This is a genomic window from Pseudomonas sp. C5pp (assembly GCF_000814065.1).
GTDB lineage: Bacteria > Pseudomonadota > Gammaproteobacteria > Pseudomonadales > Pseudomonadaceae > Aquipseudomonas > Aquipseudomonas asiatica.
The window spans coordinates 54,512-169,477 of the sequence record NZ_JWLN01000005.1 but is presented as its reverse complement, the minus strand read 5'-3'; the positions used below and the strand labels follow the sequence as shown (position 1 = coordinate 169,477).

Below are 114,966 nucleotides of genomic sequence, written 5' to 3'. Positions count from 1 at the left end.
CCAGTTACAAACATCTTTTCGTTCGGTGGCGAGCAGCGTAACCGTGGGGTGGAATGGACCTTCTTCGGTGCCCCTCTGCCCGACGTGCGCCTGATGGGTGGTGTGGCCCATGTCGACCCCAAGCTGACCAAAACCGCAGGCGGTGCCAACGATGGCAAGACCGCCACTGCCTACCCCAAGCTGCAGGGCAAGCTGGGGGTGGAATGGGACATCCCCGGCCTGGATGGGCTGACCCTGACCGGCAACGTGACCTCGCAGTCAAAGCAATACATCAATGCCGAGAACAGCCTGTCGATTCCGGGTTACACGATCTTCGACGTTGGCGCCCGCTACATGACCCAGGTCGCCAGCAAGCCGGTGACCTTGCGTGCGAACATCGCCAACCTGGGGGACAAGGATTACTGGGGTGTGCCATTGACCCAGACGCTGGGGTTGGGGGCGCCGCGAACCTATCAGCTGTCAGCGACAGTTGACTTCTAACCGCAACGTTCCCGGGCAGAGGTCGGTCCGGCAAGCACGGCTCCCACTAACTGAGGGCTGGTGATACTCCTCTGGGAACCGGATTGCCGGCGATAAGGCCGTACTGGCTACAGCGCTTTGGATGGCTGTCTGCCAAGGGTCCGCCAGCGACGTTCACACTTCGACCGTCACTGGCGGTTCTCAGGCCTCTGTCTGCTCCGCAATCTTCAATGCATCGAAGGCGGCGCCGCTCTATTTAATGACAGCAAAGGGTCGATAGCTGACGGTTACGACTGGCAGCTATCGACCCTTAGTGGACGCTCCGGTACTCAGCTGAGGTTAGTGTTTATTCGAGAAGGCCCCGCGATGTGCAACCTGTTTTCCATATGAAAGCCAGCGGCGATTCACATGTGCTGGTTGAATGACGCGAGCAAGTCCACGAACCTTGATCCCTCGCAGAGGGAGGGCACGGTTCCGGCGTTTAAATTTTGGGGAAGTCGCTACAGGACTAGTTGGCGCTGGGGTCGCCTGCCTCCTGGTAAGGCAGCAGGCTGATCTGCCGGCTTCGAGTAATCAACCTTTGTGATCAGGTGCTGAGCAAACAGGTTCCTGGCCAACTGCTCTCTGGGATCGATGCCGAACTCGGAAATCAGCTCAGCGACAAAAGCACTGGCCCAGCCGGCGCAACCAGGCCTTACGCCAGCACAACATTAGGCTCACGCCGAGGCCGCAGGGCACCTGGGCCAGTACCCAGAACAACGTCCCCGTTGCTAACCCCAAACCGGCACAACCCACCAGCCATGCCAAACTCGATACCAGCGCTGCTGAAAGGCGCAGACCGCATATACCGGGGAACGCTCGCGGCTGCATCACCCGCTGCCAATGGCCGACCTGGCTCAGAGCCAGCAACGCCAAGCCCAGGGTCTGCAGGCCCAACACCATTCCGCTCGTAAGCCACTCAGGCATCCTTGACCTCCGCCAATCGGTTCCCAATCGCAGCGCGCTGTCGCAAACGCCAGCCCAGGCTGCCGGCAAGCAAGGCGCTGACTAGCAGTGCCAGATCGACACCCGCTACCGCCCACAAACCTTGGCTGAGCGCCCGCCACGGATGATCGCCCGTGCTCCAGGCGTTCGACAGCACGGCCAGCAACGCCAGGGTGCTGATCGCCAAGCACTGCGCTGCCCAGGGCGCGCGGGCCTGCGCGCAACGGCCAATCATCCACAGCGCGTGCAGCCCGGCCAGCAGCCAGGCGGCAAAGAAAACCCGCACTTCCCAGTCAGCACGCCCGCTCAAGGTCAACGGCAAGCAGCGGTTCGCCACCAGCATGGCCAACGTGGCAAGGGGCATGCCAGTGATCAGCGCACTACATAGCAAGGTAATCGCCATTGCGCCCCTGTCCGCGGCAGGCTGCTGCAGGCGGCGCTTGGCTAGCCAGTACAGCAGGCCGCTGGCCAGCATCACGCAACCACTGAGGCCTGCGAAAAAGTACAGGACGCGCAAGCCGGGCTGATGGAAATGCGCCACGTGCAGCCCGGCCAGCACATCCAGAACCGCAGCAGCGGGAAGCAGCCGCGAGGCATGCAGCAGTCGCCCGCTGGCGCCATCGAAGTATAAGGTCTGGCCGTCCAGGCTCAGGCGGTCGGCCAGGCTGCGACTGATTTCAACGTAGGCATTGGCGTCTCCCGGATGCCACACCCTGACGAACGCTGGTGCACCGCCGCCCCAGTGTTGGCGGGCCTCGGCCAGCATACCGTCGATGGAAGCCAATGGCCCCGGCATGCCCGCCGCTGGCCGGTTGAAGGCGGCGTTGGCCTGCACCGCGAACTGCTCGGGCTGGCCTGGATACAGCGCATCAATGGCAGCTGGCAGGTACAGCGGGAACAGGATCAGCAGGCCGCTCAGCAGAATCAGCACGTGAAACGGCAAGGCGAAGACACCGGTCAGATTGTGCAGGTCGAGCAGGCGCCGCGGTGCCTTGTCGGCACGCAGGGTAAACAGATCCTGGAACAACCGTGCGTGGATGCACACCCCTGCGATCAGGGCGATCAGCCCGACCGCCGCGGCCAGGCCCAGCAGCCGGGTACCCAGGTTCCAGGCATTGATGTTCAGGGTGTAATGAAGGCGATAGAAAAATTCGCCGCCACGGCTACCTGCAGCAAGCATCACACCGTCGTTGCCAGGCAGCAGGAATCGGCTAAAGCCTTCGCGCTCGACACTCCAAGCCTGAAAACGCAGCAGTGGTCGGCGTGCATCGGGTAACTGCACATACCACTGCAGCAGCGCCTTGCCCTCGCTCAGTCCGGCCACCCTTGGCAACACCTGCTGGTCCAGCGACAGCGGCGCGGCGGCTGGTGCCACACGCAGCGCCGGCAGCATCCAACTGTCCAGCTCACGGTCGTACACCGCAAGGCTGCCCATGAAAAACGCGATCAGCAACAACGTGGAAATACCCAGGCCCAGCACCCGGTGCGCCCACAGCATGGCCTGGCGGACACTGTCGAACATCATCCCGCCCCCACCAACGCATGCAGCAGGGCCAGTAGCGCCAGCGAAACGCAGGCCAGCCAAAGAGCGTTGCGCACGGCCCGACGAGCGCACAGCAACCAGAGCGCCAGTGGCGGGTAGAGCATGAAGGCGCCAATCGAACTGCTAAGCACAGCCTCACTTGGCGCTTGCCCAAGCCATTTTAGGGCCAACGCGGCCATGGCGCTGAATGGCCAGATGAACAGGTAGCTCAGCAGCAGAGCCAGCAGCAGCCACAACGTTCGCTGTCGGTCCCGGGCACTTTTCTTGTACAACGCCGGTCGTTTCACCCTGTTTTCCTCGTTCCTTCACGGCGGTTCGACACGTTCGCCCCGCAGGTGCCCTGTGAATCAGCGGGAAACCTGTGGGGCGGGCTTGGATGGCGAATTAAGCCGGGTGGCTGCGGGTCAGAACTTGGCGCGCAAGGTCAAGGATACCGCGCGGGGGTCACCGAAGATGTTCCCGTCCTGGAAGGTGTTGATGCGCTGGTAGTACTTCTTATTGGTCAGGTTGGTGCCGAGCAGGTCGGCCGACAGGTGCTCGTTGATCTGGTAGCCGACACCCGCGTCGTACAGCGCGTAGCCACTCTGCTGTAGTTTGGTGCCGTCCATGTCGATGCCAGGCACGTACAACTTGTTGTAGGTTTCGCTGACAACGCTCACGCCGCCCTGCACGCTCCACTTTTCAAGCTCGCCAGACAATTTGTACAGGGTCCAGACCCGCAGCATGTTTTTCGGCAGGTATGTCTGCAGCTGCTCGTTGGGGCTGTCGTAGCGTTTGTAGGTGTGGGTGAAGTTGGCGGTGAGGAACCAGTCAGGCGTCATCTGCCCGCTCACTTCCATCTCGTAGCCACGGGTGCGCGCCTTGCCACCGGCTACCACGGCCCGCGAGTTCGGGTCGTTCATGTCGGGGATGGCGCGGTTCTCTTCCTCGATCTGGAAGGCTGCCAGCGAGGCGTTCACCGCGCCGTCGAGGAACTCCCCCTTGATGCCGAGTTCATGCTGCTTGCCTTCGATCGGATCGATGATGCTGTTGTTGATGTCCAGGTTGCTGACTGGCTGCGGGTTGAACACCTCAGCGTAGTTGGCGTACAGCGAGTAGGTATCGTTCAGCTCGTAGATCAATCCGTAGAACGGAGTGAACTTCTGCGACTCGCTCTGGCTGGCCTTTTCCGACGGCGAGCCGGCTTCAGGCTGGTGCTGACTGCGGTGCATGTTGAGCCAGGTAACACGGCCACCCAGTACCAAGGTCACAGGGTCGGCCAGGCTGATGCGCATGTTGCCGTAGACCGCCTTGGCGCGGGTGTTGGCAACGTTGGTCGGCAGGCGGTCGTCATCGGGGAACGCCGGGTAGCCGAAGTTCGACTGTGGGGCGTAGAGGTCCACATCACCGAGGAAGCTGGAGAAGTAGCCGCCGTTGGAGGAAAACTCCGAACGCGAATAATTGGTCCCCACCAACAATTTGTGTTCACGGCCGAACAGGCTGAACGGACCGTCGGCGTACAGGTCGACTTCGTCCTGTTTCTCACGGTAGTCGAACATGATCGAGTTCATCGACACCAGGTTGTCAGCCGGGTCGATGCCGCCGCCATTACGGGCGTAGGCCTGGGTCAGGTCGTAGTTGTTGTCGGCATGGCGCACCGCCAGTTTGGTCTTCCAGCCGCCACCGAGCTGATGCTCAAGCTCGGTGAACACCGAAGTGCTCCAGAAGTAGTCGCGGTTCCAGTTGGCGCCGTAGAAGTTCTTGCGCGAGACGTCTGGCAGCGACATCGCCGCTTCGCCGGCAGCATTGGTGTAGCGGAACGCCGGCAGTGAGCGCTGAGCGCCGCGGATGTCTGTGTTCTGGTTGCTGGCACCGATGGTCCAGACGGTCTCCGGGGTCAGGTCGATGTCGACGATGCCGTAGGCCTGGTTCGACTCACGCTTGCCGCTGCCATCGTAGGGGAAGGCCTGGTTGTGCTGGCTGAGCACCAGGCGGCCACGGATGTTGCCGGCCTCGGTCAGCGGGCCGGTGACGTCGACCATGCCACGGTAGTTGTCCCAGGAGCCGACGCTCACTTCGGCCGATACCGCCGCGTCGGCCAGCGGGCGCTTGCGTATCAGGTTGATGCTGCCGCCCGCACCGCCGGCGCCGGTCAGGCTGCCGGACGGCCCCTTGAGCACCTCGACACGGTCGTACATGGTCAGGTCCGGCGACAGGAAGATCCGGTTGTCCATGGTAGTCGGTGTACCGTCCAACTGAAGCGAGGTGATCTCGAAACCACGCGAGAAGAAGCTCAGGCGGCTGGCATCGATCCGTTGCACGGTCACGCCGCCGACCTCACCCAGTGCATCCTCGAGGGTATAGAGGTTCTGCTTCTGGATGCGTTCCTGGCCGATGACATTGATGGTCTGCGGCACCTCTCGCAAGTGCAGCGGCACCTTGGTGCCTACCGAGAAAGTTGGCGCGCTGGTCTGCATGCCGACGATCGACATCGCTGGCAGCTCCAACTGCGCCCCGTCCTGCGCGACGGGCAACAGGTTCCAGCTCCCACTCGGAGTGACCTCCAGGCGCAGCCCGCTCCCCAGCAGCGCCTGTTCCATCGCCTGTTGCGTGGTCATCTGGCCCCGTACCGGCTGTGCAGTCTTGCCCTCAATAACCGCGGGCGATATCGAGAGCACGTTGCCGCTTTCGCGGGCGATGCGGGTCAGGGTGCTGCCCAATGGCGCGGCGGGCAGGTCGAATACATGACTGACCTGTTCGTTTTGGGCGACGGCTTGCCAGGACAGGCCTGCCAGCGCGATGGCGGCAGCCAGGGCATGGGGGCGGAGCGAAGGATGGGGCATGAGGTGTCGGCTCGTCTGAGTGATCGTTCATAGCCAGGACACCCGAGATCCGGAACCCCCTCATCGCCCTGCAAAAAAGTCGCTATTTCACATCGATCCGGGTCAGCCAGAAGCCCAGGGTGTCGACCCGGATCGGCAGCGTCTCACTCAGCGAAGCCAGGGTGCGCTCGATGTCGTCCACCAGGAAGGTACCGAACACCCGGACCTGCGCAGCTTGCGGGCTGATGCGCAGCAGGCCGCCGTAATACGGACGCAGGGCCTCCACCAACTCGCCCAAAGGTTCGTCTTGGGCTTCGATCCGCCCTTGTACCCAGTCATCGCGAGTACGCATCGACGGTGCTACGGCCACGCTGCCATGCTGGTCGAAGGCGAACGCCTGGCCCGCGTCCACCCGCCGGACGCTGCCGTCGGCGCTGCTGAGCAGCACACTGTGCTGCTGGACCGAAACCAGACAGCGCCCAGAATCCTGACGCACCATGAAGCGGGTTCCCAACGCGCGCACCTCACCATGGTCGGTGGCGACAATCAGTGGCCGTGCGCGATCAGGCTCCACCTGCACCTGCAGTTCACCCGCGCGCAGCACTACCCGGCGCTGCTGGGCGTCGAAACGGATATCGGCTGCACTGCGGGCATTGAGGCTTACACGGCTCCCATCGGCGAGCAGCAGAGTCTTGCGCTCTCCGGTAGCGGTGTGGGCATCGGCCAGCAGGTCGGCCACCGGGGCCAGGCGGTTGAGTAAACTGACGCCGCCGGCCCCCAGCAACAACAATGCCAGGCCCTTACCCAGCAGATTTCGCCGTGACGGGTTGGGTAGCGCGCGCAAGGCGCGGCTGGCCACCTGTGCCTGGCCTGGCAGCCCATGCAGATCTGTCAGCGCAGTCTCGAGCACATTGTTCACCCGCTGCCACGCCGCCCGATGCTCGGCGCAGTGCTGGTGCCATTGCTCGAACGCCTGATGCGCGGGATCGCTGGCGGGTAGGTGTTCCAGTCGCAGCATCCAGTCGATGGCATCGTGCAGCGCCTGCTTATGGGACTGGCAGGTCATACGCCGGCGACGCTCAGGCAATGCAAGAAGGCGCGGCGCAGATCGCGCTCTACGGTGGCGATGGAAATGCCCAATTGCCGGGCAATCTGCGGCTGCGGTAAGCCATCCAGGCGACTGAGAATAAAGACATGGCGAACCCGACGCGGCAGACCGTGCAGCACCTGGTCGATCTGAACCAGCGCCTCGTGCACCAGCGCGAGTTCTTCTTCTGAGGGCGCACAGGCCTCCGTTAAGTTGGCCAACTCTTCCAGGTACGCCCTTTCCAGCGCTCGACGACGAAGCAGGTTGCTCAGCAGGCGCCGTGCGACAGTGGCGAGGAATGCACGTGGCTCCTCGATGGCGACCGACTGCGGCGCTTTCATTACCCGCAGGAAGGTGTCCTGGGCCAGGTCTGCGGCATCGTGTGGGCATTGCAGACGACGATAGAGCCAGGACCTCAGCCAGCGATGGTTGGTACCGTAGAGCTCGAAGAACGCATTTTTGACGGGCTGGGAATCTGCCACGATGACACCGCAGTAATGATATTTCTTCTCATTATTATCTGCGGCATACGCTTTCACAACTGGATAGCGGAGATTTCGTCACGACAAACCCATCGAGGCCACCTCCCTAAGGTGTGACGTGGCCCCGTGTTACAACTTTAATTTTCCGAGTACTGACTGAATCAAGGACCAACTCTGCCTCGACTCGGCCGAGGTTCCGATAGCGGGCATCTGTGAATGGCCGCAATGGGTCGATAGCAGCCGTTCGTGAATGCATTCCCAAACGGACCCAGCCCTGCCCCGTTATCGGCCACACAACCGTGGAGGTACACTAAAGTCCAGCGAGGGCCTGTTCGAAAGCTGTGAGAAATAGCCGTTCTCGATCGCGCATTCTGATGAGGGTATCGAAGGGTATTTCTGGGGGTACATTACCGCCAACCAACAAGGCTTGACTCTACCGTAAGGGGCAGACTTTACCCTTGGCACTTCATTACCTGGAGTTTGTCATGAAGAGCAAACGCATGCTCGTAATCCTCGGCCACCCTTCGAACGACAGCTTTTGCGGCGCTGTGTCCGAACGTTACGTCGAGGCCGCCACGCAAGCAGGCCATGAGGTGCGCTTGCTGCGCCTGGACACCCTGGATTTCGATCCGGTCCTGCACGATGGCTATAACCAGGTCCAGTTGCTTGAGCCCGATTTGATCGCCGCACAGAACGACATTACCTGGGCCGAACACCTGACATTTGTGTACCCGATCTGGTGGGGCGGCATTCCGGCGTTGCTCAAGGGGTTCTTCGACCGCGTGTTTCTGCCCGGTTTTGCCTTCAAGTACCGCAAGGGCTCGCCCTTCCCGGACAAGCTGCTCAAGGGCCGCACGGCTCACCTATTGGTGACCATGGACACTCCGCCGTGGTACTACCGGTGGGTGTATCGCATGCCGGGCCTGCACCAAATGCGCAAGACCACCCTGGAGTTCTGCGGCATAAAGCCCCTGAAAACCCTGACCTTCGGTCCGGTATTGGGCTCCAAGCCGGAACAGCGTGAAGCCTGGCTCAAACAAGTCCAGGCAGTCGCCAGCCGCTGATCGGCCCCGGTCGTGCCGTGCCCCTGCACTGCCCAGCCGAGCCTCCCTGCTGCGACACCTTGTCCAACTTGGCTTCCAACCCCCTGACGCTTGTGCAAAGATGTCGCGCGCCTGTGCGAGCGCGCGACATCTTTTCGCTTCTGATGCGTCAAAAAGGGATTTTCATGTACATCGGCAAAGCCGCCCAGCTGTCGGGCACCACCGTCAAAAGCATTCGACATTACGAAGAAATCGGCCTGTTGCCCCCCCCGCAACGCGAAGGCAAGTACCGCATCTACAGCCAGCAAAGCGTAGAGCTGCTGACCTTCATCAAATGTGCTCAGCAACTCGGTTTCAAGCTCAAGGAAATGCAGGCCATTCTGCAGGATCATCGCGGCCAGGAGCTGCCCTGGGATCTGGCCATGCAGGCCATCGATAACAAAAAGCAGGAATTGATGGGGCAGATCCAGGCGTTGCAGAAAGTGCATGACGGCTTGGTCGAGTTTGAGCTGAGCCTCAAAGATGCTCAGATGCAATGCCAGTTCGAACACCTGGAAAAAGCCCGCTGAATCCGCACCGCCGCCCCTGAACGGCCATGGCGCCCCGTGCCGTTTTCAACACGCAGGCGCCCCAGCGATTTAGCCTGGCACAGCCTCACCCCGCGGCTGCTCGCCCTCTTGCACTGCTGGTTGCGGCACAATCGAGGCAAAGAACCACGGCGAAATCAGCGTGACCAACAAAATGGTCATGAAGCCACTGGATGACAGCGCCAGTATCACCAGTACACCCAGGTCAATGACGGGTTTGTAGGCGGAGAACAGCAGCGCGACAAAGCCCATCGAGAAGATCACGACATTGACCACCGTCGAACGCCCGACGCCCTGCATGGCCGCCAGGATGGCCTCGTCGATCTCGGCGCCCTTCTGCACCAGCATCTTGATCCGTGACAGCAGGTGAACGGCGTAATCCACGACTCCCACCACCAGGAACGTCACCAGTGTGGTACCGATGTTCAACTCGATATCCAACAGGTACATGCTGCCGTACACCGTCACCGACGTGGTCAGCAACGTCAGCATGCCGAGGATGCCCAGGCGTACTGACTTGAGCCAGAACATCATCATCAAGGTCACGGCCAGCAACGCCAGCGAGAAGCTCAGCACCTGACCCTGGGTGATTTCCTGCAACACCCCGGTCCATATGTACGGCGTACCGGCATGGGTGACTTGCAGGTTGGCCGGTTTGTTGATCGCCAGCCAGGCGTCCAGTTTATCGAGCATCGCCTGGTAATCGCCCGCCACAGAGGAGGTCATGGTGAACAGCGTCACCGCCTTCGAGTAATCGGCATTGAGCACGTTCTGCAAATCGGTGCCGCCACCGTTCTCGAACATCATGATGTGTTGTTCGATGAGCGAGTTGCCATCGACATCGAAGGTCTCCGGTTTCCCGTCATCATCGACCACCGTCACCTGCTCCACCGCCTGCGGCACCCGCAGGAAAGCAGGGTTCATGTCGTTGAGCACAAGGTTCATGCGCTTGATGTAGGTCGCCACCGAATAGGTGTAACTCACGTTCGGCTGGGCCCTGATGAACTGGTCCAGACGTTCCAGGAACTGCACGGTTTCAGTGGTCAGCGCGCCACGCGGAGTCTTGGTGTCGAAAGCGATCCAGCCCGGCGAGGTACCCGCGACCCCGGCCCTGTTGATGAACTCGTCGGACATCCGCACCGGGCTGTCCTTCTTGAAGTAGGCAATGCCCGAGTCTTCGATATCCACCTTGAACGTGAACACCGTCATCATCGCCAACAACGGCAGGGTCACCAGCAATACCGGCTTGCGCCAGCGAATCAGCCAGGCACAGAACACCACCAGATAGTGGGAGATCAGCGACTCTTTGAGTTGCACTTTGCGCGGGACGGCATCTTTGCCCCAGATCGAAATCCACGCCGGGATCAGTAGCAACGAAATGATCAGCGCCGCCGTCAGGCCGATGGACATGAACACGCCAAAGTTGCGGATGCTGACAATGTTGTTGGTGGTGGAAATCAAGAACGTCGCAATAGTCGTGACCGTTGTCAGAACTACGGGCGTGACCATCAGGCGCTGGGTTTCTCGGTTGGCTTCGCGGAAAGACTTGCCCGAATTGAGCTGTTCGTAATACTCGGCCATGACGTGGATCGCGTCGGCACAACAGATGGTGAACAGAAACACCGGCAACACACTGGTGAGCAAGTCCATCGGTACACGCAGCAGCGCCATCAGGCCAAGGGTCCAGATGGTGCAGAACAGGATATTGAACAGCGGCAGCACCACGCCAAGTGGTTTGCGAAAGAAGAAAACCAGCAGAGAAGTCACCAACAGGAACACGATCGGGAACAGCATCGCCAGGTCGTGATCGATGATCTCCTGCTGGGCCGCAATGAAGATCGGCATGCCGGCGATGAATACCTCATCGGTGAACTCCGGGTGAGCGGCCTGGTACTTCGCGATGATCTCGCGGACCTGGTGATAGGCACGCAACTGGGCCTGAGCGTCGTCCTGTTTGGTGCCCAGTTCGGCGACGACCATGGCGACTTTCTTGTCCGCCGAGACGACGCCACCAACCATCTGCTCGTTGCCCATGATCTGCGCTTCGACCTTGCTCGGGTCCATATCCAGGGCGTGCAGGGTCTTGTGGATCCACAACTCGCCATCGGCACTCAAGCTGATGTTTTCCAGGTCAGCCATCGAGGCCATTTCCTGGATCGGGTTGAGCCGCTCGGCAAGAAAGCTCAGGAACTGCAGGTCGTGGCTGTCCCAGTGCCGGGCAATCCCATGGTCGCGCAGCGCTTTGGCGGCAGCGTAATCGTTCTGCGAAAAACCTTCGGCGAGGATCTGCACCAGCAAGGCCTGGGCATCGGGATCGCCACTGTGGAGGCCAACGATGCGCTGCAGTTCGACACGGTCCTCATCGTTCGCCAGCATCAGCCGGCGTATGGCCTGGGACAACTCGAACTGCGCGTTCAGCGACGTGGTGTTGAAGACACTCTCGGGGTTGCTCAGCGCCACCATGACCGAGTCATATGTGCCGGTGAACTCGCGCTGCAAATCAATGATCGTCTTGCGCGCCGGGTGAGTGTCCTTGAGCAGATACGGATTGGTGTCCGACATCAGCGCGCCGAGGGTGTAGGTGAAGTAGGCGGTGATCGCCACCAGCACGAACACAATTGCCCGCGCATAGCGCTCGACGAAGTTCAGGTATCTTTCCATGAATGAGGGTTCCAGATGAATCGAGAGCGGCGCTTAGCGGGCAGACACGGCGTATTCCGGCAAGTCGCCGGCTTTCAGCCCACGCTTGATCGCGGTCTGCGTGAACAGGCGATCGTCCAGTGCGACGTTGTACTGCAACTGGTTGAAGCGCAGCTGAGAACGCGTACCGGCGATGAAGTCTTCGGTTTCGCTGAAGGTAATGCTGTCGATCTGGTCGATGGTTTCAGTCTTCAGAGTGCGCATCTGCTTGAACATCACACCTTTTACATCGAAGAAGTCCTGGCGCAGCACCAGTGAGTTTTTCTTGTCAACCCAGACCTTGAGCTTGTTGTAGCCGGTCTTGGCCAGCACGGCAGGCGTCGCCGGCTCACGCTCGATCACGTAGCAATCGCGGCCCTGCAACTGCTCTTCGCCAACCAGCGTTTGGCGATAGTCTTCGGCGCGAATCTTGTCGAGGTCGGCATAGGAGTAGTCGCTACCCATGAACGCCCCGCGTTTGTCGGTGGTGGAAATCCTTCGGGTCTGTCGGCTGACCGGCAAATACATCCATTGGCTGTCTTCGAGGCCCAGGGCCTCGCGCGGGTTTTCGATGTGGAAGGCGACGTCACGCACATCACTCGGCGCGGAGAAATACATGGTGAATTTGTCGCTGTCCGGGTAATCCTTTTGCAGATAGCTGAACTCGCGGATGCGGCTATTACCTTGCTTGTCGATCAGGATCAGAGACACCTGGGACATGAAGCTCTTGCCGTCATCGCGGTCCCGGGCCTGGCGAATGATGTCGTCGGCCGTGCGTGGTTCAGCTGCCATGGCGGCAGCGGCGCTCAGCAACAGTGCGCTTACAGTCAGGGTTTTGAAGATGGGCAACATCGCGATTTCCTTTTCTTTGTTTGAGTGGTTCGCACACCGCACTGGTGTGGTCAGAACAGATAACCGGCGGACAAGCGCACCTGATCGCGGTTGGCGTAGGCACCGAACTGGCGGTCTGGCTTGCCGAAGAACACATCGACTTCGAGCCCCAACTTGAGCCAGTCCACCGGTTTGTAGGTGAAGATCCCCTGAACGAAGCTGTCGTCCTGCGCTGGCGGCGACATGCCGAAAACCAGGCGGGTCTTGAGGCGATCCTGGAACTGCGATCCTTCGGCAGACACGGTGAACAGGTCGTCGCGTTTGTCCTGAACCATGCCGGGCTGCCAGTCGAGCAGCCGCTGATGTTGCCACTGCGTCGAGATCAGCCAGTCCCGCAACAGGTAATCGACGCCCAGCAGCGACTTGGTCATCGCCGTCTGGTCGCTGCCGTAAGCGCGGTAAGGATTGGTGACGCGCCAATTGTCGAAGTAGGCGACTTCACTGCGTACCACGATGCTGTGGCCGGCATCGATGGCCACACTGGCGCCGCCCATGGAATAGCGCGGGAATTGCCGTTCGAGGCGAATCAGGCCCTCTTCGGTCTGGCCTTCGACGGCGTAAACCGGGTCCTGCTGGCGGGCGTTGAGGGCAACGAAGCTGACATCCACCGTGCCGATCCTGCCGTTGGCACTGGCGCCATAACCGAAGCCACTGTGACCGTCATAACCGGGCCGCGAATCGACCACAAACATCTGCGGATCGGGTGTGGCAAAGATCGGTGCATCGAACTCGCTGCCGACGGCCGGCGCCTGGTTTTTCACGAAATCAGTGATCACCAGCGCTTCGAGCTCCCACTCGCCGACCGGCTGCACCAGGCGAATCATCGGCACCGCGATGCGGCTGTCTTCCAACAGACCGATCACCCCCTCGCGATAGTCCAGCGGGTTGATCTGATCGAGCACCCGTAATTCATCTGCACGCCCCCACACCACCTGCTGCCAGCCCACCGTCAGCTCGCCGTCACCGACGTAGAGCCCCCAGTAAAGGTGCCGCCAATCGGCGGTCGCCCGGTAATCGTCCCGGGCTTGCGCACTGTAGGGGTTGTTGCCGTCATAACGGAAGTCGTAACGGGCTCGGCCCTTGGCCTTGTAGTAGCCGCTGTCCCAGGCATCCTCCAGGCTGAACTTGAGGTACACGGCCTTTTGCGTGACCTGGTCGTCACCGTGCAGACGCACGGCCGTGGCTACGCCGATCTCCGCTTCATGATGCTCCGGCAACCACTCGGAGATCGCTACCGGCGAGCCGAGGCTGACCAGCGCGGCCAAAAGGCCGCGGTTCAATCCCAGTCGAGCCATGGCTACATTCCCAACCCGGCACCGCCGTCGATCATCAGGCTTTGCGCTGTAACACCACTCGCCTGCGGGCTCGCCAGATAGCGGACCATGGCCGCCACTTCGTCGCCCTGAATGAAGCGCCGCAGGGGCAACTTCTTCTTGGCATTGCGCAGGATTTGCTCGTGGGTGATCCCGGCGATCCGCGCCTGAGCCGCCAATTCGCCTTGCAGCATCGGTGTGTCGATCCAGGCGGGCAGGATGGCATTGACGGTGATTCGCCGTGGCGCCAGGTCCAGCGCCAAGGCCTTGGTCATGCCGATGATGCCGTGCTTGGAGGCGCAGTAAGCGGTGTTGCGAACCTTACCCGCTCGGCCGAGGATCGACGACATGTTGACGATCCGCCCACCATCCGCCATCAGTGGCAGGCACAACGAGGTGACGTAAAAAGTGCCGTTGAGGTTGATCGAAATCACCTTGTGCCAGTTGTCCAGGTCTTCGGGCTCGTTCTCGTCGCAGACTCCGGCGCTGTTGACCAGCACATCGACAAAGCCGACCCGGTTGGCCAGGCCCTTGAACAGAAGTTGCAGGCTGGCCAGATCGGCGATGTCCGCTTGATGGGTTTCGATGCGAGCGGCAAATTCGCCCTCGGTGACCCACCGCTGCAAGGTTGCCAGATCCCGATCAAGCAAGATCAAAAGGTGCTCGGCCTGGGCTGCAAAACTTTCCGCGACGGCGCGTCCAATACCATTGGCCGCGCCGGTAATCACAATCGTACGTGCCTGGCTCATAGCATTTTCAATCCGCCGTTGACGGGCAAGACTTCGCCCGTGACGTACAGGCCGCGCTCGGCCAGATACAGCACCGCGTCGGCAATTTCTTCAGGCCGGGCGAACCGTTTGATCAACAGCCGCGACTGGATTTCCTGCTCATGGGCGCCGACCAGGGCTTCGCTCATGTCGGTGCTGACGATGCCGGGCGCCACCGCGTTGACCCGGATGTTGCGCGGCGCCAACTCCACCGCCAGGGCGCGCGTCAATGCTTCTACTCCGCCTTTGGCCGCGGCGTAGTTGCTCTGGCCCTTTCCGGGCTTTTGCGCGGCCACCGAACTGAGGTTGACGATGCACCCGCTGCGTTGGCGCATCATGCAGGGCAGCACCTGCTGACAGCACAACAACGTGCCGATCAGGTTGGTCTGGATGACCTCGGTGATGTCGCTCAACGATTGCGCGGCGAGCAAACCGTCACGGGTGATACCGGCGTTGTTGACCAACAAGTCGATACGCTCGAAACGCTGCTCGACCCGTTCAAAAAACGCCTGAATGCTCTGCGCATCCTTTACATCACACTGCACAGCCAGGCACTCCCGGCCGAGCCCTTCGACCTGCGCCTGCAAGGCAGCGGCTGACGCCTCGTCACGGACATAACTGAAGGCAACCTGATAACCCGCGCCGGCCAGGGCCAGCACGACGGACTTGCCAATGCCGCGACTGCCGCCGGTCACGACGGCTATTTTCTGAGTCATGACCGCTCCTTAAAGCGAGTTTTGAGTTTTGAATTGCGCGAGGGTGAAGCCGTGGGTCGCGGCCAGTGCGCGGACCTGCTGAACTTGCTCCCGGCTGATATCGCCGTAGGAGCCGTGCTGGCTCATGCCAGACAAGCCCATCAACACCGACTCGGCCATGCACGCATACAGCTGACCTTTTTTCAGGTAGGCCCGCACGTTGGGCGCCAGGCCGTCGTCGAACGGCGTCTGGACGATGCCGCCGTGCATGTAGAGCACGTCTTCGCGTTGGCTCGGCATGTCTTGATGAACGTTCAGCGGCACGGCGATATCGCAAATCAAGCTGCGCTCGGCGAAATGTTCGGCGCCGAGGAACGGCTGAGGCGCATTGGCAGCGCACAGGACAATCCGTGCACCCTTGAGGGCTTCGAGATCGTTGGTGACCGTGATGAAGGCGTTCGCGCCAAGGCGCTCATCCACCAGACGGGCGATGTGCAAGCCGAGGTCGGCTTTTTGTCCATGTGAATGCAACAAGCCACGAAAACCATCAAGGGCCAGCAGTCGCTGCGCCAACCGGTCATGTTCGGCCGTGCCTTTGAGGATCGAACGGGCCGCGTCGGCGTAAATCTGTTGCGCAGTTTTCTCCAGGCGCCGAACCGAGCCGTCACGACCGCTGCCAATCAGAATCAGGTGATCGACAGTGGCGGACAGCAACGAGGCATAGGTCGACGCAACGTTACCGGCGGCGCCGACAACGGCAGCGGTTTGCTCGCGCAGTGCCAGACCTTGCTGTACACAGCCTTGCTCGATGGCTTCGAGCCCCATGCCGATGGTCAGGGCATTGCCGGATGTCAGCGCCATGTCGGCAATCTTCAGCGCCTGGCAATTGTTGGTGACGATCGAGGTGTACATCCCGAGGCCGGCGATGCTGCAGCCATCGGCGCGGGCATCGGTGACACGCCTGCCGACTTCTTCGCGAATACTGTCCAGGTCACCGCTGAGGATGTACTCGGCCATGGCATCCGAATCCATGCACAGCGGGTACAACGTGAACTCCACCGCCATTCCCAGGCGCGACCGAATGATCACCGGGCCGACTGGCGCAGCGCGGCGTTCAGGCTTGGTGCGGTTGATGAACGTGCGTTTCTGTTCCGGGCTCAGGGCTGCCAGCGAGGGATCGACGTCACCGAGGATATCGGCATCGATCAGGTGGTTGATGAACGCTACCCGGGCGACGACTTCGACCTTGGCATCGTTTTTTTCAACGGGCTCGGCCACCCGAAAATCGTCCTGACGGGCTGGCACGGCGGGAATCGAGTCCGCGCAGATACCCGCCGCCAACGGCAACGCATCGCCACGGCGCAGCATGTCGCAGACCCGTTGCAAGGCACCGATCAGCCCGTCGATTTCGCCCAGGGTGATACAGGCTGGCGGCTCCAGGCGAATCACGTTGGAGTTGCTGCCCGACGGTGCTACCCGCAACGCTTCAAATTGCAACAGGTAGCCGGCGATCAAGTAACCCAAGGCATCGTTGTACTGGGCCGACGCCTGTACCAGCGAACTGCTGACACTCAGGTCGTGCAGTTCCAAACCTACCAGCAAGCCGCGCCCGCGCACATCGGCGATCACATCCGGATAGGCCATCTTCAGTTCATTGAGCGAGGCTTTGAGGTAGGCGCCCTTGGTGCGTATGTCTTTGAGCATCGCGTCGTCATTGGCGAACAACCGGCGCAATGCCGACAGCGCGATATGGCAGGACGGATCGTCCTCGGCGAAGGTCGAGCTGTGGATGTAGCTGAACTCGCCTTCGTAGTGGCTGCTGCGGATCACCGTCGCGGCGATTTTCATCAAGCCGCCGCCGAGGGCCTTGGACAGGCAGTAATAGTCGCCTTGCAGGTTGAACTGGCTGCTGGCAAGAAACGTCCCGGCGCGACCAAAACCTGACTGCACTTCATCGATCACCAGCGGGCATTGTTGCTCGTTACACAGCTTGCGCAGCCCCAGGTAGAACTCGGCCGCGAACTCGTTGATACCGCCTTCGCCCTGAATCGGCTCCACCAACACGGCGGTAATCGCGCTGAACGGCAGTTTCAGCACGCTCAGGTGTTCGCCGTCCCATTGCAGGCTCAGCCAATGGTGCGTGTGCCGGGCGGGCAATTCCTGCAACTGATGGGGCTGCTGGGGGTCGATGAACTCGACGTTCAGACCAAAACGGGCAAACGGCGCGCGGTACTGACGGCCATAGGTCAGTTGCACGGTATTGACCAATTTGCCGTGGAAGCTGCCGCGCAGGGCGATAAATACCGGTTCGATGTGCAACTGCGCCAGGTTGTGTTGGCGAACGGCTTCAACCACCTGACGCAAGGTCACGCTGTTCAGATTGGCTGGCAGGACACCTGCAGGCAGGTCGAGCTCGGCCACATCCAGCTCGCGGTAAGCGCGTTCGCTGGCGATCAGGCTGGCCAGGGTGAAATCGATGTCGTCGAACTGCTTTTGCAGGCTCTTCTGGCGACGGAACTCCGCGTGCTTGACGGCGATTTCCACCGCCTCCGCGCCACTGTTGGAGAAAGTCGAAATGTAACGTTCGGTGTTCTTCAGTTCGCGATTGAAGGCGTCGCTGAGCTCTCGCCCCAATTGCCCGGCCGCACCGCGGATCGACATTTGTGCGTTGAACGGCACGTCACTGCGCAGCAGCGCACAGAGCTGATCGACAAACTGTGGGTCGTTGTGGCCGAACAGTGCCGCACCGTAACCGCCGAGAAAGTCGGTGACCGTGACCATGTCGCCCTTGGGGTTGCGGTAGAACAACTGGCTACCGAGGGCGCGCTGAAACTCACACTCCAGGCCCAGTGCCTGGAGCAGGCCGACGAATTTTGGCCGAACGAAATCGCGATAATCCATGACTGTCATATCCCTGAAAGTAAAAAATGGGCGGTAGTCAGCGTCAGTCTTGAGTGACCTTTGCGCTGTAGAGCACTTGGTAGGCGGCGCTGAATCCGTTGTCGTCGCGGTTCAGCACCAGGCAATGCTCAAGGCTCGCGGCGTGGGGCGCGCCCTGAATGAACGGCAGGTTTGCCACTGGCTGCTGCAAACCGGCAATCGGCGGCACGCTTTGGGCCTGCAATGCGCAACGCGCAAGCATCAGATCCACCAGGCTCGGCGCTGCGCTGAGAATGCCGTTTATCGCCAACCCGCTGGTGATGTGCGAGGCGCGCGCAAGGGCCACCGTCTGGCACAACACGCGGTCTTTGTGCGCATCGCCGGTGCCGCTGCATACCAACAGATCGGTTGGGCTGTCGGGCAGGCTCAAGCGACCGAGGGTGGCATGGGCCGTCATGTCGGCGAGGCACGCCTGAGGGCCGGCCGGCAGGTCTTCGCGCCGGCGCAGCACCAATGCTGCCGCGCCCTCCCCGGCAATGCCGCCGGTGCCCCGAAGGTCAAACGGCAGCAGAGTGTTCGAGCCGTTGGCGCTGATGACCCCCGCCTGGACCAACCCGGACAGCGCCAGGGCATCCAGTTCGCTGCCCGCGCCGACAACGATCGCCGCGTCGATTCGGCCATCCTGCAAAGCGGCCGTAGCCTCACGCAAGGCTGCCAGGTTGCCGGCGACACCTTGCATATAGGCGTTGCACTCACCCACCAGTTTCAGCGCCAGGCTGGTGACACCCAGCAAGCAGTTGCTCAAGCCTTTGAGCACCAGAAAAGGGTCCTGGGCACGGTCTTGCAGGATCCGTTTGGCGAACGCCGCCATGTCGGCGACGCCGTCCTGCCGACAGCCGAGCAACAACTCGGCATAGGATTCCAGAGACGGATGGGTGTAGCCGCCCTGACAGCAATACAAACCGAAACGGACATCTGGCTGCTCATCGGCAAGGCCTGCCTCTTCCAACGCCTGACGTACCGCACTGACACCCCAGATCACTGCCGGCGTGCAGTAACGCTGAAGGTTTTGCGCAAGGTCTTGTCGGCTGCGTTGGTGGTCCTGATCCTGAATTTGCCCGAACGCCACCACGCGTTCGCTGCTGAACCTTCGGGCGTTCAGCGCCGTAATTGCACTGCGCCCCTCGTTCGCAGCCGCCCAGAAAGATTCGACACCCCAGCCGCTGGGCAACACGCAACCCGCACCGGCAATCGCGACCGCCTGTTTCATCGCGGCGCCTCCCGGTACTTGCCCAGCGCCAGTGAAGTGTTGAGCCCGCCAAAACCGAAGGAGTTGCTCAGGGCAACGTCGACCTTGCGCTTGACCGCTTGATGGGCGCAGTAGTCGAGGTCGCATTGTTCGTCGGCATCATGCAGGTTCAGGGTCGGCGTGACCCGATCATCCCGGCAGGCCAGGGCCGTGAGCATGAATTCCGGTGCTCCGGCGGCCGCAATCAGGTGGCCGAACTGGGATTTGTTGGCCGTCACCAGCAACCGCCGATAATGTTCGCGCTCGGCGAACAGGGTCTTGATCGCCAGGGTTTCGGCGGCATCGTTGAGGGGTGTCGACGTACCGTGGGCATTGATCAGATCGACCTGTTGCGGCTCCAGCCCGGCATCTGTCAGGGCCGCCTGCATCGCCAGCACCGCTCCCCGGCCCTGCGGGTCGGGTGCGGTGATTTTGTAGGCATCCAGGCTGCTGCCGAAACCCAGCACTTCGGCGTACGGCGTTGCCCCTCGGGCGAGCGCCCGTTCGAGGGTTTCGAGCACGACAAAGCCACCGCCTTCACCCGCAATCAAGCCACTGCGATGGCGGTCGAACGGCCGACACAGTTCGGTGCCCCAACGCTGCTCGCTGCTGGCGGCGCCGAGCAGATACAGCGCGGTCATGGTGTCCAGGCTCAGCACCGAATCGGCGCCCCCGGCAATGGCCAGCTCGACCTCGCCGCGACGGATCATCTGGAATGCATTGCCGATGGCCTGGGATGCTCCCGCGCAAGCGCTGCTGATATTGATCACCGGGCCTTCACTGCCGATGCCATCGGCAATCACCCGCGCAAGACGGTCGTTGCTCTGACACAGTGAACTGTCAGGATCGACCTGCGCCTGTCGCGCCATCAACTGAGCCCAGGACGGTGCCTGCGCCGGGTCATCCGCCAGGCTGAGCAGCATGTCCTGCAAACGATGAGCAGGTGCGCCGGACGCTGACAATACCGCCGCGCCACGCAACTGTTCGGGGCTCAGGCCACTGTCGGAAATGGCTTGGGTGGCCGCGACCCAACCAAAACGGGTGCGTTTTTCCAGCGACAACCCCCAGGCCGGATGGTCTTTCAAGTGTGCCGGCATCAAGCCCATATCCACGGGCGCTGCGTAACGCACAGGGAACGCACCCGCCTCGACGCCTTCCGGTTGCCATGGCCGAATGCAATGCTCGCCGGCCAACATTCTTTGCCACATGGACTGCCACTCGAAACCGAAGCCGGTGACGGCGCCCATGCCCGTGATCACGATCCGTCTGGGGCTCATGGGTAACTCTCCATTGTCTCTGTGTCCGACGACGTTCTGGCCAGCAGCACCGCGCCCCAATGCCCACCTCGGCTATGTTCGAGCAACAGCGTGTAACGGCTGCAATCCAGTGCCCAGGTCACAGCGATTTCGCTGAGCAAGGCGCTGGCGCCCAAGTCACCTACCAACGCCCTGGAGTGTTCGAGGGTGTGCCCCGATAGGGTGAACAACGCGGCAATTTGCGGGTCCTGTGCATCGGCGACGACTTGCCCGACATCGCTGAGGCATAGTTTTTCGTTGCTCAAAGCACGCTCGATGACGTCGCGACCAACCGCCAGCCCACGCTCGGGTTGCGCGCTGTAACCACGGGCAAACCCGGCAATGCGCAACGCAGATTGAGCACCGCGGCCCGGCTTGGTCGTCAGCAACAGTGCCGCAGCACCTTCGCCGAAAACCCACGGGCCGGGGTTCACAGGTGGGTGTGTAGCGTCACGCAGGTACAATGCCGGGGTGATGTTCGGGCTGCTACTGACCACGACGGCAGCATCGGCACGGCCTTCGCTCAGATGGGCGGCGGCCTCCATCAAAGCATCCAGTCCTGCATTGCCCTGGGAGCAAAAACCGCCCATGGGGCCCTTGCAATGCAAGGCCTCAGCCGCGTGGGCCATGACGCTACTGTTGAGCATCATCAGCGCATGCAGCGGCGGTGTGTGGGCAAAGAATTGCGCCAACAGATCCGCCGGTCGTGCGCCAATGGCCTGCACGGCATCCCAGCACGAGCTGGGGCCATCCACTTCCGGAATGGCAGCGGTCAATGCGATCCGCTCATCGGGCAGTTCCAGCTCACGCAAGGCCTCGGCGAGGCGGCCGGCGCAATACAGCAGGCGCGCGCCCTGAGGCTCGAGGCTGCGGGACAATTTGCGGTCGTACACACCAGCCGGCAAGGCGGGCGCTGTGACACAACGGGCCAGGCGTGCCGGGTCGAAATCCAGCGGTTGCGCGGCCTGAGGTTGACTGTCACGAGGCGCACATTCAGTACCGGCGGCGTTGAGTACCGACGCTGCAGTGATATAAACAGCAGTTGAATTGGATCTGGTCATGTCATGCCCTGCCCAGCACCAACGAACTGTTCACGCCACCAAACCCGAAGGAGTTTGAGAGCACGACATTGATCGGTTGCTGCAACGGTTCGCAAAGGAATTTCAACTCCGGAAATTCGGATTTTTCCGGCTGAAAATTGAGGGTCGGCAAGGCCACGCCCGACTGAATGCTCATCAACGACAGCACCGCCTCAATGGCACCACTGCCGGCCAACGAATGCCCTACGGCAGATTTGTTGGCGGTGAACGTCATCTGCTCCAGGGTTTCGCCGAACACCTGCGCCAGGCCCAGGGCCTCGCAACGGTCATTGGCCTGTGTCGACGTACCGTGAACATTCACATGGTCCACAGCCGCACTGGGCAGTTCGGCATCGGCCAGGGCCGCGGTCATGCAGGCGGCGTACTTGCTGCCATCGCGGCTGCTGGAGGTGATTTTCTCTGCCTCGCACAGATTCGCGTAACCCAGCACCCGGCCCAGCGAACGGGCCTGACGACGCTCGGCATGCTCGCGGGATTCCAGCACCAACAGCGCCGCCCCTTCACTCAGCACAAAACCGCAGCGGTCTGGCATGAACGGCCGGCTCTGTTCTTGTGGGGAAAAGTCCACTCGCTGGCAGAGTGCGCCCAGCCCATCAAAGCTGTAGTAGGACAATTCATGGGCCATCAACTCCACCGCGCCACACAACGCCAGGTCGATCTCGCCACGGGCGATCGCTCGATAGGCGCTGCCGATGGCCATGGTGCCGGCGGCACAGGCATCGGAATGTGTGGAGATATGGTCACATACACCCAGCCATTCGGCGAGATGGCGGGTTTGCTGATCAACCCGCCGGGCGAACGCCCCACCGCTGAGGGTGTGGTTATCCAGGTACTGGTCAAGATCGACCCGCCCCTGATCGTCCATGTAACGGCTGGCGTCCCGCAAATCACCGCTCATGCAGTATTTATTGGCCCCGACGAAAATACCGCTGGCGACTCGGGCAAATGCAGGGTCGGCCAACCCGGCATGGGCCAACGCCTGACGGGCCACGTAATGCGCCAGCCATTCCTGGCGGGAGGTGGTCTGCAGATCGCCCGGAAAGGCCGCAGCGATCACCTGCCATTGTTGCTCATCGATAAACCCGGCCACCGGGTTCGCAAAGCCCAGTTCGACAAACGCCGGGTGCTGGCGAATGCAGGAACGGTTCTCGCTGATCGTCGTGAACAGCGAGGCTGCATCCAGTGCCGTGGGAGCCACCAGGCCATAGCCGGTGACCAGAACCTCTCGGGCCTGCATCAAGGCAACCCCTACGCCGAAGCCTTCAATTGGGTGGCCGCATACTGCTCAACCAACAGACGCGAGATCGAGTCACCGTCCAGAGGGGTCAGACGAGCACTGCAACCGCCACACACCACTTGTTTGCGTTCATTGAGTTGGGCATGCACCGCGCCACATTCAGGGCAGGTCTCGGGTAGGTAGTTGAAAACGTTATGGCATTGCTGCGCCCAGTTGCGCACGGTGGTGGCCGAGAAGACATCGCCCGGCTGCATGCCCGCGTGCAACTGGCCCGGCGCATAAGCGCTGAGGCTCTGCTCCAGCAAGGCCACGCCGTCCTGCGTGATTCGGCCTTTTTCGACAAACCGGGTGGCGTCGCCGAACACCGCTACCGCGTGATCCAGCACGCTGGTTTTCGGCAAGGTGCAACCGTACTGACGGCCCAACTGGAAGCTCAGGTCGACGATGTCCAGCGAGTCGGCGCCGAGGTCGTCAACGATACTGCTGTGCTCTGCCACGTCGGCCTGGTCCAACACCAGCAACTGCGCAAGTATCTCCTGTGTACTGCTGATAACGCTGTCCAATTCCAAGGGATTGTTCATTGATTGTTTCCCTACAAAAGCCGCATTGAATGAATAAATTCATCGGGCCAAAAAATGCTGTTTTCAGGCCAGATATATCGAGGGCCGGGAGTCTAAAGTCTCCCCCTAAGGGGAGAGTCAACGTGCCATCATCGCTTTTTGTGAGAATTCCCGACGCGCCCGGAAACCGTTGATTTATGCAGCTCAATGGTGCTTGGAGAGGGATCGTAAAATGACAAAATCGATTGTTTGAAACAGCACGACAGTTCCAGAAGTGGGATATAACCGTGCCCGCAAGCACCAGAGGCATCATGCTGTTCACGGTTCAGAAAGCGCTGCCACTTCTGGCCCAAGGCGCTTCGGTAATTTTGACCGGTTCCACTGCGGCCAGCTCGGGCACACCCGCATTCAGCGTGTACGCGGCCTCCAAGGCTGCAGTGCGTGCCTTCGCCCGTAACTGGATCCTCGACCTGAAAGATCGCAACATCCGGGTCAACACCATAAGCCCCGGCGCGACTCGCACCCTGGGTCTGGTAGACCTCGCCGGCCCGGACGCAGCTCAGCAGCAAGGCCTGCTGGACTACCTGGCATCCCAGATTCCCTTGGGGCGCGTCGGCGAGCCTGAAGAGATTGCCAAAGCCGCTCTGTTCCTGGCGTCCAGCGACGCCAGCTTGGTCAATGGGGCCGAACTGTTCGTCGACGGTGGCCAAGCGCAAGTCTAACGAGTAAAGGCCGCGACAAATGCGGCCGTCCCCCACTATCCGAGAAAGCCTCTCGGTGTCGTCTCGGCCGCCCTCTGGAGACTGCCTCTCACTCCGTAACATTCAGAAATATTTTTGCTCGAATTTTAGTTGTACGACATCCTACCTACTATGATCGACTACGCACCGCTCTCACAAAAAAAACAATGGAGTCACCATGTCGAGCATACCTTCTGTCGAGGGGAAAACTGCCGTAACCCATCAAAATCGCCTGTCAAAGCTGATCAGATTGCTTGGCCCCGGCGTCATCGCGGTTCTGTCATGGTTGGGGGCAGGAGATCTGATAACCTCATCTGTCGCCGGGGCGAACTACGGTTACGCCATGATGTGGGTGCTGGCCGTTTCGCTACTGCTCCGGTACCTGATCGTAAACATCATCGCCCGTTTCCAGCTGTGCAATAACCAAGGGATGACCATTCTGCAGGGCTATGCGCAGCTGCACCCGGTGTTCGCCTGGTTCATGTTGGCCTATGCCCTGTTGATGGGGCACCTGATGAACGCCTACATGATCAAGGGTGCGGGGGAAGCGCTGGCGATGTTGCTGCGGATCGACTACCCACTGCTGTGCTCCATGGCCGTGGTGCTGGCCGTTTGGATGCTGGTGGGGCGCAACATCTACGCAATGATCGAAGGGGTCATGAAAGTACTGTTGGCGGTGATGACCCTGGCCTTCCTGGCGCTTGCGGTGATGTCCGGCCCCGACGTGGCGGGTATCGTCAAAGGCACCATCGGCTTCAGCATTCCAGCCGATGAAGGCGTTCACGGCGCACTGCTGGTAGCGGTATCGGTGATCGGTGCCGTGGCAGGTTCGGTAGCCAACTTCGTGCACCCTTATGTCATGCGTGAAAAAGGCTGGGTCGGCCCGCAACATAAACGCATACAGCGCAACGACCTGCTGTTTGCGGTATTCGTCGGTATCGTCATCAACCTGGCGATCTGGATCGTCGGCGCGGAAATCCTGCGGCCCAACGGCATCGAGGTGAAAACGCTCGGCGACCTGGGCAAGGCGTTGGAACTGTTCTTCGGCCCGATCGGCTGGTACATCTTCTTCGTAGGCGTATTCGCCACTTTGTTCGCCAGCATTTCTGGCAAGACCACTGCGTTCCCCATGCTGATCACCGACGCTTTCCAACATGTGAAGCCCGAACGGCGCGAACGCTATGGAAAGGAATTCCACAACGACCCGATGCACAAGTGGTTCATGTTGTTCATCCTGGTGACGCCACTGCTCTGGTCGATCCCGGGCATGCCCGACTTCGTGACCCTTACCATCGGTGTCAGCGCGCTGAACATCATCGGCCTGCCGGTGATCTCGCTGGGCCTGCTGATCATGTCCAACCAGAAATCGCTGCTGGGCAAGGCGTACCGCAACAACTGGTTCGAAAACATTGCGCTGGCATTCGCCACTGGCCTGGCGTTATGGGTAGCCTTCCAGCTGGCAGTGGACCTTATCGCCTGAAGGTAATTGGCGGCCCTGGCTCAATGTTGGCCAGGGCTTCTTTGTGCGCCTCTGGCCCTACGCGCCAATACCACTTTGATGCAAACCAGCAGCGGCGCAGGCACGACAAACAACAACACCACAGCATATAACAGAGTGTGGAAGGCAATTGCCGCTCCTTGTCACGCCACTGCCCGCCTCAACAGACTGGCAGCCGCACGGCCAATTTGGGATAAGTGAATTACTGCTACGCTTTTCAGAAGCTGTCCGGGAATATTCGACGCCGCATTAGTGATTCATCACAGACGAGTTCCGTTGTCGGTCGGGCCCACCCTTTGCTCATCCAAGGTGCCGACATGGCTGAGTTCAAGAAGCGTTCAACCAAACGGTTGTCCAGGGTAATAGACGACATCCGTGAAGATAAGAATTTTCACTCGCTCAAGGAGAGACTGGAGGCCGGCAAACGTCTACGAGATGTCGTGCCGCGGGCGGCTCATGCAACGTGGAAATGCAAGCCCAGGCAGCGTGATCCTGTTGGATTGCTCGAACTGTCCAACCGTGACCGACATCCGGCACTGGTGCCTGTGCGTTACGGGCGAATGCTGCGCAGTCCATTCACCTTCTTGCGCGGCTCGGCCGGCCTGATGGCACGCGACCTCGCCACACTGCCTTGCACCGGCGTACGCGTCCAGGCGTGCGGCGATTGCCACCTGCTCAACTTTGGCTTGTTCGCCACCCCTGAACGCAACCTGATCTTCGATATCAACGACTTCGACGAGACGCTCCCTGCACCTTGGGAATGGGACATCAAACGGTTGGCGGTCAGTTTTGCCGTCGCCGCCCAGGACAATCGGCTGAACGATAAGGAGGCAGGACAGCTGGCCATGGCCTGCGTGCAGGCCTACCGCAAACGCATGCGTGAATTGTCGGAGATGAGTCCGCTTGACGTCTGGTACGACCGCTTGGACGCTCAAGCGATCATCGACATGGCACCCAGCATGAAATACCGCAAAGCGCGGCAAGAGTTGATAGCCAGGGCCAGAACGCGCATTGGGGACTACCTGTATCCCCAGATCAGTGATGAAGTGGGCGGTAGGCGGCGCTTGGTCGACCAGCCGCCAATCCTGTTCCATATCCATGAAGCCGGTTTTGCCAAGCGCGTGAAGCTGGCTCTTGAGGATTACCGCAGTTCATTGCTACCCGAGCGCAGATTTCTCTACGACCGTTATCGCCTCGAGGACTTTGCAGTAAAAGCCGTAGGCATCGGCAGCGTGGGCACGTTCTGCTTCGTTGGCTTGTTCTTTTCGGCCGAAAACCATCCGCTGCTGCTGCAATTCAAGGAAGCCTGCCCATCAGTGCTGGCGCCCTATGCCGGCAAGAGCGAATTTGCCAATCAAGGTCAGCGCGTGGTTACCGGCCAGCGCCTTTCGCAGTCCGCCAGCGACATTTTTCTGGGCTGGACCGAAAGCAGCAAGGGCCGGCAGTTTTTCGTCAGACAACTGCGCGATATGAAGATGTCATTGCCGGTGGAAGGTGCGTCTTTCGAGCAGATGAACATGTATGCGCAGGTGTGCGGCATGACATTGGCGCGGGCGCATGCCAAGTCAGGGGACGCAGCACTGATCAGCGGATATCTCGGCAAGTCGGACGCCTTCGATCAGGCCCTTGGCAAGTTTGCCCTGGCTTATGCCGAGCAGAATGCCAGGGACTACGCGGCGCTGGTCAACGCCGAGAAAAAAGGCAGGATAAAAGCGTTTCGCGAGGAAGACGATTGAGCACTGCCATGGCTTATGCCCGGGAGTGACCCAACTGCATTTATCTGGATTCAAGAAGATGAATGAAAATCGTGTTTCCACTGCGCATTCAAGCTCCTTCCGTTTCAACAGAACCGCTCTCGTCGCGGCCACACTGATGTTGACCGCCTGTTCCACGCTCGGCCCCTCTACTATCGAGCGCGATAGAAGCGATTACGCGACCGTCATAGCCACGACCTGGAAGGAACAGACCCTGTTGAACATCGTCAAGTTGCGCTACGCCGATGCCCCTGTGTATCTGGAGGTGTCTTCGGTGATCAGTTCCACGGCCATCCAAAGCCAGGTAAACCTTTCCGCAAGTTGGTTCAGCGGTTCACCAGCCGAGGGTAACAGCCAGACATTGGGCGCTTCGGGCCTTTATACGGATCGCCCTACCATCAGCTACACACCGCTATCCGGTGAACGCTTTTCCCGCTATCTGCTCACGCCGCTTTCGCCAGCGGCGATATTCTCGCTGATTCAGGCGGGCTATCCGGTCGATCGCGTGCTGCACCTGACCACGCGTGCCGCAAACGGCTTGTACAACAGGTCTACCTCCCCGTCTCGGCTACGTTCAGCAGACCCTGAGTTCTATGCGGTGCTGGATGCACTTCGGCGGATTCAGCGTTCGGAAAAGCTGGGTATGCGGATCAGTCAACGTGCCGGGGCTGACAGTGAGTTGCTGCTGATTGCCGACACCAGGTCGGAGATCGTCGAAAATGATCGCCGGTTGGTGCGCCAGTCGCTGCACCTTCGACCCGATGCGGAGGTACTGCACCTCACTTTCGGCTCGGTGCAGCGGAACGATTCCGAAGTGGCCTTGCTGACGCGCTCGATGTCGGAGATTTTCTCGGAAATTGCCGCCACCATCGACGCCCCCCCCATCCATGTGCAAGAAGGGCGGGCAAACCCCGCGCCCGCCCTTCCTGTGGTTTCCAGCGAGTGGGACGCGCCACTGGTGCGTATCTTCTCAAGCGAGCACAAGCCAGACAATGCCTATGCGGCCGTGCGCTATCGCGATCACTGGTTCTGGATAGACGATCGCGACCTGAGGTCCAAGTCCGAGTTTCTGTTCATCCTTGTGCTCTTGTCCCTTGCCGAAACCGGCGTCGCGCCGGAAACACCAGTCATCACCATCCCCGCCAACTAGTCCGGCAGCGGATACAGGCTTTGCAGCAAGCGGTCCTGTGCGGACTGTGGACCTAGGTAGCGAACGAACAGCGCCTCACCTTGCGGCCCCGAAAGGGCCTGGCTCAAGGCGGTATCCACCAACAAGCGAAAATCTGCATCTCCCCTTGGCATCGACAACGCCACCCGGCTCATGACGAACAGGTGATCCGGAACCCACAGCTGGTCGCGTTCGGCTTGCCGGGCCTGGTGGGCCAGCAGGACAACCCTGTCTCCGAGGAACGCGTCGACCTTGCGGTCGGCCACCCGCTGCACCCCCTCCTCGTACGTCGACACTTCCTCGAGAGTGGATTGCAAGCCAAGCTGGCGGATCCGCTCATGGGCCCAGCGGCTGCTCAAGGTGCCACGCAATACGGCGAAACTGTGCTTGCTCAGCCCTGCATTGATCGTCGCGCGCCAGCGCGGGCCGGTATTGTCCGTGCTACCGCTGAGGGGGCTGAGCAAGCTGGCAGGTGCATCGCGCCTGACCAAAGCCGCGAGGCCGGAGGTAAACACCGGAATGGAAAAATCCAACGTGCCTCGTCTGGTTTTGGTTTCCACCATCGGTGTACACAGCAGGTCGACCTGCCCGTTGCCCACGGCCCGAACAGCCTCTGGCTCTGCCAGTGAGTGCCAGCGCACCTGCAAGCCAGCGAGCCCTGGCAATTCCCGAATACGTGCGACGACTGCTTGGCAAAGGTCGATGGAATACCCCTCCGGAGCCTGATCGCTGCCTGATGAGAAGGGTGCGAACCCCTCCATGAATCCGAGGTTCAGCACCTGCTCCTGGCGTAACCGGCCCAACGTGTCGGCAGCGGCGACGGTGCTGTCCGCTGACGCGCACGACAGCAAACTGAAAAGACACCAACCGGTCACTTTCGATCCGCGCTTCATGGCGCACCTCCGATCATGTCCAGCGCCTTGACGAAACGTTTGGCAATGAAGCCGAACAGCAGGTAACCCAGCGCCATGATCAGTGCCGCACCGAATACGGCTTCCAGGCCCGAGGCGTACAGTGCGTAGAAGCAATAGCAAACCGCGACCACCATGATTGCGCTGTTACGGCGAAAAATGGCTGCCTGTACCTGGGCCTTGTACATGATCACCAACAGCCCGGTCAGCGAGGTGATGTAGGGGATGATATTGGTCACGGCAGCCAGGTTCACCAGTTTGCTGAACTGGGCGCTGGCATTGGGCGAGAGCGTCGACAGGGCAATGAGGCTCTGCAGCACCGCGCAGGTCAGCATGCCCGCCAGTGGCACGCCACGGGCCGTGGTGCGTGTAAACAGCGTTGGGAAAAGGCCCTGCCCGGCGGTGACCCTGGCGGTTTCAGCCAAGGTGAACTGCCAGCCAAGCAACGAACCGACGCAAGCAATCACCGCCAATGCCATGATCACGTTGCCGACGGAGTCATTGAACATCTGTGCATAGACCATGGCGAAGGGCGCGCTGGCGTTGGCAAGCTCCGGATTCGGCACGATGCCCTGGATGACACTGGTCGAGAGGATATAGATCACGGCCGCGCCCAAGGTGCCGAGCAAGCATGCCAGAGGCACATTGCGCTTCGGATTTTCCACCGCGTCGGAGTTCTGCGCAGCTGATTCCATACCCAGAAACGCCCACAAGGTCAGTGGAATGCTGTTGGTTATGGCCTGAGCCACCGGCATTTGACCTGGGTTCCAGGCGTCCTGGAAGGTTGCGAGGCTGAACCAGTACCAGCCGATCAAGCTCAAGCCGGCAACCGGGACGATGACACCCCATACGCTGACCGCGCCAATACGACCGGTAACCTCGGCGCCACCCAGGTTGGACAAGGTGGTAAACCAGATCAACGTCACCGCTCCTGCCAGTAGCGGCCCGCCGCCACTGCCAAGCCAGGGAATGAAAGGCGTGAGGTAGCCCACGGCGGAAATGGCGATGGCCACGTTGCCAATCATCAGTGACAGAAAGTAAAGGTAGGAGCACAGAAAGAAAGCAGACTTGCCATGGGCTTGTTCACTGTAGGCAGACATGCCACCCGATTGCGTGCAGTAGATGCCGCATTGCGCGAAACAGTAGGCGATAGCCATCGAGCCTATGGCCGTGATCACCCAGGACAACAGCGAGACAGCGCCGATCTGCGCCATGCTCGCCGGCAGCATGATGATGCCGGACCCCATCATGTTTACCGTGACCAGTGTCGTCAGTCCGACCAGGCCCATTTTCTTTGCTTTTTCACGCATGGCGGCAACCTCCGCGAAAGCCTGTCGAAGAACCGATCGTCACTTTCCAACGCTGCGTCCCAACCGACGGGCCCCAGGTGCAGCGCTTATGCCGTGCAATACCACGCTGAGCACGACGCAAGCGATAGTCGTGGCGATGATCGTGCTGCCCTCTTGCAACCGTGCATCGAGTACCAGCACAGCGAAAACGATAGACGCTAGACCACGCGGCCCGAACCAGCCAATGAACAGACGGCTATCGGCAGTCAGTTCGCTCCCGGCAAGGCTGACCCAGACAGGCACCATACGCACCAGCGACAGGCTCAGCAGCGCGTAGAACCATACCGAGGGCGACAGGATTTGCGAGGCCTTGGGCGCAACGTAGGCACCGAACACCACCCAGGTCAGCAGCGAAAGCGCTTCACCGCAGGATTCGCCGGTCTTGAGCAGCAGTTGCGTTTCCCGATTGAACAGGTACCCCGTAAGCAATCCTGCGCAGAATGCCGCGATGAAACCGCTTCCGCCCATTGCCTGGGCACTGGCGAAACTCAGCAACGCCAGGGCGGGCATTACCAGTTGTTGCCATGATTCCACCTGCAGGCAGCGGCGTTGGGAAAGACGCAACAACCCTCCCACCATCAGCGCCAGCACAGCCCCCGTCAGTGCGCCGATACCCAACTCCTCAAACAAGAAGTATCCCCCCAGGGCGAAGGGCATCGTCGAGCGGCTCTCCATCAACAATGCCAGCAACAAGAGCAGCACCGGCACGCAAATGCCATCGTTCAACCCGCTTTCGACATTCAGGCTTTCACGCACGCTGGCTGGCACGAGGGGGTTGGTCACCACTGCCTTGCCAAGGGCGGCATCGGTGGGGGCCAGGATGGTCGACAACAGGGCCATTTCCAGCCAGGGCATGCGTGGAAACATCAGCCACGCAGCTAGCCAACCGGCGACCAGGGTCAGCGGCAAGCCGATCGCCAGCAGGCGCAGCGGCAGGCTCCGGTTGCGGCGTAACTGAGCCAGGTCAGCATGGGCAGCATCGCTGAACAACACGATCGCCAGGGTAAGCTCGGCCAGTAGCCGAAGATCATGGCGGTCCAGGGAAAGGTTCAGTAACCCGAGCCCGGCCGGGCCGGCCACCAGGCCCGCCAGCAGGAACAACAGGGGCCCGTTGACGGGTCTGGATTCGAGCGCGCCGGCCAGGTTGGCGTAAAGCACCAGCAAGGCAGCCAGGACAGCCAGATTCTGATACATGACAACCCACCGTGATCGACACGACTGTATAAAAACGCTACCACTGCGTCCGTGGCGCGGCGATCCCAAAGGCGGCAGAAGTTATCTTAGGTCAACAGTTGAAGTAATTGACCTGCAAGACCGCTGCGCATCGAGCGGTGCCAGCCCCAATGCCCTCGACATCGACCGCAAGCATCGTCATGGAACTGACCTGTGCTTGGCTTTTATCAAGTCCAATTGGCGGTGGCAGCGTAATTTGCCAATGACCATTGGCCGGCTACGGACAAGAATCATGAACCGCCCCGCTCCCTCATGCGTTCGCCTGTATGACGAACAAGATCTCGATAGCGTGCTGCGTACAATGGCGTATCAGGCCCTGGCGCTGATGCCTGCACAGCCCCTGGTACTGGTGGGAATTCAACGCCGAGGTGAGCCTTTGGCGCGGCGCCTGCAACTGCACTTGCAGCAACTGACCGGAAGTGCCGCGCCACTGCCGCTCTACCCGATAAAGGTCAAGCGCTACGCCGACGACCTCAGCCTCCTGCATGCCCATACGCAGCTCACCGAGAACCCTGAGCTGGCCAACCTAAATCTGGCCGAAACCACCTTGCTGGTGGTCGATGACGTGCTGTACGAAGGGCACTCCCTGCTGCGCACCTGCGCTTACCTGGCTGAGCTTGGGGCGCGACGGGTACTCAGCGCGGTGCTCGTTGACCGTCACGCCTGCCGCCAACCCGTGCATGCACACATCGTGGGCATACACCTGCAAGTCGCCGAGCAGGACATCGTCGAATGTCATGTGCCGCCTTTCGAAGCGGATTTCAGCGTGGAAGTGATTCGCCACGGCCGAGCCGGCGATACCGCCTGAATCAATCGGCTGACGGGGGCCTGACTGCCAGAACGCTGCACGGGGCGTCATTGACGAGCCGTTCGGTAGTATCGCCGATCAGCTTGGCCCAACGTCTGGGCTGCACCACGCCGACCACCACCACATCGACCTTCAGCGTGGGGACGAGAGACTGAATGACGCGCAGCGGCGCACCTTCGATAAAGTAGCGCTGCGCATAGGGAATGCCATGGATATCGGCCAGTTCATCGAATGGTAGCTGGAGTGACTCGCGCACTTGCTCCGCCCATGGCGCTGCCAGGTCGGGATTGGCCAGCATGGCCAACGGCAGATCGTAGACCGACAGCAGATGGACCTGGCCGTTGCATGGGCTCGCCAGTTGCCGGCCTGCCTCCACCAGCGCATGGTTCAGCGCTTGCTGCGCTAGGTCTGCCTTGGCCACATCCACGGCCACCAGTATGTTCGCGGGCATGGCGCTGGCCTCGGCAGGCACGAGCAGCAATGGCACCTTACTGGTATGCAGCAACACATGGTCAACCGAAGATTTGTCGTTCAGGCCAGGTACCCGACTGGCGGGTAGCCCCTTGATCACCAAGTCAGGCGCAAAGCGTGCAATACACGCCGGTACGAGGTCACGCGCCATGGAGCTTTCCAGCGCTTCGAAGGTGGTGTGCAACCCTGCGGGCGCCTGCTCGTCGAGCAATGCCTTGAGCCCGGCACTGAAGTGCGCGAACGCGGCTGAAGGTTGTGAAGCTTGCTGCCCTGGCTCGGGCAGGCCAGGCTCAGTGGTGGTGTGGATGCCCAGTACGTGCAACAAGGCACCTGACGCTCGAGCCAATGCCATGGCCCGATGCATCGCGGCATGGGCCTGGACCTTGGTCATGACCAGAAGAATCCGGCGGTACGGGCTCATCAGTCACCTCCTGGCGCGAATATGGGGTGCCGCACCGCTGTCATTATCGAAGCTGCCGCTCAGCCAATCTTGATAAATATCAAGGCCATCAAGCCCCAGTGCGTCACCCTTGGCCTGTACCGGTGGGCCTTCATCGAGGCTGCCATCGCCGTGGAGGCCATCATGAACGCTTACTCGCGACTGCTACTGATCTGCCATCCAGACCTGCACCCCTCGCCTGCCCTGACGCGTGCTCAGGCGCTGGCCAGTACGACAGGCGCCACCTTGCACCTGGTGGTGCTCAGTCAACTGCCCTCACGCCTGGCCACCCTGGACCAGGTGCTGCGCAGTAATGCCCGCAAGCAGGACGCCGAGCACCGCAAGGCTTGGCTCGCCGACCAGGTGAAAGCGCTGGGCGAACTGGGCATTACCGCCTACGCCGAGACACTGGACGATGAAGACCCGCTCAAGGACTTAATCCGGCTGGCCCAACTGCACCGGGTGGAGATGGTGATCAAGGACATCAGGCACGAAACCGCCTTGAGCCGTGCCCTGTTGACCCCCTTGGACTGGCAACTGCTGCGCCGTTGCCCGATCCCTATGCACCTGGTGGCCCAGGCTGAAACCAAGCTGCCAGCGCGCATCCTTGTCGCCGTGGATCTTGTCGAGCACGACCCGGTGATCGACAGGCTCAACGACCACATCCTGCAACGGGCACAGGCACTGGCACAGCGATGCAAGGCGCAACTGCACCTGCTGCAGGCCTATGAACCCAGCACCAGCTTCGTTGCCTATGCCGCCGCACCCGTGGCCTGGACTGACAAGCTGGTAGAGGAAATATCTGGTCGCGCGCGCGAGCGCATGGCGACGTTCGGCGGCCGCTACGGCATCAAGCCAGATCATCTGCACCTGGTGCGAGGCGCTGCCCGTAACGTGGTCAGCGACTACGCGAACAAGCATGGCTTCGATGTGGTAGTGATGGGTACGCTCTACCACGAGGGGGTGAGCAAGGTCGTTGGCAGTACTACAGAGCAAACCCTGTACAAGGTTCACTCCAGCATTCTGGCGATCCACGGTTGAACGATCACCTGCCTGGTTTCACCTTCTCCCTGGAGTGAAACCAGGCGAACTGACCTCAGTCGCGATGCCAGTCGATACTCAAGTACACATCGCTGTCGCTGTAACGGTAGCTGCAAGTTCCATCGTAGGCGGCCTCCAGCTCATGACCGATGCGGTTGGCCAGGTGGGTACCAGTGGTGGTTGCTACCAGTTGATCCTGCTGGTACTCGATGGCTATCAAGCGCTCAAGAACATGCCTTTGCCTTTCCTGTTGCTCCACGTTATGCATGAGTTTGCGAATCTCCTCTTCGTGCGCTGCCAGAAAACGGCCCGACACCCGCACTTGTCCGGCAGCGGCACGGTCCTCGATACGTCGGCATGCGGGGCAGACAATCGAATCCACCGGCCCAGGCCCCATCGCCCCATAGGCGTGCCACTCCCCTCCGTGGTAGACAACGCCACATTGCGGACAACGCGCGCTGCCGCCAGAACGAAGCGGCGTGGCATAGGGGTCGAACGGGTGTGGCTTGAACAGTTTGTCCTTGTGGCTTTTCTGGTATTTGTCCATTGGCGTACTCTCCGTGCAGGGTATAGGTGCGCAGGCCTTGGCATGCTCTGACCTGCCCAGTGTCCGCCTGCTGGCTATGCTCGACTTGATAAACGTCAAACCCCACAGTCCAACTCAGCTTATGTTGCTATGTACGACCAATGGAGCGCAGGGCATGAATGACACACCGCCGTTACTGTTCGCCCTGCGAGGCAGCCAGGCCTATGGGAATGCCGTGGCGCAACGCCTGGGATGGACACTGTCAGCACATGAAGAGCGTGACTACGAGGACGGAGAACACAAATGCTGGCCTGGCGAATCGGTCGACGGTCGATCGGTCATCGTCTTTCACTCGCTCTATGGCGACGCGCACCACAGCGCACACGACAAGCTGTGCCGGTTGCTGTTCTTCTGTGGTGCGCTCAAGGACGCCGGTGCCAGCCAGGTGACAGCAGTCACGCCTTACCTGTGTTATGGCCGCAAGGACCGCAAGGTGGAGTTTCAGGATGCGACCATCACCCGCCATGTGGCTTGCCTGATGGAAAGCATCGGTGTCGACCGCGTGGTGGCGCTGGACGTACACAACCCCAGCGCCTTCGACAACGCCTACCGAATCCCGAGCTGGAACCTGCAATGCACCGAGCTGTTCGCCCAACACCTGGCCCCGCTGCTCGGTGAGCAGACAGTCACGGTCGTGTCGCCGGATATTGGCGGCATCAAACGCGCCGAGCAGTTTCGCCAGGTTCTGGCGGACCTGCTCGGGCGCCCGGTATCTGTGGCCATGATGGAAAAGCACCGCCAGCAGGCGGGCCTGAGCGGCGAACACCTGGTGGGTGACGTGGCAGGTAGCACTGTCATCGTGTTCGACGACCTGATCAGCACGGGGCAGACGCTGCTGCGCGCAGCCCAGGCCTGCCGGCAGGCCGGAGCCAGCCGCATGCTGGCCGCTGCCACCCATGGCCTGTTCACCACTGGTGGCGAGCTATTCGACAGCGGGGTATTCGAACGGGTACTGGTGGCCGACAGCATCGCGCCCTTTCGCCTGCCCGTGCGATGCCTGCAGCGGCTGGATATCGTCGATACCAGCGCCCTGGTCGCCGAGTTGCTTGCCAACCGCCGGGGCTGGGGCGCATGAACCCCAGACATCGCCCTACACCGCCAGGATATTGGAGGGTATCTGGTACAACACATGCTCCGTGGTGCTGCCGAACAGTCGGTCCAGCCCACGGGCAAGCGGCCTGCCCATGACGATCACGTCCACCGGGTGGGTCTCGACATATTCACTCAGCACCGCGACCGGGCGGCCCAGCAGGAAGTGCCTGCGTTCGGCCGGCGCACCGTAGCGGTCGGCCAGCGCCTTGAAATCGTCCTCCAGGGCATGGCGCAAGGACTCGCCGACGTCGCCAATGGCCCAGGCGCCATATCCCATGTCGCCCATGTAGGCCATGGTCAGGTCACAGGCGAACAGCAGGTCCAGTTGCGCGCCGGTCTGCAAGGCCAGCGCATTGGCCTGCTGGACGATGCTGTTATTGCGCGCCTGGCCCTCGGGCGATTGATCGGCCACGTCCACCGCCGCGACGATCTGGCGAGGCAAGGCCGGTCTGGCGGCGCCCAACAGGTAGACCGGGATCGGGCAATGGCGCAGCAACTGCCAGTCCAACGGGGTAAAGAAGGCCCGCTTGAGCACCGGCTCGTGCTCGACCTGCTTGAGCAGTACATCCGGCTGCATCTCCAGGGCATGTTCGAGAATATCCGCCTGCAGATCGCTGCTCCAGGCGACTTCCGTCGTCACTTGCACACCCGAGGCTCGTAGCACCTTGGCCTGGGCCTCGAGCTGGTCTTGCTGGGATTGCAGGTAAGCCTGCCGCTCGCTCCGAGGGTCACCTGTCTCCAGGAACCTGAGCTTGTCCAGCGACTCCAGCAAACCCACTATGTGCAGGCTTGCCGAACTTGACCTGGCCAGGGCGGCAGCCTGCTCCAAGGCACAGGACTGGCACAATGCCGGACGCAGGATCAGCAACAGGCGTTGATAGTGGCTCATGGTAGCCTCCAATGATCGGTTCGCCTGATCACTCAGGGATTGGGGGTTGCATCAAAGGTGCTGGTTTTTCCGGGATATCGGTCATGGTTGCCTCGGTCAGCAGCAGGATGCTGGCGACGGAAACAGCATTCTCGAGGGCGATGCGCACCACTTTGGTGGGGTCGATGATGCCGGCCTCGTACAGGTCGACATAGGTGTTGGCCGCCGCGTCGAACCCGATACTGCCCGTTTCGGCAAGCATGCGTGCCACCACCACACCCGCGTCCACCGCGGAATTATCGGCAATCATCCGCGCCGGGGCCTCCAGCGCACGGCGCAGTATCTGCAGGCCCGTACGCATATCGCCTTCGCTGTTCGCCTCTTCAGCGAGCAACACCGACACAGTCTTCAGCAAAGCCAGGCCGGCGCCAGGCACGATGCCTTCGGCGATGGCTGCACGGGTGGCGGCCAGGGCATCGTCCAATGCGTCCTTGCGCGCTTTCATCTCCGCCTCGGAGGGTGCCCCGACACGTATCACTGCCACACCGCCGGCAAGCCTGGCCAGGCGTTCGTGCAGTTTTTCCCGATCATAATCGCTGGTGCTGGCCTCGATCTGGGCGCGGATATGCGCAACGCGGGTAGCCACCGCTTGCTGCGTGCCACTGCCTCCAATCAACGCGGTGCTGTCCTTCAACACCACCGCACGGTGCACTTGGCCAAGCTGGGACAGCTGCAACTGATCGAGCGTGACGCCAAGCTCTGCCGACACCAGGGTAGCCCCCGTGAGCACCGCGATGTCCTGAAGTATTTCCTTGCGCCGGTCGCCATACCCAGGAGCCTTCACCGCCACCGCGCGCAGTACGCCGCGGATCTGGTTGACTACCAGCGTGGTCAGGGCCTCGCCGTCGATGTCCTCGGCAATAACCACCAGCGGCTGACCGCTTTTCGCCACCTGTTCCAGCAGGGGTAGCAGATCGTTTAGTGCGCCGATCTTGTGATCGCATAGCAAGACACAGGCATCGGTCAGTTCGACCTGCATCTTCTCGGTGTCGGTGACGAAGTAAGGCGACACATAGCCTCGGTCGAAGCGCATGCCATCCATGATCTCGACCTTGGTTTCGGTGGTCTTGGATTCCTCGATGCTGACCACACCTTCCACGCCAACCTTTTCCAGGGCATCGGCGACCAACTGGCCAATCAACGGATCGTTGTGCGCTGACAACGTCGCCACTTGTGCTTTTTCCTTGGCAGTGCAGACCTGTCGTGACTGCGCCAGCAACGATTTGATGACCAGCGCCAAGCCCTTGTCCAGGCCTCGCTTGAGATCGATGGCACTGGCTCCGGCCACCACGTTGCGCACGCCGTCGGCCAGGATCGCGTGAGCGAGCACAGTTGCGGTACTGGTGCCATCACCCACCGCTTCACCAGTGCGCTCGGCCGCCTGGCGCAGCATCTGTGCGCCGAGGTTTTCCTCCGGGTCCTGCAGAAAGACGCGTTTGGCGATGGTCACGCCATCGTTGCAGACAGTCGGTTTACCCCAACTGCTTTGCATCAGTACCGATTTCGATTTGGGCCCTAGCGTAACGCGCACGGCATCGGCGAGCTGGGTGGCACCACTGAGGATTTTCTCCCGCGCTGCGGAGCGAAACAGGATTTTGCTGTGGGGCATGGTATTGCCTCCCGTTCAGGCCAGGGCAGAGAACAACTGCTGCCAGCATCCCGCTGCACCGTGTTGGGTGCTTGATTTTTATCAATCCTACAGGGCGCTGAACGCCGCGCTCAGCGTTGATCCAGGTACCGGTACAGGGCTTCTTCCTGGTCGAAATGCAACTTGGCCAAGGTGTCCAGGCGTATCAGCTGGTGCTGGATGTCATCAGGGCTCGGGCTCGCTGCCGCCCGGTTGAAATCCTGGCTCATGCAGGAGAGAAGATGGATGAGGCGGAAGATTTCCCGGTGGGTATGGCTCATCGCCGAGAGCGGATCTTCGCCCTGCATGAAGCGGCTCAGCAGCGGATACAAACGACGCTCGTCATCGCGCTCGTGGCGTTCCAGAAGGTCATGCAGGCCGGTGACCAGTTTGCCCAGGTCGTCCCGCGCCTGCTCGATGGGGCGTTTGGCGAAATCGCAGGCCATCTGGCTCAGCTCCGTCAGCAACCCGTCGAGTTGCCGATGCTCATCCTGCAATCGATCCAGGTCCTCGACGGCAAGCCCGTTGCGTCGCCCGGCCGTCAAGGGGCCCAGCGCACGCAAGGCGTTGACGATGATCAACAGGTCGATACCTTCCTGCAACACCGCCCCCAGCAGCGCGGGCAGGTAGCCGGCGGCGGCAACCAGCATGGCCAGCAACGACAGGCTCATGCCCACCCATACCCCCTGACGGGCGATGTACACGGCGTACCGGGCGATATCCAAGGCATCGACCAATCGATCGAGACGATCGACCAGCAACACCACACCGGCCGCCTGGGCAGAGGCCGTGACGCCAGAAGCGCCCATGGCAACCCCGACATCGGCCGCCGCCAATGCTGGCGCATCGTTGATGCCATCGCCGACCATCAGCGAGGGCGCCATGCGGCAGCCGTCCTGCACCAGGCGAATCTTGTCGACTGGCGAGAGCCCCGAGCGAAGCTCATCGATACCCGCCGCCAGCGCAACCATTTCCGCCGTTTCCGGGCGGTCACCGGTGAGCATGACGACCTTTTCGATCCCGCGCGCCCGCAGGCGGCGCAGTGTCTGGGGGGTTTCCCGGCGCAAGTCATCGGCCAGCCGCAGTACCGCTTTCAACTCACCGTCAACCGCCACGAAACTGCCGCTGTTGGCCAGGTAGTCCAGTTGCTGCAAACGTGCCTGTGCCCACTGGCCATCGTCCTTCTCGTTCTGCACATAGGCCAGGGCGCCCAAGCGTACAGCCTTGCCTTGAACGATCCCGGCAAGCCCCTGGCCGGGGCTTTCCTGCACCTGCTCGGGCGCGGTCAGCGTCAGGTTGCGCAGGCGGGCAGCATGAACGATGGCCTGGGCAATCGGATGGGTCGATGACTGGGCCAACGAAGCGGCCAACTGCAGCATCTGCAACGGCGCGCCTTGCCCCTTCAGTTCGATCGACTGCAACTGGGCATGACCACTGGTCAAGGTACCGGTCTTGTCGAGGAACACCTGGCGGATGCCGGCCAGGGCTTCAAGCACCTCGCCGTCACGCACGAGTATGTTGCGCCGTGCAGCCCTCGAAATACCTGAGATGATGGCAATTGGCACCGCCAGTATCAGCGGGCAAGGCGTGGCGACCACCAGCACGGCAAGCACTCGCTGCACATCGCCACTGGCCCACCACGCCAGCGCAGCGATGAGCAATGTCAGCGGGATCAGCGCCAGCGCATAGCGGTCGGCCAGGCGCATGAAAGGTGCCCGTGACTGACGTGCCGCTTCGGCCAGCTTCACGATGCCAGCGTAAGTGCTTTGCGCCGCGGTATGCGTGGCCAGCAACAGCAGCGGCGCACCGGAGTTGGTCACCCCACTGGCCACCGGCTCACCGGCATGGCGGGTAACCGGTAACGATTCGCCAGTCAGCGCAGCTTCGTCCAGGGTCGCCTGCTCGGATTGCAACCACCCATCCACCGGCACGATCTCACCCAGGCGCACCAGTACACTCTGCCCAGCGCGGACTTCGTCCACCGGTACCTCACGCAAACCATCCTGCTCTTGAATCCAGGCCCGCTGAGGGGCCCGGTCGATCAGTGCCCGCAACTCGCGCTCGGCGTGACGCAAGCTGAGAGTTTCCAATGTACGGCCCGAGGCAAGCATCAGCGCAACCACGGCGCCTACCAGCATCTGCTCAAGGGCCAGGGCCGCGCCAATCGACATCAGCGCGATCAGGTCAATGCCCGCCTCACGCCTGGCCAGGCGCCGGGCCATTTCCACCGCCAGCACCGCTGCCATGATCGCGCTGCCGGCGGCCCAGATCAGCCCAGCCCAGGTCGGCTGTTGCGCCGCATAGGCCAGCCCTCCGAGCAGCAAGGCCAGGACGCAGACCAGCAACAGGCTTGGGTCCAGCCATCGACGTGACACGGCGGTCACTTGCGCTTGGCCTGCTGCAGCAACTGTTGGACCTGTTCCTGGGCCTGGGTCGCTCTGCGCAGTGCCTCGTTGGCGGTCTGCTCGACCAGGTCGATGCGGTAGCACACCTGGTCGGCCCGCAAACGGGCGGTAGCCGCGTTGTTCTCGGCCGACTCCAGGCGCGCGTCGTATTCTTCAGCGTGCCAAGGGGTACAGCCCGAAGCCGATGCCAGCAGCAGACTGGACAATCCGGCAAGCAGATAGCGTTGCATGTTGGTGCCCTCGCGCATGCCCAAGACACCCTCAGTATCGGCATCGCCACTCAGCGCAGCCTGACATTTATCAATCTCGCCCAGCGTGCGATAGCGCGCCGGTTTTGACCTTTGTCAATCACGTAATACCGCTGGGGGGTAAAAACATGGGCTGAGAACATCTCAGCCCACCTTTCCAATGGATAGCGGAGACCATCATGAACGACCTTGATTTGCGCGACCTGGTGCTCGAAGAGTTGGCGTTTCAACCTGACATCAATGCCGCCAGCATCGGTGTGACCGTGCAGGACGGTGTGGTCACACTGTCAGGCCATGTCAGCAGTTATGCCCAGAAGATCAGTGCCGAGCGCACCGTAAAAGCCATGAAAGGCGTGCGTGGGCTGGCCGAGGAAATCGAAGTCCGGCTGAACAAACTCGAAGGCACCGCCGACGATACCATTGCCAGCCGTGCCCTGAAGATCATCGCCTGGAGCTCGGATGCCAATGTCGAGGGCATCAAGGTCACCGTTCACAAAGGCACGGTGACCTTGGAAGGCGAACTGGACTGGCAATACCAGAAGGAAGTGATCGAACAGGCGGTGTGGCGTCTGTCGGGCGTGATCAGCGTGCAGAACCGCATCACTTTGAAGGCGCGGGCCGATGCCAGCGATATTCGCCATCACATCGAACAGGCACTCAAGCGCAGCGCCGAGATTCAGGCCGAAGGCATTCGCGTCACCGTCAACGGTGGTGTGGTCAGGCTGGAAGGCAAGGTGCATTTGCTTCGCGAACGGGAGTTGGTCGAGCGCGCCGCCTGGGCGGTGCCGGGCGTGAGCAAGGTCGAAGACTACTTGTTGATCGCCTGACCCGGCTGCCCACCACGAGATATGGTCATGAACAAAGATCAGCCCTGGAAGCTGTACTTGCTGGCGATCGGGCTTTCCGTGCTGGCCGCCATTCAGTTCGGCCTATTCGACCGTGCGGCCGTGCAGACCATCTCCTATAGCCAGTTCCTGCAATTGCTGGAGCAGCAAAAGGTCAGCGACCTTCGGGTCGAACACGACCGTATCCTGGGCAAGCTGCAGGAACCCATCGCCGGCCGCTCGATGTTCTCCACGGTGCGGATCGACCCGCAACTGAGCGAGCAACTGGGCCGCACGGGCGTGACCTTCACCGGAGTAGCCGAGGACAGCAACCTGGCTGCCATGGTGGGTTGGCTCATGCCGCTGATAATGATGCTGGCGCTGTGGTTCTTCCTGTTTCGTGGGGTAACCGATAAACAAGGCCTGGGCGGTCTGATGGGTGTGGGGAAGTCGCGCGCCCGGGTCTACGTCGAGCGTGACATCAAGGTCACCTTCGCCGATGTGGCGGGCATAGACGACGTCAAGGGCGAACTCACCGAAGTGGTGTCCTTCCTCAAGAACCAGGCGTTCTATGCCCGTCTGGGGGCGCATGTGCCCAAGGGCACATTGCTGGTCGGCCCCCCGGGCACCGGCAAGACCCTGGTGGCCAAGGCGATCGCCGGCGAAGCGGCGGTACCCTTTTTCTCGATCTCCGGGTCCGAGTTCGTCGAGATGTTCGTCGGCGTGGGCGCGGCGCGGGTGCGCGACCTGTTCGACCAGGCCCGACGCGCCGCGCCCTGCATCATTTTCATCGACGAACTGGACGCCCTGGGCAAGATGCGTGGCCTCGGCAGCCTGGGCGGCAATGACGAGAAGGAACAGACGCTCAATCAACTGCTGGCCGAACTGGATGGCTTCGACCCGCGCGAAGGCGTCGTGCTGCTGGCGGCGACCAACCGCCCTGAGATACTGGACCCCGCGCTGCTGCGAGCCGGACGGTTCGACCGGCAGATCCTGATCGACCGGCCTGACCGCAAGGGTCGCCTGGCGATCCTCAAGGTGCACCTGCACAAGATCGTCTACAAGAACGACCTGGACTGCGAACGCATCGCCGACATCACCCCCGGCCTGACCGGCGCCGACCTGGCCAACCTGGTGAACGAGGCCGCCATCGTCGCCACCCGACGTGCCAGCCAATGGGTCGAGCTGCAGGACTTCACCGCTGCCGTCGAGCGCCTGGTGGCAGGCGTGGAGCGCAAGGGCAACGTACTGCGCGACGATGAACGCCAGGTCGTGGCGTACCATGAGATGGGCCACGCTCTGGCCGCAAGCAGCCTGCCGGCGATGGACCCGGTGCACAAGGTGTCGATCATCCCCAGGGCCGCTGGCTCGCTGGGGTTCACCCTGCAACGGCCGACCGATGACCGCTACCTGATCAGCGCGCAGATGCTCCGCGACCGGATCGTCGTGCTGATGGCCGGGCGAGCCGCCGAAAGCCTGGTATTCGGCCAGGTGTCCACCGGGGCTGCCGACGACCTGGGACGCGCTACCGACATCGCCCGCCAGCTGATCACCCGATTCGGCATGAGCACGGAACTGGGCCAGGCAGTGCTGGAGCGCCAACAGGCCAGTTACCTGGGCGAATCGTTGTTGCGCCAGGAGCGCAAGGACTACTCAGAGCAGACCGCGCGCGAAATCGACTTGGGTATTCGAGGCCTGCTGGAAGACGCTTACGCCCGTGCCCGGACCTTGCTCGAGCAACGACGCGCCGACCTGGACACTGGGGCACGCCTGTTGTTGGCCAGGGAAACCATCACCCCGGAAGAATTCCCGGCGCTGCTGCCGGTGGCCAAGGACCCTGCCACCTATAATCTGGTCGATGCGGCCAAATGACACTCCAATCCAGTCCGAGTACCGACCATGCTCACCGTCACATTGATCAACATGCTGGTGGTGATCCTGGTGGTGATCATCCACTACGAATGCCTGCTGCGCCTGAACGACTGGCTACCGCGGCTGAAACTGTGGAGCCGATTCCGGATCGTCGCAGGCGTATTCGGCGCGCTGCTGGCTCATGCGCTGGAGGTCTGGTGTTTCGCCCTGGTGTATTACCTGATGATTCACGCCGAAGGCTGGGGCACGCTCAGTGGCAACTTCGACGGCAGCTTCCTGGATTGCGTGTACTTTTCCTTCACCACCTACACCACGATAGGCTTTGGCGACATCGCGCCTAACGGCCATCTGAAGTACCTCACCGGCCTGCAAGCGTTGACAGGCCTGGTGCTGATCACCTGGACCGCGTCGTTCCTGTTCCTCGAAATGCAGAAATACTGGAAAGCCAAATAGCGCCTGTTCAGGCGTCTGGGTGTGGCGTCCAGTGCCATTGCGCAACCTCAGGCATGTCTTCGCCATGCTCGATGAGGTACAGCTTGTGCCTTTCCATGGTCGACCAGTAGCGGGTTCGCGCCTGCTCCACCTGCGCTCGCAGGCGAGGCACGCGTTCGAACACATCGAGAACCAGCTGGTAGCGGTCGAGGTTGTAGATGACTGCCATGTCGAACGGCGTGGTGGTGGCCCCTTCTTCACGGAAACCATGCACATGGAAGCGCTGCGGATTGGCACGCTTGTAGATCAGGCGGTGAATCAGGGCAGGATAACCATGGAAGGCGAAGATCACCGGCTGCTCTTCGGTAAACAGCGCGTTGAAGTCACTGTCGGGCAACCCGTGCGGATGCTGTTGCGGTGATTGCAGTGCCATCAGGTCAACCACGTTCACCACCCTCACCCGCAGATCGCCAACGTAATCACGGAGCAGGGTCACGGCCGCCAGCACTTCCAGCGTCGGCACATCGCCTGCGCAGGCGAGGACCACCTCCGGCAGGTCATCATCATGGCTGGCCCATGCCCAACGCCCGATGCCGGCCTGGCAATGCAGATTCGCCGCCTGCCCATCCAGCCACTGCCATTCCAGCTGTTTTCCGACAACGATCACATTGATGTAGTCACGGCTGCGCAAGCAATGGTCAGCCACGGACAACAGGCAGTTGGCGTCCGGTGGCAGGTAGATGCGCGCAAGGTCGGCCTTCTTGTTCGCCATAAGGTCGAGGAAACCTGGGTCTTGGTGCGAGAAGCCGTTGTGGTCCTGGCGCCAGACATGCGAAGTCAGGAGGATGTTCAGCGAGGCGATCGGCTTGCGCCAAGGCACTTCGGCGGCGGTCTTGAGCCATTTGGCATGCTGGTTGATCATCGAATCGACGATATGAATGAATGCTTCATAGCAGGAAAACAGGCCGTGCCGACCGGTCAACAGGTAACCTTCCAGCCAACCTTCGCATATATGTTCGCTGAGTATCTCCATTACCCTGCCGTCTGGCCCGAGGTGGTTATCTTCGACGCCGTGGGGATCCAACCAGACCTTGCTGGTCGCCTCGAACACGGCGTCCAGCCGGTTGGACGCCGTCTCGTCAGGCCCGAACAGGCGGAAATCGCGGGACACCAGGCTATTCTTCATGACATCGCGCAAGTAACTGCCAAGAACCCGGGTCGCCTCTGCACGCACCTGTCCAGGTGCGTCCATCTTCACGCTGTAATCGCTGAAGCGCGGAAGGTCGAGCGCCCGCAACAGCAGCCCGCCATTGGCATGAGGGTTTGCGCTCATGCGCCGCCGTCCGGTCGGGACCAGTGCGGCCAGTTCCGGCAACAACGCGCCCTGGGCATCGAACAGCTCATGAGGGCGGTAGCTTTCCAGCCATTGCTGCAATTGCTGCAAGTGCAGCGGCTTGCGAAGATCACCCAGGGGCAGTTGGTGGGAGCGCCAGGTCCCTTCTACCCGCTGCCCATCGACGAATTTCGGCCCCGTCCAACCTTTGGGGGTGCGCAATACCAGCATTGGCCACAACGGCCGGTCGATGGCTACGCCCGATTCGGTGTGCCGGGCAAGGCGCTGGATCTGGCAGATTTTCTCGTAGATCACATCAAGCGTCCTGGCCAACGCCCGATGAACCTCCATCGGTTCGTCGCCCTCGACAAAATAGGGGTCATAGCCATAGCCATACATCAGGCTGGTCAGCTCGTCCTCGCTGATCCGCGCCAGCACCGTCGGGTTGGCGATCTTGTAGCCGTTCAGATGCAGGATCGGCAGTACCGCACCGTCGCGCGCGGCATTGAGGAACTTGTTGCAATGCCAACTTGCGGCCAGCGCGCCGGTTTCCGCTTCGCCGTCGCCTATGACGCAGGCCACGATCAACTGCGGGTTATCCAGGGCAGCGCCATAGGCATGGACCAGGGCATAGCCAAGCTCGCCACCCTCGTGCAGAGAACCCGGGACATGCGGGCCGACATGGCTGCCAATGCCATACGGCCATGAAAACTGACGAAACAACCGTGCCATCCCCTGCGCATTGCGTTCTATCGCAGGGTTCAGCTCGGTATAGGTACCATCCAGATACGCCTGGGCAACCATGGCCGGGCCGCCATGGCCAGGGCCGGTGACGAAGAGCATGTTGAGATCGTAATGGCGGATCAGCCGGTTCAGATGGGTGTAGATCAGGTTCAGCCCCGGCGATGTGCCCCAGTGCCCCAGCAACCGAGGCTTGATGTCGGCCAACTTCAGCGGGGTGGCCAGCAAGGGGTTGCCTTGGAGATAGATCTGGCCAACGGTAAGGTAGTTCGCGGCCCGCCAGTAGGCATCCAGCCATTCGAGTTCCTCGGTACCTGGATAATCGTTCATGATCGCCCTCTCTGTCGATGGCGCGCACGCGTATGTGTACGCGTTCAGATATCCCCGGCGCGGATATCTTCTTCCCGTCGGCTCTGCTGACGGATCAGCAAGGTCAGCTCGTGCAGGTGGTCGGCCAACAGCCCCACCAGGTCGTCTGCAGTGACAATGCCAACCAACAGGCCAAAGTCATCGACCACCGGGATCCGCCTGATGTTGGCCCGTCGCATGTTCAGAATCACATCGAACAGGTCTTCATTCTGGTTTGCGGTAATCAATGGGCGTGGCAGGACATCGATGGCCTGGAGGTCTTCCTGGTCAGGAGGGTTGCAGGCGATGATCCTCAGCGCAAGGTCACGGTCGGTGATCAGGCCGATAGGCCGGTAACGGTCTCGATCGACAGGCTCGGCCAGCACCAGGTCACCGACGTGGTACCGACTCATCATCCGCGCTGCGGCGAAGATCGAAATGCTGGGGAGCGCAGTGACCACATCCCGGTTGCAGTATTTGCCGATGGACATGATGTTTCACCTTTTTGGAATGCGAAGACGGAGCGTCCCTGCTCCTGAAATCGGTCAGGTCAATCACTTGCTGCTTTTGATAGGAATCACTTTCTCAGGGTGAATCGCTTCTGCACGCTTGGGCAGATGCACCAGCAGCACGCCCTTGGCGAACTGTGCATTAATCTTTTCCGCATCTACTTCACGGGGTAGCTGGAAAACCCGCTCGAAGCTGCCGTAGTGCCGCTCTGACAAGTGGTACTCCTTGCGTTTTTCGTCAACCTCTTCCTGCTTCTCGCCGCGGATCACAACGTTGCCATTGACCAGCTTGATCTCGATGTCCTTGTCATCCACACCAGGCAGTTCGGCGCTGATGCGAAACTCATCGGCCAGTTCGCTGATATCCATCGCCGGCATGCCATGGGTGAACAGTTCACGGCGCCAGAATGGCTCGACATCGAACGGGGTATGGCTGAACGGCATGCGCAATGGCCGGCGACCGAAATCGTCGAACAGGCTGTCGATCTGACGCCGCAACTGCTGGAATGGGCGCCACAGGTCCGATGGCTCGGTACTTGGCGGCGTAGCCTTGGCAGGTTGGGTGGTTGCGGAAGTGACAGGTACTTTCTTCGCTGTTTCGGACATGGCGACCTCCTCTAATGAGTAATGCCTCCCTGGGAGACGCCTCGATATTGCGCTGGCAGGCGAGCCCGCGTTTGACCTTTATCAATCAGGATGCGGCCACCATCCTCTGTCGGTTTGATCCTGATCAAAGTGTTGCCATCGCAGGGGCTTAGCTTATATGGAACGTGGCCCGCCCAAACCTGTTCGAGGCGCATATGGACCAGGATGACAGTGAGTGTGTCCGTTTGCTGGAAACATTGCCGGGGCCCGGCATACAGTACCTTCGCCTGATGCTGTGCAACCCGCAACGCAGCGAGGCGATGCCAGGCCAGTATTGCCAACTGGCGAATCAAACCCAGCGCTGGACCTGCAACTTCATCAGCATGCCTGGCGCAGCAGGTCGGTTCATGGTCGCCACCCGCAGCGTCCTGGCATTGAAGATCGGAGATCTGCTCGAGTACTCAGGCCCTCTGGGCAGCGCATGGCCGGTGCCCTTGCAGAGTGTGCGACTGCTGGCTATCACTCACGGTGAGGGGGTTTTGGCGCTACTTTGCACACTGGATGAGGTTCGCTGTTGGCTACCTTGGGTAGAGGTGAGGCTGTTGCACGAAAGCTTTGAGCAGGAGCACCTGCCCGCTGAATGTAAGCCATGGATCTCAGCGTTTACCTCGGTGCCGCGCAACAGCAGAAGCGTTTGGAGTCAACTGACTGAACAGCTGGAGAATTTCAAGCCGGACACTGTCTACTGCTGCGCGCCATCCTTGGTGGCAAGGCATGCCGCGCGCATCTGTTGGCAAAAAGGGGTCCCGATACAGCGTATCTGGTTGCGGGCAGACCATGTGTCGCGTCCATCCTGGAATTGTCAATTTCCTCTGAATGGGCCTGTGCAACGTTATGACAGGATTCTCGAGGCCCTCAATTCGGCTCCTCCATCCGACTGAGCTTGAGCAGGCCTTGTTGATCGATGAGTCGGACTTCCCGGCCAACGCATTGCAGGAGCCCAGCCTGATTGAACCGGCTGAACAGCCGAGAGACAGTTTCCAGGGTAAGGTCCAGGTAGTTTGCGATATCTCCTCGCGACATGGGCAGATTAAGGACGTCTGCACGCAAACCTCTTTCTTGATAACGCGCCGCCATGCCCAACAGGAAAAGCGAAAGGCGCTGCTCGGCTCGCCCGTGGCAGCAGCGCAGGTGTTCGTCCTTGCCTTGAATACCCAGGCTGAGCATGTGCAACAATTGATAGCGCAATCCGGGTATCTGCCCCGACAGATCAACCAACTGGTCCAGCCGGATCGAGCAGACCAGCGAAACGTCCAGCGCCAACGCATAGCTCCGATAATGACTTGCCCCGATAGCGTCCAGCCCCAAGATTTCGCCCGGCAGAACGAAGCCGGTGACCCGCTCGTTGCCCTCGGAATCAATCAGAAAATTCTTGATGACCCCTGAGCGCAGGGCAAACACATGCCCCATGGGCTCATCGGCCTTGAACAGATACTCGCCCTTCTTCAAAGGGCGGTTACGGCGAATGATACGCTCCAGCTTTTCCACTTCATCGACGCTTAGGCTGGCGGGCAGGCACAGTCGGCTCAAAGAGCACGCAAGGCACTTTACCTGGGGCTTTATACCCATATCTTCAGGGCCTGACATGACGATGTCTCCGCTTTTTCTTGCGGGCACTATAAACCCTAGCCGCTTCGCCCGAGGTTTCTGAGGCAACTGACCAAGGGTCATGGTGGTGCCCCACTAAAGCTTGATCAAGATCAAGTCAGGCCAGTGCGCTGCCCTCATGCTCGACTTAGATAGCCTTCAACCCGTGTTCCTGTCTGAAGGCCCCTGGGCCTTATAAATCTGCATTGTCTGGTAACGTGAAGAGGATGTGTCATGAATACCTTACTGAACGAACTTCACGCCTATCATCATGACATGGCCAATAAGATAAGCCAGATCAGGAAGTTGCTGAAAAAGCTAAAGCATGAACCCGATGCCACTGATGACTGTAAGCTTTTGTTCGAAATGTTGGAGGCCTTGCACAGCAATGCAGAGCGGCACCACCATGAGAATGAAGAAAGCATACGGCGAGCCTTGCTGGCCACGGAGGCGCCGATCCACCCGCGGATCCTGGATATCGAGCGAGATCACCAGGCATTTGCGCGCATTGCTGGGCAATTGAAGACATTAGCGGCTACGACAAAAGACACGAAAGTAATCGCTGACACTGTCGAAGACTATATCGAAAAATATTACGACCACATGGAATCGGAGGAAAACATATTCTTTCCAGCTGCAGACAAATGGCTTTCAAACAGTCAATGGCTGGAAATAAAACATCAATGGCATTAACTGGAGTGCAAATTCAAGCGCCCAACCGCCCCATCTCAATCACACGAGGATACTGCCATGGCTTCTGCTGATACTTCCCGTCAACATACCGCGCCCTCGTTTCCCAAGCCTGCGGGCGAACATTGGATCGAAGCCCTCGACAATGGCACCCATGTACTGATCAGGCCGCTGCAAGCCAAGGACCGGGAGCGCGAGAGGGCCTTCATCGAACGGCTGTCACCGCAGTCGCGGCATTTTCGCTTCCTGTGCCAGATCAAAGAGCCCGGTGAGGCGATGCTCGACCAGTTGATGGCGGTCGACCAGGACCGACAAGCGGCTTATGTCGCCCTCGCCCATGTGGACGGCGAGCTGCAGGAGGTGGGCATATCGCGTTATGCCGCCATTGCCGGCAAGGATGAATGCGAATGCGCCGTGACAGTACTCGACAGCTGGCAGCACCATGGCCTGGGCCGCCTGCTGCTCAAGCACCTGACCGATCATGCCCGGGCAAAGGGCCTGCGGCAGATGTACTCGATCGACTCAGCCGCCAACCTGGCGATGCGCGACCTGGCCAAGGCGGCAGGATTCACCACCAGCACCGATCCGGATGATCCGGCCCAGGTCATCCATCGCCTCAACCTGACCTGAAGCGCCGCTGCGCCAGCGCCTGGGGCAGCCACCGTGCTGCCCCGCCCGCTGCAAGCCCCACGACCTCCGGCCCTATCCGCACGAGGAGGGTATCCATGAACGGTAATTCGCGGAAACTGATGGAAAAGCTCTACGGCAAGCAATACCAGGTCGACAGCGCTGAGATCGCCCCCCTGCTGCATCAATTCGCCGAACCCTTGCCTGACCTGGACTCCCCCGCTTTCGCTGCGCTGTTCGACCGCTACGCCGACGCCCGTGTGGTGATGCTGGGCGAGGCAAGCCATGGCACCAGCGAGTTCTATCGCGCCCGCGCGGCAATTACCCGCCGGTTGATCGAACAGCACGGCTTCAACATCGTGGCCGTCGAAGCCGACTGGCCGGATGCCGGGCACGTCGACCAGTACGTGCGGGGCTTGGCCCATTCGGCATGGAAGCGCCATATTTTCAGCCGTTTCCCAACCTGGATGTGGCGCAACAGCGAGGTCAAGGCATTCGCCCACTGGCTGCATGGACACAATCGCCTGCTGGCCGTCGAGCGCCGCGTGGAGTTCAGAGGCCTGGACGTCTACAGCCTACGCAACTCCATTCATGAAGTGCTGGCCTTTCTGGACCGGGCAGATCCGCACCTGGCCCGCGAAGCGCGCCACCGTTATGGTTGCCTGACGCCCTGGCAGGATGACCCGGCCCTGTACGGCCACTTCGTCGAGCGCGGTGGCGTCATGCCGTGCGAGCAGCCTGTGGTAGAACAACTGAATGTGATGCTGGCCGAACAGCTGTCGGGCCTGATCCGCAATGACGAAGCGTTCTTCAATGCCACCCAGAACGCACGGGTGATCATCGCTGCGGAGCAATATTACCGCGCGATCTATCGAGGCTCGACCGCCTCCTGGAATCTGCGCGACCGGCATATGTTCGATACCCTGCGCGCACTGCTGGAACATCGCGGGCCACACGCCAAAGCCGTGGTCTGGGCACACAATTCCCACATCGGCAACGCAGATGCCACGGAAATGGGTTGGAAAGGCCAGTTCAACATCGGCCAACTGTGCCGTAAAGCCTTTGGCCAGGAGGCTGTGCTGATCGGCATGACCACTGACCGCGGTCAAGTGGCCGCCGCCAGTGACTGGGATGGCGACATGCTGATCAGGGACGTCCGCCCTTCGCGGTCGGACAGCTGGGAGCACCAGTTCCGCCTGGCAGGCGTACCGGCTTCTTTGACCGACTGGCGAGACCCACAGCGCAAGGAGTTGCGTCGCATCTTGTCCATGCCACTGCTCGAGCGCGCGATCGGCGTCATCTACCGACCGGAAAGCGAACGGCTGAGCCATTACTTCGAAGCAGTGCTGGCCGAGCAATTCGATGCCATGCTCTGGATCGAACAGACCCAGCCGGTCAACGCCCTGCCACTACCGAAACAACAGCACCTCGAACCGGAAGACGAAACCTATCCGTTCGGTGTCTGAATATCCGGCCTGCAAGCCTCAAGAGAAGAGGCTTGGGGGCCGCGCCTAGCGAGCATGGTCATCTTCAGCCTCCCCGGCACGCGCCCTGGAGGACTCCGCGAGCCCGGCCTTGTCCATCAGCGCGATGACTTCTTCGTCCGACGTCTGGGGAAAGTCCTGGTACCAGTAGCCGACCGAAACCATCCGCTCAGGCACCAGCGGGCAGACCACCTCGTCCACTTCGCCCCACATGGCCTCCAGCGTTTCTGGTGGCGCGACTGGCACCGCGACCACGATACGCAAAGGGGACAACGCTCGTGTCGCCTGAATGGCCGCCATCATCGAGGCCCCGGTTGCCAGGCCATCATCAACCAGGATTACGGTCTGGTCCTTGAGCTGAAGCGGTGGTCGGGTACCTCGATAGGCGCGCTCACGACGTATCAGTTCCTGGGTTTCCCTGGCAACCACGCTTTCCAGCAAGGTGCGATCGACCGGGTAAGCCCGCAGTGCATCGTCGTTGAGAATCTTCACCCCGCCCCCGGCGATCGCACCCATGGCATATTCAGGGTGCGATGGTACTCCAAGCTTGCGCACTACCAGCAGGTCCAGGCGAACCTTGAGGGCGGTAGCGACCTCGTAAGCCACCGGCACACCGCCTCGTGGCAAGGCGAGCACGATCACATCAGCCCGTCCGGTATATCGGCTCAACGACGCCACCAGGCAGCGACCGGCTTCAGCACGGTCGGGGTACAGGGTGCGACGAGCAAGATCATGCGACATGGAAACCTCCCGCGCCGCGACGGGCGCCTGTCGTTTCAGCTACTGGCAAGCACTACCGCCATTCTAGGCAGCGTCGCCCGGGCCTCTTCAGGCAGCAGGTCGAACTGCTCGAGGCAGCGCTGTTCATCGTCTGCCGTCAACGCCTTGTATGTGCTCACTTCCCGCATCGGCGTTTCGAACAAGGCCAGGCGTATCACCCCATTACGGTCCAGAAACGTTTGCGCCAGGCAGGTACACACCGGCTTGCCGACCAATGCCGTGAGCTTTTCATCCTCAGGGGTGTTCACCCGGGCCTGCAGGCTGTCTGTGCAATTCTCCACGATTCGGTCCACCGAGCGCCCCGCCAGCCAAACCGTGCCGCCAGCGAGCAACGCCAGGAACAGCAACATGCCCAAGAGCACGTTCGACTCCTGGGTGACCGAGCGCAGGAAGGCAAGCCGAGCCTGCCAGCCCGTGGCCTGGCCGTTGAATATGGTCTTGCCTACCGTGCGTTTCACGCCCCGCTGCACCACCCACCCCAACGCCACGCACAGGGCGAGCAAGGCCAGCAGCATAAGTGGATGTTGCATCGGCAGGCGCCAGTTCGGGTTCAACGACCGGTAGGCAGCGACCACGACGAGCAGTGCGAAGATTGCCACGATAAACCCCAGGCTACCCCGTGGCCGATGCATCCAGGCCCGGAGTTTCGCCCTTGCTTGTGTATCCATGACAGCCTCCCGGCCCAGGCTAGCGCACTGGGTCAATAGCAACCGTTTCGTGGTACTCGGGTACGTACACCTGCCAACCGAGCTCGATGCTGATCCGCCGCCGCAACGTGTCGGCGGCGTGCGGCTCACCATGGATGACATAGGTCTGGCGTGGCGGGCGGGCGAAACCGCGCAACCACTCCATGATCTCGTCGGCATCGGCGTGCGCAGAGAGATTATCCATCGCATGCACCTGGGCCCGGATAGGCACGTCTTCACCGTGCAGGCGGACACTGCGCGCACCGGCGACGATGTCGGCACCGCGCGTACCACCGGCCTGGAAACCAGAGAACAGAATGCTGTTGCGCGGGTTGGGGGCCAGTGCCTTGAGATGGTGCAAGACTCGTCCACCGGTCGCCATGCCACTGGCGGCGATAATGACCGCGGGCTCACGCAGCTGATCCAGATGCCGGGATTCATCGACGGTACGGATGATATGCGTGCCCCTGCACATTTCGGCGCATTCCGCCAACGTCAGGCGATGCTCGCTCCGGAACTGCTGGTAAAGGGTGGTTGCGTCTGTGGCCATCGGGCTGTTGAGGTAGACCGGAATGTCGGGTATCAGGCCATCGCGCTTGAGCTTGTACAGGTAGTACATCAGCAACTGGGCCCGGCCAACCGCGAATGAGGGCACCAAGGTGATGCCGTGGCGCAGGAGAGTCTGGTTGATGACCTGGGCCAGAAACTGCTCGGTCGATTCGCTTGGATGCTGGCGATCGCCATAGGTGGACTCCACCAGCAGCACGTCTGCCGTCCTGATCAGTTCCGGCGCGCGCATGATCGGGTCTTGTGGCCGGCCCAGGTCGCCAGAGAAGACCAAGGTCTGGCCGTCGACCTTGATCTGTACCGTCGCCGCGCCGAGTATGTGCCCAGCCGTGCGCAACAGCAGCTCCATCCCCGGCGCAATCATGGTCGGGTGATGCAACTCCACAGGGCGCAACAATGCCAAGGCACGCTTTGCATCCTGTTCGGTGTAAAGCGGGCGTGCCGGCGAATGCTTCGAGTAGCCGTGCCGGTTGGCATGCTCTGCCTGCTCTTCTTGCAGCCGGGCACTGTCGAGCAACAGGATTTCGGCCAAGGCACAGGTGGCCGGTGTTGCGTAGATCGGCCCGGTATAGCCTTCCTTGGCGAGCACCGGAAGATAACCGCTGTGGTCGAGGTGGGCGTGGGTCAGCACCACGGCATCGAGCGCGCGCAGCGCCGCCGATAACGGTTCCCAGTTGCGCAGGCGCAGTTGCTTGTAGCCTTGGAACAGCCCGCAGTCGATCAGCACGCGGCTGCTGTCGCGGGTCAACAGGAACTTGCTGCCCGTCACGGTCCCGGTACCACCGAGGAATGTCAGTTGCATGGCTAGGGCTCCAAGGTTTCGGCCGCTTGAGGGTGAACCGCAAGGACGCTGCACGGCGGGCGGCTGACGATGCGTTCAGTGGTGTCGCCGAGCAGTTTGTCCAGGCCCTTTGGCTGCACGACGCCCATGACCACCGCGTCGATATCCAGCACAGCGACTTGCTCGCGAATCACCTGAACCGGGCCACCTTCCAGGAAGTGGCGGCAATCGGCCGGGACCCCCTCGGCGTCCGCCAAGGTGTCGAACGGCTCCTTCAAGGCATTGCGCATCTCATCGATCCACGCCTGGGTAACGTTCATGTCCGAGGCGAACACGCCCGCCAGGTTGTAGGCCGAGAGCAGGTGCAGCTGTGCATCGCATTGCAGTGCCAGCGCCTGCGCGGCACGAATCAGCCTGCGGTTGAAGGACGCCTGGTCCTCGGGGGTTTCGCTGAAGGAGGTGTCCACGGCGACCAGCACGCGCCGGGGCAGCGACACCGCCGCCTCCGGTACGAAGTGCGTGATGCCCTTCAAGCCCCGCATCAACGCGCAATCCAGGGGCGTGCTGAACAGGCGCACCATGGTTGGCGTCACTTCGCTGTCCTTGATGACCATATCGGGGTGCAGTTCGCTGATGTAGTCGATGGCCTGGCTGCGGATGTCATCTGCCTGCAAGGTGTCGACCGTCAAAGCGATGCCGCTGCCACGGTGACGCTCGACCAACCCCGCCAGCCGCAAACCGTAGTGGTCGAACTGACGCTGGATATCGGCCTCGTTCAATCGCTCTTCGCGCAGCAGGTGCTCCTGCGTCGGTTCGAACAAGCCCAGTACATGCACACTGGCACCACTGACATGCGCCAGCGCCAGGGCCCGGCGCAGCGCGGCCGAATGCGGATCGAGCTCGGTTAGCAGCACCAGCAGTTGTCGATATTGACCCATGGCGAACCTCCGGGCTTGCGCGGCTGGCGTGATGATGTAGGCGATTGTCCGAAAGCAGGCCTGTTCGCGCTTGATGCAGATCAGAAAACCACCATCCGAGCCGGAACTTGACGATTGTCAGAACCGGCGCCGCCCAGCGCGGTACAACAGCTCTGGCAAGCATCGACCAGGTGACCGGGAGGCGACATGAACAGGCAGCAGACTGAAAAGCCAGACGCGTGCGAGCATTGGATCGAAAAGCTTTCTGATGGCTCTGCCGTACTGATCCGCCCCCTGCGCGAGGAAGACCGCGAGAGGGACCGCCGCTTTCTCAGCACGATCGCCTACGAGGCCCGGCGTTTCCGCTTCATTGCCGGCCTCTGTGGCGGTGTGCCGAGCCTGGATGCGCAGCATATGCCAGTGGATCATCACCAGTGCGAAGCCTACGTTGCCCTGGTCCATGCAGATGGCCAGTTGCGCCAGATCGGGGTCAGCCGGTATGCCAGTGTTCCCGGCAGCCTCCAGTGCGAATGCGCGGTAGCCGTAAATGAAGAATGGCAACGCAAGGGGCTGGGCCGGCTGCTGATGCAGCACCTGATCGCGGCCGCGAAGCGCAATGGCTTCCACTGCATGATCTCCAGGGACCTGGCGAACAACTACGCCATGCACCGGCTGACCAAGACCCTGGGGTTCACCTCCCGCTACCTGGGTGGCGATGTCAGCGAAATCCTTCACGAACTCGATCTTCACGCCTGAAAGCAAGGCCCTTTCGGGCCTTGTCCCTCAGCCTTGGGAATGCTCTGGTGATATCACCAGCACGCTGCTGGACAACCGATGCAATACCCGCTCCGCAGTGCTACCGATGAACCAGCCAATGCCGCGATGGTGGTAACTGCCCATGACCAGCACATCGATATCATTGTTGTCCATGAACAGCGCCAGCACCTTGGCCGGGTCTCCCAGCCGCAGGTGGCGGTGTTCGGCGGCGATACCGTTGCGTTCGGCCAGTGCCTGGAATGCCTCGCTTTGCGCCTCATGCAGCGTCTGGGCGAGGTTGGAGTCGAACAGAAACGAATGCTCGCGGCTGCCGCCTGAGTCCAGGTACATGGACCCCAGGTCGTAGGCATATAGCAGTTCGATCTGGGCGTTGCACTGTAATGCCAGTTTCAGCGCTTCACTGATGATCTGGTCGTTGAACCCCTCGAACTGGTCCTCGGGGCGGGACAGGTCCACGGCAGCCAGAATCTTGCGCGGCAGCGCGTGGCTGGCCTGATGCACCAGGTGCAGGGGGATGCGGGTTTCCCGCAGCAACTGAATGTCGAGCGAGGTGAACATCGCCCGCGCCCACCAGGGTTCATGCTCGAAGGCCTTGATCAGCATGGCAAACGGCTGCTCGCGCAGGTGGACGAGGATCTCGTCCAGCGGATGCTGCACCCATACCACTTCGGTGGTGACCGTGACCCCGTTACGGCGCATCGAAAGCGCTTGGGTTTCAAGCCATCCACGGTGTTGCTGTACATAACCTTCACGCATCACAGCCAGTGCCTGGTCGTTGACCAGGCCCGCCGTGGCAAGGCCTTCGAGATAGTCGAAAGCAACGATATGCAGGGCCATGCCCTTGGCCTTGGCCAGCGCAGCCGCACGGTCGTAGACCGGGGTGCGCCGCATCAGGGGCGAGGCGATCAGCAGGAGTCTTTGCGGGTTGTCCATGGCGCACCTCAGCGGTTGGGAAGTGTTCCTGGATCATCCATCACCCGCACCTGGCGGATTTGATGTTTATCAACTGAACCACTGGGCGGACAAACGGCAACGCCCGCTGGGCGAAAATTTGATGCTGGTCAAAGCTCCTGGCCCTTAACGGCGCAATCTGACCCTACACCAACAACAATCATCGAATGCCCCGGAGGCGTGCCATGGCGCTCATGAAAACCATCGAATGTCGCCTATGGACGTTCGCCAACCGGCGCGATAGTGCGATGAAAATGGCCATCACGCCCTGAACACCCCTGTTGCCGGCAGGGATGCCTTCGTTTTCGCATGGATTTGCAGTTGGTTTGCTCATGCATGCTTTTGGAGGCTTCCATGAACATCTACGTCGAAAATAGCCCTCAGCAGAACCGCTGGTGGGTCCGCATGGACGACTGCCGGGTGAGCTTCAATACGTCCGCCGAAGCGCAAGCCTTTGTCGACCGGTTGAATGCGCGCCTCAACGCGCCCCACTCGCGGGACATGCTCGCCGACTGGTCACCACGCCCAGGTATGGGCAGCGTTGGCAAACCCAATGCAGGGATGGCAGCCCAGGCAGGTCTCCGATGCGCGAAGGAGGCCTGAAAATGACTGGCCTACTGAAAGTGACCTTGCTCGACCAACCTGCAGCGTCGAGCCCGGCAACACCGATTCACCTGAAACCGCTGACGACCCTGTGCACAGAGTGCCGTGTCAGCGGGCTGTGCCTGCCCACCGGTCTACCCGTGCATGACAACAGTTGCCTGGGCGCACTGATCGGCCCGCGCATGCGTATTCGCAAAGGCGCCGCGCTGTTCAACGCCAACGATCCGCTGACGACGCTTTATGCCGTGCGCTGTGGCAGCTTCAAGACCAGCCTGAACAGCGCCGAAGGCCAGGGAGTGGTGATCAATTTCTGGATGCCGGGCGATGTACTTGGGCTCGACGCCATCGCCACCGAACATCACGTATGCGATGCCATTGCCCTGGAAGACAGCGAGGTGTGCCCTGTCCCCTATCGCCGGCTGCAGGCATTGGCGCGTGACTTTCCCGTCCTGCAGCAAAGCCTGAACCGTTTGATGAGCCGAGAAATCGTGCGTGAGCATGAGCGGGTGCTGATGCTGTGCAACCTCACCGCCGAACAGCGCCTGGCAAGCTTCCTGGTTGGGTTGTCACAGCGCTTCGTCAGCCGCGGTTACTCTGCCCACGGCTTCATGCTGCGCATGTCCCGGGAAGACATGGCTTCGTACCTGGGCCTGCGCCTGGAAACCGTGTGTCGCTCGGTCGCCCGCTTGCGCGCGCTGGGCATCGTCAGCATGCGTGGCAGGCTTGTCGAGATACTCGATCTGCCAGCCTTGATAGCCCTCGAGCAAGGCAGCGCGGAGGTCAGCCCCAAGGACACCCCGAAGGCGCCATGCTCGACGCGGTGAATGTCAGCCACGGTGCCGTCGCGCTGGGCATCGGCATGCTGGTGGGGCTTGAGCGCGAGCGCAAGAAAGGCCGCAATGAAGATCATGCCGCTGCTGGCCTCAGGACCTTCGCCATCACCGCCCTGCTGGGCTACGTCAGCATGTTGCTGGCCGGGCCGGTGCTGGTCGGGGTCGCCAGCCTGGGCCTGGTTCTGATGCTGTGCATGCATTACCGAAAACACGCCGACAAAGACCCTGAAGTCACCAGCGAAATCGCCCTGCTACTGGTGCTGACGCTGGGCGCACTGAGCCTTGACGAGCCAGAACTTGCCACGGCGGTCGGCGTGGTGCTGACCGTGCTGCTGGCACTGCGCCGCGAGCTGCACCATTTCGTGCTCCAGCAGCTGAGCGAGGAAGAGCTGCGCGATGGTTTGATGCTGCTGACGGTAGCGCTGGTGGTGCTACCGTTGACACCGGACAGGTTCATGGGGCCGTATGGCGCACTCAACCCTCGCACCATCTGTACGCTGGTCGTCCTGCTGATGACCGTCGGTGCACTGGGGCATATCGCCTTGCGTCTGGTGGGCCCACGCTACGGCTTGCCCCTGAGCGCGATCGCCTCAGGTTTCGCCTCCGGCACGGCAACCATTGCGCTGCTTGCCCATGAGGCACGTCGGCAAGTCACAGCCGTGAGGCCCTTGGCCGCCGCTGCCGTACTGTCGAACCTCGCCAGCATCGCGCAATTCGCCCTGGTGCTAGGCATCGTCGACCGACACCTGTTGAAGCCTTTCGTGGCCTCGATCGGGCTCGGTACCGTGGGTACGGTGGTTTACGGCACTTTGTTGCTTGCGCCCTGGCGCAGCGACCAAGGCACGTCAACAGCGCATCAGGGCGATGGTGCCTTCGATCTCTTCACAGCCCTGATCATCACCGTCGCGCTGACCGGAATCGCCTTGTTCTGTGCATTTCTACTTCACCATCTGGGCCACAACGGGGTCAGTATCGCGGCCTTCATCAGCGGATTGGCCGATGCTCACGTAGCGACAGCGTCGGTCGCCTCACTGGTCGTTGCCGGTAGACTCGGTGTAGATGGCCTGGTAGTACCCGGTTTACTGGCATTGACCGGCAACACCTTGACCAAATGCATTCTGTCCCTCGGTAGTGGCGGCTTCAGCTTCGGGAGATACCTTGTTCCCGGCCAACTGGTCATCCTCGGCGCAATGTGGCTGGGGCTTTTGATATGAGGTTGTATCAGCAACCTGAAGAGGCGTGCCCGCAACGAAGCCGGCCAGGAAGGCAGCGGCCTGGCCAACGCGGGTTCGGGAGCACCGTCGGCAGCATGGCGACCCCGTGATCGCCGGTTATGACGCTATTCCCCCTGCTGGCCAACCTCAGGTTTCCGCGCAGGTGCCGTGAACCAGCGCTCGTGCGGCACCCACTTTTCCTGCGCGGGGTCGCCCAGGTAATGCGGCGACATGATCTGCACCCCGTACTCGTTGAACACATCCTGAATGTTGCCGTGCAACAGGCTCAGCAGTTCTGCCCTTGGGCGTGGCTCACTCGGCACCGCCTGCGCCACCAGGCGATACTCGGGGTAGAAATCCGAAAGCCCGGTCTGAAACACCTGCGGCCTGGGTTTTTCCAGTATGCCGTCGGTACGCTTGGCCGCCTCCACCAGCATCGCCTCCACTTGGCGCCACGGCGTGTCGTAACCGATGGTGACCACAGTATCGACGATGTAGCCCTGCCCCTGTACAACACGTGAAAAATTGCGTGTCACCGAGCCGGTGATCATCGAGTTGGGCAAGGTCAACACTTCGCCCAGTCCAGTGCGGATCGTGGTGTTGAACATGCCGACTTCGGTCACCGTGCCCTCGTGGTCACCTACCCGCACATACTCGCCAGCCTTCAAGGTGCGTGAATAGGTCAGGATCAGGCCCGCTGCCGCCTGCCCGACAATGCTGGAGGCGCCGAGAGAAATCATCAGCCCGAGCAGCACCGACAGCCCCTTGAAGGCGTCGGTGCCGGAACCCGGCAGGTACGGGTACGCCATCACCAGGGCGAACAGCCAGATGGCAAGTGAGGTCAGGCGTGTGGTTGGCTGCAGGGTTTCCTCGGTCAGCCACTTGAGGGTGCCCGGCCGGGCCATGCGCTCCAGCAGGCGCCGACTGAAGCCACTGATACCGCGGGCGATGAAAAAAATGATGATAGCCACGGCGATGCCGGGAATTGCCTGCAAAATGCCGTCGAGCAGATAACGTAACAGGTCGATCAAGTGGACGTTGAGGCTTTCCCCCCAAGGCCGGGTGTAGGGGAATTGCGACAGCACGAAGCTCAGCCACTGGTAGCTCAGCAACAGTACTACGCCCCAGTGCAGCAGCCGTAACAGGCGTTCGATCACGGTGTAGACCAGCTGCATGTCCAACAGCGGCATTTGCCCGAGCCGTATCTGCCGGGCGCGCTCGCGCATCAGCTGCGGCAACAGGCCTTGGAGCTTGCGCCGAGCCAGATTGGTGCCCTTGATGAGCACCACGTAGATCAACGTGGCCAGCACCGAGTAGCCTGCTGCCTTGAGCAGAAAGCGCAGGCTGCGGGCCTGACCGGTCTCGTCGACCACCAGGCGCAGCATAGCGGCTGCCTGCTCGGCGGCTTCGCGAGTATCGCCACCGGCCAGGCCCAGGTCCTGCGGCGCAATGATGAAGGCACGCCGCCCTCCCAATAACACCAGGTGGCTATTCAGGATGGGGTCGACGCTGACCTTCAGCTCATCAGTCCCGCGCAAGGCCTCGTCGATCACGGCTGTGGCCCGTTGCACCCGCGCCGCCGGCGTTTCCCCCAGCAGGGTGGCGTGGAAGATGAAGATGCTGCGATTGGCGATGGTCAACTCGGCCGGTTCACCGGGCACGCCATCTGTGGCACTGCCTGCAACCTCGATACCGTGCCCGGCCATGGGCTGCAGGGTGAAAAGAATCAACAGCAGGCAACAAAGGCGCTTCATCATGAATTCCCCGGGCCCCTATGGCGAAAACCATGCAGGTAGTGATAGCACAGCGTTTACTGCCCAGAGCCGAGGAACCAGCGGAAATACGGGTTGCTGCCGTCCTGCTCGCTGTCTTCGGACCGATAATAATTTCTTTGACATCAATCAAATGGCACTCGTGCTCAATTGACTGATCGGCGCCTCTCTCACGGCCCAGTTGACTGCAGCAGCAATCAGGCTTAGAACAACCGCGGTCTTCCAGACCAAATCATAGCTCCCCGTCATATCGTAAGCCGCCCCCCCGACCCAACCGCCCAAGAAGGCGCCAACCTGATGGAAGAGGTAGACAAGTCCGCCAAGCATCGAGAGATTGCGAACACCAAATACCGAAGCCACCACCCCATTTGTCAATGGAACGGTTGAAAGCCAAAGAAAGCCCATAGCCATTCCAAACAGGTAAGCCGTGACATTACTCACCGGGATAGCGACAAAGGCGACGATGACCGCTGCTCGCATCAGGTAGAGCGCCGTTAGCAGCTTCGGTTTGGACATTCGCCCGCCGAGCCAGCCGGCTGTGTAGGTTCCCAGAATATTGAAAAGCCCAATGAGTGCAAGAACCGTGGTGCCCGTTTGGGCAGTAAGCCCCTTGTCCATCAGGTACGCAGGCAAATGGACGCCAATGAAAACGACCTGAAAACCACAAACGAAAAATCCAAATGTAAGAAGCCAGAAGTCAGGATGCGAACTCGCCGCCCGAAGCGCTTGCACGATACTCTGGTCACCGGGCTTTCGCTCAGTCGGGGCATCTTTCAACATAGCGACCAGGGGGATGATGAGCGAGGACAACAGGGCGAGAACCAAAAGTGCTTTCTCCCAGCCAATTCCTTGGATGAGCCCCAGAGAGCCGGGGAGCATCGCGAACTGGCCAAAGGATCCCGCTGCGCTCGCAAGCCCCATTCCCGTACTTCGTTTTTCAGCTGGTAGTGCCCGTGCCACCACGCCCAGGAGCACTGAGAAGGATGTGCCGGAAAGGCCAATGCCGATGAGCACGCCCGCACTCATCATCAAAGTCGACGCCGAGTCGGAGAAACTCATGCAGACCAAGCCCAAGACGTAGAACACGCCCCCTACTCCAACGACTTTACCCGCACCATATCGATCGGCCAGAGCCCCAGCGAATGGCTGTGCGAACCCCCACACCAAGTTTTGTATTGCGATCGCAAACGAAAAGACCTCCCGTCCCCATCCAAATTGAGCACTCATTGGCGACAGAAAAAGCCCGAAGCCGTGCCGAATCCCTAGCGACAATGACAATATCACTGCACTACCCAACAATACCCACCGGCTATCTCGCAAGACATGCGCCATGAAAAATTCCTGTCTAATTCTTGTCCAGTCAGAGGCATTACCAAAACCAAACCAACTCTCGCACCCGGCTTATCAAAAGCCCTGAAAGCCTAATGGCCAACAACGCAAAGTGAAGGTTCGCGAAACATAACGCACGACTCAGATAGACAGTTGATCAGTCGCGACATATCGGAGAGATTCGCGACGCAAATGGCACACCAGCCGCCGAGCAAAACCTGCAGCACTATTCAATAAATCCCTGAGTATCAAACAATAAAAAACACCTCTGAGGGTGCGTTTTCCTTATGACTCTACGGCGCGTGCCAATAACAGGACATAAAACAATCATCGAATATCAGCCAATCCAACAGACACGCTCGACGATACCCTGCCGAATAAAAAGCAAAAAAACCTAGGAAAACCTAGGTTTTTTTGCAAGTAGTACCTTGGATGGCGGCTTTAACGCCTAGGCTCAGGATACGTCGCGCAGAAATCAACCTCCCCAGCCGGGCGCGCATTAATCTCAGGCGTATTGCCAAGCGCGACCGTATCTTCCAAAACAATTTCCCTGGATCCTAGTTCATGTTTAAGGTCTGCACGAATCATGCGAAGCAACGACCAGGTCAGCACACCGAGCACAGGTATCAAAGGCAGCGCGACGACAATGGTAGAAGTCTGAACAGCTTTCAGCCCGCCGACCTTGAGAAGCCCGATGCCAATGACCGCCAGTGACAGCGCCCATACAATCCGCAGCCAGCGCTGAGGTTCTTCATAACCGCTCAGCTCATTGGATGTAACCGACGCAAGCACATAAGCTGCCGAATCAAGCGTCGTTGCCAGGAATACAAAGCAAAGAAGAACGAAAGCGCCAATAACGAGACTTGAAAACGGCATGGTTTTCAAGATGGCGAGTACTGCCGCCGGAATACCCTGTGCTGACAGAATAGCACTGACATCCAGCTCGCCTGTCAGCTGCAGATTAAGCGAGTAGCCGCCCCAGACAGCGAAGAACACCCAGCAACCCAGGCTCCCCCACACAAGCTCCGCCAAGATGAGTTCCTTGATCGTCCGACCTCGAGAAATACGAGCAACAAACAACCCCATCATGGGTGCATAGGCAATCCACCAGGCCCAATAGAAAATTGTCCAGTCCTGAGGGAACGTACCTTTGGCAACTGGGTCCGTCCACAGACTCATGTGGATGAAATTATTGACCATCAGGCCCAGGCTGTTGGCCCAACCATTGATGAGCAACAAGGTGGGGCCAACAACCGCAGCGAACAAAAGAAGCGCAAATGCCAAATAGACATTGATATCACTGAGTATCTTTATCCCCTTGCTCAGCCCAAACCAGACACTCATGCCGAACATCAATGTCCAGAGTGCCAAAACGCACATGTCAAACAAAAAGGACTGCTGTATTCCAAAGATGCCACTGGCCAAGGTCGAGACCAGAGGCACAGCCAAACCAAGGGACGTGCCCACGCCGCCGACAATACCGAAAACCACCACGGTATCAAGCGTAATACCCATCCAACCGTTCGACTTGTCGCCCAAGACACCACGCGCGGCCACCGACAATCTCACACCGGGCTGTCGACGAACATACATCGAGTAGGCAATTGGCAAGGCCGGCAAGCAGTAGAATGCCCACGGGGTCAGCCCCCAGTGGAACTGACCATAGGTCAACGCCCACTCTGCCGCCTCACGACTGTGAGCAGCCACATTCAAAGGAGGGGCATTAAAATAATAAATTGGCTCTACCCAGGCCCAGTTAACGATGGCTATGCCGATACCGCCGCAAAAAATCATGGCGACCCAGCTGAAATAGGAAAACTCCGGAACGTCACTCTTTCGTCCAAGGCGAATATTGCCGTAACGCCCGAACGCCATCCACAGCAGGAACACGACAGTCATCAAACCGGAAACCAGGTAGAGCCAACCAAACTTCCCGGTCGCAAACGCAAACATCTGATTTATTACCGCATTCCCCGCCTCGGGAAATACAATAAGCGGAATCGTGACGCCAAGTATCACTGCAATCGATGGCCAAAATACACGACCATCCAACGAGGCACCATCTTTTAACTTACTCATTTGGCATATCTCCTCAGAACGTTCGATTCAACACCAGGCATCTGTTGAATACAAATATGTCAAGCACGATTACAACCCCTGCTCAAACAGATCTAGTCCCTTGGAGAGATGAAAGGCCGCTAGCCTTTCCCGAACATATATTGTGCTTATTATTCATATTCGCCTCTAATTGTATTTAATTATTATTTCAGCGGCACAACCAAATAAACCTCAACCCGCAACTGACACCACCGGTATTCGGCACGACTGCGAGCGGCACTCATTGCCACAAAAAGATGGGTGCCTGGCGGCAGTCAGGCACTCACCTTGTCCAATCCTTACTTCATCGTCGGCATGGAGAACTCAACGCCCTCCCGGACACCTGACGATGGCCAGCGCTGGGTGACTGTCTTGCGTCGGGTGTAGAACCTCACGCCATCCGGCCCGTATGCATGCAAATCACCGAACAGCGAGCGCTTCCAGCCGCCGAAGCTGTGGTAGGCGACGGGCACTGGCAAAGGAACGTTGATGCCAACCATGCCCACCTTGATGTTGTCGGAGAAATAGCGTGCTGCTTCGCCGTCCCGGGTGAAGATGCACGTACCATTGCCGTACTCGTGTTTGTCGATCAGCGCCATTGCTTCCTGCATGCTGTTGACACGTACGACCTGCAGAACCGGCCCGAAGATCTCTTCCTTGTAGCTCTGCATGTCTGGGGTAACGTGGTCGATCAGCGTGCCACCGACGAAGAAACCTTCCTCGTAGCCAGCAACGTCTGGCTCACGCCCGTCGACAACCACGGTTGCACCCTGCTGTTCAGCACTGTTGATGTAGCCAACCACTTTTTGCTGGTGCTGCCGGGTGATCACCGGGCCGAAGTCGTTCTTGCTGTCGGTGTACGCGCCCACCTTCAGGTTTTTCATGGCTTCTTTCATCTTGCCGATCAAGGCATCGGCTGCCGCGTCACCCACCGCAACGGCGACCGACAGCGCCATGCAGCGCTCACCGGACGAGCCGAATGCAGCCCCCAGCAGCTGGTTGACCGCATTGTCGATATCGGCGTCTGGCATGACGATGGCGTGGTTCTTGGCCCCACCGAGTGCCTGGCAGCGTTTGCCGTGGGCGGTGGCGGTGGCGTAGATGTACTCGGCAACCGGCGTCGAACCCACGAAGCTGACCGCCTGAATGCGCGAGTCGCGCAGCAGGATGTCGACCGCCTCCTTGTCCCCGTTCACCACGTTCAGCACGCCCTTGGGCAGACCGGCTTCGTGCAGCAGTTGCGCAATGAACAGCGTGGAGCTTGGGTCGCGTTCGGAAGGCTTGAGAATGAAGCAGTTCCCCGCTGCAATGGCCACAGGGATCATCCACAGCGGTACCATCACAGGGAAGTTGAATGGCGTGATGCCTGCAACCACGCCCAACGGCTGGAATTCGCTCCAGGCATCGATGTTCGGGCCGACATTCTTGCTGTGTTCGCCTTTGAGTAGCTCGGCGATCCCGCAGGCGTACTCGACGTTCTCGATGCCACGCTGCAGTTCGCCTGCAGCATCATGGGAAATTTTCCCGTGTTCTTCACCAATGAGTTTGCAGATCGCATCTGCGTTCTGCTCCAGCAGCTCTTTGAAACGGAACATGATGCGGGCCCGCTTGATGGGCGGCGTATCACGCCAGGCCGGGAAAGCAGCTTCAGCAGTCGCGATGGCGTGCTCTAGCGTTTGGCTCGATGCCAAGGCGACCTGGCGTGCCACCTGGCCGGTGGCGGGATTGAAAACATCCTGGGTGCGCTTGGATTCGACAACGACTTCGCCGTTGATCAGATGACCGACAGTATTCATGTGAAACTCCACTTTTTGTTATTCAGATAATGCGTTGGTGCCGGGTTACCAAAGGCTGCGGTAAAGCTCGACCATCTCTGCCTCGGTCGGGACACGCGGGTTGTTGCCAGGTGAGCCGGAAGCCAGCGCCTGGGCGGCCATGGTTGGCATCAGCTCGAAGAATTTCTCGCGGTCGATTCCGAATTGCGCGGGGGTGGGCACATTCAGTTCTTCGTTGATAGCCACCAACTCTTCCAGCAGTTTTTCCACGGCGGATTGGTCCGTGTCGCTTTGAGTGGCGACGCCCATTGCACGCGCGCAATCGGCATACCGGTCACGGGCAGCGGGAATCGAAAATGCCGTCACTTCGGGGAGCAGCATGGCGTTCGACAGGCCATGAGGCACATGGAATGCGGCGCCAATTGGGCGACTCATGCCATGCACCAGGGCAACAGAGGCCGCCGAGAATGCCAGGCCCGCCAGGGTCGATCCCAGCATCACGGCCTCCCGTGCGGCACGGTCGGCCCCGTTGTGGTAGACCTTGCGAAGGTTTGGCCCGATAAGGCGCATGGCGGCCAGTGCCTGGGCATCACTGAACAGATTCGCTTTTTTGCTGACGTAAGCCTCGATGGCATGCGTCAGCGCGTCGATACCGGTGTCCGCCGTCACGCGGGGCGGCAACGAGAGAGTGAGCTCATAGTCGACCAGTGCCGCAACAGGCATGAAGCCTGCGCCGACGCACAGCATTTTTTCGTCAGTCGACTCATCGGTAATGATGGTGAAACGGGTGACTTCGGAGCCAGTGCCGGCAGTCGTTGGAATGGCAATGATCGGCAAGCCCATCTCGGTGACATTGCGCGGGAACTTGTAGTCGCGCATGACTCCGCCGAACCTGGCCAGGATGCCGATCGCTTTGGCGCTGTCGATCGGGCTTCCGCCGCCCAGTGCGATGATGCTGTCATAGCCCCCTTCCCTGGCGGTCGCGACGCCGGCCTGGATCGAAGCGACGGTAGGCTCGGGGACGGTGTCGGAGAATACGTCGACCTCTATTGCGTGTTCTGCCAGAACTGCGCTGATACGACCGGCATAACCCAACTCAACCATCATTCGGTCAGTGATGATGAGTGGTTTATGGCAGCCGAGGCTGGCCAGTACCTGATGGATCTGCTGGCTGGCACCGGCACCGGTTTGCAGGATACGTGGGAGGATGCTGTTGTAAGTCATGGCTCTATCTCATTTCCTGGGCATGAACGCGCCCGCGAGCAGCCTTGGGCTCGTGTTCGCTTGATCGGTCAATCGGCAAGCAAGGGGCGTTTCAAAGGCCTGCCCCTTGACCTGCCTTCAGCAGTCAGCTCGGCAGATATTCCTCACTCCAGGATTCGCCGATTGCGCCGGCGTCCAGGAGTGACTGAATCTGAGCCTCGGTATAGCCGTAGCGGCCCAACACCTTGCGAGTCGAAGTGCCAAACTTCTCGGCGGGTGGCAGCGCTCGAATACGCGCTACCCGTGGGCGAATGGCGTAGGGGTCCAGCTGCGTGACCCGATGACCGCTCGGATGGTCGCTGTAGACGCTGAAGGAGTAGCTGCCATTCTCGGTACCTGGCAGGCCATCAGCGGCACGGCTGTACTGGCTGCGCAGGTGATCGATGTTGTCCGGCACCGCGGCAGCGATGTTGGCCGCCTGCAGACGCTCCTGAAGGAAAGCGCTGCTCGTGCGGGCAATGACCGCTTGCAGATAGGCAGCGCGATCACTGGCGGACGCCAAGCCGCTGAACTCTTTGATGTCGGCGAATTTGTGCAGTTCTGGCTCGGACGCATCCAGGTAGATCCAGCCATCCGCCGTCTTGTAGAAGCGCGAAAGATCGCTGTAGCCAACCACGTCGCGCCCGGACGGTTCATTGAATGGCGCTCGACCTGCGTAGTCATAGCAGAACGGGATCTGCACCAGATTCCCCAGTGAAGCCAGAGAGGTGCGCGCCCGGTAGACTTCGCCGGAGTGGTGTTTGCGATAAAGCGCCGTTGCGACGCCCAGCGCGGCAGCAAACCCACACATCACGTCGATGGTACCGACGTGGGCATGTTCTTCCGGGGTTTCCATGCCACCACCAAAACGCAGCATGATCCCGGTCGTGGCCTGGATGAGATCGTCATACCCCAGATAATCGGTGCGAGGGCCACGGCGGGGGCCACCGAAACAATCGAGCTGGCAGAAGATCACTCCAGGATTCACCGCCTGAAGGCTGGCCTCATCCAGGCCCAGCGGTGCCAATTGGCGATCGGGCGCGTTCATGACGATGACATCGACCTCCCGCACAAGACGATTGAACACCTCTCGCCCTTCGCAAGAGTTCAAGTCAACCAGTACACTTTCCTTGCCCCGTGCCGAAGACATACCGAAGACCACGGTATTCCAGGGATCATAGTTAGGAACGACAGGGTCGAGCTTGATGACGTCTGCCCCGAAGCGGCCCAGGAACGACGTCGAGTGGGGCCCCGCGATGACGTTGGTCAGGTCTAGAATCTTGACGCCTTCAAGCCAGCCGGCAGGTTTGTCGAGCTTGGCAGGCGGCAAGGCAGGAGCCGAACGCTCGGACAGTGTTGCCAACGCTTGCTCATAGCTCACCTCGCGACGCGAAAGAGGTTTCAGCATCGGCTCTGAGCACCCCTCCAGCCAGGCAATTGGGCCAGGCTGTTTCATGACGCCAAACTCGCGATCATTGACCTCAACGATCAGCCCGGCAGTATTCGAATGCTCGTCATGGAGCCACTCCTGGGTCGACCTGTGCGGAGCCCCAGGGAAACGCCCCTCACCGAAGATGACTTCCCACTCCGCCGCTGTCTTGGTCAGGAATACTTCTTTCATCCGCGCGGAAATGCGTGCGGCCCAATCAGCAGGCAGCGGGTAGACACCCAACGATGCATTACCTTCCCACTGGTCAATGGGCAGGTAGGGGTCATCAACCTTGGGCAAACCGGCGGCAACCATTTCCTCGTAGATGCCCATAGCCTGCAGACAGCGCTTGGCATGCTCACGATGCGATGGGCAAACGGCGTAGAATTTACGACCATCCGCGCATTCATAGGTACGGTAGAACGGGTCGAGGAACTCCTGCAGATCCTGATAGCTCAAGTTCATCGGCAGGTTCTCGGCGCGACGACGCTCACTCTCCTTCTCTCGCAGGGTCTTGTAGCGCAGCGGGTAACCATCGATCTTGATCGAGTTGTACGACAGACCTTCCATCACCGCTGATGCCAAGGGAACTTCGATCTGATCGCCAACGCCATTCTTTTCACGCGCCTGCAGAGCAAGCACTACAGAAGATACAGCAAGCATGGTGCCGTACGCAGACGCCAAGGGAAGCGGCGAGAAACTAGGGTTGATACCCATCAGTACGCGGTTTTGACCCATGTCGGTGAACACACCGGAGGCCGAAGCGATCACCGCCTCGGTAGCACGCCATTGCGCACGCAGTTCGTCATCACTGGCAAACCCTGGAATCGACAACGTGATCAACTCAGGACGAGCACGCCGCAGCTCTGCGAAATCGAGGCCCAGCCTGGGCATGACACCAGGCCGGAAATTTTCAATCACGATATCGGCACGGGAGATGAGTTCGCGAGCCTGATGCAGCCCCTCTGGCGTTTTCAGATCCAGCCGCATGCACAGTTTGTTGCGATTAAGCGTGGCATTTGCCGGGCTATCCCAGAGAGGCCCTCCCTGCGGGTCGATATGTACGACAGTCGCTCCCAGATCAGCGAGGATCATCGCTACTGCGGGGCCTGCGATGTATTGTCCGAAATCGATGACATTGACGCCTTGCAAAGGCAATTGGTTGGAGTGTTCCATGACGATAACCCTAGGTAGCCCCGTGCCAACGAGATTCGTCGGCGCGGTTATTGTTGTTATTGAGACCTCGTACTAACCGGTCACCTGGACGACTGCACCATCCAAGGGCTTGCGATGTGATTGCTACTTTCAGAAATTCGAAGGCATCGCGAAAGCAATAAAAAATGGCCCTAAGAGGCCATTTTTTTTATTGCTCGGGTACTTTGCTTATCGCTAAGGGTGCTCGTCCTCGTCCGCGCCGGGCTCGACCTTGAAAGCCTGCGCCTCCTCGCACAGCCACTGGGCAAACGCTGCCGCATCGGGATTGACCATGCTGTGTGCTGAATAAACCAGGTAGAACGCCTCCTTGGTCGGTACATGGCGCCCAAGGGGGGCGACGAGCCGGCCTTCGTCCAGAAGATGCCTGACCAATGAAGACCGCGCCAACGCAACGCCCTGGCCCAGTTCAGCCATCGTCAATGCCGAAATAAGGGTGTCGAACTGCATCCCCTGAGAAGAGTCGACGCTCTCTGCGTTGCTCCTCTTGAGCCAATAACCCCAACCTTCTTCATAGCCCAGCACGTGCAGCAACGGGTGCTTTGCAAGGTCCTGTGGACGCTGCAACGGACGTTGCGCAGTGATCAATGCCGGTGAACACACCGGCACCAGCGTGTCCCACGTCAGGCGCTCGGCCTTCATGCCAGGCCAGCGCCCTTGTCCATACCTGATTTCGAGGTCGGCATCGAATTCTGTTTCATCTACCCAGATGTTACTCGCGACTCGGATGCTCACATCCGGGTGCAATGCTTTGAATCGGGGTAACCGGGGGGCGATCCAATGAGTGAAGAACACCAGGCTACTGCGGATGCTGAGCGCGCTTCGATGCCCTTGCCCAAAGATCTCATCCGTCGATGCAGCGAGGCGTTCAACCGACTCTCTCACGACAGGAAAGTAGGATTTTCCCGCCTCCGTAAGCTCAAGCCCGCGCGGGAGACGCTTGAAAAGCGCCTGGCCTAACTGCGATTCCAAAGCCTTGACCTGCTGGCTGATCGCTGCCTGCGTGAGATTGAGTTCTTCGGCGGCATGGGTGAAATTCAGGAGCCGAGCAGAAGCCTCAAAAGCTCGAAGCCAGTTCAGGGGAGGTAAACGCTTTTTCATGACGCATCCAACGCTAGGTTGATCGGGAATCGTGTCGGTCTATGGTTGACATTAGAGACGGACAGTCTAAATTACAACGCATGAATAGCGCCAAACCTGTCCCTCGAAGAGGTCGACCACCCAAAGTTGCACGTGAGCATGGCGAGACGCTTGAGCTTTTGCTGCGTTGTGGCATGGAAATCCTCACAGAGCAGGGCTTTGCTGCCACCGGCATCGATACTGTGCTCAAACGCGTGCAGGTGCCCAAAGGCTCGTTCTATCACTACTTCGACAGCAAAGAGGCATTCGGCCAAGCGGTACTGCAGCGCTATGCCGACTACTTCGCTCGAAAGCTCGATCGCTGCTTCAGCGACCTGAGCGTGTCGCCGCTGCTGAGGCTTTCCAACTTCGTTGAAGAGGCGAAGGTCGGGATGGCCAAGTACCAGTTCCGAAGAGGCTGCCTGGTGGGCAACCTTGGCCAGGAGGTCTTGGTGCTACCCGACAGCTTCCGTGATCAATTGGAACTGACCCTGCAGGACTGGGAGCAGCGCTTGTCTGCCTGCCTGGAGGAAGCGGTCGAGCTGGGCGAGGTGTCTCGCGAGCATGACTGCAAAGCCCTCGCGGCCTACTTCTGGGTTGGCTGGGAGGGTGCCGTTCTTCGTGCACGGCTGACACAGCATGTCCACCCCCTGGACATTTTTTTCCAAGGCTTTCTGACGGGGATCACCCGGTGATTCCTTTCGGGTAATTTAAAGACAACCGGTCTAAATGAGGACAAGCAATGTTCAAGGCCATTCTGATCGATAAGCTGGAAGACAAGTACTCGGCCCGACTCACCGAGCTTGAGGACGACCAACTGCCCACCGGGAACGTGACGGTGAAGGTGGCCTACAGCACCTTGAACTACAAGGATGCGCTGGCTATCACCGGCAAAGGGCCGGTTGTTCGCCAGTTTCCGATGGTGCCGGGCATCGATCTCGCGGGCACTGTCGAAGCCAGTGACGATCCTCGATACCAGCCAGGCGACCGCGTACTGCTCAACGGTTGGGGGGTGGGTGAAAGCCATTGGGGTGGGCTTGCACAAAAGGCGAGATTGAACGGCGACTGGCTGATCCCTCACCCTGGGCACCTGGACGAACGCCAAACCATGGCCATCGGCACCGCTGGATACACCGCCATGCTATGCCTGATGGCCTTGGAGCGCCATGGATTGAAACCCTCCGACGGGCCGGTGTTGGTCACAGGCGCCACGGGCGGCGTCGGTAGTTTCGCCATCAGCCTTCTGGCCAGTGCCGGGTATACCGTCACTGCCGCAACCGGAAAAGCTAGCGAAGCCGCCTACCTGGAAAGCCTCGGGGCAACGGCCATCATCGATCGGGCCGAGCTTTCAGCCCCAGGGCGTCCATTGGCAAAAGAAAGATGGGCAGCCGTTATCGACTCGGTCGGCAGCCATACGCTGGCCAATGCGTGCGCGAGTACAATGTCCGAAGGCCTGGTGGCTGCATGCGGACTGGCTCAGGGGATGGACTTTCCGGCAACCGTTGCACCTTTCATTCTGCGAGGGGTAAGCCTGCTCGGCATCAATAGCGTCACTCAGCCATACGAGCGACGAGTCGAGGCGTGGGAAAGGCTGTCCGATCAACTGAAAATCGACGCACTACCGGTGATGACCAAGGAAATTTGCCTTCAGGGCGCGCTTGCAGCCGCCTCTGAACTGATGGAAGGGAAGATCCGTGGCCGGTTGATTGTGGACGTGAACGGCTAGGATGGTCGCCTGATACGAGGCACATCTTGAAGTAGGGACCCGTCTCGTTGACAGCTGCCGCGCCATTCACCGGCACAACCACTCGTTAAGAGCCCGACGCCCACCACGGCATTGAGGACGGCATATAACTCCGGGCACGGCGGTTCAGGACATCATCCAGTGACACACGGATGCAGCGAAGCGCCGTTTGGTACCACCGGACTTGTTGGTCTGAACTTTGCCGTCCGCCCTGGCTTCCCCTGCATATCCAACACGCAAAGATGCGCCTGCCGGGCAGGTGCCAACGAGCGCTTTGGTATCCGGAGCGTGGCTGGCCCGCGCGGCGTCAAGCGCACCGGGCCTGCTTCTGACTAGCACAGCAAAGGCTGGCATTTCCGAGGTCCAACTACAGGGGTGCGCAAAATGATCGATCAAGCGACAGGTATGAAACCAGGTGAACGCTATCGCGTGGAAAACGTGGAGCGGGCTCATCAGTTCCCTGGCTTCTTTCAAGACGGGAAGTATTATCTCGGCCCTGAGCTTTTGACCGCCGTGGGGTGGATCGAAGGCACGCGCTTCATCTACGACAGCGTGGATGCCGACGGTGAACCCGTGTTTCCGAACCGGGAGGCTGGCACGATTGAAGGGCTGAGGTTGACCCTGGTCGATGGCACCGCTCTTGAGCTTTCTCGGATCGAGGCCAGCGAAACGATCGCGCCACTTGACGACCACAAGAAATCTGGCACAGAACAGGAAGCGCCCCGCGGGGGCCTTCAAAGCAGAGGGCCACTGCGCGGCAAAGTCGTGGTGATCACTGGCGCTTCCAGCGGTATCGGCCGGGCCGCCGCGCACGCATTTGCCTGCAAGGGTGCTCGCCTGGTGCTCGCTGCGCGCGATGAAGAGGCGTTGTTCGAGGTACTGGATGAATGCACCGACTGCGGTACCGATGCCATAGCAATCACGACCGACGTCACCCACAACGACCAGGTGCAAGCCCTGGCCGCACAGGCAGCAGAGTTCGGCCACGGGCGAATCGATATCTGGATCAACAACGCCGGCGTTGGGGCGGTCGGCAATTTCGAGGAAACACCGCTGGAGGCCCACGAGCAGGTCATTCAGACCGACCTGATGGGTTACCTGCGCGGTGCGTTCGTAGCCCTCCCCCTCTTCAAAGCCCAGGGCAGCGGCATCCTGATCAATACGCTGTCACTGGGCAGCTGGGTGGCCCAACCCTATGCAGCCGCATACTCGGCGAGCAAGTTCGGCTTGCGTGGCCTGACCGAGGCGCTGCGGGGGGAGTTGACGGAGTTTCCTGATATCCATGTTTGCGATATCTATCCGGCCGTCATGGACACACCGGGCTTCCGAGACGGCGGCAACTACACAGGCCATGCGCTGACGCCTCCGGGCCCTGTATATGATCCCGAACTTGTGGCGAAGGCCATGGTGGCCTGTGCAATCTCGCCACGCGCTCACACCACGGTCGGTGCCACGGCCCGCCTGGCGCATCTGGCCAGTTACCTGGTACCAGGCCTGCCTCTGTTATCGGGGTGGCTGACGCGTCGGGGGATAAACCGCAGTCCCAAAGCCGAAACATCATCTGGCAACCTCTTTGAGCCGCCGAGAGGCAGGAGGAGTATCGACGGGGGTTGGAGGAAGTCAAAAGACAAGACGCCACTACTGATCGGCGCAGCGGCGCTTGGAATGATCGTAGGTTTTGCAATCACCCATTCACGACGCAGGAGCTGAACGACCGTGCCGTCAAGGTCGATGCAAGCCCGATCCTTCCCAAAGGTTGGCGAGCAAAGCTCTGCTGCACCACAGGCGCCCGCACGGGTTCTTTCGCGCAACCCGTCGGGCCGAGCAAAATGCAGTAGAGCAAACGCCCCTCTGCCTGACGTCAGAGTTGAACACAGACTTTCCTGTGTGACGACATGAGGTGAAAGATCATGGCTGACAACCAAAGCAATCGTGGCCACCAAGGTGGTACCGCCCAGAACAATCCAGGCAATTTTGCCAATGACCGTGAGAAGGCGTCGGAGGCAGGTCGCAAAGGCGGACAAAGCTCTGGGGGCAATTTTGCCAACGACAGAGAACGCGCCTCTGAGGCTGGACGTAAAGGCGGACAGAACAGCCACGGCGGCGGTCGTGGCAGCGAAAATCGCTAACTTGAAATGAGCTCGGCCAGGGTGCACGGCGCCCTGGCTTTTTTTTCTGGATTTAACCGCAGTGGCCACCAAACGCTCTGCGTCGGTTTCAAGCTACAACGAAGCAGTGAGCCGCCCCTTCCACGCTTCGTATCTGGCAAGCAGCGGTTGAACGCTCAATCCGTGCAGCAGAATGCTCAGCGCCATCACCGATCGTTCCGCTGCATGTGGTTAACGCATCTTAGGCAGTACCCGAGAATTTCCCGGCATCGATAGTTCATGCGCTGTCGACCACAACCTGCACAAATCTGGCATGCGATGCTCATCGCATCATCCCCTGCTCCTCGAAATACTGACTCAAGGCGGTCGCCTCCCCCTCAGGAGCAGCCAGCGCGACATAGTTGTCAGGCCGCAACAGGTAAGCAGCATTTCTGGCAACGCCGGCTTTCTCGTACGCATGCTCCCAAGCGAAAACATGCAGTGCAATACCGTGCCTTGCGCACCATTGGGACAAGTCGGCCTTGGCTTCGCCGTAAACATGCACCTGCCACTGAATGGCTGCCAGTGAAGCGTAGTTGTCCTCGGTGCCCACAGGCAGCCAAGGCAGGCGATCACCACCCTGAACGCCACCAGCCTTGCCCTGGCTCAGCGGGCTTTCGCGGTAATCGAGGGTGGTTTGCGAAACCACTCGGAACAGGTACTCACGGACGTTTTCGCTCTTGTATGCAACGCTCGCAAACATCGGCGCGATGCGAGTGCGTACAAAGTCGGCAAATCCGCCTTGAGCGGTAACGAAGGTGAACAGTTTGTCAGTTGTCTCCACCAGCGTGCGGGCAAATGCCTGGCGTTCGATCTGGTAGCTGTCGAGCAATGTGTCGGGCGCCTTCCCTTTCAACACCGCGGCCAACTTCCATGCCAGGTTGATCGCGTCCAGAATGCCGGTGTTCATGCCCTGCCCTCCCGCCGGGCTATGCACATGCGCAGCATCACCGAGCAGAAACGCCCGGCCACGGCGGAAATGGTCCGCGACGCGATGGTGAACACGGTAGGTGGAAAACCAGTTCACGGCGGTAATCCTGAGGTTCAAGCCGTTGATCGCATCATGACCAACGTCCTCGAACGTCAGATGTTCAGGATGCTCGGCTCGCTCATCACGCACGGTGCCAATCAAGCGGTACTGGTCCTTTTCGCCATAGCACAAAAGCAGCACAAAATCGGATTTATCAAAAGCGATATGCCCCTCGCCTGCCGGCTCGACGCCCGTTACCCTGACATCCGCAACATAGAAAAGCTGTTTGTAGGTGCCGCCATCGAAACCGCTGCCGATCTCTTGCCGAACGAGCGCCATCGCACCCCGCCAGAAAAGCCGCAGTGACGGACTCTTCTCGCCCATCAGCATGTTTCAGCAGGGCCGTGACATGGCTTTCACCCTCCTCGAAGGACAGCAGTTCGGTCTGCCGTTCCACATCCACCCCGAGTGACTGGAGCTGCTGCACCAGCAGGCGCTCATGGCGGTCCTGGGGATAGATCAACACGAAGGGATACGCTGAAACTTCTCTGCCTGCGTCGCCCAAGGGGATACGCGCCCTGTGCCGACCGAGTGCCCACATGTTCATGGCAGGGGTTTTATAGCCAGCCTCTATCACTGGCTCGGCCAGGTCGAGCTGGCGATAGAGCTCCAGCGTGCGGGCTTGAACAGCCATTGCGCGAGAAGCTTCGCCAGGACCACTGCTCTTGTCGACGATCCTTACGGCAACGCCTTGCCTGTTGAGCCAAAGAGCAAGAACCAGCCCGGTCGGACCGGCTCCGACAATGAGAACGTCGGTCTGCGCCATGATCTCACCTCGAACATCAATGACCCTGGAATCATGAATGTTCCTGGGCGCGCGCAAAGTCAACGTTTTATTGGTCGTTCGCAATCAAGGGGGCATTTGCCCCCCCGATTGCACAGGTCCTACCCCTTACGAGCCGAAGCCATGAGTGGCCCTTGCATCGGTCATAGCAGCTCGGGGAATGCAGCGCCAAGCAGGCCCGGATCCTTCAGGATCGATGCGCTGCTGGCGATATCCGGGGCCAGCCAACGGTCCTGGGCATACGCCGGGACCCGTTCGCGCAACAACCGCCAGGCAACGTTGGTACCCGCGCCAAAGCGCTGCTCCTTGAGGAACTCGAATGCCTGGGCCGCCAACAGGTATTCGATGGCGAGGATCTGCGTGCAGTTCTCCAGGGCGCGGTGCAGCTTCAACCCGGCATTGGTGCCCATGCTCAGATGGTCCTCCTGCAGGCCGGAGGTGACGTAGTTGTCGACGACTGCCGGTTGTGCCAGCTGACGGTTTTCTGCACACAGTGAAGCAGCCACGTACTGGACAATCATCATCCCCGAATTAACTCCCGGCTGGCTGACCAGGAAAGCCGGCAAGCCGCTGACCAACGGGTTGATCAGGCGATCGAGACGACGCTCGGCAATCGCCCCGATCTCGGCCACCGCGATGGCCAGCAAGTCAGCCGCCATGGCCACCGACTGGCCGTGCGGATTCGCCTGGGAAATCACCCGATACGACTCGGGCGTACCCAGCAGCATCGGGTTGTCGGTGGTGGAGTTGAGTTCGGTTTCGATCTGCCGCGCAGCGTGGTCCAGCTGGTCGCGGGCGGCGCCATGAACCTGCGGAATCGAGCGAATGCTCAACGCGTCCTGGGTGCGAATGCCTTGGCTGCTGGCAATGATTTCGCTGCCGTCGAGCAGGCGCCGCAGGTTACTGCCCACGCGCTGCATGCCGGGGTGCGGTTTCATCGCGATGATTTCAGGGTCGAAGGCATCGAGCTGGCCGCGCAGGGCCTCGAAGCTCATGGCACTGATAACGTCCGCCCATTGGCTCAACCGCGTGGCATCGTCCAGGGACAGGCAGCTAAGGCCGGTCATGCAAGGGGTACCGTTGACCAGGCACAGGCCATCCTTGGCACCCAGTTTGACCGGCGCCAGGCCGACCTCGGCCAAGGCCTGCTGCGCCGGCATGATCTGGCCGCGATAGCTGACCTGGCCGACGCCCAGCAAGCTGATGCTGATATGCGCCATGTGGGTCAGGTACCCCACCGACCCCTGCTTCGGCACCTGCGGTGTGATGTGCTGGTTGAGCAAGGTCAGCAGCGCCTCGACCACCTTGCGCTGCAGGCCGGAACGGCCCTGGCAGAAATTGATGATCGCCGCGCACATTATCGCCCGGGTCTGTTCGTCCGACAGCGCCGTACCCACGCCACAGGCATGGCTGAGCAAGGTGTTGTGCGACAGCTGGCTGAGTTGTTCGTCCTGCAATGAGACATTGCACAAGGCGCCAAGCCCGGTGTTGACGCCATAGGCGCGGTCACCGCTGGAAACGATGCGCTGGACAATCGCCTGGGCGTTCTCGATCCGTGCCCAGGCCGATGGGGCCAGCTCAAGCTTCGCGCCATGCCGGGCCACTGCCACCACGTCCTGCCAACGCACTGGCGCGTCGGCGATGATGATTCTTTCGGCAAACGACATACACCCGGTTCCTTAAAGCGAAGCTACGCGACGCTGCACGAAACGATCTACATATTCGTCCGCAGGCTGGTAGAGGATTTCTTTCGGCGTACCGACCTGGACCAGGCGACCGTCCTTGAGAATGGCAATCCGGTTGCCGATACGCACCGCCTCGTCCAGGTCGTGCGTGATGAACACGATGGTCTTGTGCAGGGTCTTCTGCAGCTCCAGCAACTGGTCCTGCATTTCGGCGCGAATCAGTGGGTCGAGCGCACTGAAGGCTTCGTCCATCAGGATGATGTCGGTGTCGGCTGCCAGGGCGCGGGCCAGGCCGACGCGCTGACGCATGCCGCCCGACAACTGGTGCGGGTACGACTTTTCGTAACCCTTGAGGCCCACGGTGTTGATCCAGTGCAGGGCACGCTCTGCGCACCTGGCCTTGCTCTCGCCACGTACTTTCAGGCCGTAGGCGACGTTGTCCAGCACGGTGCGGTGCGGCAACAGGCCGAAGCTCTGGAATACCATGCTGATCTTGTGCCGGCGGAATTCGCGCAGGGCGTCCATGTCGTACTGCAGAATGTCTTCGCCATCGACCAGGATCTGGCCGCTGGTCGGGTCGATCAGGCGGTTGAAGTGGCGCACCAGGGTCGACTTGCCCGAACCCGACAGCCCCATGATCACGAAGATCTCGCCGCTGCCGATGGACAACGAGAGATCGTTGACCCCGACCACGCAGCCGGTTTCGGCCAGGACCTGATCCTTGGCTTTTTGCTGGCGGATCAGTTTCAGGGCATCTTCGGCGCGAGCACCGAATATCTTGAAGACATTCTTGACTTCGATCTTGTTCATTGTCTGTTTGGCGCTCATTTGCCCACCCCATGCCGTGGTCGGCCATAGGCCTGGGTAATGCGGTCGATCACGACCGCCAGAATCACGATGGCCAGGCCCGCTTCGAGGCCGCGGCCCACATTCAGGGTCTGGATGCCGACCAGGACGTCTTCACCCAGGCCGCGGGCACCGATCATCGAGGCGATGACCACCATCGACAGGGCCATCATGGTGGTCTGGTTGATACCGGCCATGATGCTCGGCAACGCCAGTGGCAGCTGCACACCGAACAGTTGTTGCATGCGATTGGCACCGAAAGCGTTGATCGCCTCCATGACCTCGCCATCCACCTGGCGAATGCCCAGGTCGGTCAGGCGAATCAGCGGCGGCGCGGCATAGATGACGGTGGCAAAGATCGCCGGCACCTTGCCCAGGCCGAACAGCATCAGTACCGGGATCAGGTACACGAAGCTGGGCATGGTCTGCATGATGTCGAGCAGCGGCATCAACACCGCCCGCAGGCGATCGTTGCGCGCCGACAGCACACCCAGCGGAATGCCGACCAGGACCGATATCAGCGTTGCGACCAGCATCAGCGCCAGGGTCTGCATCAGCTTGTCCCAGAGGCCGACCGCGCCGACCAAAAAGAGCAAGCCGACGATCACGGCAGTGGTCACGACTTTGCGGGTGGCGTGCCAGGCGATACCAGCAACAATGGCCAGCATCAGCCACCAGGGTACTGCGCGCAGCAGGCCTTCGAGGTTGACGATGGCCCACAACAGGGTGTCGGAGATGTGCCGGAACACGTCACCGTAGTTGGTTACAAGCGCATCGACCCAGCCATTGACCCAGTCGGCAATGGAAAACGTGAAGTTCTTGGGAAACATGGAATTCTCTCGAGCAAGTGCATGAAACGGACTGTCGCGTGCCTTGTCCGGCAGGAGCCGGACAAGCCCATACGCTCAGAGTGCCGCGTCCACCTTTTTGGCTGCGTCTTCGCTGACCCAGCTGTGCCAGACCTCGGGGTGCTCCTTGAGGAACAACTTGGCCAGCTCCGGCGACTCGATGCGATCTTTGCTCATGCGTGCCAGGTTCTGGTTCAGCAGGTCGATCGGCAGATTGACCTTTTCCAGCACCGCCACCAGTTCCGGCGCCTGCTCGTGGAAGGCCTTCGACAGGCCCACTTTGATGGTCAGGGATTTATCCACGCCTGGCTTCTCGTCCAGCTTGACCAGGTCGACCAGGCCCATCAGCGGCGTCGGCGACCAGTAGTAGAACAGGATCGGCTCGCCACGCTTGTAGCTCGACAGCACGGCGGCATCCAGCGCCGGGCCGGTGCCCGGGCGGAAGTTGGTGTAGCTGCTTTCCAGGCCGTAGTGCTTGAGCATCTCGCTGTTGTCCAGCTCGCAGGTCCAGCCGGCCGGGCAATTGTAGAAGCGCCCCTTGTCCGGTTCTTCCGGGTCCTTGAATACCTGGGCGTATTGCCCAAGATCGGCGATGGTCTTGAGGTTCGGTGCCTTGGCTTCGAGTTTGCGCTTGGGGTCGCCTTCGATCACGTAACGCGGCACATACCAGCCTTCGACTGCGCCAACGACCGGCGCGCCAACGCCAACGACCTTACCGGCGGCCGCAGCCTTGTTCCAGACCTCGCTGCGCCCTACCCACTCTTCGGCAAACACCTGAATGTCGTTGCTGCTCAGGGCGTTTTCCATGGAGATGGAGTTACCCGGCAGGCTGTCGGTTTCACAGCCATAACCATTTTTCAGCACGAACCGCATCACGTCGGTGAGCAGCATCCCGCTTTCCCAGTTCAATCCGGCGAATTTCACCGGTTTGCCAGACTCGCACCAGCCGGCCGCCTGGCTGGCACCAGCGGCCGCCAGCAGCCCGAAAGATAGTGTGGTGGTCAGCAGAGCCTTTGTAATTTTCATTGTGACGCTCCCAAACAAGAACATGGATTGCAGTAGTCGAGGGCATCCGGCCCAAAGAGGGTCGCCAAACTGGCTGATCAGCCTTGCAATCGGCATCGGCGTGGCACCTGTGATCGGTTGCCACTGCACAGAGGAAATATTTCACAACCTCAAAAAAGGATAAAATAATATGTCCTGATGTATCACAACGGAAAAACCTATGAAGTTCACACTGCGACAACTGCGCTACGCGCTCGCAGCGGCCAAGCACGGGAACCTCACGACTGCCGCCATGGAGCTTCATGTTTCGCAGCCCTCCATTTCGGCGGCCATCAGCGAACTGGAAGAGGTGCTGGGCCAATCTATTTTCGTGCGCCAACGTGGCCTCGGCATATCGCTGACCCCGTTCGGGCGTACCGTCATGGTCCAGGCCCGCCGCGTTCTGAGCGAGGCTCGGACCTTTGCCGAGATCAATGCCAATGCAGGAGAGTGTGTCGGAGAGTTGGTGGTCGGATGTTTTGAAGACCTGGCGCCCTATTGCCTGCCACAGATCGTGCGACGGATGCAGGAGTCCTGCCCGAGGGTCACGGTCGATATGCGCGAAGGCAGCTTCGATTATGTGGGCAAGCGGCTGAGTGAGGGCGCGATAGAGCTGGCGATCACCTACGATCTGGGCCTGCCGCCGAACACTCAATGCACCCAGTTGTGCCAGCTGACCGCTCAGGTACTGCTGGCTGCCGATCACCCGTTGGCCAGGGAATCGCGCGTCAGCCTCAAAGCGCTATCCGAATACACACTGGTAGTCACCGATCAGGTCCACAGCTGGCAGCATGTGCTGGATCTGTTCAGCTTCTACGATCTTTCGCCCGCCGCTGTACACCGTGTGCGCACCTTCGAGATGCAGCGTAGCCTGGTCGCCAACGGGTTTGGCGTGGCGCTGATCTACACCCGGCCATTTGGTGACCGCAGTTATGATGGTCAAGCGCTGGTATGTCGGCCGACCGAGGAGAAACTGCCAACGCACAGCATCGTGCTGGCGCATGATCAACGCTATCCGCTGACGCCTTCGGCTGAGGCGTTCAAGGAGCTGGCGGTGGCATGGTTCGCGGAACGGCCGTCGTTTGCATCCGAATGAAACTGCCCTCCTCTGCGAGGCGTCATTGCGCTAACGACACCTGGTCTTTCATCATCCCCATCAGTGCCTCGTTTTCCAGCGGTTTGCTGAGCAGGAAGCCTTGTACTTCATGGCATTGGTCATCGCTGAGCAAGGCCAATTGCTCGGCGGTCTCGACACCTTCGGCAGTCACCGTCATGCCCATTGCATTGCCAAGGTTGATGATGGCCTGGACCACGCTACGGTCGCTGCCGCTCTTGCCCAGGTGCTGCACGAAGCGCTTGTCGATCTTGATGCTGTCGAACGGGTAGGTACGCAGGTAGCCCAGCGAGGAGTAACCGGTCCCGAAGTCGTCCATGTTCAGGCGCACGCCCAGCTCCTTCAGTGCAAGCATGGTGTGCAGTGCGCCTTCGACATCGTTGAGCATGACGTTTTCGGTAATTTCCAGCTCCAGGCGGTGGGCTGGCAGCCCGGTGGCGCGCAACGCGTTACCGACGTCGCGGACCACATCGCTGCGGCTGAACTGGGCCGGCGACATGTTGACCGAGACCATCACCGCCTGCGGCCAGCCCCGCGCCTTGATGCAGGCGTCATGCAGCACCCAGTTGCCAAGCAGCACGATAAGGTCGGACTCTTCGGCAAGTGGAATGAAACGGTCCGGGCGCAGCAGGCCCAAGCGAGGGTGTTGCCAGCGCACCAGGGCCTCGGCCGATGCGATCGAGACCCCATCGACCTTGAAGCGCGGCTGAAAATGCAGCACCAGTTCGCCACGCGGTATACCCTCGCGCAACTCGCTTTCCAGCACACGTTTCTCCATCAATGCTGCGTTCATCTGTGCCGAAAAGAAGCGCCAGGTGTTCTTGCCCGCCTGCTTGGCGCTGTAAAGGGCCACGTCGGCGTGCCGGATCAGGTCGCTCGGTGTACCGGGGTATTCGGCCGACAGCACTACACCCAGGCTCACCCCCACTTGCACGACATGCCCTTCGACCTGAATGGGGCGCTTGATCGCCTCGATCACGCGCATGCAGAACCGGTCCATGTCTTCGTGATCGCCCGGCCGGGTAAGTACGACGATGAATTCATCACCTCCCAGACGGGCGACCAGATCACTGTCACGGGTAGCTCGACCGAGGCGGCTCGCTACCTCGAGCAGCACCGCGTCGCCGGCTGGATGCCCAAGGCTGTCGTTGATGGGCTTGAAGTTGTCCAGGTCCAGCATCAACAGCGCCAGCTGGGCGCCAGGCGTTGATTGTTCGAGAAATCGGAACAGCTTGTTGCGATTAGGCAGGCCGGTCAGGGCGTCGTGCAAAGACAGGTGCTGAATCTGGGCATGGGCGGCCACTTCGTCGGTGATGTCGCTGCACGTGCCACGAAAGCCGGTACAGACGCCCTCGGCCACGATCGCACGAGATGCGATCCTGCAGATGCGCTGTTGACCGAGATGGTCCTGATATTGGCAACGCAGCGTGCCGGAAGAGCCTGTCGCGGCCAGGCTGTGCAGCGAGGTCCGCAGGTTACTGGTGTCACACGACAGCAACTCGGTAATCGGGCGCTGTCGCCACGCTTCGACGGGGTGCCCGGTGAGTTCGGTGAACCGGTCCGAAAGGTAGGTCAGCCGAAGGAGTACATCAGTTTCCCATATCCAGTCCGACGCGGCTTCGGCCACGGCCTTGAAGCGCTCTTCACTCGATTGCAGGGCAACCCGGGAAGTCATCAGAGCACGGTGGCTACGATCGATCCTGGTGCTGGCCCGAATCGCATAGCGTGCAAACAATGCCATGCTCATCGCGATGAATAGAACGGCGATAGCCAAGGGCGCGATAACCGTCTGGATCAGTTCGGTGCCAGGCTGCGGAATATCCCATGTCAAGGCGTGGCCGCTGCCTTCGAGTGGCAGGGCACCGCGCCCTTGACGCTGATCGGCCGAATCGTCCACGGCCAGGCCGGACAACCCCGCCGCCTGGCCCAGCGGCAAGAGCACCTGTGGCGATAGAACCCGAATGAACACCAACACCGCAGTTGGTCCCGGCGGGCGGGCCGGCTGGGTCTGCGGGCGGATCAGTGCAGCGACGTACACCGCCGGCTGGCCACGAAAGACCAGGTAGCCTGAAGACGCCTGATCGTGCTGAGCTGCTTGCCGAGCCTCCTGCAGGATCTTGCCAGCACTGACAGTATGATGCTCCAGGCCCTGCTGGCTGAGCTTACCGTCCAGTATTGCGTACCGAGTGCCGTCGTCATCGAGCACATATACGCCTTCGTACCCATCGGAGGTATAAAGCGTGGCGCCAACGTTGTCCTCGTCGTATGCCCAATGTGCATCGACCTGCCCGCTCAAGTGATCATAGGCGGCCTGCCAGTTGGCATGGGTCAGCAGGAACGTCTTGTCGTTTTTCTGCAACTGGGCCATGGCGGATTCAGCATAGAAGCGGCTTTGCTGCACTTGCCGGGCATCCAGCGCCTCGGCGAGGCGGTAGAGGGAGAACAGCCCCAGTAACAAGGCCAGCAGCAGAATCAAGGAAAACACCACGATCAGTTGCCCGACCACATGACTACGGGTCGACATTTCATTGTCAGCAAGGACGTCCATTGGTTCACCATCGCGGCCTAGGGTCTCCCGGTTGACCGGGCAGCAGGACTGGAGGTCGATGGAGCTGACGATCGGTGGTTGGCAGTTTGACGCGGACTCAGGATCCTGAGGCCGTGCTGAGCCCCTTTCGCGACACTAATGCCGTCCCCACAAAGGCTCAGCTCCATGCGCGACAGCGCGGACATGAGGTTTAGAGGGCTGTTGTGGCCTGCCAAAGAACATTCGAGCGCTGCCAGCAGGCAAGCATGCTAACTGTCCATGCGCTGCGCTCGATGAAACGCGAGCCTTAGTTCGCGGGCAAAAGGATCACGAAGTTCTTTTTCATATCTTCCAGCACGGTCCATTTGCCCTTGGCGCCCGGTTCGATAATGAACGTGTCGCCAGCGGCCAGCGTGATGGGGGCGCATCCCTCAAGCTCGATGACGCAGCGTCCACTCAGGACATGGCAGAACTCCCAAACTTTGTAATCGATGCGCCACGCTCCGGTGCTGGCTTCCCATTCTCCGGAAATGCGACCTTGCTGTTCGTCGTGATAGTACTTGGACGTCAGCGTATGAGGGGTGCCTTCAAGGACCTCTTCAAAAAAAGGAAGGTCACGTACCGGCTGAATATCCAGTTCGCGGAACACGGTCAGTTTCTTGTTCATGGTTTTTTCTCGAGCACGTTGTAGTTAGGGCGGTACATCAAATGGGCTTCACCGGTCACGCCCAGCATCGGGTGCGGGACGATCTGGCAGGTTTTTACAATTTGAAAACCGTGACGTTCGTAGAAGCGGCGTGCACCGTGGTTTTCTGCATAATCGATCAGGCATAGCCCCTTCAGGCCAGACTCCTCGGCGCGCTGCTGGGCGTGGCGAAGAAACTGGACGCCCAGCCCGTGGCTGCGCCAGGCTTCGTCCAGGGCCAGGCTGGATATGTACAAGGTATCGGGTATTTCCATGTCGGAATAAGGCGCCAGGACCGGGTCTGTCTCGACAGGCCTGTCAGGGGTCTCGCGCAAGGCATAGCTATGCATCATGCCGATGACGCGCCCTTCGAAAGTGGCCATCAGGCAGTTCTTATAGGAAAAGTCACCCTGCTCCCTGGCATAGCGAGACGCGCCGACACTCAGCAATGCTTCTCCAGGTGCGGCAAGCTTGCTCCATATGTAATCGGCCATACCTTCCGATGTCAGTTGAAAAAAGCGCGCAATATCGTGCGCGTCCGAGGCTTGAGCGGGTCTGAAGTCGACAGACATTTACAGTGCTCCCATGGGATCGGGTGGTTAGTTTTCAAGGATTACGCCTTTGACAGGGTGGCAGGGTAAGCAGGTTTGGCGGTTCCCATCATGCTCTGGGCGAACACCGTCAGCACGGCGTGCGACGCCGTCCCATGCTTAGAGGCATGTGGCCGAGCAAAGGCGCATGCCTGGGGAATCGATCGTGCAGTTGCAGGAGTAGGCGAAAAGCGGGGCGACCTGTGCTTCCATGACGGGATGGCCGGAATCAGAACAGGTTTGCCTCGGTATGGAGCTGTATGTCAGGTAAGGCAGCTATCGACCAATAGCTGTCGATCAGCACGGGCATAAATTGCCCAAAAGCTGATAGACGTCGATAGTTTCCCTGCCTCCCTAAAGCCAATTCTCATTTGGAAAGCTTCGTAACTCAGTCGGTTTCGGTCACGGTTTAGAGTCAATGACAGAACCATGGCTTATAGAAACGGATTTGGCGTTAAAGCAGCCATATCACTAGTACGTAGACTTGAAAACCGAGTCGGGTGGAGACTGCTATTCTCTTCATTCGGATGTGATAACTATAACGTACCGCAGCACATTCTGCTCGACGTCCGCCATCAGGATTGTTTTAGCCAAGTCTTCGGCAGCACCTTACCCGAGAGACCGAAGCTTCGCGATATCTCGGCTCGGTGGGGCCCCAAACATCCGGCTGTATTCACGGCTGAACTGTGACGGACTTTCATAGCCCACCTTGAATCCGGCTGTAGAAACATCCAGACCCTCTGAGATCATCAACCTGCGTGCATGCTGCAGGCGAAGTTGTTTTTGATACTGCAAAGGACTCATTGCGGTGACAGCCTTGAATCGATGGTGAAGCGTCGAGTTACTCAGATTGACATAGCTCGCTAGCTCATCAATGTGCAACGGCTGTGCATAATTGTTGTTCAGCCACTCAATGGCCCGAGTGACGCGATGGGTCTGGCTATCGGTTATGGCTATCTCATGTAAACGCTGACCCTGCTGGCCTTTGAGCAGTCGGTAGAAAATTTCCCTCAATGCTAGCGGCGCCAACGCTGGGATATCCGATGGCACATCCAACAGACGTACCAATCGCAGCATTGCATCAAGCAAGGAGCTGTCGATCTTATCCAGATATAACCCTCGGTGGGGCTGCTGGCTTGGCACACCGACAGGACTGAGGTCTGCGATCAGCTGAGCGATTTCTGCCGGATCGATATCCAGGCGGATACAGAAATAAGGCTTTTCTGAGGATGCCTCTGTCACTTGACCCGCTAGAGGCAGGGTTACCGAGACGACCAGATAATTCAAAGGGTCGTAGACGTAGCTTTCTTCCCACAACTGCACCTGTTTTCGGCCCTGCACAACGATGCACAGCCCCGGCTTATGGACAGTATGGATCACGTCGGTTGGAGTATCACTGCGTATGAAATACAGCGGAGCAATTCCCGTCTGAAACACGCCATAGGTGGGAGCATAACGATGCATGGTTGATGCTAGCTCGGCCCTCAGACGCGTCAGCTCTTCGTCCCTATCATCCACTGCCATTACCTCCCATTAGCCTGGTTCTTTTGCAGAGAATAAATTGGTCCGCAGCCTTTTGGGTAGATGCTAAATGGACACCCTTCAAATGCGAGAGCCCGGCGGGCCGGGCTCTCGATAGTATGGGCTATATACGTCAGGCATAGGTGGCACGATCCGCATCGACTTTAGCCACTCTACGGGCATTAAGACGTTCCGCACCATCTTCAGCCACACGGCGATCATTCAGGCGATCAGCACCACCCTCAGCCACACGGCGGTCATTCAGGCGATCGGCACCACCCTCGGCCATGCGCCGGTCATTGAGACGATCCCCACCACCCTTGGCCACGCGGCGGTCGTTGAGACGATCCGCACCACCCTCGGCCACGCGGCGGTCATTGAGACGATCCCCACCACCTTCAGCCACACGGCGGTCATTCAGATGATCAGCACCACCCTCAGCCACACGGCGGTCATTAAGGCGATCCGCACCATCTTCAGCCACACGGCGGTCATTCAGGCGATCAGCACCACCCTCCGCCACAAGGGGAGCCATCACTTCTTTGCAGGTCTGATTGGTCCAACTTCCAATTTCTTTGGCCGGCAGTGCCATCGAACCTGCGCTGAGAGCAGACAAGACGATTCCAATCATCATGGTATGTACAGTTTTCATGACAGCGACTCCGTAATTTGCGATGGATTCGTTGCCGGTTGTCAGTGCAAAGCGTGACGTGAATTCCTGTTTGTTGCAGGCTCGGTCGCTCTGATGGCCGGCGGCAGAAGCGGGCTCGCTTTCTGCTTGGGCTCAGATTACGGCGGCGATAAGCAGGCCGTTATTTGGTTCCTGCGAGGCTTTTGCATATTTCTGCACAGGGCCGCCTTCTGGCAGATTTACTCGAGCGCAGGGCCTTCGAGGTTAATCACCGATTCACATCGAACACCAGCTTGCCGCGAGTATGTCCTCCCCGGCTTAGCATCAAAGCCTCAGCCGCGTTGGAAAGTGGAACGACCTCAACCTCGGCGTGTAGCTTCTTCTCAGCAAACAATTTCGCTATATCCGCTAACTGGCGCCCGTCCGACCGGGTTGCGAAGTTTTTGCCGACTACGCCGTACTCAAGAGCTTTCTGCGCGTTGGGTGTGCTGACAGGCGAGACTAACGCCCCACCGCGCTTGATCACCGTCCAGGACCGATCCTGAGTTTCTCCGCCGATCAGATCAATCACCGTATCGACATTGCTGACGAGGTTCTCGAACTGTTGTGCGGTGTAATCAATGAACTGATGGGCGCCGAGTGATCGGAGGTAGTCTCGGTTTCTGGCCGAGCCCGTTGCCACTACGTGAGCGCCGGCCAGCCGTGCTAACTGGACCGCGAAACTACCCACCCCTCCTGCGGCACCGTGAATCAAAACAGTCTGGCCTGGCTTGATTTCGGCGTGTTCGTGCAGCGCCTGCCAAGCAGTAAGCGCTGCGGCAGGAATTCCACCGGCGTGAAGAAGTGATAGCCCATCGGGTTTGTGCGCAAGCCTGTCGGGCGTTGCAAGAGCCTGAGTGGCGTAACCACCGACTATTCCAATGAATCCGAACACCTCATCACCCACTGCGTATTCATGAATATTCTTTCCAACTGCTGCAATGGTGCCAGCAACCTCGACACCCGGCGTGTAGGGGAAGGACATTGGGATGAACTGCTTCATGGCCCCCGAGAGAATCTTCCAGTCGATCGGATTGATTCCGCTCCCGGCAACGTCAATCAGAACCTGGTCATCGTTGGGCACCAGTTCTTCAAGCTCTATCAGCTCAAGCCGCTCAACCTGACCGTACTCTGCCACTTGTATAGCTTTCATGTACTTCCCCGTCTGTAGGTAATGTTTAGCTAAGTCGATGGTTGGCAGCGCGTTAATGGCGACGCGAATCCAAGCTGAAGCGGCCTGCGCCATAAGCCACGATCTGCAGCAAACCGCCGGCCATCGCGATGTTCTTGAAGAAGTGAATGAATTGATTTTGATCGGCCATAGCACTGTGGAAGATCACCGCAGTGAGGACACTGAAAAGCGCCAAACCTGCTGCGACAACACGGGTTTTATAGCCGGCGACTAGAGCTACACCGCCGGCTATTTCCACAAGAATGGCAAGCGTCAGCGTTAAGGAAGGAAACGGCAGACCCACTGAACTGATGTAGCCGATCATCATGGCCGGCGCGTTTACCTTGGATATGCCGGAGAGGATGAATATCGCGCTCAGAAAAACGCGACCTACTAGTGCGGCGGCACCAGCTGTTGCAGCCGAAGGATGAGAGGCTGCGCTTGAAACGGTGGTGGCGTGAGGCATGGCATACGTTCCTTGATGTAAGCATTCCGGAATGGAACGCTGATAGGAGTAAGTTTGGAACAGCCTCACATAGCTGAATAGCCGGTTAATTTCTTGGTTTATGTTCGATTAAATAGAAAAGTCTTTTTTCCTTTTGCCCACTGATAACGGGATGGCCTCCAACACCGACCGCTCACGCAGGATCGTGCATGTTGGCCATAGGAATGGGATAACCCAGCCCTGCTCAGGCTTCTTACTCTTGCTTCACCACCTGCCTGTCGGCGGTGGCCCCTCAAGCCAGAAACAGGAGTACGAAAAAATGCACGGCATCGAACAAAAAGTCATCGTGATCACCGGCGCCAGCAGTGGTATCGGCGAAGCAACAGCCCGCCTGCTAGCCAGCAAAGGCGCTCGCGTGGTCCTGGGCGCCCGCCGCACCGATCGCCTGGAAACTCTCGCCAGGGAGATTCGTTCAGCAGGCGGTATCGCTGATGTGCTGGCGCTGGATGTCACCAACCTTGATGACATGCAGTCCTTTATAGACTTCGCTGTCGAACTGCACGGACGCGTCGACGTGCTGATCAATAATGCCGGCGTCATGCCGCTTTCGAAACTCGAAGCGCTCAAGGTAGATGAGTGGAATCGGATGATCGATGTGAACATTCGCGGCGTCCTGCACGGCATTGCCGCAACGCTGCCGCTCATGCAAGAACAGCGCGCCGGTCAGATCATCAATATTGCCTCGATTGGAGCCTACGCGGTGAGCCCGACCGCTGCGGTGTACTGCGCTACCAAATATGCCGTACGAGCCATTTCCGAGGGCTTGCGCCAAGAGGTGGGGGGTGACATCCGGGTCACCGTCATTGCCCCAGGCGTCACCGAGTCCGAACTGGCCGACAGCATTTCCGATGAGGGCGGGCGTGCCGAGATGCGCGAGTTTCGCAAGATCGCGATTCCTGCCTCGGCGATTGCCCGGGCGATCGCCTACGCCGTAGAACAGCCTGCGGATGTCGATGTCAGCGAACTGATCGTGCGTCCAACCGCAAGTCCATTCTGAATGTCCGGTCGACAGCGAGGAAAATGCCATGGGTGAACCACTTGGAGATCAGGACAAATACGTTGGCATGTGGGTGACGGCTGACGGACGCGTTCGCCATGAGCTCTTGCCTGGCGGCCGCTATGACGAAGCCCGCGGAGGGCAACAAAGCGCGTACCAAGGTCGATACTGGCTAGAGGGTGATCACATCGAGTATGTAGATGACAGCGGATTTACTGCCGACGGGGAGTTTCGTAGCAACGTGCTGTATCACGCAGGGATGATTCTATATCCCGAGCGTTGAAGGCCCGGCCGGAATGGAGACATTCCGGCTTTTTTCGACCTTTACCTTTCAGAACACGCATCCAGAGGGGGTTCTTTACATCCCCGAACGGGTCCGCGATGGGCCTCCACCATTAAAAGCCTAGGCTTGAACTTCAAGTCCACCCTGTGAGACCAATGCCCGAGGTGGCTCGTTTGAGCAGGCGTACTGACTGAGGTGACGATTCCCATGGATGTCATAGAGCGGACTTCAGCTCATGGGTTGGAGGCTTACATTCGGGGTGAGCGGCTTGCCGCCTCGGACGTCCTGGCCGATAGGGATATGTTGGTGCAGATCTTTAACCGGGAGCGTAAAGAAGAGAGCTTTATCGTGCCCGCCGTAGCTGAGCCCTTGCTCGTGTGGATCATCTCCGGGAATGCTGCCGTCCAGGAGCGTGAGCTTGACGGCGACTGGCAATGTAGCCAGGTGTCCAAAGGTGATTTCTTCTTGACTACTTCGGCACAGCCTTACGAGATGCGCTGGAACGTAGACGGTGTAGAACCATTTGAAGTCATGCATATCTACCTCGGCATCCCGCTTTTGGAAAAAGCCATCCATGAGGTCTTGGGCGGGTCTGTGGAAGCGGTTCGACTACGTGAAGTCTCAGGCGGGCGTGACGATGGGTTGTCCGTTCTACTGGAGCAAGTTCGCCTGGAGCTGACGGGGCACAGGGCTAGTCCTCTTTATCTGCAGGGTCTGGCCCAGTGCATCGCCATTCACCTTGCCCGCAACTACCTAGACAGCTCAGCGGACGATATCGTGCGCCGCAACGCGTTGCCTGCTTACAAGCTGCGCCGCGTGCTGTCGGCGATGGAGGCGAATCTGGCTGAGGAATTCAATCTCGGGCACTTGGCCGAAATCGCTGGGATGAGTGAGTATCACTTCAGCCGGCTGTTCAAAAAAGCCGCTGGTTATTCTCCGTCGCAGTTCTTTATCAGACTTAGGATGGCAAGGGCCCGGCAGCTCCTGGTCGAAACGGATCGGAGCGTGATCGATATAGGCTTAGAGATCGGATACAGCAGCCCAAGCCATTTTTCGCAGGTGTTCAAACGTGAGGTTGGCGTCACGCCCACTCAATACCGTAAATAGTGAGTGGGCCACGCCAGTCAGAGGTTCTGGGGACGAAATTGCTGGCGAAAATCCAAGGTTTCCCCAGCCACCATGAATTGACCGCCTCCCCTGTAGTGCAGCGTTCTGGGCTGCTCCACGGAGCGATCTACGTGCGCTTTGACGACTTCCCAGATGAACAAGCCGTAATCGCCAATCAACTTCGAGTCGTACAGCTGGCATTCGAAGCTGGCATAACATTCGGCTATCAGCGGCGCTGCAACCCGCGTCGCCGCTGTCGCGGTAAGTCCGAATTCACCAAACTTGTCTACGTCACTGCCCGTACTATTGCCCACCGCGACTACCTGGTCTGCCAGCTCCAGGGTGGGTACGTTGATCACACATTTCTGGCTGTTGCGGATCAGTTCGTAGCTGTGGTTCCCCGACCAGATGTAGCAGCCAAAAAGGGCTGGATCGAACTGCATCATCATGTGCCATCCCATGGTCATGATGTTGCTTTCGCCCTTCCAGACTGAGGTCACGAGGACGATGGGCCCGGTTTCCAGATGCTGGCGAACGTCGATGAGGGGAAAGTCGGATTTTCGAGGTGCGATCATGACGCCTCCGCTGAAAAGGTCTGCTAGCAAGAAAACGCGTTGTGCTGCCAATGCAGCACAACGCGGACAAGGCGAAGGATTAACCTACCGGTACGCTCATGCCGCCATCGGCCATGACCACCGAACCGACAATGAAGCTGGCGCGCTCGGAAGCCAGGAAAGAGACAATCTCAGCGATCTCTTCCGGTGCTGCAGCTCGACCGATCGGCGCGGACTTGCCATGCTCTTGCAGGAACCCACGACCGTCTTCCATGAAGTGGTTCAACAGGTTGGTAACCACATCTCCCACGCCAATGGCATTGACCCGAATGCCATGCTCAATCGCTTCCAGCGCCTGGGTACGAGTCAACTGTGCTAAGGCGCCTTTGGACGCGGTATAGGCCGCGATACCGGGAAATGCGAAGTAGGACGCGTACGAGGCGATGTTCACGATCGCGCCGCTCTTGTTCTTCATCATCTCCTTCATCGCCTCTCGCGAATGAAGAAAGGCCCCCGTCACGTTGGTTTGCATCTGCCATTCCCAATCTTCACGGGTCATTTCGACGAGGGGCTTGTATAGGATGCGACCGGCGTTATTGACCAGGACGTCCAGCTTGCCAAACTTCTCTACCGCCAACGCCACCGCTTGCTCGGCAGAACCGTCAACGGTGATATCGGCGACGAAAGGAACCAGGCCGGGACGCTCAAGGGCGTTGACTTTCGGGTCGATATCCTCGGCAATGACTTTCGCTCCACGGCTGTGAAGGAGCTCGGCGATGGCCTTCCCAATGCCGCTAGCCGCGCCGGTTACCAGCACCACTTTGCCTGCCACTTCATTTGGGGTTGGGATGAAGTCAGTCATTTTGATGTCTCCAAGTCAGGAATTGGTTGTCGCTTTCGACGGTGCCAATTTCTTTCTTTTTGACATTCGACTCCTTGGCAACCTTGCTTTGCCTGTCGGAGTTTTGCTTCTTTCGTGAATTAGGCAGCGGCGCTAGCCCGGCATCACCACGGGGGAGTCCAAGGCGTAAGACGCTTGGACAGGATCGAAGTACTCACGAATATGCGTCAGCTTTCCCTCAGAAACGCTAACGAAAAGGACATATTGTTGTGAGTAGGTTTTACCCGTCTCAGTGATGATCCCCTGCGCCTTGACTTGCGCGACGGCAGACAGTGAATCAGCGAATTGCTGAATACGTATATCGTGGAATCGAAATGATTCAACCGCTCCGACAAACCAGGCGACGTGATTGAGCACTTGCTCGCGGCCGACTAGCTTTTCCGGGTGACCGAGACTCGGGGCGAAGGGCAGCTCCCAGACGATGTCTGGGGCGATTAGGGATTTCCATTTTTCATGGTCATCAACAAACGTTTCGAAATGGTGTTTGAGAAGCTCGGCTGCCGAATACATAGGTTCACCTCGTGGTACCGGAAATTTGTGACCATTGAGGCCAGGCACCGAAGCGCGGGTCTGGTCTATGAGCAACAGCCTAACAGGGGTCTAGCTGGCTAAAAACAAGAAGAATATCGAGGGTTTTATTCGACTTATTCGACAAGTCTAGAGAGCTTCGGCTTGCTGGCCGAAGCGTTTGATGAGCCATAGCCCAGCCGGCCCAGGCGGCGAATCAGTCCGGTAGATAGCGTCAAACGCGTAAGAGCCGCCTTTGCAATCAGGAAGATCGAGATGGATAAGATGTCCCGAATTGAGGTCCGCTTGGACCATAGGTAAGGGCATGTTGCCCCAGCCAATGCCTTCCTTGAGTAGCATGTGTTTTGCGCCTAAGTCCGCGAGCCGCCATGTACGGGGGCTCACTACGGCAAAATCTCTGTCCCCGGTAAGCGTTGAACGGTCTGACAACACCAATTGGATGTGATTTCTTGCCGCACCAGGCTCGTTGCGGCTGGCGAGGGCAAGCGGGTGCGCCGGGGCTGCAACGGGTACTAACTCAACACTCCCTACGCCGACACGCTCAAGGCCATCCCTCCCCGGGTCCAGGGGACCACTGATCCCAATGCCGGCTTTTTTCTCAAGTACTAGTTGCGTGACCGCACCGAGCGCTTCCATGTGTAGATGCAAAGCCACAGTGGGAAACACCTGTCTAAAAGTCCTGAGCGCATCGACCACCCGCTCCGCTGGCAGCATTACATCCAGAGCAAGATGCACCTCTGCTTCGAGACCGTGCAACAGTCCAGACACCTTCGAACGCAGTCCGTTGACTCCGTTGATGATGGTTCGTGCTTCGGCCAACACTGTACGGCCAGCCTCTGTCAGCTTCGGTTTACGTGTCGTCTTGCGGTCAAAAAGTGATACGCCGAGCTGCATCTCGAGATTGGAAATGGAATAGCTCACCACGGACGTTGCACGATGCAGTTTCCTTGCAGCACCGGCAAAGCTTCCCACCTCTACGACCGTCAGGAGAACTTTCAGCTGGTCTAGAGTTGGCGTGCCAGGATCTGAGATCATTTTTTCCATCTCGGGAATATTGGATTAAGGCATGCTATTTGGGGCGCATCACTATGTCGACAGGTGAGTCGATCCCTCGGCCGATTATGTTTAGAGTGCCTTTCGTTATACCGAGGCTACGAGCGGCAGCTACGGGTCCAGGCTGTGTGTAAACGCAAACGGATCTCTGGATAGCGCGAGCGTACGTGAAATCTGTAATGGCTTGGTTATTCAGCTAACCCAGATTTTGCGCAGGAGCGCGAAATTTTGTTCGTTTTCTAACCAGCCGGATTGCGTCGAACGTTTTCACACAGCCTGGGGTCGTTAGCGGTCAGCCGTAACCCGCTGTTTGTTGGCCCAAAGCAGACGCTTTCCAGTTGACGTGAATCGGTCCTTTTCATTATCCAGCCCCGGACTGTGCCGGACATCAACACCGGACAGATGACTTATCGGGTATCGCTCGCTACCCTGAAATCCCGTCGCCTGACGGTTTCCAGATCAAATCCCGTTTTACCCAGACGAGCATGTCATGAAATCCCCCACAGGTTTGCTGCTGTCGGCTATCGAACTGGACCGTGCCAGTGCCATACCTCTGTACCGTCAGCTGTATCTGCAGATTCGCAAACAGATACTCAACGGCAGAATTCAGGGGGGCGTGCGCCTGCCGTCGACCCGGACCTTGAGCATCGAGTTGGGGCTGTCGCGGATCACCATCCTCAATGCTTTCGATCAGTTGATTGCCGAAGGTTTCCTGGCCTCGCGCACGGGTGCAGGTACGTATGTCGGTACTGAGTGGGAAAACCGGAGTATCGAGGACGAACCACCGCGCCAGCCACCGCGCCTGTCCGAACTGAGCCAGTCGATGCTGTCGCTGCGCAGCGATCATTTTCGCGGGGTGTCCTATGCCGACTGGGATCCGGCGACGCCGACCTCCTTCCTGCCCAGTCACAGCACCTATGAAGGATTTCCACAAGCCATCTGGCGGCGCCTGATGAACCGTCATTTGCTAAAGCCAACCAAGGCGATCCTGGGTTATGGCGAGTTGCAAGGCTTGCAGGCGTTTCGCACAGCGATTGCCGAGTATGTCTTCGATGCGCGAGGTATCGACTGCAATGCCGGGCAGGTAGTGATCGTTTCCGGCGCGCAGCAAGCATTCAACCTGCTGGGCATGCTGCTGCTCAATCCGCAGGACAGTGTCTGGATGGAAGACCCTGGGCACATCGCCGCGCGAATTGCGTTGCAAGCCCAAGGGGCCCGGATCATTCCGTTGCGTATTGATGAACAGGGGATCGATGTCCAGCAAGGCCTTGCCGAGTGCCCTGATGCGCGCCTGGTATTCTGTACGCCTTCGCGTCAGCATCCTTTGGGTGTCACCCTGAGTTATGTGCGGCGCCAAGCACTCATCGACTGGGCTGCGAAGCATCAGAGCTGGATCATCGAGGACGATTGCGACAGCGAGTTTCGCTACAGTGGTCGACTTCTTCCGGCACTGTATGCCATGGACCAGATGGCCCGAGTGATCTACGTCGGCACGTTCAGCAAAGTGCTCTTCCCGTCACTGAGACTAGGCTACGTGATCCTGCCGCAGGCTCTGGTCGAGCCCTTCTGCACCCTGCGCGCGGTCATGGATCGCAGCCCGCCCACACTGCTTCAGGCCACAACGGCCGACTTCATGAGCGAAGGCCACTTCCTGGGGCACATCCGCCGCATGCGTGCACTGTACAAGGCGCGCCAGCAGGCGTTGATCGAACAACTTGAAAAGCAGATCGGCAGCTTTTTCAGGATCACTCCGACGGATGCTGGCATGCACCTGATCGCCTGGCTACCCCCCGAACTCAGTGACACTGAAATCGCCCGGCAACTGGCCCGACACAACATCCACACCTACGCCTTGAGCGACTACCGCATCAAGCGTGACCTGCCGCCTGCCCTGTTGATCGGTTTTGCCGGCACGCCTGAAAAGCAGGCCCGTGAGCGTGTCGAGGAGCTGGCCCAGGCTTTGCGCACGCTGGGTTATCTTCCGCCGACCACTTGATGCGTGGAAAGTGGCCTTATCAATTAATTGATAATGGATCTATCGAGAGTTCCTGGCTGGCGCGATAAAGGCTGCGCCGGTAGACCGGTGCCTGAACCAGGAACAATTCTAATGAACAACAAGATCCAGGAACGATTCAACGCCTTGCTGAGCCACAAGGTGGTCGAACACGTGGCTGCTCCAGTGCTGACAGAGGCACTGGCCCAGCGGCTGCTTGAGCGTCTCGGGCAATTGCGCCTGTTTGCCCACGCCTACCCGCTACTGACCAACCTCACCCACGGTCGTGTCACACCCGCGGACATGCTCGACTTCGCCTATCGCCACGAACTGCAAGGCCTGAGCCTGCATTTGCTCGACGGCGAGGAAAACAGCCTGAGGCGGATGTCGCCAGAGCAGCTCCAGGCGTTTGCCAGCAAGGCCAAGGCGCTGGGGCTGGATGTGCACCTGGAAATCAGCAGCACGCTGAAAAAGGATGTCGACCAGGTGATCGCCATCGCCAACGCACTGGGCGTGCGCAACATCCGTGTCTACTCACGTTACGAGGGTCCGCTGTCGCGGGTCATGGACGTGATCGAGACCGACCTGCACTACCTCGCACAACAGGCCGATGCCAACGATCTGTACTTTGACTTCGAGCAGCATGAAGAACTCAAGAGCAGCGAAATTGCGCAGCTGCTCAACCGTGTCAACCACCCTCGCCTGCATGCCCTGTTCGACTTCGGCAACATGATCAATGCCTGCGAACAGCCCCTGCAGGCCCTGCACAACCTGGCGCCGCACATCCGCCAGGCTCACCTCAAGGGTGTACGCATCGTCCCCGAACAAAACGGCTTCGGCCATTACGGCGTGTTGCAAGGCAGCGACGAAGACGATCTGCCCAGCGCCCGCATGCTGTTCGAACTGTTGATGCTGGGCGAAGCAACCCCGCAAGTGATCGCGTTCATTCTCGAGCAGGAAAATCACTACGTGGCCCCGGCCTTCCGCCAGAGCCTCGAAGCAGCCGATCCATTCATTGCATACCGGGAGATGAGCGAAACGCCGCTCCCGAAAGGCTACTCGCTCGAGCGCATGCTGGCCGACGAACACCGCTGGGCGAACAATCAGGTGGCCTATGTCCGAGGTTTGCTGGGCGAACTGCGCACCTTGGCTGAACTGACCCTGGCCGCTCCTTCCAACGCCTGAACCTGACGACCCGATTACGCCCGGAGAACAATAATGACAACTCAAAACAAGGCCAAATGGCTCAGATTCCTGATTCTCATCCTTGGTGGCGGCACCATTTACAAGCTGGCGAATCTCAAGGACGCCTTCTATGTCCCCATGCAGGAATTCATGGGCCTGAGCCACACTGAAATCGGCATGCTGTTGAGTGCCAACGCGATCATCGCGACTGCACTGTTCGTGGTTGGTGGCCTGCTCGCCGATCGCTACGACACGCGCAAACTGATCCCCCTCGGCCTGATCGGGACCGGGAGCCTGGGGTTGTACCTGGCGACCTTTCCGCCCTTCAGCAGTTTGCTGATCGTGTTCAGTCTGTTGGCCGTCTGTGCCGACTGCCTGTTCTGGCCATCGCTGCTCAAGGCCATCCGCAATCTGGGTGACGATCAGGAGCAAGGCCGGTTGTTCGGCCTGCTGGAAGGCGGGCGCGGCGTGGTTGATACGCTGGTGGCCTTTTCCGCACTGGGCGTGTTCGTCGCCATGGGCTCGGGGGAAGCCGGCCTGAAATCGGCGATCCTGTTCTACTCGGTCATCGACATTCTGGCTGGCACCCTGACCTGGGTCCTGCTCAAGGGCGGTAATGCGCAATCGGCCACCAAGCCGAAAAACGGTCTGGCAAACCTGATGGAGGCTATCAAGGTACCCGGTATCTGGTTGGTCAGCCTCAATGTGTTCATGGTCTACATCGTCTACTGCGGCCTGACCTATTTCATCCCCTACCTCAAGGAAATGTACGGGTTGCCAGTAGCGTTGGTAGGCGCCTACGGCATCATCAATCAATACTTCCTGAAAATCCTCGGCGGGCCTGCCGGCGGTTTCATTGCCGACAAGCAGTTCAAGAGCACCAGCCGTTATCTGAAGTGGGCATTTCTGGCGCTATTGCCGCTGATGGCCGTGATCATGCTGATTCCTAAAAGCCCGGGCTTCATCTATGCGGGGATGGCGGCCACCCTATCCTTCGCCCTGATTGTTTTCTCGATGCGCGGCGTGTTCTGGGCACCCATGGGCGAAGTCGGCATTCCCCAGCACATCACCGGCTCGGCCTTCGGCATCGGTTGCCTGATCGGCTATGCCCCCGGCATGTTTGCCTACGTCATCTATGGCGCGATCCTCGACCACTTTCCTGGTCAACAGGGCTACAACTATGTGTTCATTCTGATGAGCATGCTGGCCATTGCAGGCTTCATGGTGTCCAGCCTTCTCTATCAAGCGGTACGCAAAAAATCCGTGCTCTCTGGCGGGGCCGACGCGGTACAAGCCTGATCGTCGTCACGGACTACAGGAGGAGGATTCGTCCATCATGCCGACTCCTCCTCCGCCCACTCGACGAAATGCATTTTCATCCTGGGGCGACGCACCGGCTTCCTTGGCTGTATCCAGCAGGTTGTGCGCTCAGGCGTTGAGCCAAGCCATTGCAAGCAGGCCTGAAGATGCCATAGGCTGCCTTCTCTTGAATCGGCCACTTGCGATGGATAAACGATGATCGAGCTACAAGGATGTGGAGCGTTTGCAGGCCTGGAGTGTCAGCCAGTCGGGCCCGCTGACGCAGCAATGATCTGCTCGCATCGCCAGGAGATGTTTCTTGAGGCAGGTGGCGACCCTGAAAAACTGCAAGTCATGACTCAGCACTTTCGCCCATGGCTGGAAGAGCGGCTCGGTGACGGTCGGTATTACGGTTTCAAGCTCCTGGATGGCGACCAACCGGTTGCAGCCATTGGCCTGATGAGCATTGACTGGCCTCCCCATCCATCGCACCCAACCCTGGACAAACGTGGGTACGTGCTGAATGTGTTCGTCCAGCCGGCCTACCGCCGCCGCGGCCTGGCTTCGGCCTTGATGCAGGCTGCTGACGCCGAGTTCGCTCGCCGAGGCATCACCTTCGCTGTCCTGCATGCCACCGAGACGGGTAAACCGGTCTATGAGCAGACCGGCTGGACTGGAACGTCGGAAATGGCCAAATCCATTGATTGATAGTGACCGTTTTCGATCTGCAAGCGACGTCCAGAGTATTCTGCGTCGGTGACTGCGTCATAACCTGACACTCGGAACGAAACGCACTACTCCTTGCTTGCGCGGCCGGAGTGTCGCCTCGCCATGGACTCGCTCCAATTCGGAGCAAAAGCTGCAGCTCGGTGCATAACGCGCCTTTTTTTGAGGCGCGCCTGCCCCCCCTCCCGACGTTCCCGCACGGCTGCATGCGGCGCAGTCATCGAATTCAGCAATAAAACCCAAGAGTTTCAAGGTGTTACCGCCAGCCTGTTGCCAATCCAGAGCTGTGCCTGGCTTTCGGCACCTTCATTGCAATGGCCTCTTGCGTGCACAACGCACAGCAATTGATCGGATTCGAGGCTCACCGCAGACAAAACACCCACCGACCCGCAAGGCCGCACCCTGAAACACGTAGATGAACCGCAATGAAGCCGCCGGCAACGGTGGCAAGGAGTGGGTATGTCCCGGGCATTTTTCAATGAAATGTATGATACGAACGGAAGTTGCCGCCCGCATTACCAGGAGTTCGCCCGCTGGTTGGCAAACACCCCGCTGGAGTTGCTGGAGCAACGCCGACGCGAAGCTGACCTGCTGTTTCACCGCGCCGGTATCACCTTCACCTTGTACGGTGACAAAGAGGATACCGAGCGCCTGATCCCCTTTGACATCATCCCGCGCAGCATTCGCGCCAGCGAATGGCGCATGGTCGAGCGCGGCTGTATCCAGCGGGTTCAGGCGTTGAACCTGTTCCTGCAGGACATCTACCACGACCAGCGCATCCTCAAGGCCGGCATCATCCCGCCGGAACAAGTGCTGGCCAACGAAGGCTACCAGATCGCCATGCAGGGCCTGGGCCTGCACCGCGGGCTCTATGCCCATATCGCTGGCGTCGACCTGGTCCGTGACGGGGATGGCAGCTACTTCGTGCTGGAGGACAACCTGCGCACCCCCAGCGGGGTCAGCTACATGCTCGAAGACCGCAAGATGATGATGCGGCTGTTCCCCGAGCTGTTCGCCGCACAGCGTATCGCTCCCATCGACCACTACCCCAACCTGCTGCTGGACACGCTCAAGAGCGCAAGCCCACTGGACAACCCCACTGCCGTGTTGCTCACCCCTGGCCGCTTCAACAGTGCCTATTTCGAGCACGCCTTCCTGGCCCGGGAAATGGGCATCGAACTGGTCGAGGGTGCGGACCTGTTCATCCGTGACGAGCACGTCTACATGCGTACTACCGCTGGTCCAAAACAGGTGGATGTGATCTATCGCCGCCTGGACGACGACTACCTCGACCCACTGTCGTTCAACCCTGACTCGATGCTGGGCGTGCCGGGGCTGATTTCGGTGTACCGCGCTGGCAACGTGGTGCTGGCCAATGCGGTAGGCACCGGGGTGGCAGACGACAAGTCGATCTACCCCTATGTCGACGACATGATCCGCTTCTATCTGAGCGAAGAGCCGGTCCTGAACAACGTCCCGACCTGGCAGTGCCGCAGGCCTGCAGAGCTTTCCCATGTCCTGGCCCACCTGCCCGAGCTGGTGGTCAAGGAAACCCAGGGCTCCGGTGGCTACGGCATGTTGGTCGGGCCTGCGGCGACCAGCGCACAGATCGAGGACTTCCGCGCTCGCATCAAGGCCCGCCCGCACGCCTACATCGCTCAACCTACCCTGTGCCTTTCCACCTGCCCGACCTTCGTCGACAGCGGCATCGCGCCGCGCCACATCGACCTGCGCCCGTTCGTGCTGTCCGGCAGTGAAACCCGACTGGTGCCAGGCGGCCTTACCCGCGTGGCCCTTCAGGAAGGTTCGCTGGTGGTCAACTCGTCGCAAGGCGGCGGTACCAAGGACACCTGGGTGGTGGAGGACTGAACCATGCTTTCGAGAACTGCTTCCGACCTTTACTGGATGTCGCGCTACCTGGAGCGTGCAGAGAACCTTGCGCGCATGCTCGAGGTCAGTTATTCGCTGTCGCTGATGCCCCAGGCTGGCCGCAGCGACGGCCATGCCGAGCTGGCCATGTCACTGCTGGCATCCGGAACGCTGGACGACTACCGCCGCCGGCACACCGAGCTGGACACCGAGCGCATGCTGCACTTCTTCGCCCTCGATGCGACCAACCCCGGCAGCATCTATTGCTGCCTGCAGGCGGCCAGGACCAATGCCCACGCAGTACGTGGCCGCATCACTGCCGACATGTGGGAGAACATCAACGCTACCTGGATCGAGATGCGCAACATTGCCAGCAATGGCCTCGGCCGTTATGGCATCAGCCAGTTCTGCGACTGGGTCAAGGAACGCTCGCACCTGTTCCGCGGTGCTACTTCAGGCACCATCATGCGCAACGATGCTTACAGCTTCATCCGCCTGGGGACCTTCCTGGAGCGGGCTGACAACACCCTGCGCCTGCTCGATGCACGCTATGAAATGTTCGGGGAGGCCTCCGAGGAAGTCAGCGATGATTCTGCCCGCGGCTATTACCAATGGAGCGCCTTGCTGCGCGCGCTGACCTCCTACGAAGCCTTCAACGAACTGTATCGCGCCGCACCCAGTGCACGACCGGTGTCCGAGCTGCTATTGCTGCGGGTCGATGTGCCCCGCTCGCTGCATGCCTGCATCGAGGAGCTGGACCAGATCCTTGCCAGCCTGCCGGGCAGCACCGGGCGCGCCGCCCAGCGCATGGCCGCCGAACTCAATGCTCGCCTGCGCTATACCGCGATCGACGAAATACTCGAAGCAGGGTTGCACCCGTGGTTGAGCGACTTCATCGGGCGCATCAATCAACTGGGCCAGGCGGTCCACCACTCCTATCTGGAGGTCGTATGAAACTGTCCATTCGCCACGACACTACCTACAGCTATGCAAGCGATGTGTGCAACAGCATCCAGTTCCTGCGCCTGACGCCACGCAGCAGCGAGCGCCAGCGCATCACTGAATGGCAACTCGACCTGCCCTGCAAGGTCAACGGCCAGATCGACCCGTATGGCAACATCCTGCATGTATTGACCCTGGACAAACCCCATGGCCACCTGGCACTGACCGCCAGCGGCCAGGTAGAAATCGACCCGGATCGCGAGCAAGAGGCCGGCGACCATTCACCCCTGCCCTTCCTGCGCGGCAGCCACCTGACCCAGGCCGATGACACTCTCAAGGCCTTCGCCAGCCGACATTGTGGCGAGCACCGCGACCGGGCGGCGCTGATCGGGCTGATGCAAGGCCTGGCCGAGCACATGCCATACAGCCCCGGTGCCACATCGGTGGGCACCACTGCCATCGAAGCGTTCAGCGGCGCTGCCGGGGTGTGCCAGGACCATACCCACGCGTTCCTCGCCTGCGCGCGCAGCCTGGGTATTCCGGCACGCTATGTGTCTGGTTACCTATGTACCGAAGACGAGCAGCACCTGGCCAGCCATGCCTGGGCGGAAGCCTGGGTCGATGACGCCTGGTACAGCTTCGACATCACCAACCGCCTGACCCGGCCAGAACGCCACCTGAAGCTGGCAGTGGGCCTGGACTACCTCGATGCCTGCCCGGTCAGGGGCGTGCGCCGCGGGGGCGGCGCCGAATCGATGCAGGCCAGCGTACACGTGCACCGCCAATGACAGGTGCGGCATCCGTTCATGAAAAAAACAAGGGAAACAGAATGACCTATTGTGTCGCCATGCACCTGGCGGACGGGCTTGTCTTCATCAGCGACTCACGCACCAATGCGGGCATCGACCAGATCGCCAGCTTTGCCAAGCTGTTCGTGTTCGGCGTGCCGGGGGAGCGCCTGATCGTCCTGCAGACCGCTGGCAACCTGGCGACCTCGCAATCGGTGGTGAACCTGCTCCAGCAACGTACGAAGGGCCCCGGCCCCCACCTGTTGAACGTTGCGACGCTCTACGATGCAACGGTACTGGTCGCCGACACCTTGCGCGAGGTGGTCAGCCGTGATCGCAGTAAGCTGTCGGCCGGAATCGACCTGAGCAGTTCGTTCATCGTCGGCGGCCAGATTGCCGGCGGCCCCATGGGCATATACAACGTCTATGCGCAGGGCAATTTCTTCCAGGCCACGCCGGACACCCCGTTCCTGCAACTGGGCGAAAGCAAGTACGGGCGGCCGATTCTCGACCGCAACCTCGGCTACCATATGCCACTCGATGAAGCGTTGCGCTGCGGCCTGATCTCGTTCGACTCGACCATTCGCAGCAACCTGTCGGTGGGCATGCCGTTGGACCTGCTGGTGTATCAGAAGGACAGCCTGGAAACACCGAAACGCCAGCGTATCGCCAGCGACGATGTGTACTACGAGCAGATACGCAGGCAGTGGAGCGACGGGCTAAAAAGACTGTTGGCCGAACTGCCAGCACCGCCCTACTGATTGGCAGGGATCCCTGTGGGCTGCGCTGTCGCGTAGAGAACTCAATTCGAAAGCGACCGCGTACCCTGTGGGAGCGGCTTTAGCCGCGAAGAATCCAACGCGGTGCATGGCACCGGCTGCGCCGGTGTTCGCGGCTAAAGCCGCTCCCACAGGGGCCCTGCTGATTCAATAGGTTATGTGCAGTTCTATGTAGCAGGCTTGCCCGCTCCCACAGGGACCGTGATCCTACTTGAGGGGAATAGTCAGGCGATTGATGACGGCGCGGGTTTCTGGCCGTACCCCGCGCCACCAGGCGAAAGCCTCCGCCGCCTGCTCGACCAACATGCCGACACCGTCGGCCAGGCGCACCACCCCCTGCGCCTGGGCCATGCGCAGGAACGGCGTAAGGCCTTTGCCATACGCCAGCTCGTAAGCCAGCTGCGTCGCGCCCAGCACGCCTTCAGGCAGTGGCGGCAGCTCGCCGGTGAGGCTGGCAGAGGTGGCGTTGACCACGATGTCGAAGGACTGTCCCTCCAGCTCCTCATAACGGCTGATGCGCAGCCTTGGATGATCCAGTTCGTTGCGCAGGGCGAGCGCCTTGGCCATGTCACGGTTGGCAAGCACCAGCTCGCTCGGCCCCGCCTGCAGGAACGGCAGCAATGCACCGCGTACCGCGCCACCGGCGCCGAGCAACAGTACCCGTCGATTGACCAGCGGCTCACCGAGGTTTTCCTCGATATCCCGCAGCAAGCCGATGCCGTCGAAGTTTTCGGCAAAGATACGGCCATCCTCGAACTTCAACGCATTGGCCGCCCGCGCCAACTGTGCGCGCTCGCTGCGCTGGTCGGCCAGCTCGAAGGCTCGCAGCTTGAACGGCGCGGTGATGTTCATGCCCAACCCGCCATCACTGCGAAACTGCAGTACCTGAGCCTCGAAGCCCTCGAGCTCGCCCTCCAGCGCGCCATACTCCAGGCACTGGCCGGCAACCTGGGCGAACAGGCCATGAATCAACGGGGACTTGGTGTGGTTGATCGGCCGGCCGATCACTGCATAGCGGTCGCTCATCGTGCATCTCCGTGGGTGAACAGCACACCGTCTGCCTGCATGGCGGTGATTTCTTCAGGGGTGAAACCTAGGCCGGCGGCCACTTCGGCATTGTGCTGACCGAGGTCCGGGGCCACCTGGTGGATCGTGGTGTCGCAGTCGGAAAAGCGGAACGGCAGGTTGGGCAGGCGCAAGGTACCGTAGCGCGGGTGCTGCTGCTCGATGACCATGTTGCGCGCCTTAATCTGCGGGTCGGCCACCACCTCGTCAATGCGCTGCACCTTGGCGCTGGGGATGTCGATGTCATCGAGCAACTGCAGGATATCCGCCACCTGGCGCGCGCCGACCCAGTCGCGAACCACGGCCAGAATCGCCTGGCGATGGGCGTTGCGGCCATTGAGGCTGTGGTAGCGGCTGTCGCTGCCGAACCCGGCCGGGCCACCGTTGGCTTCCAGCATCGCGGCAAAGCGCTGCCAGGCATCGTCGACCTGGGCGGCGATTACCAGGTCGCCATCGGCCGCACGAAACACGCCGTACAGGGTGGAGGTGGGCATGTCATGGCCGGTCTGCTCGGGCAGGACGGTGCCATCGGACAAGGTGTAGCACTGCACCGCATATTCATGCATGGACACCAGCGTGTCGTACAGGGCCATGTCGATGTGCTGGCCGCGACCACTGTTCACCCGGCCCAGCAATGCCGCATTGATCGCCGCCACGGCATGAATGCCGGTGTACATGTCGCCAAGGGAAATGCGCAGCAACGGCGGCGCTTCGCCCGGCACGCCGACCATCTGCATGATCCCGCTCTTGGCCTCGGCGATCAGCCCGAAACCGGCGCGGTGGGCATCCGGCCCGGTATGGCCATAGGCGGAGATGGAGCAGTACACCAGACGCGGGTTGCGCGCCGACAGCTCGGCATAGCCCAGGCCAAGCTTGTCCAGGGCGCCGGGGCGATAGTTTTCGATGAACACATCGGCCGAGTCGGTCAGGCGTTGCATGAACGCTTTGCCACGCGGGTCCTTCATGTTCACGCTGACGCCCTGCTTGCCCATGTTCAGCTGCAGGAAGTAACCGCTCTGCTGCTCATCAAGGGTAAATGCATGCTGGCGCCCGGCATCGCCGTTGCCCGGCCGTTCGACCTTGATCACCTCGGCGCCGAGTGCTGCCAGGCAGCGGCCCACATAGGGCCCGGCGAGGAAGTGGCTGTAGTCGATGACGCGGATACCTGCCAATGGCAATGCCTGGCTCATGCCTGCACCCTCCGGGGCACCATCAGCCGGTGCTCGCCACGCTGCACGACTTCGCCGTGCTGGTTGATCAGCTCCGACGGCAAGACCACGATACCCCAGCCCGGTCGGCTGTTGCTCGGGCGCATCGCCCCCACGCGCATGCGCACGTGCAGCACATCGTCGACCTTGATCGGCAGCACGAAGTCCCAGGTCCAGCCCAGCGACATGCCCGGTACAAAGCGGTATTCGCACTGGGTCTTCAGGCCGTCGGCGATCGACAGGCCGAACAGGCCGTGGGCAACCAGGCAGCCGAAATGACTGGCGTTGGCGTAGGCCTCGTCGACATGCACCGGGGTGTGGTCGCCGGTGAGGTCTGCGTAAGCCAGGATACGTTCGCGGGTCACCGTGTAGGTGGGGCTGATGCATTCATCGCCTTCGCGGGCATCGTCCCAGTATCTTTCCACTACGCTCATGCCACCACCTCTGCACGTGGGTCGATGGCCAGTGCCTGGGCGACGCATTTCGCCGGCGATGCCTGAATGAACTCGACCGCAAGGCCGTCAGGCAGGCGCAGCCAGTTGCGGCCCTGGGGCATTTCGCTCACGCTGAAACGCTGTGCGGCGGCCAGGGTAGCTTCGAGGTCTTCGCACATGATGCCCAGGTGCGCCATGCGCCCTTCCGGGCCGGCAAATTCCGGTTGGTGGATGAACTGCAGGCCACCAAGGGTCCAGTACTGTGCAGGCTGCTCGACGTCACCCTGTATTTCACGCATGGTCATGCCACACACCTCGCTGAAAAAGCGGATGTGCCACTGGATGTCGCGCACCCAGAACGCAACGTGTTCAAGGTAGGCTTTCGGCTGGCTCATGGATTACTCCCCTTCTGCTGATCGGCCATGGCGCGTTCGATGCCCTTGATGCAGGCCACCAGGGTCGCGTTGACCGGCGTGGCCACGCCATGGCGCTGGCCCCAGCGCACGACGGAGCCATTGATGAAATCGATCTCGGTGACCGAACCCTTTTCCAGGCTCTGCAGCATCGAGGTACGGAAGCTTGCCGGCAGGCCTTCGGCGGCCAGCCGCCATGCAGAATCCGGGCTGGTGAGGCTCAGGCGGATGCCTGCTCGTTCAGCGACGGCAATGGCTTCAGCCACCGCTGCCTTGGCGGTGCTTTCCAGCAGCGGCTCGCTGTACAACTGGCCATAACCGAGCCTGGTGATGCCGCTGAGCGCGCCTGTCGCGACGTTGACCAGCAGCTTGTCCCACATGGTGCCGAGAATGTTGTCACTGACCGTGGTGGCGAGCCCGGCACCATTGAAGACCTCGGCGATGGCCTGCACACGCAGCGTCCTTTGGCCGTCGAGCTCGCCGATGAAAGTCTGCTTGCCCGCAACACCGGCGCGGATCGAACCCGGCGCCAGCAGCACGCCACCGACGTAGGTCTTGCCAGCCAGCACCCGCTCACGGCCCACGGCCTCGGCCAGGATGTCTTCATGGCCAAGACCGTTCTGCAGTGACAGCACCAGCGTCTGCGGCCCGATCAGCGCCTTGGCCCCGGCAATCGCCTCGCCGGTGTGGAATGACTTGACCAGCACCACCACCAGGTCGGCCACGCCCACGGTTGCCGCGTCACAGGCTGCCTTCACCCGGACCTGCCGCTCGCCGCGTTCGTCCTGCACCCGCAGCCCGTGCAGGTTCATCGCATCGACATGTGCATGGCCACGGTTCAACAGCCAGGTTTCGTGCCCCGCTTCGCTCAAGGCCGCACCAATGGCACAACCCAAGGCGCCGGCGCCCAGAATGCAGATTTTCAAATCGCTGACCTCCTGTGGTTTGCGACTACCTTATGCAGCGAGCCTTATTTCGGCTATACAATGGACTCAATACACTTATTGGATTTCGCAATAATGAGTGCGCTCGACGCTTTGCCCGACCCCAAGCTGCTGCAACTGTTCGATGTGCTGTACCAATGCCGCAGCGTCACCCGCAGTGCTGAACAGCTCGGCCAGAGCCAACCTACCGTGAGCATCTGGTTGGGGCGCTTGCGTGAAGAGTTGAACGACCCACTGTTCGTGCGTACGCCAGGCGGCATGGCGCCAACCCCGCGGGCAGACCAGCTGATCGGGCCATGCCGCGAGGTGCTGGAATCGCTGCGGCGCCTGACTACCTGGGAGCCGCAGTTCGTTCCGGCCACGGCGCAGCGGCGCTTTCGCCTGTGCGTCAGTGATGCCAGCCATATCACCCTGCTGCCCAGCATCCTCAACCACCTGCGCACCCACGCGCCGGGTATTCGCCTGGAAGCTGCACGCATCGATGGCAATACCGAGAGCGCGCTGGAGTCGGGCGAGGCGGACCTGGCCATCGGCTTCGTGCCCTGGCTGGGTGCGGGGATGTATCAGCAAGTGTTGTTCGAGCAGGACTGGGTCTGCCTGAGCAACCCGCTACACCCGCGTTTGAGCAACGGCATGAGCGTGGCGGGCTACCAGGCCGAGGGGCATGTACAAATCAGTGCCGGGACCGGGCAGAAGTTGCTGGAGGCTGGCCTGGCGCGGGCCGGCATCGAACGCAGGATCATGCTGGAGCTGCCGGCGTTTCTGGGGTTGGGGATGATTGTCGGGTCGACCGACCTGGTGGCTACGTTGCCACGGCACATCGGCCAGACACTCGCCGACATGCATGGTTTGCACGTGCACGATTGCCCGTTTGCAGTGGAAGGTTTCACGGTCAAGCAGCACTGGCACGCACGGTACCAGCAAGACAGCGGGAATCGCTGGATCAGGGAGGTGGTGCGGGGCTTGTTTCAAACAGGGGCCGGTTAGCACACACGGCGAATCCTTCGCTCGCCGAGCTTCCTTCCCTGGAAGCATCGGTGTACGGATCAAGCAGCAGGCTTGAGCACCACCTTCGTCCAGCCATCATCCCGCGCATCAAAATGCTTGTAGGCGTCGGGGGCTTCAGCAAGGGTCAAGCGATGGGAAATTATCTGGGAAGGCTTGGCACGCCCGTGATGAATGAGCTGCGCCAGGCGGCGATTGCAGGCCTTCACGTTTGCCTGGCCTGTGCGGATGAATTGGCCTTTGAACCAGAGCGCTCCGAAATCGAAGGCCATCTTGCCCTGCTTCGCCAGGTCGTTCGCAGTTCAACGGGCATAGCGTGCCGCCTATCTGCCGGGTCGAAGGCGATGGGGCGCGAAGCGGCCGTCAGCCGAGGTCGGCTAGCGGCCAATTCCGGACCTTGGTGCTTTCGCTTCAAAGAAGACGTTCGCAACCACTCAAACTTTACAGCGCTGGTTTGTCACTCCGCGCCTCGAGATTGGCTTTGAGCTGTTCGCTCATCGGCATGTTCAAATTCATCCCTTTTGGAGGAATCGGTGATTGAAACCACTTGGTGTATAGCCTTGCGAATTCACCCGACTTCATGAGACGGGTTATGGTGCCATCGACCAATTCCTTGAATTCAGGATCATCTTTTCGAAGCATGCAGCCATAGGGTTCTACTTGCAGCGCATCACCCACGACTTCGAGCGAGCCGGGATTTTTGGAGTTCGCCATGAGGCCAAACAGGAGGACATCGTCCAGGGCAAGCGCCACGGCACGATCATTCTCAACCAGCGCCAAGGAGTCATCATAGTCTTTGCCCAAGACGACCTGTACGTCTAGATTGTGGTCGGCACTGTATTGACGGAGGACCTTCTCGTTCGTGCTACCGGCGGTGCTGGCAACAGTCTTCCTTGCAAGATCGGCGTAGCTCTTTATGCCGGAGGTCTTCTTCGTTAATAGGCGTGTGCCGGTGTAGAAATGGCTGATTGCAAAAGCCACGTCCTTCCCACGCACGGCGTTGTTAGTGGTGGAACCGCACTCCAGATCGTATGTGCCGTTGACCAGTAACGGAATGCGGGTTTGCGAAGACACAGGAATGTAAACCACTTCCAAGTTCGGCTTCTTGAGCTTTCTACGCACATCAGCAACGATGGCATCGGTCAAATCGACGGAGAAACCGACCGCTTTGCCGGGACTAATCAAGTAGCTGAAAGGTACCGACGCCTCCCGGTAAGACACGGTGATTTTGTTACTATCGGCAACCTTTTCAAGGGTCTGCGCGTTGGCATGAAATGCGATGGCAGAAGCGGCCAGGATTGTCGCTGCCACGAAATATGAGGTTTTCATAGGGCTCCCTTGAAAGCATGAAAAAGACAAAAACTCATCAAAAACACACTGACACACGTGAAGGTGAGCGCAAATTTCCGGCGTGGCGAGGAAAGGTCTTGGTAATAAAAAAAGTACACGCATGGAGGGTAAATACTTTGCGCCAGATCAAAAACTGATCATCCTGCGACATCGCGCGAATACCATCGGGATGTTCGCTGCGACGTATCGATCAGCATGGACGCCGAGCGAGGGTTCCGCGTAGCAGTTTGCAAGGCCAGTGCTCCCCATGAGCAATGTCGCGTACGCGAAGCTTGGTCAGATTGCAGGCTCGTAGCTTGCTTGGGCGGATCTCCATCTGTCGAAAGCCAGAGAGCCCACAGCGATCTTCGGAGTGGGCTCCCTTCCATGCAGAATATCAAGCTTCGATCGCAGCGCCCCTAATGCCCAGGAGCTCACTGTCAGGCGGGGGTATGGACGGCGCATCAGTTGTCAGAACACCCATTCCCCACAATGCGGTACTCCATGATATGCCGTTCGCCTTTGGAGTCGTCGTAAGTCAGTTGCATCGGCACAACATCGCAGACATTGGGCACCGGCGTAACAGCCACAACGTGCGCGATATCCAGGTTCTGGGAGTAGCGATAGGGTTCAACCGTAATTTGTGCAGTTTGATTACCTTGGTCATCGGCCATAGCAACAGAACCAAGGCAGCCTAGGAACAAAACGAGTAACAGTTTCATGGTAATCACCTGTACTGAGGGCGTAAGAAGGCCTGAGCATCCAATCGGCGCTCGGTCGTCATAAACGATTGGGTGTGGCCCGGCGCAGTCAGGCGCCGGGCTGAGCTACATCAGAAGGGCTTGGTAGGCAGGTACTTGCCGTCCAGAGTGATCACAGCGCGATGGCCACCGTCCGGATCTTCGACCTTCTTGATGTCCAGCTTGAAATTGATGGCACTGATGATGCCGTCGCCGAACTTCTCGTGGACCAGAGCTTTGAGGGTGGTTCCATACACCGAGATCATTTCGTAAAAGCGGTAGATGGTAGGGTCGCTCGGCACTCCGTCGAAGAAGCTGCCGCGGATCGGCATCGATTGCAGCAGTGCAACTTGATCAGCATCGAGGTCGAGCTTATCGCCTACGACCTTCGCGGCGCTTTCAGGCAGCGGATGTTGGCCAAGCAAGGCAGCGGTGACAAAGGCCTCGGACAGGCCGGTACCGTCAACGATCTGCGCAAAGGACAGGTCCTTGCGAGCCTTGGCCAGAATGATAACTTCGGTCAGTTCCTGGCGGGCGGTGCGGGTGGCTTGAGTCTGGATCATGGTGAATCTCCTGGGTAAGTAAAGGTGCAGGTACAGGTTTCAGGCGACGTGCCTGGCTTGCTGGGAAACGGCGTGGACTTCCGGGTTTTCCGCGAGAGACACGAAGGTGCCGGTACTGCCATCAAAGGCGTCGATACGTCCGGTCTCGATGTCATAGATCCAGCCATGCAGGGTCACGCGGCCTT

Annotated in this window: 103 protein-coding genes and 2 pseudogenes (2 of these 105 only partly in view); 38 read left to right on the top strand and 67 right to left on the bottom strand. The window is 60.0% G+C overall.

The features are described from left to right. Positions 1-480 carry the end of a TonB-dependent receptor gene (locus tag RR51_RS06110; RefSeq protein WP_039612927.1) on the top strand. Its footprint begins 1,758 nt before the window's first position, so only the last 480 of its 2,238 coding nucleotides appear in the window; its start codon lies beyond the left edge, outside the window; its stop codon occupies positions 478-480. 937 nt (positions 481-1,417) lie between these two features. On the opposite strand, the gene RR51_RS06100 is transcribed toward RR51_RS06110, so the two are convergent. The 5 genes from RR51_RS06100 to RR51_RS06080 form a co-directional block, all read right to left on the bottom strand. Further along, positions 1,418-2,965, bottom strand: coding sequence for a PepSY-associated TM helix domain-containing protein (locus RR51_RS06100; protein WP_039612979.1), 1,548 nt, complete (start codon positions 2,963-2,965; stop codon positions 1,418-1,420). After that, on the bottom strand, positions 2,965-3,273 hold the full coding sequence (locus RR51_RS06095) for a hypothetical protein (RefSeq protein ID WP_052261032.1): 309 nt from the start codon (positions 3,271-3,273) through the stop codon (positions 2,965-2,967). The genes RR51_RS06100 and RR51_RS06095 overlap by 1 nt, the downstream gene beginning before the upstream one ends. A gap of 117 nt (positions 3,274-3,390) precedes the next feature. After that, positions 3,391-5,808 carry a TonB-dependent siderophore receptor gene (locus RR51_RS06090; RefSeq protein WP_039612924.1) on the bottom strand — a complete coding sequence of 806 codons (2,418 nt, stop codon included), beginning with the start codon at positions 5,806-5,808 and terminating at the stop codon, positions 3,391-3,393. Between the two features lie 82 nt (positions 5,809-5,890). Further along, the gene (locus RR51_RS06085) at positions 5,891-6,853 is read right to left on the bottom strand and encodes a FecR domain-containing protein (protein ID WP_052261031.1); all 963 of its coding nucleotides are present in this window, start codon (positions 6,851-6,853) and stop codon (positions 5,891-5,893) included. Then, positions 6,850-7,356, bottom strand: a complete 507-nt coding sequence (locus tag RR51_RS06080; RefSeq protein WP_039612923.1) for a sigma-70 family RNA polymerase sigma factor — start codon at positions 7,354-7,356, stop codon at positions 6,850-6,852. The genes RR51_RS06085 and RR51_RS06080 overlap by 4 nt, the downstream gene beginning before the upstream one ends. A 485-nt stretch (positions 7,357-7,841) precedes the next feature. Here RR51_RS06080 and RR51_RS06075 point away from each other — a divergent pair, with 485 nt between their 5' ends. Both RR51_RS06075 and RR51_RS06070 read left to right on the top strand, forming a co-directional pair. Beyond that, a complete protein-coding gene (locus RR51_RS06075; RefSeq protein ID WP_039612922.1) occupies positions 7,842-8,420 on the top strand; it encodes an NAD(P)H-dependent oxidoreductase in 579 nt (192 codons plus the stop codon). Between the two features lie 164 nt (positions 8,421-8,584). Then, positions 8,585-8,968, top strand: a complete 384-nt coding sequence (locus RR51_RS06070) for a MerR family transcriptional regulator (protein ID WP_003256870.1) — start codon at positions 8,585-8,587, stop codon at positions 8,966-8,968. Between the two features lie 69 nt (positions 8,969-9,037). On the opposite strand, the gene RR51_RS06065 is transcribed toward RR51_RS06070, so the two are convergent. The 11 genes from RR51_RS06065 to RR51_RS06015 form a co-directional block, all read right to left on the bottom strand. Beyond that, positions 9,038-11,647 carry an efflux RND transporter permease subunit gene (locus tag RR51_RS06065; protein ID WP_039612921.1) on the bottom strand — a complete coding sequence of 870 codons (2,610 nt, stop codon included), beginning with the start codon at positions 11,645-11,647 and terminating at the stop codon, positions 9,038-9,040. 33 nt (positions 11,648-11,680) lie between these two features. Next, the gene (locus RR51_RS06060) at positions 11,681-12,517 is read right to left on the bottom strand and encodes an outer membrane lipoprotein-sorting protein (RefSeq protein ID WP_039612920.1); all 837 of its coding nucleotides are present in this window, start codon (positions 12,515-12,517) and stop codon (positions 11,681-11,683) included. Positions 12,518-12,567: 50 nt separating this feature from the next. After that, complete coding sequence (locus RR51_RS06055) at positions 12,568-13,851, bottom strand: DUF1302 family protein (protein ID WP_039612919.1); 1,284 nt, start codon at positions 13,849-13,851, stop codon at positions 12,568-12,570. A 2-nt stretch (positions 13,852-13,853) separates the two neighbouring features. Further along, positions 13,854-14,618, bottom strand: a complete 765-nt coding sequence (locus RR51_RS06050; protein WP_039612918.1) for an SDR family NAD(P)-dependent oxidoreductase — start codon at positions 14,616-14,618, stop codon at positions 13,854-13,856. Then, positions 14,615-15,352: an SDR family NAD(P)-dependent oxidoreductase gene (locus tag RR51_RS06045; protein ID WP_024086890.1), complete on the bottom strand. Its 738-nt coding sequence runs from the start codon at positions 15,350-15,352 to the stop codon at positions 14,615-14,617. Before RR51_RS06045 ends, RR51_RS06050 begins: the two co-directional genes overlap by 4 nt. A 9-nt stretch (positions 15,353-15,361) precedes the next feature. After that, on the bottom strand, positions 15,362-18,232 hold the full coding sequence (locus tag RR51_RS06040) for an aminotransferase class III-fold pyridoxal phosphate-dependent enzyme (RefSeq protein ID WP_039612917.1): 2,871 nt from the start codon (positions 18,230-18,232) through the stop codon (positions 15,362-15,364). A 43-nt stretch (positions 18,233-18,275) separates the two neighbouring features. Next, entirely contained in the window at positions 18,276-19,481 is a 1,206-nt protein-coding gene (locus RR51_RS06035; protein ID WP_039612916.1) for a beta-ketoacyl synthase N-terminal-like domain-containing protein, read from the bottom strand. Continuing rightward, complete coding sequence (locus tag RR51_RS06030; RefSeq protein WP_039612915.1) at positions 19,478-20,776, bottom strand: beta-ketoacyl-[acyl-carrier-protein] synthase family protein; 1,299 nt, start codon at positions 20,774-20,776, stop codon at positions 19,478-19,480. Before RR51_RS06030 ends, RR51_RS06035 begins: the two co-directional genes overlap by 4 nt. Continuing rightward, positions 20,773-21,699 carry a beta-ketoacyl synthase gene (locus RR51_RS06025; RefSeq protein WP_177328644.1) on the bottom strand — a complete coding sequence of 309 codons (927 nt, stop codon included), beginning with the start codon at positions 21,697-21,699 and terminating at the stop codon, positions 20,773-20,775. The genes RR51_RS06030 and RR51_RS06025 overlap by 4 nt, the downstream gene beginning before the upstream one ends. Before the next feature lie 157 nt (positions 21,700-21,856). Further along, the gene (locus tag RR51_RS06020) at positions 21,857-23,131 is read right to left on the bottom strand and encodes a beta-ketoacyl-[acyl-carrier-protein] synthase family protein (RefSeq protein ID WP_039612914.1); all 1,275 of its coding nucleotides are present in this window, start codon (positions 23,129-23,131) and stop codon (positions 21,857-21,859) included. A gap of 11 nt (positions 23,132-23,142) precedes the next feature. After that, positions 23,143-23,712 carry an acyl carrier protein gene (locus RR51_RS06015; RefSeq protein WP_039612913.1) on the bottom strand — a complete coding sequence of 190 codons (570 nt, stop codon included), beginning with the start codon at positions 23,710-23,712 and terminating at the stop codon, positions 23,143-23,145. Between the two features lie 260 nt (positions 23,713-23,972). Between RR51_RS06015 and RR51_RS06010 the strand changes: the two genes are divergently transcribed. The 4 genes from RR51_RS06010 (at position 23,973) to RR51_RS05995 (ending at position 28,833) form a co-directional block, all read left to right on the top strand. After that, positions 23,973-24,413 carry an SDR family oxidoreductase gene (locus tag RR51_RS06010; protein WP_397460906.1) on the top strand — a complete coding sequence of 147 codons (441 nt, stop codon included), beginning with the start codon at positions 23,973-23,975 and terminating at the stop codon, positions 24,411-24,413. Positions 24,414-24,609: 196 nt separating this feature from the next. Continuing rightward, a complete protein-coding gene (locus tag RR51_RS06005; protein ID WP_039612912.1) occupies positions 24,610-25,911 on the top strand; it encodes an Nramp family divalent metal transporter in 1,302 nt (433 codons plus the stop codon). A gap of 335 nt (positions 25,912-26,246) precedes the next feature. Continuing rightward, on the top strand, positions 26,247-27,665 hold the full coding sequence (locus RR51_RS06000) for a DUF2252 domain-containing protein (RefSeq protein ID WP_082044655.1): 1,419 nt from the start codon (positions 26,247-26,249) through the stop codon (positions 27,663-27,665). A gap of 58 nt (positions 27,666-27,723) precedes the next feature. Beyond that, entirely contained in the window at positions 27,724-28,833 is a 1,110-nt protein-coding gene (locus tag RR51_RS05995) for a hypothetical protein (protein WP_052261030.1), read from the top strand. On the opposite strand, the gene RR51_RS05990 is transcribed toward RR51_RS05995, so the two are convergent. Genes RR51_RS05990 through RR51_RS05980 form a run of 3 tightly spaced genes read right to left on the bottom strand, consistent with a single transcriptional unit; the run spans position 28,830 to position 32,305 of the window. Beyond that, positions 28,830-29,744, bottom strand: a complete 915-nt coding sequence (locus RR51_RS05990; RefSeq protein WP_082044654.1) for a transporter substrate-binding domain-containing protein — start codon at positions 29,742-29,744, stop codon at positions 28,830-28,832. The two genes, RR51_RS05995 and RR51_RS05990, sit on opposite strands and share 4 nt — an antisense overlap. Next, positions 29,741-31,072: a putrescine-ornithine antiporter gene (potE, locus tag RR51_RS05985; protein WP_039612910.1), complete on the bottom strand. Its 1,332-nt coding sequence runs from the start codon at positions 31,070-31,072 to the stop codon at positions 29,741-29,743. The genes RR51_RS05990 and potE overlap by 4 nt, the downstream gene beginning before the upstream one ends. A gap of 39 nt (positions 31,073-31,111) precedes the next feature. Continuing rightward, positions 31,112-32,305 carry a cation:proton antiporter gene (locus tag RR51_RS05980; RefSeq protein WP_023662718.1) on the bottom strand — a complete coding sequence of 398 codons (1,194 nt, stop codon included), beginning with the start codon at positions 32,303-32,305 and terminating at the stop codon, positions 31,112-31,114. Between the two features lie 271 nt (positions 32,306-32,576). Between RR51_RS05980 and RR51_RS05975 the strand changes: the two genes are divergently transcribed. After that, the gene (locus RR51_RS05975) at positions 32,577-33,152 is read left to right on the top strand and encodes a phosphoribosyltransferase family protein (protein ID WP_039612909.1); all 576 of its coding nucleotides are present in this window, start codon (positions 32,577-32,579) and stop codon (positions 33,150-33,152) included. A gap of 1 nt (position 33,153) precedes the next feature. Here the strand turns inward: RR51_RS05975 and RR51_RS05970 are convergent, their stop codons facing one another. Next, positions 33,154-34,044 (bottom strand): universal stress protein, encoded by an 891-nt coding sequence (locus RR51_RS05970; protein WP_039612908.1) that lies wholly within the window; start codon positions 34,042-34,044, stop codon positions 33,154-33,156. 69 nt (positions 34,045-34,113) lie between these two features. On the opposite strand from RR51_RS05970, the gene RR51_RS05965 reads away from it, so the two are divergent. After that, positions 34,114-35,103 carry a universal stress protein gene (locus RR51_RS05965; RefSeq protein WP_039612973.1) on the top strand — a complete coding sequence of 330 codons (990 nt, stop codon included), beginning with the start codon at positions 34,114-34,116 and terminating at the stop codon, positions 35,101-35,103. Positions 35,104-35,158: 55 nt separating this feature from the next. Here the strand turns inward: RR51_RS05965 and RR51_RS05960 are convergent, their stop codons facing one another. After that, positions 35,159-35,650 carry a BCAM0308 family protein gene (locus RR51_RS05960; RefSeq protein WP_023662714.1) on the bottom strand — a complete coding sequence of 164 codons (492 nt, stop codon included), beginning with the start codon at positions 35,648-35,650 and terminating at the stop codon, positions 35,159-35,161. A gap of 154 nt (positions 35,651-35,804) precedes the next feature. Here RR51_RS05960 and RR51_RS05955 point away from each other — a divergent pair, with 154 nt between their 5' ends. Beyond that, positions 35,805-36,764, top strand: a complete 960-nt coding sequence (locus RR51_RS05955) for a ribose-phosphate diphosphokinase (RefSeq protein ID WP_039612907.1) — start codon at positions 35,805-35,807, stop codon at positions 36,762-36,764. A gap of 15 nt (positions 36,765-36,779) precedes the next feature. Here RR51_RS05955 and RR51_RS05950 read toward each other — a convergent pair whose 3' ends face one another. The 4 genes from RR51_RS05950 to RR51_RS05935 form a co-directional block, all read right to left on the bottom strand. Next, the gene (locus tag RR51_RS05950) at positions 36,780-37,670 is read right to left on the bottom strand and encodes a universal stress protein (RefSeq protein ID WP_039612906.1); all 891 of its coding nucleotides are present in this window, start codon (positions 37,668-37,670) and stop codon (positions 36,780-36,782) included. 28 nt (positions 37,671-37,698) lie between these two features. After that, a complete protein-coding gene (groL, locus tag RR51_RS05945) occupies positions 37,699-39,318 on the bottom strand; it encodes a chaperonin GroEL (RefSeq protein ID WP_023662711.1) in 1,620 nt (539 codons plus the stop codon). Between the two features lie 110 nt (positions 39,319-39,428). Beyond that, positions 39,429-41,711, bottom strand: a complete 2,283-nt coding sequence (locus RR51_RS05940) for a heavy metal translocating P-type ATPase (protein ID WP_039612972.1) — start codon at positions 41,709-41,711, stop codon at positions 39,429-39,431. Between the two features lie 5 nt (positions 41,712-41,716). Next, positions 41,717-41,971, bottom strand: a complete 255-nt coding sequence (locus RR51_RS05935; protein WP_024086880.1) for a hypothetical protein — start codon at positions 41,969-41,971, stop codon at positions 41,717-41,719. A 197-nt stretch (positions 41,972-42,168) separates the two neighbouring features. Here RR51_RS05935 and RR51_RS05930 point away from each other — a divergent pair, with 197 nt between their 5' ends. The 3 genes from RR51_RS05930 to RR51_RS05920 are packed head-to-tail and all read left to right on the top strand — an operon-like array spanning position 42,169 to position 45,138. Beyond that, a complete protein-coding gene (locus RR51_RS05930; protein WP_003256842.1) occupies positions 42,169-42,816 on the top strand; it encodes a BON domain-containing protein in 648 nt (215 codons plus the stop codon). Positions 42,817-42,843: 27 nt separating this feature from the next. Then, a complete protein-coding gene (gene ftsH / locus RR51_RS05925) occupies positions 42,844-44,685 on the top strand; it encodes an ATP-dependent zinc metalloprotease FtsH (protein ID WP_039612905.1) in 1,842 nt (613 codons plus the stop codon). 27 nt (positions 44,686-44,712) lie between these two features. Next, positions 44,713-45,138 carry a potassium channel family protein gene (locus tag RR51_RS05920; protein WP_003256841.1) on the top strand — a complete coding sequence of 142 codons (426 nt, stop codon included), beginning with the start codon at positions 44,713-44,715 and terminating at the stop codon, positions 45,136-45,138. A 7-nt stretch (positions 45,139-45,145) separates the two neighbouring features. Here RR51_RS05920 and RR51_RS05915 read toward each other — a convergent pair whose 3' ends face one another. The 3 genes from RR51_RS05915 to RR51_RS05905 form a co-directional block, all read right to left on the bottom strand. Beyond that, entirely contained in the window at positions 45,146-47,521 is a 2,376-nt protein-coding gene (locus RR51_RS05915; protein WP_039612904.1) for a phosphoketolase family protein, read from the bottom strand. A 44-nt stretch (positions 47,522-47,565) separates the two neighbouring features. Beyond that, on the bottom strand, positions 47,566-48,030 hold the full coding sequence (locus RR51_RS05910; protein WP_003256840.1) for a CBS domain-containing protein: 465 nt from the start codon (positions 48,028-48,030) through the stop codon (positions 47,566-47,568). Between the two features lie 63 nt (positions 48,031-48,093). Beyond that, positions 48,094-48,654 (bottom strand): Hsp20/alpha crystallin family protein, encoded by a 561-nt coding sequence (locus RR51_RS05905; protein WP_039612903.1) that lies wholly within the window; start codon positions 48,652-48,654, stop codon positions 48,094-48,096. 194 nt (positions 48,655-48,848) lie between these two features. On the opposite strand from RR51_RS05905, the gene RR51_RS05900 reads away from it, so the two are divergent. Beyond that, on the top strand, positions 48,849-49,574 hold the full coding sequence (locus tag RR51_RS05900; RefSeq protein ID WP_039612902.1) for a hypothetical protein: 726 nt from the start codon (positions 48,849-48,851) through the stop codon (positions 49,572-49,574). Here RR51_RS05900 and RR51_RS05895 read toward each other — a convergent pair. Further along, complete coding sequence (locus RR51_RS05895; RefSeq protein WP_038409431.1) at positions 49,549-50,280, bottom strand: helix-turn-helix domain-containing protein; 732 nt, start codon at positions 50,278-50,280, stop codon at positions 49,549-49,551. The genes RR51_RS05900 and RR51_RS05895 overlap by 26 nt on opposite strands. Positions 50,281-50,514: 234 nt before the next feature. Between RR51_RS05895 and RR51_RS05890 the strand changes: the two genes are divergently transcribed. From RR51_RS05890 to RR51_RS05880, 3 genes are all read left to right on the top strand, one after another. Then, entirely contained in the window at positions 50,515-50,973 is a 459-nt protein-coding gene (locus RR51_RS05890) for a hemerythrin domain-containing protein (RefSeq protein ID WP_039612901.1), read from the top strand. Between the two features lie 57 nt (positions 50,974-51,030). Further along, positions 51,031-51,600, top strand: coding sequence for a GNAT family N-acetyltransferase (locus RR51_RS05885; RefSeq protein WP_003256833.1), 570 nt, complete (start codon positions 51,031-51,033; stop codon positions 51,598-51,600). 95 nt (positions 51,601-51,695) lie between these two features. After that, positions 51,696-53,063, top strand: a complete 1,368-nt coding sequence (locus RR51_RS05880) for an erythromycin esterase family protein (protein WP_039612900.1) — start codon at positions 51,696-51,698, stop codon at positions 53,061-53,063. A gap of 45 nt (positions 53,064-53,108) precedes the next feature. Here RR51_RS05880 and RR51_RS05875 read toward each other — a convergent pair whose 3' ends face one another. From RR51_RS05875 to RR51_RS05860, 4 genes are read right to left on the bottom strand one after another with little or no spacing between them, the layout of a single operon-like run. Then, complete coding sequence (locus RR51_RS05875; protein ID WP_039612899.1) at positions 53,109-53,822, bottom strand: phosphoribosyltransferase; 714 nt, start codon at positions 53,820-53,822, stop codon at positions 53,109-53,111. A gap of 35 nt (positions 53,823-53,857) precedes the next feature. Next, positions 53,858-54,493 carry a hypothetical protein gene (locus RR51_RS05870; protein ID WP_039612971.1) on the bottom strand — a complete coding sequence of 212 codons (636 nt, stop codon included), beginning with the start codon at positions 54,491-54,493 and terminating at the stop codon, positions 53,858-53,860. Between the two features lie 55 nt (positions 54,494-54,548). Then, positions 54,549-55,916: an MBL fold metallo-hydrolase RNA specificity domain-containing protein gene (locus RR51_RS05865; RefSeq protein ID WP_023661504.1), complete on the bottom strand. Its 1,368-nt coding sequence runs from the start codon at positions 55,914-55,916 to the stop codon at positions 54,549-54,551. A gap of 2 nt (positions 55,917-55,918) precedes the next feature. Beyond that, on the bottom strand, positions 55,919-56,833 hold the full coding sequence (locus RR51_RS05860) for a universal stress protein (RefSeq protein ID WP_039612898.1): 915 nt from the start codon (positions 56,831-56,833) through the stop codon (positions 55,919-55,921). Positions 56,834-57,019: 186 nt separating this feature from the next. Here RR51_RS05860 and RR51_RS05855 point away from each other — a divergent pair, with 186 nt between their 5' ends. Next, positions 57,020-57,568 carry a GNAT family N-acetyltransferase gene (locus RR51_RS05855; RefSeq protein ID WP_023661503.1) on the top strand — a complete coding sequence of 183 codons (549 nt, stop codon included), beginning with the start codon at positions 57,020-57,022 and terminating at the stop codon, positions 57,566-57,568. A 27-nt stretch (positions 57,569-57,595) separates the two neighbouring features. Here RR51_RS05855 and RR51_RS05850 read toward each other — a convergent pair whose 3' ends face one another. Further along, entirely contained in the window at positions 57,596-58,522 is a 927-nt protein-coding gene (locus tag RR51_RS05850) for a universal stress protein (RefSeq protein ID WP_039612897.1), read from the bottom strand. 372 nt (positions 58,523-58,894) lie between these two features. Between RR51_RS05850 and RR51_RS05845 the strand changes: the two genes are divergently transcribed. Genes RR51_RS05845 through RR51_RS05835 form a run of 3 tightly spaced genes read left to right on the top strand, consistent with a single transcriptional unit; the run spans position 58,895 to position 61,190 of the window. Beyond that, positions 58,895-59,143: a hypothetical protein gene (locus RR51_RS05845; protein WP_236693254.1), complete on the top strand. Its 249-nt coding sequence runs from the start codon at positions 58,895-58,897 to the stop codon at positions 59,141-59,143. A 2-nt stretch (positions 59,144-59,145) separates the two neighbouring features. Further along, positions 59,146-59,967, top strand: coding sequence for a helix-turn-helix domain-containing protein (locus tag RR51_RS05840; RefSeq protein ID WP_039612895.1), 822 nt, complete (start codon positions 59,146-59,148; stop codon positions 59,965-59,967). Then, positions 59,952-61,190: an MgtC/SapB family protein gene (locus RR51_RS05835; protein WP_039612894.1), complete on the top strand. Its 1,239-nt coding sequence runs from the start codon at positions 59,952-59,954 to the stop codon at positions 61,188-61,190. The genes RR51_RS05840 and RR51_RS05835 overlap by 16 nt, the downstream gene beginning before the upstream one ends. 125 nt (positions 61,191-61,315) lie before the next feature. Here RR51_RS05835 and RR51_RS05830 read toward each other — a convergent pair whose 3' ends face one another. The 7 genes from RR51_RS05830 to gcvA form a co-directional block, all read right to left on the bottom strand. Beyond that, a complete protein-coding gene (locus tag RR51_RS05830) occupies positions 61,316-62,944 on the bottom strand; it encodes a mechanosensitive ion channel family protein (protein ID WP_039612893.1) in 1,629 nt (542 codons plus the stop codon). Between the two features lie 147 nt (positions 62,945-63,091). Beyond that, entirely contained in the window at positions 63,092-64,294 is a 1,203-nt protein-coding gene (locus RR51_RS05825; RefSeq protein ID WP_039612892.1) for an MFS transporter, read from the bottom strand. Between the two features lie 438 nt (positions 64,295-64,732). Then, positions 64,733-66,370 (bottom strand): BCCT family transporter, encoded by a 1,638-nt coding sequence (locus tag RR51_RS05820; protein ID WP_039612891.1) that lies wholly within the window; start codon positions 66,368-66,370, stop codon positions 64,733-64,735. Between the two features lie 317 nt (positions 66,371-66,687). Further along, a complete protein-coding gene (locus RR51_RS05815) occupies positions 66,688-68,184 on the bottom strand; it encodes a CoA-acylating methylmalonate-semialdehyde dehydrogenase (protein WP_039612890.1) in 1,497 nt (498 codons plus the stop codon). Positions 68,185-68,229: 45 nt separating this feature from the next. Then, positions 68,230-69,387 carry an iron-containing alcohol dehydrogenase gene (locus tag RR51_RS05810; protein ID WP_039612889.1) on the bottom strand — a complete coding sequence of 386 codons (1,158 nt, stop codon included), beginning with the start codon at positions 69,385-69,387 and terminating at the stop codon, positions 68,230-68,232. 124 nt (positions 69,388-69,511) lie between these two features. Next, a complete protein-coding gene (locus tag RR51_RS05805) occupies positions 69,512-72,010 on the bottom strand; it encodes a CoA transferase (protein ID WP_039612888.1) in 2,499 nt (832 codons plus the stop codon). Between the two features lie 213 nt (positions 72,011-72,223). After that, positions 72,224-73,147 (bottom strand): transcriptional regulator GcvA, encoded by a 924-nt coding sequence (gcvA, locus tag RR51_RS05800; protein WP_039612887.1) that lies wholly within the window; start codon positions 73,145-73,147, stop codon positions 72,224-72,226. Between the two features lie 80 nt (positions 73,148-73,227). On the opposite strand from gcvA, the gene acuR reads away from it, so the two are divergent. The 4 genes from acuR (at position 73,228) to RR51_RS28930 (ending at position 77,038) form a co-directional block, all read left to right on the top strand. Continuing rightward, positions 73,228-73,860, top strand: a complete 633-nt coding sequence (gene acuR / locus RR51_RS05795; protein WP_177328643.1) for an acrylate utilization transcriptional regulator AcuR — start codon at positions 73,228-73,230, stop codon at positions 73,858-73,860. A gap of 47 nt (positions 73,861-73,907) precedes the next feature. After that, positions 73,908-74,891, top strand: coding sequence for an acrylyl-CoA reductase (NADPH) (gene acuI / locus RR51_RS05790; RefSeq protein WP_039612885.1), 984 nt, complete (start codon positions 73,908-73,910; stop codon positions 74,889-74,891). Between the two features lie 402 nt (positions 74,892-75,293). After that, on the top strand, positions 75,294-76,619 hold the full coding sequence (locus RR51_RS05785; protein ID WP_039612884.1) for an SDR family oxidoreductase: 1,326 nt from the start codon (positions 75,294-75,296) through the stop codon (positions 76,617-76,619). A gap of 200 nt (positions 76,620-76,819) precedes the next feature. Continuing rightward, a complete protein-coding gene (locus tag RR51_RS28930) occupies positions 76,820-77,038 on the top strand; it encodes a general stress protein (RefSeq protein ID WP_003256807.1) in 219 nt (72 codons plus the stop codon). Between the two features lie 301 nt (positions 77,039-77,339). Here the strand turns inward: RR51_RS28930 and RR51_RS05780 are convergent. From RR51_RS05780 to RR51_RS05760, 5 genes and pseudogenes are all read right to left on the bottom strand, one after another. Continuing rightward, positions 77,340-78,852, bottom strand: a pseudogene (locus RR51_RS05780) (FAD-dependent monooxygenase). A gap of 161 nt (positions 78,853-79,013) precedes the next feature. Further along, complete coding sequence (hutH, locus tag RR51_RS05775) at positions 79,014-80,537, bottom strand: histidine ammonia-lyase (protein ID WP_039612883.1); 1,524 nt, start codon at positions 80,535-80,537, stop codon at positions 79,014-79,016. A gap of 12 nt (positions 80,538-80,549) precedes the next feature. Next, on the bottom strand, positions 80,550-81,383 hold the full coding sequence (locus tag RR51_RS05770) for a quaternary amine ABC transporter ATP-binding protein (protein WP_003256804.1): 834 nt from the start codon (positions 81,381-81,383) through the stop codon (positions 80,550-80,552). Next, positions 81,380-82,231, bottom strand: a complete 852-nt coding sequence (locus tag RR51_RS05765) for an ABC transporter permease (protein WP_015270115.1) — start codon at positions 82,229-82,231, stop codon at positions 81,380-81,382. The genes RR51_RS05770 and RR51_RS05765 overlap by 4 nt, the downstream gene beginning before the upstream one ends. 75 nt (positions 82,232-82,306) lie before the next feature. Beyond that, positions 82,307-83,275, bottom strand: coding sequence for an ABC transporter substrate-binding protein (locus RR51_RS05760; protein ID WP_039612882.1), 969 nt, complete (start codon positions 83,273-83,275; stop codon positions 82,307-82,309). Positions 83,276-83,474: 199 nt separating this feature from the next. Between RR51_RS05760 and RR51_RS05755 the strand changes: the two genes are divergently transcribed. Then, entirely contained in the window at positions 83,475-84,389 is a 915-nt protein-coding gene (locus tag RR51_RS05755; protein WP_039612881.1) for a LysR family transcriptional regulator, read from the top strand. A gap of 22 nt (positions 84,390-84,411) precedes the next feature. Here the strand turns inward: RR51_RS05755 and RR51_RS05750 are convergent, their stop codons facing one another. The 7 genes from RR51_RS05750 to RR51_RS05720 all read right to left on the bottom strand — a co-directional run bounded on the left by RR51_RS05750 (position 84,412) and on the right by RR51_RS05720 (position 92,037). Continuing rightward, a complete protein-coding gene (locus RR51_RS05750; RefSeq protein ID WP_039612880.1) occupies positions 84,412-86,955 on the bottom strand; it encodes a bifunctional diguanylate cyclase/phosphodiesterase in 2,544 nt (847 codons plus the stop codon). A 286-nt stretch (positions 86,956-87,241) separates the two neighbouring features. Continuing rightward, entirely contained in the window at positions 87,242-87,601 is a 360-nt protein-coding gene (locus tag RR51_RS05745) for a cupin domain-containing protein (protein ID WP_039612879.1), read from the bottom strand. Further along, a complete protein-coding gene (locus RR51_RS05740) occupies positions 87,598-88,191 on the bottom strand; it encodes a GNAT family N-acetyltransferase (protein ID WP_039612878.1) in 594 nt (197 codons plus the stop codon). Before RR51_RS05740 ends, RR51_RS05745 begins: the two co-directional genes overlap by 4 nt. Before the next feature lie 627 nt (positions 88,192-88,818). Further along, positions 88,819-89,733, bottom strand: coding sequence for an AraC family transcriptional regulator (locus RR51_RS05735; RefSeq protein WP_039612877.1), 915 nt, complete (start codon positions 89,731-89,733; stop codon positions 88,819-88,821). 130 nt (positions 89,734-89,863) lie between these two features. Continuing rightward, positions 89,864-90,382: a hypothetical protein gene (locus RR51_RS05730; protein WP_082044653.1), complete on the bottom strand. Its 519-nt coding sequence runs from the start codon at positions 90,380-90,382 to the stop codon at positions 89,864-89,866. A 247-nt stretch (positions 90,383-90,629) separates the two neighbouring features. Then, positions 90,630-91,553, bottom strand: coding sequence for an NADP-dependent oxidoreductase (locus RR51_RS05725; RefSeq protein ID WP_039612968.1), 924 nt, complete (start codon positions 91,551-91,553; stop codon positions 90,630-90,632). 52 nt (positions 91,554-91,605) lie between these two features. Next, positions 91,606-92,037: a DoxX family protein gene (locus RR51_RS05720; protein ID WP_039612876.1), complete on the bottom strand. Its 432-nt coding sequence runs from the start codon at positions 92,035-92,037 to the stop codon at positions 91,606-91,608. Between the two features lie 298 nt (positions 92,038-92,335). Between RR51_RS05720 and RR51_RS05715 the strand changes: the two genes are divergently transcribed. From RR51_RS05715 to RR51_RS05705, 3 genes are all read left to right on the top strand, one after another. Next, positions 92,336-93,073: an SDR family oxidoreductase gene (locus tag RR51_RS05715; protein WP_039612875.1), complete on the top strand. Its 738-nt coding sequence runs from the start codon at positions 92,336-92,338 to the stop codon at positions 93,071-93,073. A 28-nt stretch (positions 93,074-93,101) separates the two neighbouring features. Continuing rightward, on the top strand, positions 93,102-93,356 hold the full coding sequence (locus RR51_RS05710) for an Atu4866 domain-containing protein (RefSeq protein WP_039612874.1): 255 nt from the start codon (positions 93,102-93,104) through the stop codon (positions 93,354-93,356). Positions 93,357-93,563: 207 nt separating this feature from the next. Then, the gene (locus tag RR51_RS05705) at positions 93,564-94,463 is read left to right on the top strand and encodes an AraC family transcriptional regulator (protein WP_039612873.1); all 900 of its coding nucleotides are present in this window, start codon (positions 93,564-93,566) and stop codon (positions 94,461-94,463) included. 17 nt (positions 94,464-94,480) lie between these two features. Here the strand turns inward: RR51_RS05705 and RR51_RS05700 are convergent, their stop codons facing one another. The 4 genes from RR51_RS05700 to RR51_RS05685 form a co-directional block, all read right to left on the bottom strand. Then, a complete protein-coding gene (locus RR51_RS05700; protein ID WP_039612872.1) occupies positions 94,481-95,038 on the bottom strand; it encodes a flavin reductase family protein in 558 nt (185 codons plus the stop codon). A gap of 79 nt (positions 95,039-95,117) precedes the next feature. Beyond that, positions 95,118-95,879 (bottom strand): SDR family NAD(P)-dependent oxidoreductase, encoded by a 762-nt coding sequence (locus RR51_RS05695; protein WP_027609281.1) that lies wholly within the window; start codon positions 95,877-95,879, stop codon positions 95,118-95,120. Positions 95,880-96,011: 132 nt separating this feature from the next. Continuing rightward, positions 96,012-96,428 carry a nuclear transport factor 2 family protein gene (locus tag RR51_RS05690; RefSeq protein ID WP_039612871.1) on the bottom strand — a complete coding sequence of 139 codons (417 nt, stop codon included), beginning with the start codon at positions 96,426-96,428 and terminating at the stop codon, positions 96,012-96,014. A gap of 147 nt (positions 96,429-96,575) precedes the next feature. Further along, on the bottom strand, positions 96,576-97,481 hold the full coding sequence (locus RR51_RS05685) for a LysR family transcriptional regulator (RefSeq protein WP_039612870.1): 906 nt from the start codon (positions 97,479-97,481) through the stop codon (positions 96,576-96,578). Positions 97,482-97,989: 508 nt separating this feature from the next. On the opposite strand from RR51_RS05685, the gene pdxR reads away from it, so the two are divergent. From pdxR to RR51_RS05645, 8 genes are all read left to right on the top strand, one after another. Next, positions 97,990-99,495 carry a MocR-like pyridoxine biosynthesis transcription factor PdxR gene (pdxR, locus tag RR51_RS05680; protein WP_039612869.1) on the top strand — a complete coding sequence of 502 codons (1,506 nt, stop codon included), beginning with the start codon at positions 97,990-97,992 and terminating at the stop codon, positions 99,493-99,495. 111 nt (positions 99,496-99,606) lie between these two features. After that, entirely contained in the window at positions 99,607-100,677 is a 1,071-nt protein-coding gene (locus RR51_RS05675; protein WP_039612868.1) for a sugar phosphate isomerase/epimerase family protein, read from the top strand. 33 nt (positions 100,678-100,710) lie between these two features. After that, positions 100,711-101,976 carry an MFS transporter gene (locus RR51_RS05670; RefSeq protein WP_039612867.1) on the top strand — a complete coding sequence of 422 codons (1,266 nt, stop codon included), beginning with the start codon at positions 100,711-100,713 and terminating at the stop codon, positions 101,974-101,976. Between the two features lie 216 nt (positions 101,977-102,192). Continuing rightward, positions 102,193-102,684 (top strand): GNAT family N-acetyltransferase, encoded by a 492-nt coding sequence (locus RR51_RS05665; protein ID WP_039612866.1) that lies wholly within the window; start codon positions 102,193-102,195, stop codon positions 102,682-102,684. Positions 102,685-103,161: 477 nt separating this feature from the next. Then, positions 103,162-104,571 carry a circularly permuted type 2 ATP-grasp protein gene (locus RR51_RS05660; protein WP_015270106.1) on the top strand — a complete coding sequence of 470 codons (1,410 nt, stop codon included), beginning with the start codon at positions 103,162-103,164 and terminating at the stop codon, positions 104,569-104,571. Positions 104,572-104,574: 3 nt separating this feature from the next. Further along, positions 104,575-105,525 carry an alpha-E domain-containing protein gene (locus RR51_RS05655; RefSeq protein ID WP_015270105.1) on the top strand — a complete coding sequence of 317 codons (951 nt, stop codon included), beginning with the start codon at positions 104,575-104,577 and terminating at the stop codon, positions 105,523-105,525. Next, complete coding sequence (locus tag RR51_RS05650) at positions 105,522-106,301, top strand: transglutaminase family protein (RefSeq protein WP_039612865.1); 780 nt, start codon at positions 105,522-105,524, stop codon at positions 106,299-106,301. The genes RR51_RS05655 and RR51_RS05650 overlap by 4 nt, the downstream gene beginning before the upstream one ends. A 41-nt stretch (positions 106,302-106,342) precedes the next feature. Further along, complete coding sequence (locus tag RR51_RS05645) at positions 106,343-107,062, top strand: proteasome-type protease (protein WP_015270103.1); 720 nt, start codon at positions 106,343-106,345, stop codon at positions 107,060-107,062. A 225-nt stretch (positions 107,063-107,287) separates the two neighbouring features. On the opposite strand, the gene aroE is transcribed toward RR51_RS05645, so the two are convergent. From aroE to RR51_RS05620, 5 genes are read right to left on the bottom strand one after another with little or no spacing between them, the layout of a single operon-like run. Continuing rightward, complete coding sequence (gene aroE, locus RR51_RS05640) at positions 107,288-108,106, bottom strand: shikimate dehydrogenase (RefSeq protein ID WP_039612864.1); 819 nt, start codon at positions 108,104-108,106, stop codon at positions 107,288-107,290. Then, entirely contained in the window at positions 108,103-109,335 is a 1,233-nt protein-coding gene (locus tag RR51_RS05635; protein ID WP_039612863.1) for a CaiB/BaiF CoA transferase family protein, read from the bottom strand. The genes aroE and RR51_RS05635 overlap by 4 nt, the downstream gene beginning before the upstream one ends. Then, positions 109,332-109,787, bottom strand: coding sequence for a MaoC family dehydratase (locus tag RR51_RS05630; protein ID WP_003256790.1), 456 nt, complete (start codon positions 109,785-109,787; stop codon positions 109,332-109,334). Before RR51_RS05630 ends, RR51_RS05635 begins: the two co-directional genes overlap by 4 nt. Then, positions 109,784-110,182, bottom strand: a complete 399-nt coding sequence (locus tag RR51_RS05625; RefSeq protein WP_039612862.1) for a VOC family protein — start codon at positions 110,180-110,182, stop codon at positions 109,784-109,786. The genes RR51_RS05630 and RR51_RS05625 overlap by 4 nt, the downstream gene beginning before the upstream one ends. Next, positions 110,179-111,126, bottom strand: coding sequence for a ketopantoate reductase family protein (locus tag RR51_RS05620; RefSeq protein WP_039612861.1), 948 nt, complete (start codon positions 111,124-111,126; stop codon positions 110,179-110,181). The genes RR51_RS05625 and RR51_RS05620 overlap by 4 nt, the downstream gene beginning before the upstream one ends. A 93-nt stretch (positions 111,127-111,219) precedes the next feature. Here RR51_RS05620 and RR51_RS05615 point away from each other — a divergent pair, with 93 nt between their 5' ends. After that, positions 111,220-112,131: a LysR family transcriptional regulator gene (locus RR51_RS05615; RefSeq protein WP_015270098.1), complete on the top strand. Its 912-nt coding sequence runs from the start codon at positions 111,220-111,222 to the stop codon at positions 112,129-112,131. A gap of 59 nt (positions 112,132-112,190) precedes the next feature. Here RR51_RS05615 and RR51_RS05610 read toward each other — a convergent pair. The 5 genes and pseudogenes from RR51_RS05610 to RR51_RS05590 form a co-directional block, all read right to left on the bottom strand. Continuing rightward, positions 112,191-112,445, bottom strand: a pseudogene (locus RR51_RS05610) (aldehyde dehydrogenase); the annotation flags it as partial. A 145-nt stretch (positions 112,446-112,590) separates the two neighbouring features. Further along, positions 112,591-113,478 carry a transporter substrate-binding domain-containing protein gene (locus RR51_RS05605; protein ID WP_039612859.1) on the bottom strand — a complete coding sequence of 296 codons (888 nt, stop codon included), beginning with the start codon at positions 113,476-113,478 and terminating at the stop codon, positions 112,591-112,593. A gap of 464 nt (positions 113,479-113,942) precedes the next feature. Next, positions 113,943-114,200: a DUF2790 domain-containing protein gene (locus RR51_RS05600; RefSeq protein WP_039612858.1), complete on the bottom strand. Its 258-nt coding sequence runs from the start codon at positions 114,198-114,200 to the stop codon at positions 113,943-113,945. Positions 114,201-114,310: 110 nt separating this feature from the next. Continuing rightward, on the bottom strand, positions 114,311-114,781 hold the full coding sequence (gene cynS, locus RR51_RS05595; protein WP_003256785.1) for a cyanase: 471 nt from the start codon (positions 114,779-114,781) through the stop codon (positions 114,311-114,313). A 39-nt stretch (positions 114,782-114,820) separates the two neighbouring features. Continuing rightward, a protein-coding gene (locus RR51_RS05590) for a carbonic anhydrase (protein ID WP_039612857.1) crosses the window boundary here: on the bottom strand, positions 114,821-114,966 show its 3' portion. It continues 514 nt past the right edge of the window; only the last 146 of its 660 coding nucleotides appear in the window; its start codon lies beyond the right edge, outside the window; the stop codon is at positions 114,821-114,823.

What these genes read in the sequence shown, in the direction of transcription:
- RR51_RS06100 (WP_039612979.1), bottom strand. Translation starts at nt 2,965, where the DNA reads ATGTTCGACAGTGTCCGCCAGGCCATGCTGTGGGCGCACCGGGTGCTG.
- RR51_RS06090 (WP_039612924.1), bottom strand. Translation starts at nt 5,808, where the DNA reads ATGCCCCATCCTTCGCTCCGCCCCCATGCCCTGGCTGCCGCCATCGCG.
- RR51_RS06085 (WP_052261031.1), bottom strand. Translation starts at nt 6,853, where the DNA reads ATGACCTGCCAGTCCCATAAGCAGGCGCTGCACGATGCCATCGACTGG.
- RR51_RS06075 (WP_039612922.1), top strand. Translation starts at nt 7,842, where the DNA reads ATGAAGAGCAAACGCATGCTCGTAATCCTCGGCCACCCTTCGAACGAC.
- RR51_RS06070 (WP_003256870.1), top strand. Translation starts at nt 8,585, where the DNA reads ATGTACATCGGCAAAGCCGCCCAGCTGTCGGGCACCACCGTCAAAAGC.
- RR51_RS06065 (WP_039612921.1), bottom strand. Translation starts at nt 11,647, where the DNA reads ATGGAAAGATACCTGAACTTCGTCGAGCGCTATGCGCGGGCAATTGTG.
- RR51_RS06060 (WP_039612920.1), bottom strand. Translation starts at nt 12,517, where the DNA reads ATGTTGCCCATCTTCAAAACCCTGACTGTAAGCGCACTGTTGCTGAGC.
- RR51_RS06055 (WP_039612919.1), bottom strand. Translation starts at nt 13,851, where the DNA reads ATGGCTCGACTGGGATTGAACCGCGGCCTTTTGGCCGCGCTGGTCAGC.
- RR51_RS06050 (WP_039612918.1), bottom strand. Translation starts at nt 14,618, where the DNA reads ATGAGCCAGGCACGTACGATTGTGATTACCGGCGCGGCCAATGGTATT.
- RR51_RS06045 (WP_024086890.1), bottom strand. Translation starts at nt 15,352, where the DNA reads ATGACTCAGAAAATAGCCGTCGTGACCGGCGGCAGTCGCGGCATTGGC.
- RR51_RS06040 (WP_039612917.1), bottom strand. Translation starts at nt 18,232, where the DNA reads ATGGATTATCGCGATTTCGTTCGGCCAAAATTCGTCGGCCTGCTCCAG.
- RR51_RS06035 (WP_039612916.1), bottom strand. Translation starts at nt 19,481, where the DNA reads ATGAAACAGGCGGTCGCGATTGCCGGTGCGGGTTGCGTGTTGCCCAGC.
- RR51_RS06030 (WP_039612915.1), bottom strand. Translation starts at nt 20,776, where the DNA reads ATGAGCCCCAGACGGATCGTGATCACGGGCATGGGCGCCGTCACCGGC.
- RR51_RS06020 (WP_039612914.1), bottom strand. Translation starts at nt 23,131, where the DNA reads ATGCAGGCCCGAGAGGTTCTGGTCACCGGCTATGGCCTGGTGGCTCCC.
- RR51_RS06015 (WP_039612913.1), bottom strand. Translation starts at nt 23,712, where the DNA reads ATGAACAATCCCTTGGAATTGGACAGCGTTATCAGCAGTACACAGGAG.
- RR51_RS06005 (WP_039612912.1), top strand. Translation starts at nt 24,610, where the DNA reads ATGTCGAGCATACCTTCTGTCGAGGGGAAAACTGCCGTAACCCATCAA.
- RR51_RS06000 (WP_082044655.1), top strand. Translation starts at nt 26,247, where the DNA reads ATGGCTGAGTTCAAGAAGCGTTCAACCAAACGGTTGTCCAGGGTAATA.
- RR51_RS05995 (WP_052261030.1), top strand. Translation starts at nt 27,724, where the DNA reads ATGAATGAAAATCGTGTTTCCACTGCGCATTCAAGCTCCTTCCGTTTC.
- RR51_RS05990 (WP_082044654.1), bottom strand. Translation starts at nt 29,744, where the DNA reads ATGAAGCGCGGATCGAAAGTGACCGGTTGGTGTCTTTTCAGTTTGCTG.
- potE (WP_039612910.1), bottom strand. Translation starts at nt 31,072, where the DNA reads ATGCGTGAAAAAGCAAAGAAAATGGGCCTGGTCGGACTGACGACACTG.
- RR51_RS05980 (WP_023662718.1), bottom strand. Translation starts at nt 32,305, where the DNA reads ATGTATCAGAATCTGGCTGTCCTGGCTGCCTTGCTGGTGCTTTACGCC.
- RR51_RS05975 (WP_039612909.1), top strand. Translation starts at nt 32,577, where the DNA reads ATGAACCGCCCCGCTCCCTCATGCGTTCGCCTGTATGACGAACAAGAT.
- RR51_RS05970 (WP_039612908.1), bottom strand. Translation starts at nt 34,044, where the DNA reads ATGAGCCCGTACCGCCGGATTCTTCTGGTCATGACCAAGGTCCAGGCC.
- RR51_RS05960 (WP_023662714.1), bottom strand. Translation starts at nt 35,650, where the DNA reads ATGGACAAATACCAGAAAAGCCACAAGGACAAACTGTTCAAGCCACAC.
- RR51_RS05955 (WP_039612907.1), top strand. Translation starts at nt 35,805, where the DNA reads ATGAATGACACACCGCCGTTACTGTTCGCCCTGCGAGGCAGCCAGGCC.
- RR51_RS05950 (WP_039612906.1), bottom strand. Translation starts at nt 37,670, where the DNA reads ATGAGCCACTATCAACGCCTGTTGCTGATCCTGCGTCCGGCATTGTGC.
- groL (WP_023662711.1), bottom strand. Translation starts at nt 39,318, where the DNA reads ATGCCCCACAGCAAAATCCTGTTTCGCTCCGCAGCGCGGGAGAAAATC.
- RR51_RS05935 (WP_024086880.1), bottom strand. Translation starts at nt 41,971, where the DNA reads ATGCAACGCTATCTGCTTGCCGGATTGTCCAGTCTGCTGCTGGCATCG.
- RR51_RS05930 (WP_003256842.1), top strand. Translation starts at nt 42,169, where the DNA reads ATGAACGACCTTGATTTGCGCGACCTGGTGCTCGAAGAGTTGGCGTTT.
- ftsH (WP_039612905.1), top strand. Translation starts at nt 42,844, where the DNA reads ATGAACAAAGATCAGCCCTGGAAGCTGTACTTGCTGGCGATCGGGCTT.
- RR51_RS05920 (WP_003256841.1), top strand. Translation starts at nt 44,713, where the DNA reads ATGCTCACCGTCACATTGATCAACATGCTGGTGGTGATCCTGGTGGTG.
- RR51_RS05915 (WP_039612904.1), bottom strand. Translation starts at nt 47,521, where the DNA reads ATGAACGATTATCCAGGTACCGAGGAACTCGAATGGCTGGATGCCTAC.
- RR51_RS05910 (WP_003256840.1), bottom strand. Translation starts at nt 48,030, where the DNA reads ATGTCCATCGGCAAATACTGCAACCGGGATGTGGTCACTGCGCTCCCC.
- RR51_RS05905 (WP_039612903.1), bottom strand. Translation starts at nt 48,654, where the DNA reads ATGTCCGAAACAGCGAAGAAAGTACCTGTCACTTCCGCAACCACCCAA.
- RR51_RS05900 (WP_039612902.1), top strand. Translation starts at nt 48,849, where the DNA reads ATGGACCAGGATGACAGTGAGTGTGTCCGTTTGCTGGAAACATTGCCG.
- RR51_RS05895 (WP_038409431.1), bottom strand. Translation starts at nt 50,280, where the DNA reads ATGTCAGGCCCTGAAGATATGGGTATAAAGCCCCAGGTAAAGTGCCTT.
- RR51_RS05890 (WP_039612901.1), top strand. Translation starts at nt 50,515, where the DNA reads ATGAATACCTTACTGAACGAACTTCACGCCTATCATCATGACATGGCC.
- RR51_RS05885 (WP_003256833.1), top strand. Translation starts at nt 51,031, where the DNA reads ATGGCTTCTGCTGATACTTCCCGTCAACATACCGCGCCCTCGTTTCCC.
- RR51_RS05880 (WP_039612900.1), top strand. Translation starts at nt 51,696, where the DNA reads ATGAACGGTAATTCGCGGAAACTGATGGAAAAGCTCTACGGCAAGCAA.
- RR51_RS05875 (WP_039612899.1), bottom strand. Translation starts at nt 53,822, where the DNA reads ATGTCGCATGATCTTGCTCGTCGCACCCTGTACCCCGACCGTGCTGAA.
- RR51_RS05870 (WP_039612971.1), bottom strand. Translation starts at nt 54,493, where the DNA reads ATGCATCGGCCACGGGGTAGCCTGGGGTTTATCGTGGCAATCTTCGCA.
- RR51_RS05865 (WP_023661504.1), bottom strand. Translation starts at nt 55,916, where the DNA reads ATGCAACTGACATTCCTCGGTGGTACCGGGACCGTGACGGGCAGCAAG.
- RR51_RS05860 (WP_039612898.1), bottom strand. Translation starts at nt 56,833, where the DNA reads ATGGGTCAATATCGACAACTGCTGGTGCTGCTAACCGAGCTCGATCCG.
- RR51_RS05855 (WP_023661503.1), top strand. Translation starts at nt 57,020, where the DNA reads ATGAACAGGCAGCAGACTGAAAAGCCAGACGCGTGCGAGCATTGGATC.
- RR51_RS05850 (WP_039612897.1), bottom strand. Translation starts at nt 58,522, where the DNA reads ATGGACAACCCGCAAAGACTCCTGCTGATCGCCTCGCCCCTGATGCGG.
- RR51_RS05845 (WP_236693254.1), top strand. Translation starts at nt 58,895, where the DNA reads ATGAACATCTACGTCGAAAATAGCCCTCAGCAGAACCGCTGGTGGGTC.
- RR51_RS05840 (WP_039612895.1), top strand. Translation starts at nt 59,146, where the DNA reads ATGACTGGCCTACTGAAAGTGACCTTGCTCGACCAACCTGCAGCGTCG.
- RR51_RS05835 (WP_039612894.1), top strand. Translation starts at nt 59,952, where the DNA reads ATGCTCGACGCGGTGAATGTCAGCCACGGTGCCGTCGCGCTGGGCATC.
- RR51_RS05830 (WP_039612893.1), bottom strand. Translation starts at nt 62,944, where the DNA reads ATGAAGCGCCTTTGTTGCCTGCTGTTGATTCTTTTCACCCTGCAGCCC.
- RR51_RS05825 (WP_039612892.1), bottom strand. Translation starts at nt 64,294, where the DNA reads ATGGCGCATGTCTTGCGAGATAGCCGGTGGGTATTGTTGGGTAGTGCA.
- RR51_RS05820 (WP_039612891.1), bottom strand. Translation starts at nt 66,370, where the DNA reads ATGAGTAAGTTAAAAGATGGTGCCTCGTTGGATGGTCGTGTATTTTGG.
- RR51_RS05815 (WP_039612890.1), bottom strand. Translation starts at nt 68,184, where the DNA reads ATGAATACTGTCGGTCATCTGATCAACGGCGAAGTCGTTGTCGAATCC.
- RR51_RS05810 (WP_039612889.1), bottom strand. Translation starts at nt 69,387, where the DNA reads ATGACTTACAACAGCATCCTCCCACGTATCCTGCAAACCGGTGCCGGT.
- RR51_RS05805 (WP_039612888.1), bottom strand. Translation starts at nt 72,010, where the DNA reads ATGGAACACTCCAACCAATTGCCTTTGCAAGGCGTCAATGTCATCGAT.
- gcvA (WP_039612887.1), bottom strand. Translation starts at nt 73,147, where the DNA reads ATGAAAAAGCGTTTACCTCCCCTGAACTGGCTTCGAGCTTTTGAGGCT.
- acuR (WP_177328643.1), top strand. Translation starts at nt 73,228, where the DNA reads ATGAATAGCGCCAAACCTGTCCCTCGAAGAGGTCGACCACCCAAAGTT.
- acuI (WP_039612885.1), top strand. Translation starts at nt 73,908, where the DNA reads ATGTTCAAGGCCATTCTGATCGATAAGCTGGAAGACAAGTACTCGGCC.
- RR51_RS05785 (WP_039612884.1), top strand. Translation starts at nt 75,294, where the DNA reads ATGATCGATCAAGCGACAGGTATGAAACCAGGTGAACGCTATCGCGTG.
- RR51_RS28930 (WP_003256807.1), top strand. Translation starts at nt 76,820, where the DNA reads ATGGCTGACAACCAAAGCAATCGTGGCCACCAAGGTGGTACCGCCCAG.
- hutH (WP_039612883.1), bottom strand. Translation starts at nt 80,537, where the DNA reads ATGTCGTTTGCCGAAAGAATCATCATCGCCGACGCGCCAGTGCGTTGG.
- RR51_RS05770 (WP_003256804.1), bottom strand. Translation starts at nt 81,383, where the DNA reads ATGAGCGCCAAACAGACAATGAACAAGATCGAAGTCAAGAATGTCTTC.
- RR51_RS05765 (WP_015270115.1), bottom strand. Translation starts at nt 82,231, where the DNA reads ATGTTTCCCAAGAACTTCACGTTTTCCATTGCCGACTGGGTCAATGGC.
- RR51_RS05760 (WP_039612882.1), bottom strand. Translation starts at nt 83,275, where the DNA reads ATGAAAATTACAAAGGCTCTGCTGACCACCACACTATCTTTCGGGCTG.
- RR51_RS05755 (WP_039612881.1), top strand. Translation starts at nt 83,475, where the DNA reads ATGAAGTTCACACTGCGACAACTGCGCTACGCGCTCGCAGCGGCCAAG.
- RR51_RS05750 (WP_039612880.1), bottom strand. Translation starts at nt 86,955, where the DNA reads ATGGACGTCCTTGCTGACAATGAAATGTCGACCCGTAGTCATGTGGTC.
- RR51_RS05745 (WP_039612879.1), bottom strand. Translation starts at nt 87,601, where the DNA reads ATGAACAAGAAACTGACCGTGTTCCGCGAACTGGATATTCAGCCGGTA.
- RR51_RS05740 (WP_039612878.1), bottom strand. Translation starts at nt 88,191, where the DNA reads ATGTCTGTCGACTTCAGACCCGCTCAAGCCTCGGACGCGCACGATATT.
- RR51_RS05735 (WP_039612877.1), bottom strand. Translation starts at nt 89,733, where the DNA reads ATGGCAGTGGATGATAGGGACGAAGAGCTGACGCGTCTGAGGGCCGAG.
- RR51_RS05730 (WP_082044653.1), bottom strand. Translation starts at nt 90,382, where the DNA reads ATGAAAACTGTACATACCATGATGATTGGAATCGTCTTGTCTGCTCTC.
- RR51_RS05725 (WP_039612968.1), bottom strand. Translation starts at nt 91,553, where the DNA reads ATGAAAGCTATACAAGTGGCAGAGTACGGTCAGGTTGAGCGGCTTGAG.
- RR51_RS05720 (WP_039612876.1), bottom strand. Translation starts at nt 92,037, where the DNA reads ATGCCTCACGCCACCACCGTTTCAAGCGCAGCCTCTCATCCTTCGGCT.
- RR51_RS05715 (WP_039612875.1), top strand. Translation starts at nt 92,336, where the DNA reads ATGCACGGCATCGAACAAAAAGTCATCGTGATCACCGGCGCCAGCAGT.
- RR51_RS05710 (WP_039612874.1), top strand. Translation starts at nt 93,102, where the DNA reads ATGGGTGAACCACTTGGAGATCAGGACAAATACGTTGGCATGTGGGTG.
- RR51_RS05705 (WP_039612873.1), top strand. Translation starts at nt 93,564, where the DNA reads ATGGATGTCATAGAGCGGACTTCAGCTCATGGGTTGGAGGCTTACATT.
- RR51_RS05700 (WP_039612872.1), bottom strand. Translation starts at nt 95,038, where the DNA reads ATGATCGCACCTCGAAAATCCGACTTTCCCCTCATCGACGTTCGCCAG.
- RR51_RS05695 (WP_027609281.1), bottom strand. Translation starts at nt 95,879, where the DNA reads ATGACTGACTTCATCCCAACCCCAAATGAAGTGGCAGGCAAAGTGGTG.
- RR51_RS05690 (WP_039612871.1), bottom strand. Translation starts at nt 96,428, where the DNA reads ATGTATTCGGCAGCCGAGCTTCTCAAACACCATTTCGAAACGTTTGTT.
- RR51_RS05685 (WP_039612870.1), bottom strand. Translation starts at nt 97,481, where the DNA reads ATGATCTCAGATCCTGGCACGCCAACTCTAGACCAGCTGAAAGTTCTC.
- pdxR (WP_039612869.1), top strand. Translation starts at nt 97,990, where the DNA reads ATGAAATCCCCCACAGGTTTGCTGCTGTCGGCTATCGAACTGGACCGT.
- RR51_RS05675 (WP_039612868.1), top strand. Translation starts at nt 99,607, where the DNA reads ATGAACAACAAGATCCAGGAACGATTCAACGCCTTGCTGAGCCACAAG.
- RR51_RS05670 (WP_039612867.1), top strand. Translation starts at nt 100,711, where the DNA reads ATGACAACTCAAAACAAGGCCAAATGGCTCAGATTCCTGATTCTCATC.
- RR51_RS05665 (WP_039612866.1), top strand. Translation starts at nt 102,193, where the DNA reads ATGATCGAGCTACAAGGATGTGGAGCGTTTGCAGGCCTGGAGTGTCAG.
- RR51_RS05660 (WP_015270106.1), top strand. Translation starts at nt 103,162, where the DNA reads ATGTCCCGGGCATTTTTCAATGAAATGTATGATACGAACGGAAGTTGC.
- RR51_RS05655 (WP_015270105.1), top strand. Translation starts at nt 104,575, where the DNA reads ATGCTTTCGAGAACTGCTTCCGACCTTTACTGGATGTCGCGCTACCTG.
- RR51_RS05650 (WP_039612865.1), top strand. Translation starts at nt 105,522, where the DNA reads ATGAAACTGTCCATTCGCCACGACACTACCTACAGCTATGCAAGCGAT.
- RR51_RS05645 (WP_015270103.1), top strand. Translation starts at nt 106,343, where the DNA reads ATGACCTATTGTGTCGCCATGCACCTGGCGGACGGGCTTGTCTTCATC.
- aroE (WP_039612864.1), bottom strand. Translation starts at nt 108,106, where the DNA reads ATGAGCGACCGCTATGCAGTGATCGGCCGGCCGATCAACCACACCAAG.
- RR51_RS05635 (WP_039612863.1), bottom strand. Translation starts at nt 109,335, where the DNA reads ATGAGCCAGGCATTGCCATTGGCAGGTATCCGCGTCATCGACTACAGC.
- RR51_RS05630 (WP_003256790.1), bottom strand. Translation starts at nt 109,787, where the DNA reads ATGAGCGTAGTGGAAAGATACTGGGACGATGCCCGCGAAGGCGATGAA.
- RR51_RS05625 (WP_039612862.1), bottom strand. Translation starts at nt 110,182, where the DNA reads ATGAGCCAGCCGAAAGCCTACCTTGAACACGTTGCGTTCTGGGTGCGC.
- RR51_RS05615 (WP_015270098.1), top strand. Translation starts at nt 111,220, where the DNA reads ATGAGTGCGCTCGACGCTTTGCCCGACCCCAAGCTGCTGCAACTGTTC.
- RR51_RS05605 (WP_039612859.1), bottom strand. Translation starts at nt 113,478, where the DNA reads ATGAAAACCTCATATTTCGTGGCAGCGACAATCCTGGCCGCTTCTGCC.
- RR51_RS05600 (WP_039612858.1), bottom strand. Translation starts at nt 114,200, where the DNA reads ATGAAACTGTTACTCGTTTTGTTCCTAGGCTGCCTTGGTTCTGTTGCT.
- cynS (WP_003256785.1), bottom strand. Translation starts at nt 114,781, where the DNA reads ATGATCCAGACTCAAGCCACCCGCACCGCCCGCCAGGAACTGACCGAA.